This window comes from Edwardsiella ictaluri ATCC 33202 (assembly GCF_000264785.1).
Lineage (GTDB): Bacteria > Pseudomonadota > Gammaproteobacteria > Enterobacterales > Enterobacteriaceae > Edwardsiella > Edwardsiella ictaluri.
Map to the genome: position 1 here is coordinate 1 of NZ_AFJI01000056.1, position 110,425 is coordinate 110,425.

A 110,425-nucleotide genomic window follows, 5' to 3' on the forward strand; every position below is an offset into this window, starting at 1 on the left:
CCTATTTAGGGGCGTAGTTCAATTGGTAGAGCACCGGTCTCCAAAACCGGGTGTTGGGGGTTCGAGTCCCTCCGCCCCTGCCAGATAAAAAGCCTTCTGTGAAAACAGAAGGCTTTTTTGTTTTTCCTCTAACGACGTTTTCGTACGACGTTATTTCATCGCGTCAATACCGGTGCCCTCAGGCACCCGGCATCAAAAAACGGCGCAGATCATGTACCATGGGGTGGATCTCATTTACACGGTCGCTGTTGCGCAGCCAGATGGCATAGATCGGCCTTATGAGCGTTTCTGGGTGGGTTAGCCGCTGTAAGTCACTGGCAGCCCAAGAGATGGGTAAAAACGCGCTGGCGTGCACCTGACGCAGAATACGCTCGGCTATCAGCAGTGAGCTACTCTCCAGCAGGGGAGCGCCACTCTCGATCAGCGTCGAGGGCTGCGGACTGAAGTCTGCCCCCCAGTCGAGGCGGATGAATGGGCGTGCCGATGCACTTTGGCCAGCGGTATAGAGCCCCAGCGTAAATTCACCGACCCGTTCGCTCATAAATTCATCGGCTTTGGGGATTTCGGTTGCGATAAGCAGATCCAGATGGCGCTCGTGTAGCTGGCGGATATGGATATGGCGCTGACCGGTGCGGGCCTCTAGCATTTGCGCGGGGTTATTGCCGTAGAGTCGGGCAAGCCAGTCGGTCAGCATAGACTCCCATAGCAATGCTGGAGCTCCCAGTGAAAGCGCCTTATGCTGACGGGCGCTGATCATCTCCTGCTTGGCCAGTAGCCAGGTATTCATTAGATTTTCTGCATAGGGCACTAATGTCTGCCCGGCCGGCGTAAGTTGAATATTATTGCGGTGGCGAGTGAATAGCTCGGTACCTACTTGATTTTCCAACTGGCGGATGCGAAAACTGACAGCGGACTGTGTCAGGTACAGTGATTCGGCCGCTTTACCAAAGTGGCGGGTACGGCTGACTTCCAGAAAGGTTTTGAGTAATTCGGTATCCACGGCGTATCCATAAAAATTTTAATCATGATGATTTAAATGTTTTGTTTTACAGCTTGTCAAGGCTAACTAATACTCCGCGCCATAAATAGCACGGCCATAGAGAATTAGGAGCGTGTCAGATGGCGGAAAGCTTCCACACTACTCATCGTTTCTTTGATACCAAGCATTATCCGCGCGGCTTTTCGCGTCATGGTGACTTTACGATCAAAGAGGCTCAGTTACTTGAGCATTTTGGGTATGCGTTTAATGAATTGGATCTCGGTACCCGCGAGGCGCAGACAGACGAAGAAGCACTGTTTGTTGCCGTATGCCGCGGTGAGCGCCAGCCGGCGACGGAGGCGGAGAAGGTATGGGCGAAGTATGTCACCCGTATCCGTCGTCCCAAGCGCTTCCATACTCTCTCCGGCGGTAAGCCGCAGATGGAAGGAGCTGAAGACTACACCGAGTCAGATGATTAATAAAAAAGCGGGGCGAATGTTTGCCCCGCTTTTTATGTCTGCCATCCCAGCCAGAAGCGCCAGCGCGCCTGAAGCCATTTAATTGGCGCAGTGCTCTCAACCCCTTCAGCCACGATCTGCCATGCCTGAGAGACATGAACCGGCGTGGGGGCGTGCTGTACCCGGCACTGCCTGATGCCGCCAAACGCAGGACGTTTGAGCGGGGGATGCGCTGGCTTGGCAAACGGCGCCGGATCGGGGCGCGCGGCCTCGTTGAGTAAGGTGCTGGGCCTGACCAGGGTGATATCCGGCGGCAGGGTGTGCAGCATCTGCTGCAGAACGCGTACCGTTGCCGGATGTGGGTGACCGATGGCGATGGCGGAGCCATTGCGCCGCGCGAGGGTTATCGCGCGATTGAGCTGCGTCCGGATGGCGCTCTCGCTCTGAGTGTCATCCAGAAAGACTTTGCGCTTGATAACCCTGATACCTGTCCCCTGGGCGGCATTGCTGACTTGGCTATGGCTAATGGTCATGCTATCGAGAAAGTAGAGAAAATGGTACTGCTCCAGCGCCCGCATAACTTTTTGCATACCGGTTAGACTGGAGGTCATGGCGCTGCCCATATGGTTGTTCATGCCGACGGCGTAAGGCACGTTACCTACCGCTTGGCGGATAATTCTCTGAATTTCCGCTTCGCTCATGGTCGGTTGCAGAGTATCGCGCTCCAGCGGCTGTTTACTGAGAGGGGCCATTGGTAGGTGGATCAGGATCTCGCGCCCCTGTGCGTGGGCGCGCTGCGCCATCTCACGCGCATGGGGAGCATTGGGTAAGACGGCGATGGTGACAGGTAGCGGCATTTCCAGCACCTTGTTTTCTTCGCGGGGGCGATACCCGAAGTCATCAATGACAATGGCGAGCTTTCCAGCCTGTGCCGGTGCTGTCAGTGCGCTGCAAAGGAGCGCCAGTGAACTAAGACGGATCAGTGAGCGCAAGGCTTATTCCTTCTCTCTGTACCAGCATAATGGCGAAGCGATGGACGCCAGCGTTAGCGCCCCAACCACGGCCGTGGATTCACCGCCTGTCCCTGACGGCGAATTTCGAAGTACAGGGCCGACTGCCCCTGACCACCGCTGTCACCGACCAGCGCAATCGGCTGCCCGGCTTTGACCTGTGCGCCGACGTTAACCAATGCGCTCTGGTTATAGCCATACAGACTCATATCGCCTTTGCCGTGTTCAATGACCACCACCAGCCCATACCCTTGGAGCCAGTCTGCCAGCAGCACGCGGCCGTCGGCGATGGCGTGGACTTCGCTGCCCTCCGGTGCGGCAATGACCATGCCTTTCCAGCGCAGTTCACCCTGCAACGGCTCACCAAAGCCATGGATAGTGCGTCCCCGTACCGGCCAGCTCGCCTGGCCTGCCGGGCGTCCCAGGCCGCCGGTTCTGGCCAGCAGCGCCCGCTCGTTTTCGCTGGGTTTATAGGTGGTGCCTTTTTTCTTGGCCTGGGCTTCTTTCGCTTTCATTTCGGCCCGAACGCGGGCGGCTTCACGCGCTTCGCGTTCGGCGCGGGCGCGGGCCTCTCGTTCGGCGCGGGCTATCTTGTCGCGCAGGCGGGTTTCATTTTGGCGTAGCTCACCGAGCTGCTGCTGATCCTTGGCCAGAGAACTCTCTAGTGCCATCAGCGTTTTTTGACGGTTGGCGCGCGCCTGTTGCAGCAGCTGCTGAGCCTGTTGCTGAGTGGCCAGAACCTCTTTTTGCTTGCTCTTGGCACCTTCCAGCTCACGCTTTTGCTGGCTGAGATCGGTACGGGTCTCCTGCAGCGAGGTGATATTCTGCTGGCGGGCGATGTTCAGATAGCCGAAATAGGACAGCAGTCGTTCGCTGCGCTGGTTCTCTTCACCGTTGAGCAGAACCTGCATCCCGGTATGGCGGCCGAGACGAAACGCCATATCCAGCTGCTGTGCTAACAGTTTACTCTGGCCATTCTCTTTACTTTGCAGTTTTCGGATAGAAGTGCTGAGTTCAGTCACCCGCTGCTCTAGCAGGGTGAGTTCAGACTGGGTATCGTGCAGCGATCTTCCGGCCTGAGCTATTTGTTTTTCTTGGGCTTTTAACTGTTCTTGCAGGGATGCACGCTGCTGCTGCTGCTGTTTAACGCTTTTCTCTTTTTCAGCGATGTCCTGCTGGATAGACTGCAGCTGTTGTTTGTTGTTGTCTGCGCTAAATGCGGCGCAGGGGAAAAGGCTGATGCCGACGAACAGTGCGCTGGCACAGAAGATGGGCAGCAGGGGTGAGGCGACGCGGAACGCGTGCGCCGCCGGAGCGGCGCACGGGGTATTCCCGACGGATGGCGCTGAGCCTGCGCTGGGTATGTAAAACAGATATTTTCCCCTCATGGGGATCGATTATTTCACGATAAACAGCGGCTTGCCAGTCATCTCTTGCGGGACCTCCATCCCCATCAGGGTCAGCATGGTCGGGGCGATATCGGACAGTTTCCCACCTTCGACAGCGCTGGCTTGCTTGCCGATGTAGATCAGCGGTACTGGCAGGTTGGTGTGTGCCGTATACGGCTGACCACTTTCCTGATCGCGCATCAGCTCCGCGTTGCCGTGGTCGGCGGTGATCAGCAACTGCCCGTCAGCTTTCTGAACGGCGTCAACGACCTGACCAATACAGATGTCGAGTGCCTCGACGGCTTTGATCGCTGCATCGTAAACGCCGGTGTGGCCAACCATGTCGCCGTTCGGATAGTTACAGATGATGGTGTCATACTTGCCGCTGCTGATGGCGGATACCAGCTTTTCAGTCAGCTCGGCCGAACTCATCTCCGGCTGTAGATCGTAGGTAGCGACTTTCGGTGAGTTGATCAGGATACGATCTTCACCGTTGAACGGATCTTCTACGCCGCCGTTGTAGAAGAAGGTGACGTGGGCGTATTTTTCGGTTTCGGAGATACGCAGCTGAGTTTTATGATGCTTCATCAGCCATTCACCTAAGGTATTGCTCAGCGAGGCCGGCGGGTAGGCACATTCGGTCTTGATGTCGGCAGCATACTCGGTCAGCATAATAAAGCTACCCAGCCTAACGGTTTTGCGGCGCGCGAAGCCGTCGAAGTCAGCGTTAACGAAGGCGCGGGTGATCTGGCGCGCGCGGTCAGCGCGGAAGTTCATGAAGATCAGCGCGTCGCCGTCCTGCATCGCAGCGTCGGCCTGGTCCGAGGTGCGGATTACGGTCGGCTTAACAAACTCATCATTTTCACCGCGGGCATAGGCAGCCTGCAGCCCATCGATGGCGTTATCGGCGTGGAATTCACCCTTGGCGTCGGTCAACAGATCGTAGGCCAGCTCGACGCGATCCCAACGGTTGTCGCGATCCATGGCGTAGTAACGGCCGATTAGCGAGGCAATGCGCCCTTTGCCGAGCTCGGTGAAATGGTCATTGAATCGTTTCAGTGTTGATTCCGCACTACGCGGCGGGGTGTCGCGACCATCGAGGAAAGCGTGCAGATAGATGGCCTCTGCACCGCGCTGGGCTGCCAGATCAACCATCGCCAGGATATGGTCTTCGTGGCTGTGTACGCCGCCAGGGGACATCAGGCCCATGATGTGTACAGCCTTACCGGCGGCAACGGCATCATCTACGGCGCGGGTCAGCGCGGCATTGCTGTAAAAGTCGCCCTCTTTGATCTCTTTATCCAGACGGGTCAGATCCTGGTATACGATGCGCCCGGCGCCCAGGTTGACGTGACCGACTTCGGAGTTGCCCATCTGACCGTCCGGAAGGCCGACATCCAGACCGGATGCGGAGATCAGCGTATGCGGATATTCAGCCCATAGGCGGTTCATCACCGGACGCTTAGCGTTGAGAATTGCGTTATCCTGCTGATCTTCACGGTAACCATAGCCGTCAAGGATCACCAGAACCATCGGTTTTTTGGCGTTCGACATTGCAACAACCTCATATGTTGATAAGTTCAAGAATGAATAGCCGTGCATACGCGGTGTGGACTATGCCCGCGCTGTCCAGTTGGCGCGAGCGGCAGGCGCTGTGCGGAAAGAGGCGGGACACAACCCAATATACACGGCTATTCCGTCGTGAATTAGCGTAATTTTACTACAATCCATAGCGGATTGGCTGCAGAAAGATCAAGGGAAGCCCTTTTGTGTCCCGTCCCGTCGCGGGTGAGGCGATGGCCGGGGTAAATTTTCGTGTCAGGCCGCAGTTTCAGCGTCCGGCGCTCGGTAATCGGCTGTATTTGGAGCGAGGCAAAGGTATACTCTGATCCCTTGATTTAGCCCTTAACCGATCGGGAGTAGTAACCCCCCATGCAAATGCAAGAGATTATGCAATTCGTCACTGCCCACCCCGTGCTGAGCGTGGCGTGGATTGTGCTGTTTGTGGCGGTTGTCGTCATGACCCTTAAAAGCCGTTTCTCTAAAGTGAAAGAGGTGAGTCGCGGCCAGGCGACCCATCTGATCAATAAAGAAGACGCCGTTGTCGTCGATACCCGGACGCGTGAAGAGTACCGCAAAGGGCATATCGCCAACGCCGTAAACCTGACGCCGAGCGAGCTGAAAAGCGGTAGCCTCGGTGAGCTGGATAAGCATAAGTCACAGCCGGTGATCGTCGTATGCGCTAACGGTATGACCTCCCGTCAGTCCGGCGAACATCTGGTTAACGCCGGGTTTGCTCAGGTATATTCTCTAAAAGACGGCATCGTCGGCTGGCAGGGTGATAATCTGCCCTTAGCCCGCGGTAAATAAGCGGATATTGACTGAGGAGCCATCATGGCTCATGTTGAAATTTATACCAAAGCGACCTGCCCATTTTGCCTGCGCGCCAAGGCGCTGCTGACGGCCAAGGGGGCTGGGTTTGATGAGAACGCTATCGATGCAAACCCGGAAAAGCGCGAGGAGATGATCGCGCGCAGCGGCCGTACTACCGTACCGCAGATTTTTATCGACGGGCGTCATATTGGTGGCTGTGATGACCTGCACGCGCTGGATGCCCGCGGTGAACTTGACCCGCTGCTGTAAACCGGCATTGATGTTTGATAGGGATTACCCCATTACCTAAAGATTAGGAACCAACCATGTCTGAACAAAATAACACTGAAATGTCCTTCCAGATCCAGCGTATCTATACGAAGGATATCTCCTTTGAAGCGCCGAACGCACCGGCCGTTTTCCAGAAAGAGTGGCAGCCGGAGGTTAAACTGGATTTGGATACGGCATCTAACCAGCTGGCTGACGGGGTGTTTGAAGTGGTTCTGCGCGTGACGGTAACCGCGACCATGGGTGAAGAAACGGCGTTTCTGTGTGAAGTCCAGCAGGCGGGTATCTTTACCATCGCTGGCATCGACGGTACTCAGATGGCTCACTGCCTGGGCGCCTACTGCCCGAATATTCTGTTCCCGTACGCCCGCGAATGCATCACCAACCTGGTTGCCCGCGGTACCTTCCCGCAGCTGAACCTGGCACCGGTTAACTTTGACGCGCTGTTCATGAGCTATCTGCAGCAGCAGGCCGGCGAAGAGCCGACTCAGGAAGCGTAATGACAACGCCTGTCGCTTCCATGGCCGTTATCGGTGCCGGCTCTTACGGCACCGCATTGGCCATTACGCTGGCCCGTAACGGGCACCCGGTGGTGCTGTGGGGGCACGATCCAGCGCATATCGCTGCGCTGGAGGCCGCGCGCTGCAATCAGGCCTTTTTGCCGGATGTCCGTTTTCCTGACACGCTGTCGCTGGAGTCGGATTTATCCCGTACATTGTCGGCCAGCCGCGATGTCCTCGTGGTCGTGCCGAGCCACGTGTTTGGTGACGTATTGCGTCAGCTCCGCCCCCACCTGCGGCCAGATGCACGGTTGGTGTGGGCAACCAAGGGACTGGAGGCGGAAACCGGGCGTTTATTGCAGGATGTAGCGTGTGAAGCGCTGGGGCCGGATATTCCGCTGGCAGTGATCTCTGGGCCGACCTTTGCCAAAGAGCTAGCGGCGGGGCTGCCGACGGCGATCGCCGTGGCCTCTCAGGATGCGGCGTTTGCCGAGGTGCTACAGCAGCTACTGCACTGCGGCAAGAGTTTTCGAGTCTATCGCAACCCGGACTTCATCGGTGTACAGCTGGGCGGTGCGGTCAAAAACGTTATCGCTATCGGCGCTGGTATGTCGGACGGCATCGGCTTTGGTGCTAATGCCCGTACTGCCCTGATCACCCGAGGTCTTGCAGAAATGAGTCGGCTAGGGGTTGCCCTTGGTGCCGATCCTGCGACCTTTATGGGCATGGCCGGTCTTGGCGATCTGGTGCTGACCTGTACTGATAATCAGTCGCGCAACCGCCGCTTTGGCATTATGCTGGGGCAGGGGATGGGCGTTGATGAGGCTCAGGTGCAGATAGGCCAGGTGGTCGAGGGTTACCGTAATACCAAAGAGGTGATGTCACTGGCACAGCGCTATGGCGTGGAGATGCCGATCACTGAGCAGATCTACCAGGTGCTGTATTGTCATAAAGACGTTCGTGAGGCGGCGCTCTCGTTGTTGGGGCGCGCCAGTAGGGACGAAAACGCCCGGTGATGTATTGGTGGGTATTTGCCGGGCCGGCGGATACCCACTCTTTCTCCTCAGGGTGTGAGTCTCTCGGGATAATCATCACTCTCCCCTTGACCGGGCGCAGCCGCGTCTGATTAATTACATCACTTATCGTCAGATTTTCTCCACTCTCTTTACCCTGGCTGGGTGACTCCCCCGGCAGCGCGGCTATTTCGGCGGCGATAGGCCTGTGCGTCTGACGTGACGGAGGGAGTGCAGAGGAGCTGTTATTCGCATCGGCCGCCGCCTACTACGATGATGGGAGCAACATCATGTCGACAGAAGAATTGGAAATCATCTGGCAAAATATTAAAACAGAGGCTCGGGGACTGGCTGAGTGCGAGCCGATGCTGGCCAGTTTTTTCCATGCCACCTTGCTGAAGCATGAAAACCTGTCTGGTGCCCTGAGCTATATTTTGGCTAATAAATTAGCAGATCCGATTATGCCGGCCATCGCGATCCGTGAAGTGGCCGAAGAGGCCTATCGCGCCGATCCCAGCATGGTGGAGTATGCCGCGCGCGATATCTTGGCGGTTCGCCAGCGCGATCCGGCGGTAGATAAGTATTCGACGCCGCTGCTGTACCTTAAAGGGTTTCATGCGCTGCAGGCCTACCGTATCGGACATTGGCTATGGCGTCAGGAGCGGCGAGCTCTGGCTATTTATCTGCAGAATCAGATCTCGGTGGCCTTTGGCGTCGATATTCATCCGGCGGCGCGCATTGGCTGCGGGATCATGCTCGATCATGCCACCGGAATTGTTATCGGTGAAACGGCGGTCGTGGAGAATGATGTCTCGATCCTGCAGTCAGTGACGCTGGGCGGTACCGGGAAAGAGTGCGGCGATCGCCATCCTAAGATCCGCGAAGGGGTGATGATCGGTGCGGGCGCTAAAATTCTGGGTAATATTGAGGTGGGATGCGGTGCCAAGATCGGCGCAGGGTCCGTTGTGCTGCACCCGGTACCCGACCATACGACGGTGGCAGGCGTTCCGGCGCGGATCGTCGGCCGTCCGGAGAGCGATAAGCCATCCATGGATATGGATCAGCGCTTTAACGGCAGCAGCCATGACTTTGCGGGCGGCAGTGGTATTTAACCGATGTCGATTGCACCCTGATCACGCCCGCGGGGGACGTCCATGACGTCCCCCGCGCGTTATTGACGCCGCAGGGCGCCGGGATAGCCCAGCTGGCGCCACGCCTCATACACGACGACGGAAACTGCGTTAGACAGGTTCATGCTGCGGCTACTGGCCAGCATGGGGATGCGGATTTTCTGCGCCGTCGGCAGGCTGTCCAGGATTGTGGACGGCAGGCCGCGGGTCTCCGGGCCAAACAGCAGGTAGTCGCCGTCGCGATAGGTCACATCGCTGTGGGCCGGGGTTCCCTTGGTCGTCAGAGCAAACAGCCGCGTCGGTTTTTCACCGCTGAGGAAGGACGAATAGTCATGGTGACGGCGAATGCTGGCAAATTCATGATAGTCCAGCCCGGCACGGCGCAGGCGCTTATCGTCCCAGATAAAGCCCAGAGGCTCGATCAGGTGCAGGTGAAAGCCGGTATTGGCACACAGTCGGATAATGTTACCGGTATTGGGTGGAATTTCAGGTTCGAAGAGTACGATATTCAGCATTTGCGCCCCCAGATGTCAGGGGGCGCAGTATAGCGCAGCGCGTCAGGCTTTTCCCGCGCTGCTGCGCGTGGAGAGCGGTAACCACAGCGTCAGGCGCAGGCCGCCCAGTGGGCTGTCTTCAGCCCGCACCCAGCCGTGGTGCTGTTCCACCACCGTAGAGACTATCGCCAGCCCCAGGCCGGTGCCGCCAGACTCGCGATCACGTGCCTCATCGGTACGGTAGAACGGGCGGAAGATCTGTTCTCGATCTTGGGGGGCAACGCCCGGACCGTCATCGTCCACGTGGATGGTGATCCCCTGCCCATCGCAGCTGAAATGAATAGCGATATGGTGGTTGGAGTAGCGCAGGGCGTTGCGCACGATATTTTCGAACGCACTGTCCAGCGCCGAGTGGCTGCCAAATAGCGGCCATGGGCCGGGGGGGGCGGTTACCTCCAGCTTTTTGCCGCGCTGTTCGGCTTCGAAGCCGGCGTTATCCAATACATCAGACCACAGCTCATCCGCCCGTAGGGGCTCCCGCTCCAGCTCGGTTTTGTGCTGGTTACGCGATAGCGCCAGCAGATCGTTGATCATGCTGTCCAGCCGCAGAGCTTCAGTTTCAATACGCGTCAGCTCGCTATACTCGCCGTGGCGCCGACGCATCAGGGCCGTGGCCAGCTGTAGCCGGGTCAACGGTGTACGAAGCTCGTGAGAGATATCGGAGATCAGACGCTGCTGTGCCTTTACCATCCCCTCAAGGGCATTGACCATCTGGTTGAAGCTGACTCCGGTGGCTAAAAACTCCTGGGGCCCCGACTCCAGCTCAGGGTGCTGACGCAGGTTCCCGCTGGCGACTTCATCCGCCGCCATTTTCAGTTTACGCGCCGGGCTGGCTAGGCTCCACGCCAGCCACAGCAGCAACGGTGAACTGATCAACATGGTGACGAGCAGCAGCAGTAGCGGGCGATCGAACAGCAGGTTTACAAAGTCAGACTGCGGGCTGTTAGCGGGCCGGATCAGATACAGCTGGTAGTTGTCCTCGCCGTCGCGGATCGGAAAGGGGCCCAGGATCTCCAGGCGCCCATACTTTTTCTTCTTTGGGTGATCGGCATTGTCGGATTGGCCGATAAAGTTACGCACGATCTGCATTTCGTTGCGCTGCGCTCCGATCACCCGTCCTTCACTGGTCACCAGCAGCAGGCGCTGCCCCGGCGGCGACCATTTATCGATGGCGCGGAACAGGCGACGCCACCACAGTAGATCGTTAGGAGGATCGACGGCCAGCTCGGCTTCTACGTGCTGCTCCAGCATGACGCCCTGGCGACGTTCACTGTCCAGCAGACTGGTTATCTGACGTGAGTCAAGCTTGGGCAGCATCAGTACCACCATCAGTACCAGCGCCAGCGTCAGCCAAAAAATGGCAAAAATACGCGCCGTCAGGCTATTGATCATGAAACGGATACCATCAGATAGCCGCGCCCGCGCAGCGTTTTAAACCACGGCTGGCCATCCTGGCGCTCCGGCAGTTTGCGGCGGAGGTTAGAGATATGCATGTCGATGGCGCGATCGAAGGGGGTCAGACGTTTACCCAAGACCTCCTGGCTAAGATGTTCGCGCGATACAACCTGCCCCAGATGCTGTGCCAGCAGGTACAGCAGAGTAAATTCGGTGCCGGTGAGTTCCAGGGGCTGGCCGTCAAAGCTGGCCTCTTGGCGGCCGGGATTCAGCTGCAGGCGATCGACCTGTAGGATCGGCGCACCGCTATCGCTGTTTTGCTGTTGTTCATTCCAGTTAGAGCGGCGCAGGATAGCCCGAATACGGGCAACCAGCTCGCGATCATTGAAGGGTTTTGGCAGGTAGTCGTCTGCCCCTAGCTCCAGCCCCAGTACCCTGTCGAGCTCGCTGCCGCGGGCAGTGAGCATAATGACCGGCGTCTGGTGGTGTTGACGCAGCTCTTTGAGAGTGTCGATACCGTTTTTCTTCGGCATCATGACATCCAGCAGCAGCAGATCGATGCTGGCGTCCAGTATTGCCAATGCCTGCTCACCATCGTGAGCGACGATAACTTCAAATCCTTCAAGATCAAGAAGCTCTTGCAGAAGCGATGTCAGTTCGCGATCGTCATCAACCAGTAATATCTTATTCATTGGGTGTTACCTCCTGACGCAAAATACGATATCAAATGCCGCTAATCCATGACTTTACTTAGTTTTACATCCCCTGACGCATGTTTTCAGCTGTGTGGGTAGACTGCATACATCGATTCAATAAGCGGGCCGGTACATAGGAGTGAGAGATGCATAAGACTGCAACCCTGACCTTGGCCGCTTTGCTTATGATGACCTCTTTCGGCGTATATGCTGATGAAGGTGAGCCGGTATGCAGCTGGTATCAGGGTAATGACATGATGCAACAGAGTATGGATCATAACTATATGTTTGATGGTGTGAACCTTACTGAGCATCAGCGTCAGCAGATGCGGGATTTAATGCAGACTACGCGCCACGGTTTTGCAGGCGTAAAGCTGCATGATATCGAAGCCATGCATCGCCTGGTGACAGCAGAACAGTTTGATGAGATTGCGGTGAAAACCTTGGCTGAGAAGATGGCACAGGAGAGCGTGATCCGCCAAGTCGAGATGGCTCGGATCCGCAATATGGTGTTTAACCTCCTCACATCGGATCAGAAGGCCCAGTTAAACGCACGCTATCAGCAGAAAATTGCCGGTTGGCAGCAGCAGATAGCGTACATGCAGAATTCTTCTGCCCAGAAGTAGTGTACGACCGAGTAGCACCCTGTTTTTCCTTGCCATAGACACCATCCCTGTCTTCCCCGCCATGATGGCGGGGCTTTTTTTTGTTCGTAATTCGCTATACTGGGCGGCTGATTAAGCAACCTTTAGGTGAACTATGCATCAGCAATATGCACGATTGGTGAAGGTGGCCGCGCTTAGCGCGACGGTGATAGCCTCTATCTTGCTGATTTTGAAGATTTTAGCTTGGTGGCATACCGGATCAGTCAGCCTGCTGGCGTCGCTGGTGGACTCGTTGGTCGATATCGCGGCCTCATTGACCAATCTGCTGGTGATCCGTTACGCCCTGCAGCCGGCGGATAAGGATCATACCTTTGGCCACGGCAAGGCCGAGTCGTTGGCCGCGCTGGCGCAGAGTATGTTCATCTGTGGTTCAGCGCTGTTCCTGTTCCTGACCGGTTTCCAGCACCTGCTCAAGCCGGAGCCGATGAACGATCCCGGTGCCGGGATGTGGGTTACGGCGTTTGCGCTGGTGTGTACCCTGGCGCTGGTGACCTTTCAACGCTGGGTGGTACGCAGGACCCAGAGTCAAGCGGTGCGTGCCGACATGCTGCATTACCAGTCCGACGTGCTGATGAACGGGGCCATTCTGATCTCTCTGGGATTGAGCTGGTACGGCGTGGCCAGAGCTGACGCGCTGTTCGCTCTGGGGATTGGGGCCTATATCCTCTACAGTGCCCTGCGCATGGGGTACGATGCGGTGCAGTCCCTGCTCGATCGGGCCCTGAGCTCCGAGGAGCGGCATCAGATCATCCGCATTGTCCGCGAGCACCGCGGTGTCTTGGGTGTACACGATCTGCGTACCCGCCAGTCCGGCCCAACCCGTTTTATTCAGTTACATCTAGAGATGGACGATACGCTGCCATTGGTAGATGCTCATGCTATTGCCGACGGCGTTGAGCACGATCTTCTGCAGCACTTTCCCGCTGCGGATGTGATTATTCATCAGGATCCGACCTCGGTGGTTCCCGCTGAACAAAAAGGGCTGTGGGAGAGCTAAAAAATACCAGTTTGTGAGCCGGATTACAGCGCAGCTATTTTTTTCGCGTAGTAAAATATTTACCATGTAGTGGGCTGACCTGAATCAATTCAGCTTGATTACTTTGCTATAATATTACACAGTAATTAAATTGAGTGTTCATTTTATGGACCAGCAGGCGGATCCCTCGGCCAGCGGCGTTGACTGTGGGCAAGCGTGGGTGTCACGTCGACCGTCGCCGTTTCCGACGGCCGGGGCTTGGGTTGTACGCGCCAAGCCATTCCTAAGAAATAGTATCCACAAGCTCAGAGGTAGTCATGATCAAAAAAATCGGTGTTTTGACCAGTGGCGGTGATGCGCCGGGCATGAACGCAGCCATCCGCGGCGTTGTGCGTGCGGCCCTGTCCAAAGGGTTAGATGTTTACGGCATTCATGATGGCTACCTCGGTCTGTATGAAGGACGCATTGAGCAACTGGATCGCCATAGTGTTTCCGACGTGATCAACCGCGGCGGCACTTTCCTGGGCTCAGCCCGTTTCCCGGAGTTTCGCGACGAGAAAGTTCGTGAAAAGGCCGTAGAGAATATGCGTGAGTTTGGCCTGGATGCGCTGGTGGTGATCGGCGGCGACGGTTCTTATCTGGGCGCCAAGCGCCTGACCGAGATGGGATTCCCCTGCATTGGCCTACCGGGGACTATCGATAACGATGTGGCCGGCACCGATTACACTATCGGGTATTTTACGGCGCTGGAAACCGTTGTGGAGGCCATTGATCGTCTGCGTGATACCTCCTCTTCACACCAGCGTATCTCCATCGTTGAGGTGATGGGGCGCTACTGCGGCGATCTGACGCTGGCGGCGGCGATTGCCGGTGGCTGCGAATATATCGTGCTGCCGGAGGTGGAGTTCAAGCGCGAAGATCTGGTCGAAGAGATTAAGGTCGGTATCACTAAAGGCAAGAAACACGCTATCGTTGCTATCACCGAGCATATCTGTGACGTGGATGAGCTGGCCAAGTTTATCGAACAGGAGACCGGCCGTGAGACTCGTTCGACCGTTCTGGGACATATCCAGCGCGGTGGTGCGCCGGTGGCCTATGACCGTATTCTGGCGTCCCGTATGGGAGCCTACTCCATCGAGCTGCTGCTGCAGGGATACGGCGGTCGCTGCGTGGGGATCCAGAACGAAAAGCTGGTACATCACGACATCATCGATGCGGTTGAAAATATGAAGCGTCCATTTAAGGGCGATTGGCTGGATACTGCCAAGATGCTGTTCTAATGGCGCTTGTGCTACCGTAACTATCAGAATATAAAGAAAGTCTGATAGATAAGGACATCAAGGGAAAAGTTGGCTTCAGGATATTTTAGCAGAGGCTAATTGGCGGAAGATCACAGGAGTCGAACCTGCCCGGGACCGCTGGCGGCCCCAACCGGATTTGAAATCCGGCCGCCCCACCGGGGACGATGATCTTCCAATTGATGCGGCGGGAGTATACCCCACAACCGGGGGCCGGGCGCAAGGAGAAATCCCTGCCCGGCGCCCCGGGCGTACATTATTCTAAAGCAGACGCGCCAGACGGTTCAGATCGGACTGAATCGCACCGGCGGTAACATCGCGCCCCGCGCCTGGGCCGCGGATCACCAGCGGGTTATCGCGATACCAGCGGCTTTCAATCGCGAACACGTTGTCGCACGGCAACAGTGACGCCAATGGGTGCTCCGGGCGTACGGCCTCAACGCCAACACGTGCCTTACCGTTGGCATCAAAGCGCGCCACGTAGCGCAGCACCAGCCCCATCTCATTGGCCGCCGCCAGACGCTGCAGCATCTGCTCGTCCAGCGCTTCGCTGTTCTCAAAAAAGTGATCGATAGAGCCCTGCTCGCCGCCGGCCGGCACCAGGGACTCGACCCGGACCTGGGCAGGCTCAATGTCATATCCCGCCTCACGCGCCAGGATCACCAGCTTGCGCATCACGTCCTGGCCGGAAAGGTCCACCCGCGGGTCGGGCTCCGTCAGCCCCTGCTGCCAGGCCTGGTCCACCAGCGCGCTGAAGGGAATCGAGCCGTCAAACTGCAGAAACAGCCAGGAGAGGGTGCCGGAGAAAATGCCGCTGATGGACAGAATCGTATCGCCACTGTCGCGCAGATCGCGCACGGTATAGTTAACCGGCAGCCCGGCGCCCACGGTCGCGTTATACAGCCAGTGACGTCCGGTTTTCTCAAAAGCATCACGGATCTGGCGGTATTCGTGGCCGCCGGCGGCCCCGGCCAGCTTGTTGGCGCTGACCATATGAAAGCCATAGCTGGCAAAATCGCGGTACTGCTGGGCCAGCGAGGGACTGGCTGTCACATCGAGCACCACCAAATCATCATAGGGGTGAGCTCGCATCCACAGGAACAGCGACTCCTCATCCAGCACCTGCGCTTCATCGTCGAAGAAGGCCAGCGCTCGGCTGGCGTCCAGCCCATCATAGTTCAGCAGGCTGCGATTGCTGTCGACCACCCCGGTCAGAATAAACTCGAAACCACTGCTCGCCGACAGGTTACCCTGTTCACGCGCGAACAACTCCAGCCAGCGGGAACCGATATTACCCTTACCAAACAGAACCAGGCCGACGCGTTTTTCTGCCCGAAACAGCGAGTTGTGTAGCCCCTGCACCAGCGCCTCCGTCGGGCCGCAGCGTAACACCGCCACCAGGCTGATGCTCTCTTCCGACTGCCAGATAAACTCGACAGGCTGATCCTTAAGCTGCTGATAAAAACGATGAGCATGCAGTGGATTACGGCATACGCCGGCGCCGACCATCGCCACCAGCGCCAAACCTTCGCGTAGCTGTAGCAGACCCGGGATCGCCGACTCCTCCAGCAGCTTAAATACACTGCCGACCACTTCTGCTGTGTAGCACAACTGAATCAATCCACGATCGCGATGGATCCCACTGGCCAGCGGACGCAGCTGGCTGCGCGTCAGAATACGCTCTACCTCTTGGTGTATATGACTGAACTCATGGCCAGTGGTAACGTGCAGCTCAATCAGGCAGACATCGTCATGGCTGGTGACAATCTTGGCGCCGTTACCGCTGGCCAGCACCCGCTCAATGCGGGTTGACCCCTGCTGCGGCTGATAGCTGCAGCGCAGCTGCAGATCGATATCGCTGGCGGACACCGGCTGCAGCGTGCGGGCATGCAGCACCGGTGCAGCCAGGCGAGCCAGCTCGCTGGCCTCATCCAGACGCAGCAGCGGCAGTAGACAGGCATCTTTCACCTTACGCGGATCGGCACTGTAAACCCCGGCGACATCGCTCCAGATAGTCACGCGCCGCACGCCGGCCAGAGCACCGATCTGTGTCGCTGAATAGTCAGAGCCGTTACGGCCAAGCAATACCGTTTCACCCGCACCGCTGCGACTGATAAAGCCGGTTACCACCAGACGTTTATTCGGATGCTGGGCCAGCAGCTGCTGCAGCAGTGGATAGGAGCGCCTTTCATCCACCTGTGGCTGGGCTGCGTGCTCGGCGCACAGGAAATCCCGTGCATCCAGCCATGTCGCCTCCAGGCCCTGGCTCTGAAGCACCGCCGCCATCAGCCGGGCGGACCAAACCTCACCATGGCCCACCACCTCGGCATAGGCCGCCTCATCCATCTCACCATCCAGCAGCGCAGCCAGACGTTCAAGATCCCGAATAAAGTGCGTCTGCAGCGGCTCCGCCATCTCCGGCGGCAGCAAGCCGACAATCAGCTCGCTCTGGTAACGGCGCAGGGCTTGCTGTACCTGATGGGCAGAGATGCGATCGCTCTGGCTGAGCTTGAGCCAGCTGATCAGCTGATTAGTGGTGCTGCCCGCCGCCGACACGACCATCATGTCGCCGGGGCGGCTGTATTCCGCCATGATCCCCGCGACGCGCAAATAACACTTTACGTCTGCCAGGCTACTGCCGCCGAACTTATGCAGTTGGCGATCTGCCTGCTGCTGCCCCGTTACCGCTTGTGCACTCATCGCTTACCTCGTTGCTGCTGCCTGAAATGCCTGTTCCAGATCAGCGATTAAATCATCACCGTCCTCAATACCCACGGAAATACGCAGCAGGCTGTCGCTAATGCCTGCTGCCCTGCGCGCTTCCGGTGCCATGCCGGCGTGGGTCATGGTGGCGGCATGGGAGATCAGGCTCTCCACCCCCCCCAGAGACTCTGCCAGTGTAAACAGTTGCAGGGATTTTAGGAAACGCCGTAGATGGGACTCATCTCCCTCTAGCTCAAAACTGAGCATGGCGCCAAAGCCCCGCTGCTGGCGGGCGGCAATGGCATGGCCGGGGTGCGTGGGCAGCGACGGATGATACAGCCGCGCGACCTGCGGCTGCGTCCGCAGCCAGTCGAGGATGCGCAGCGCATTGACCTGCTGCTGCGCGATACGCGGCGCCAGCGTGCGCAGCCCCCGCAGCAGCAGATAGCAGTCAAAAGGTGCGCCGGTCACCCCGATATTATTTCCCCACCAGGCCAGCTCCTGCGCCATCGCCGCCGTTTTGGCGATCACCGCCCCGGCCACCACGTCGGAGTGGCCGTTCAGGTACTTGGTACAGGAGTGCAGCACCAGATCGGCGCCCAGTGCCAGCGGCTGCTGCAGTGCCGGACTGAGGAACGTATTATCTACCGCCGTCAGGGCACCCATCCGCTGCGCGGCGGCGCAGATCGCGGCGATATCCACTACCCGCAGCAGCGGATTGCTCGGCGTCTCAATCAGCACCAGCTTTGGGCGCAGCGCCAGCGCCTGGGCCAGCGCCTGCGCATCGCCCTGATCGACAAATACCACCCGGAAAGCGCCCCGGCGCGCCAAGCTATCGAACAGGCGATAGCTGCCGCCATAGCAGTCGTGCGGCGCCAGCAGCAGATCGCCGGGGGAGAGCAGCGCCGTACACATCAGATGAATGGCACCCATCCCGCTGGCGGTCACCACCGCACCGGCGCCCCCCTCCAGCTCCGCCAGCGCCCGCTCGGCCACGTCTCGTGTGGGATTCCCGCGCCGGGTATAGTCATGCGTGCGTGGCTGATTAAAATCGGTAAAGTTGTAGGTGGTGGAAAGATGGATTGGGGGAACCACGCTGCCATACTGTTCATCGTCGTTCAGCCCACAGCGTACTGCCTGAGTTGCCGGTTGATAGCGCACCTGATTGCCCTCCCTGAAATGGTGCCAACAATGGATAGAGCGTAACCGCTGCAAAAATGGACGTCAATACATCCAGCCATCTAAAAGTCTTTGCGTGTAGATTGAGGTAGATGGGATTAGCCGCTAAAATTGCCATAGTCTGTTTGTGGTTATCGCTTCCCCAGATACCGGCGCGACAAACGTGAGCATCCATGCTGATCACGCCATTGTGTTAGGGATACGGGGTACAATCAGGCATAATAGCCCGTTGTCTTTGAATAATTTTTTGTGAAGGTATCTCCTCATGGCTGCAGAATGGAACGGTGAATACATTAGCCCTTACGCTGAGCACGGCAAAAAGAGTGAGCAGGTTAAAAAAATTACGGTATCCATTCCGCTGAAAGTATTAAAAATACTCACGGACGAGCGCACCCGCCGCCAGGTGAATAACCTGCGTCATGCGACGAACAGCGAACTGCTGTGTGAAGCCTTTCTGCATGCATTTACCGGCCAGCCGCTGCCGGATGACGATGATCTGCGCAAAGATCGCAGTAATGAAATCCCAGAGGAGGCCAAAGAAATGATGCGCCTGCTGGGGATCGATCCTGAAACCTGGGAATACTGATACGTGTAGCATCCGGGTGTATTCACCCCGGGCGTTGTCTTGGCAGGAGCGAGCCGTGGCATTTTTCCGGCAATAAAAAAGGCACCGGAGGGTGCCTTTTTCGCCGGATCCAAATTACTTGGAACCCACCATGTTGAAGCGCTTGTTGAAGCGATCAACGCGGCCGCCGGTAGCGACGTCACGCTGCTTACCGGTGTAGAACGGGTGGCATTTGTCGCACACGTCCAGGCTCAGATCGTGACCAACGGTAGAGTGGGTCTTGATAACGTTGCCGCAAGAGCAGGTTGCAGTGATAGCAACGTAGTTCGGATGGATACCTTCTTTCATGGGGAAAACCTCTGTTAAGGCCGCGTCGCTATCCGGCCCTTTTCCGCCAGACACCACGCGTGGTTGATAAAATCGGGTTTGATACAAAATTATATCAAAGGCGGCGAATCATACAGAAAATAGCCGTCCAGCGCAATCACTCACATCGATCCAGATACTATCCGGTGTACACTGTAACGCCGTTAAGCCGCAGGAAAAAGCGATGTCCGTAGCCTACGTAGCGCTGCCCGTACCCTTGGCCAGCACCTTTGACTACCTGTTGCCCTCCGACATGCCGGCCCTGCCGGGCTGCCGGGTCAGCGTGCCCTTTGGCCGCCGTGAGATGATTGGCATTGTGGTGGCGCTTGGCGAGCAGAGTGATCTGCCGCTGGAAAATCTAAAGCACATTAACCACCTGCTGGATACGCAGCCGCTGTTCAGCGACAGTCAGTGGCGCCTGCTGCGCTGGGCCGCCGACTATTACCATCACCCCATTGGCGAGGTGCTGTTTCATGCCCTGCCGATGCTGCTGCGCCAGGGCAAGGCGGCCAGCCATACGCCTTTGTGGCGCTGGCGTATGACGCCTCTGGGGCAGCAAACCGATCCCCTCTCCCTGAAACGGGCGCCCAAGCAGCAGCAGGCGCTGGCGCTGCTGCAGCGCCACACGATCTACCGCCATCAGACGGAAGAGCTCGATCTCAGCGCGGCCGCGCTACAGGCACTGAAGAGCAAGGGCCTGATCGCGCTGGAGAGTGAGGCGATTGCCCCCGGTGACTGGCGCAGCGATGTTTCCCTCTGCACCGATCGCCTGACGCTGAACGCAGAGCAGGCCACTGCCGTGGGCGCCATCCGCGCCGCCGATGACCATTTTAGCCCCTGGCTGCTGGCTGGCGTGACCGGCTCAGGCAAGACCGAAGTCTATCTGAGCATCATCGAAAACCTGCTCGTCCGCGGGCGTCAGGCGCTGGTTCTGGTCCCGGAAATCGGCCTGACGCCGCAGACCATCGCCCGCTTCCGCCAGCGCTTTTCCGTGCCGGTCGATGTGCTGCACTCCGGGCTGAACGACGGCGAGCGGCTGGCGGCCTGGCTGCGCGCCCGCGACGGCGAAAGCGCGATCGTTATTGGCACCCGTTCAGCCCTGTTTACGCCGTTCGCCCGCCTGGGCGGCATCATTATCGATGAAGAGCACGATGGCTCTTACAAACAGCAGGAGGGGTGGCGCTATCACGCCCGCGATCTGGCGGTGCTGCGCGCTCGCCTTGAGGATATCCCCATCATTCTCGGCTCTGCGACCCCGGCGCTGGAGACCCTGCATAACGTCGACGTCGGCAAGTACCGGCGGCTGTGTCTGACCCAGCGTGCCGGTAATGCCAAGCCCGCCGCGCAGCATCTGGTGGATCTCAAGGGGCAGCCCCTCAAGGCTGGACTGGCACCACCGCTGATCGAGCGCATCCGCCGCCACACCGATGCCGGAAACCAGGTGATCCTGTTCCTTAACCGCCGCGGTTACGCCCCGGCGCTGTTGTGTCATGAGTGCGGCTGGATAGCCGAGTGTCCGCGCTGCGATCACTTCTATACCCTGCACCAGGGCCAGCGAACCCTGCGCTGTCACCACTGCGACAGCCAACGGCCGGTTCCACACCAGTGCCCGCAGTGCGGATCTACCCATCTGGTGCCGGTCGGGCTGGGGACCGAACAGCTGGAACATGAGCTGACCGATCTGTTTCCCTCGATCCCGCTGACCCGCATCGATCGCGATACCACCAGCCGTAAGGGGGCGCTGGAGCAACAGCTGGCAGAGGTCCATCAGGGTGGGGCGCGCATCCTGATCGGTACCCAAATGCTGGCCAAGGGGCACCATTTCCCCAATGTCACGCTGGTGGCTTTGCTGGACGTCGACGGTGCGCTGTTTTCCGCCGATTTTCACGCTGCCGAACGCTTCGCCCAGCTGTATACCCAGGTTGCCGGACGTGCCGGACGAGCAGGCAAACGCGGCGAAGTATTGCTACAGACCCACCACCCCGACCATCCCCTGCTGCAAACACTACTGCATCAGGGCTATGACGCCTTTGCCCGTCAGGCATTGCAGGAGCGTCAGAGTGTATTTCTGCCCCCGTTCACCCACCACGTTATGCTGCGCGCCGACGATCACGACAACCGACACGCCTGCGATTTTCTGCAGCAGCTGCGCACACGGCTGGAGGCCAGCCCGCTGTGCGACGCGTCGTTGTGGCTGCTTGGCCCTGTTCCGGCGCTGCAGCCCAAACGCGGCGGCCGTTACCGCTGGCAGCTATTGGCCCAACATCCGTCACGTGTCAAACTGCAGCACCTGTTGCAGGAGGTTTTGCCACAGGTCAGCGCGCTGTCGGCCTATAAGAAGGTGAAATGGTCGTTAGACGTCGATCCTACCGACAGTTAAGGGCGGCGGCGTGGAAATGAAGTGCGATCGGGATCGAAAAAATCAATTCATATCACACTTTCCCTGCAAATTAAGTAACTGTCACCCCTGATGTTCCGTTTAATATGTGATCATATATTCATCGGCCATCCATTGACGGTGGCCGATGTTGACAGCGAACGAGGCTGTCTACGGAGAGAACAGAGCTATCGCTGGCGCAATCGTTACCTTCGCCGCGGGATAATGATCGGGAAGTCATATCATCGCGCCAGCATGGACTGACGCAAGGAGAAACGCGTTGGAAGAGAAGCAAATGAACGCCACCATGAAAGATGTGGCGGAGTATGCCGGCGTATCAACCGCAACGGTATCGCGAGCGCTGATGAATCCAGAGAAGGTGTCGGCCGCCACGCGACAAAAGGTAGAGCAGGCTGCTTTAGCCGTCGGATATGCCCCTCATACGCTGACCCGCAGTAACAAGCGCGGTGAGTCACGCACTATCCTGGTGATCGTCCCGGACATCTGCGATCCGTTTTTTGCTGAAGTGATCCAGGGGATCGAGCGTACCGCCGCCGAGCACGGCTATCTGGTTCTGCTCGGCGACTGCGCTCAGCAGATACAGCAGGAAAAAACTTTCGTTAACCTGATCATCACCAAGCAGATCGATGGCATGCTGCTGCTTGGATCCAATATCCCCTTCGATGCCAGTAAGGAAGAACAGCGCAATCTACCACCCATGGTGATGGCCAATGAGTTTGCGCCGGAGCTGGAGCTGCCGACGGTGCATATTGACAACCTGACCGCCGCCTTCAAGGCCGTGCTCTATCTGCATGATCTGGGCCACCAGCGGATAGGCTGCCTCGCCGGTCCAGAGCACATGCCGCTGAGCCAATACCGCCTGCAGGGATATATCCAGGCGTTACGCCGCTGTGGCCTCAGCGAAACGGGCTACGTAGCGCATGGCGATTTTACCTTCGAGGCCGGCGCCAAGGCGCTGGCGCAGGTGATGGCGCAGCCGCAGCCACCCACGGCACTGTTTTGTCACAGCGATGTGATGGCGATAGGCGCGTTGTCACAGGCGAAGCGGCTTGGGATCAAGGTGCCAGAGGAGCTGTCTATCATCGGTTTCGATGACATCCGATTGGCGCAGTACGCCGATCCACCGCTGACAACTGTGGCGCAGCCCCGCTATCAGATTGGCCGAGAGGCTATGCTGCTATTGCTGGAGCAGCTACATCACCATCGTGTGGTCAGCGGTTCGTGCCTGCTGGAGAGCGAACTCATCATCCGCGGTAGTACGGCTGTTCCGAAACGCTAGTGAATTGAATCCGAGTTCAGTAACATGGCGTTCTGATATTGACTATTCAGTTGTAGTGAAACGACAGTGGCACAAAGAGACTATGTGAGCAGTGGGCGCGCTTCGGGCGCCAAACGCAAAAGCAATAGCCGGGGTAAAAAGCGGCGCTCAGGTTCCGGCGTATCCAGAACCATGATGGTGCTTGCCCTGGCCGTGCTGGCAACCTTTGCCGGTGGCCTCTATTTTCTGACCCAGCATAAGCCGGGCGGTGATGTGCTGCTGCCGGTCGCATCACAGCATCCTAAAAATGGTCTTCCGCCCAAGCCCGAGGAGCGCTGGAGCTATATTAAAGAGTTGGAAAATCGCCAGGTTGGTGTCACGGCGCCGACTGAACCCAGCGGCGGGGCTCCGCTGCCGGGGCAGCCTCAGCTGACGGATGAGCAGCGCCAGCTATTGGAACAGATGCAGGCCGACATGCGCCAGGCGCCGACCCAGCTATCGGAGGTGCCCTACAACGATCAGACGCCGCCAACCGTAACGCCGCGCAACAGCCGCCTGCCGGAGCAGCGTTATGCCCAGCAAACGCCCGCACCGCAGTCGACCTATCAGGAGTCGGTGCGTCAGCCGGAGGTCGCGCCGCGCAACCCATTATCTCAGCCCCAGACCAACGCCCGCCCCAGCCAGACGCCAACCTCGCTGCCCGTCAGCCGGGAACGTGAAAAAGAGCGCAGTGTGCCGGTGACCAACGCCACACCGGCGCCGCTACAGACCGCCCGGGAGAAGCCAGCGGAGAAAGCATCCGGTCAGAAATGGCTGATCCAGTGCGGCTCCTTCCGTAACACAGATCAGGCCGAGTCGGTACGGGCCCAGCTGGCCTTTGGCGGAATTGAAAGCCGCATCACCAGCGGAGGAGGCTGGCATCGTGTCCTGCTCGGTCCCTACGCCAGCCGCCCCGCGGCGGACAAAATGATCGGTCGTCTGAAAGGAAACGGCATGTCCGGCTGCATCACCCTTGCCGCCGGGGGTTGAAATTTGCGAAATCCCCCCCATGTAATCAGGTAATGCCTCCCGTCCCGCGCGACGGGAGGATTATTTTATAGCCACGGGGGTCTGTTCATGACAACAATAGTTAGCGTTCGCCGCAACGGCAAAGTAGTGATCGGTGGGGATGGTCAGGCCACGCTGGGCAACACCGTAATGAAGGGCAACGTCCGCAAGGTACGCCGCCTGTACAATGACCGCGTCATTGCGGGATTCGCCGGTGGTACTGCCGACGCCTTTACCCTGTTTGAACTGTTTGAGCGCAAGCTGGAGCTGCATCAGGGCCACTTGGTTAAAGCGGCTGTTGAGCTGGCCAAAGACTGGCGTACCGATCGTATGCTGCGCAAACTAGAGGCATTGCTGGCCGTCGCCGATGAAAACGCCTCGCTGATCATCACCGGCAACGGTGACGTAGTGCAACCGGAAAATGACTTGATCGCCATTGGTTCCGGCGGCCCCTATGCCCAGGCAGCGGCGCGCGCGCTGTTGGAAAATACCGAGCTGGGTGCCCACGATATCGTAGAAAAGGCGCTGGGAATTGCAGGTGATATCTGCATTTATACCAACCAGTTCCACACCATTGAAGAATTAGACTCCAAAGCGTAAGGACTGTATATCATGTCTGAAATGACCCCACGCGAAATTGTCAGCGAGCTCGACAGTTACATCATTGGCCAACACTCGGCTAAACGCGCCGTCGCGATCGCGCTGCGTAATCGCTGGCGCCGTATGCAGCTGGGCGAGGCGCTGCGCCACGAAGTCACCCCCAAAAATATTCTGATGATCGGCCCAACCGGCGTCGGTAAGACCGAAATTGCCCGCCGTCTGGCGAAGCTGGCCAATGCGCCGTTTATCAAGGTTGAAGCGACCAAGTTCACCGAGGTCGGCTATGTCGGTAAAGAGGTGGACTCCATCATCCGCGATCTTACCGACTCCGCGATGAAAATGATCCGGGCGCAGTCCATAGAGAAAAACCGCTACCGCGCAGAAGAGATGGCGGAAGAGCGGATTCTGGACGCCCTGATCCCCCCGGCCAAAAACAACTGGGGGCAGACCGAACAAACCAATGAAAGCTCCCCTGCACGCCAGACCTTTCGCAAAAAGCTGCGCGAAGGCGAGCTGGATGATAAAGAGATTGAAATCGAGCTGGCGGCCTCCCCGATGGGGGTCGAGATTATGGCGCCACCGGGAATGGAGGAGATGACCAGCCAGCTGCAGTCCATGTTCCAAAACCTGGGCGGTCAGAAAACCAAGCCGCGCAAGGTGAAAATTAAGGATGCTTTCAAACAGCTGATCGAAGAAGAGGCCGCCAAGCTGGTCAATCCGGAAGAGCTGAAACAGCAGGCTATCGACGCCGTGGAGCAAAATGGTATTGTCTTCATCGACGAAATCGACAAGATCTGTAAGCGCGGAGAAAGCTCCGGCCCGGACGTCTCCCGTGAAGGGGTACAGCGCGATCTGTTGCCGCTGATCGAAGGCTGTACCGTCAATACCAAGCACGGCATGGTCAAGACCGATCACATTCTATTTATCGCCTCCGGCGCGTTTCAGGTCTCCAGCCCCGCCGATCTGATCCCGGAGCTGCAGGGCCGTCTGCCTATCCGTGTTGAGCTGCAGGCGCTGACCACCGAAGACTTCGAGCGTATTCTTACGGAGCCGAGCGCCTCGCTGACCGAGCAGTATCAGGCGCTGATGGCAACCGAAGGCGTTAACATCAGCTTCAGCGCCGACGGTATTCGCCGCATCGCTGAGGCCGCCTGGCAGGTGAATGAGAGCGCGGAAAACATCGGTGCCCGCCGTCTGCACACGGTGATGGAGCGTCTGATGGAAGAGATCTCCTTTGACGCCAGCGAAATGCATGGTACGGCGATCGCCATCGATGCCGATTACGTGCGTAATCACCTCGATGAGCTGGTAGCAGATGAAGATCTGAGCCGGTTTATTCTATAATCACCCGCAGAAACCGTCCTTTTCGGTCTTTGCTAGGGGGAAGGCGTCTGCCTTCCCCTTTTTTATTGCCACTGGTTGAGGCAACAGACAGCTAACGGTTTGTTAAGATAAACACATGAGATAACCCGGCAACGGGCCGTTCAGCGCATTGCTGAGGGTCGCATGCCCTAGTGACTGAAACCATATAATGACTTCATTAACCCCGATCAGCCGGCCTCGAGCCTGGCTGGAAAGCCTGCGTCTGCGTACGCTGCCGCTGGCGCTGGCATCGATAGTGACCGGATCGGCCATCGCCGCTTGGCAGCAAACCTTTAATCTCGGCATCGCTCTGCTCGCGCTGCTGACGGCGGCGCTGTTGCAGATCCTCTCCAATCTGGCCAACGACTACGGCGACGCCGTCAAGGGCAGTGATACCCCGGAGCGCATTGGGCCGCTGCGCGGTATGCAAAAAGGTGTGATCACCCAGGCTCAGATGAAGCGGGCCTTGATCATCACCGTGCTGCTGACCATCGCCTCCGGCGTCGCGCTGATCGCCGTCGCCTGCCAAAAACCCCAGGATATCATTGGATTCTTGTTACTCGGCCTGATGGCTATCATCGCCGCCATCACTTACACCGTCGGTACCCGGCCCTATGGCTATATCGGCCTAGGCGATATCTCGGTGCTGATCTTTTTTGGCTGGCTGAGCGTTGCCGGTACCTACTACCTGCAGGCGGGCACCTTTAACCGCGTGGTGATGCTACCGGCAACGGCCTGCGGTCTGTTGGCCGCGGCGGTACTGAATATCAATAACCTGCGGGATATCGAAAACGATGCCCGCAACGGTAAAAACACCCTGGCTGTACGCCTGGGGCCACACATCGCCCGCTACTACCACGTAGCCCTGCTGGGCGGCGCGGTACTGTGTCTGGCACTGTTTGCCCTGTTAGATCTGCATAGTCTGGTGGGCTGGCTATTTGTGCTGGCTGTTCCCATGCTGTACCGCCATGCCAGCTATGTCCTGCACCAACGCTCGCCGGAGGCCATGCGGCCCATGTTGGAAAATATGGTGAAAAGCGCCCTATTGACCAATCTGCTCTTTGCCATCGGTACCGTACTGAGTTAATCCCTTTTGCAGCAGTATCCCCCGCGTTTCACGCGGGGGATACTGCTGCTTTTGCAAACAGCCACATTAAAGGGATATACTGATACCCCCCTGCGGCAACCGGACGTGGACCCATGAAATACGATACTTCCGAACTGTGCGACATTTACCATGAAGAGGTGAATGTTGTAGAACCGTTGTTCTCCAATTTTGGCGGGCGTTCCTCCTTTGGCGGCCAGATTATTACGGTCAAATGCTTTGAAGATAACGGCCTGCTCTACGATCTGCTGGAGGAGAATGGCCGGGGACGCGTTTTGGTCATCGACGGTGGCGGCTCGGTGCGTCGGGCGCTGGTCAACGCCGAACTGGGGCGTCTGGCGGTACAAAACGAATGGGAGGGCATCGTGGTCTACGGCGCGGTACGCCAGGTTGATGACCTAGAGGAGCTGGACATCGGCATTCAGGCCATGGCCGCCATTCCCGTCGGCGCCGACAGCGACGGCATTGGTGAGAGCGACATTCGCGTCAACTTTGGCGGTGTAACGTTTTTCTCCGGCGATCATCTGTATGCTGATAACACCGGAATTATCCTGGCTGAAGAGCCGTTGGATATCGAATAAGAGATGACGTGCTTCCGACAGTCAAAAGGCGCTCACCGAGCGCCTTTTATTATGGTGAACCGTGCGGTGGCGATCAGTTCACCTCATTCATTTTTCCCAGCAGCGCGCGCAGGCGTTCCTGCCATGCCTCCTGCTCATGCTTCAGTTGCTCATTTTCACGCAGCAGTCCTTCACGGTTGCTCGCGGCCTGCTGAACCTCCTGATTAAGCTGATTGTTTTTCTCTTTCAGCTCTTCGATTTCCATCTGCAGCAGGGTAATGGTGTCAATCGCCTGCTGAACTTTTGCTTCCAGTTTTTCAAATACTTCAAATGACATGGTCTGTCCCCTTAATAGTAGCCAGGCGTACGTCTTGCCGTTGTGCGGGCCGCACTGTGGCAGCACACACATTCAAATTGGCGCCCTAACCGCGCAGACCATCAGGCCTACGCACGCAATCCATTTAGCCGTGTTCCCGTCAGCGTATGCAGTGTCAAAGACGCATTGTCAAAACGAAGGTCGCAGGGCGTAGCAGACCTCGGTTTATGACGGCGCACCTCTCGACACGCGTCCTAGAGGATCGGAGCCATTTGACCCCTTGCCACGCTATTCATCCGACGTTACGGGACACAGCCTAGATTATCCCGATTGTATGTAGCCCACCTCCCACTGTCTAGGCCGCGTCCCAGTCTGTAACACATTCAGGCACAATTGCGTGCGTTTTACGCTGAAAAAGTCAGTTTAAAAAAGGTTACAATCAAACAAAAAAGAACAATATCCAATGGGCGTGATCCCCATCAGTAGACAGATCACAAAACTTTTCCGGCATAAATCGCACAAAATAAGCGATATCAAACATTTTTTTGACGGCACACACACATTTAAATTTCGCTATTTCTCGTTTTCGCTCGTTAACGATAAATTCACATCGCACCCGTAACCTGCTCCATTCAGAGCCGGCATTTATCTTCCACCTCTTCGTCGCAGGATTTCTTTTATGAGCCAGATCGCGAGTACGACATTAAAAGGACAGTGTATCGCCGAATTCCTGGGCACCGCCCTGCTGATATTCTTCGGCTGTGGTTGCGTGGCCGCCCTGAAACTGGCCGGAGCTACTTTGAGTCTGTGGGAGATCAGCGTCATTTGGGGCTTGGGGGTCGCTCTGGCTATCTACCTGACGGCCGCTATCTCCGGCGCCCACCTCAACCCGGCGGTCACCATCGCTCTGTGGCTGTTTGCCTGCTTTGAGCGCCGCAAAGTGCTCCCCTACATCATCGCCCAAGTCGCCGGCGCATTCTGTGCCGCTGCGCTGGTCTATGCCATGTACCACAATCTGTTCATCGACTATGAGCAAACCCATCATATGGTACGCGGCAGCGAAGAGAGCCTGACGCTGGCGGGGATCTTCTCCACCTACCCGAACCCGCATATTACCGTATGGCAGGCGCTGCTGGTTGAAACCGTCATCACCGCCATTCTGATGTGTCTGATTCTGGCGCTGACCGACGATGGTAATGGCATTCCGCGTGGGCCGCTGGCACCGCTGCTGATTGGTGTCCTGATCGCCGTCATTGGCGCCGCCATGGGGCCCTTGACCGGCTTTGCCCTTAACCCGGCCCGTGACTTCGGCCCGAAAGCCTTTGCCTGGATGGCCGGCTGGGGTGAGATTGCCTTCACCGGCGGGCGCAGCATTCCCTACTTCCTGGTTCCCATCGTTGGCCCAATTATCGGTGCCTGCCTGGGGGCCTTTGGCTACCGCGCGCTGATCGGTCGTCACCTCCCCTGCGATGTCTGCATCGCAGAAGAAGAGAAAAAGAACAGCGAGAAATCCAAAGCCTGATAAGGTTTCCGGGGAGGGTTCTCCCCGGCATTTGAGCGAACTCCGTACACCGACCCCCAACCAGGACAACGATCATGACAACCGAACAAAAATACATTGTCGCTCTTGACCAGGGCACCACCAGCTCCCGCGCCGTGATCCTCGATCACGATGCCAATATCATCAGCGCCTCCCAGCGCGAGTTCGAACAGATTTATCCCAAGGCCGGCTGGGTGGAGCACGACCCGATGGAGATCTGGGCAACCCAGAGTTCTACCCTGACAGAGGCGATGGCCAAAGCCGATATCGAATCCGATCAGATTGCCGCCATCGGCATCACCAACCAGCGTGAAACCACCATCGTTTGGGAAAAAGAGACCGGTAAACCGGTCTACAACGCCATCGTCTGGCAGTGCCGCCGTACCGCCGATATCTGTGAAAAGCTCAAGCGCGATGGACTGGAAGAGTACATCCGCCACAACACTGGCCTGGTGGTCGACCCCTACTTCTCCGGCACCAAGGTGAAGTGGATCCTGGACCATGTCGAAGGCGCCCGTGAACGCGCTGAGCGCGGCGAGCTGCTGTTCGGTACCGTCGATACCTGGCTGGTATGGAAGATGACTCAAGGCCGGGTACACGTCACCGACTATACCAACGCTTCCCGCACCATGCTGTTCAACATCCACACGCTGGACTGGGATGAGCGCATGCTGAAGGTATTGGATATCCCGCGTGCGATGCTGCCGCAGGTGCGCGCCTCCTCCGAAATCTATGGGAAAACCAACATCGGCGGTAAGGGTGGAACCCGTATCCCTATCGCCGGTATCGCCGGTGATCAGCAGGCGGCGCTGTTTGGCCAGCTGTGTGTACAGCCGGGGATGGCAAAGAACACCTACGGCACTGGCTGCTTCCTGCTGATGAACACCGGCAAAAAGGCGGTACCGTCACAGCACGGCCTGCTGACCACCATCGCCTGCGGCCCGCGCGGCGAGGTGAACTACGCACTGGAAGGAGCTGTATTCATCGGCGGCGCCTCCATTCAGTGGCTGCGCGACGAGCTGAAGCTCATCAACGACGCGGCGGACTCCGAGTATTTTGCCACTAAGGTGAAAGACAGCAACGGCGTCTACGTGGTACCGGCCTTTACCGGTCTGGGTGCCCCTTACTGGGATCCCTATGCCCGCGGCGCCATCTTTGGCCTGACCCGCGGCGTCAACAATAACCACATCATCCGTGCCACCCTGGAGTCCATAGCCTACCAGACCCGCGACGTGCTGGATGCCATGCAGGCCGATGCCAATACCCGCCTGCAGTCCCTGCGCGTCGATGGCGGCGCGGTCGCCAACAACTTCCTGATGCAGTTCCAGTCAGACATTCTCGGTACTCGGGTTGAACGTCCGGCGGTACTGGAAGTCACGGCACTCGGCGCGGCCTACCTGGCGGGTTTGGCCGTTGGTTACTGGAGCGATCTGGAGGAGCTTAGCAGTAAGGCCAGCATTGAGCGTGAGTTCCGCCCCGGCATTGAAACCGTCGAGCGCAACTATCGCTACAGCGGCTGGAAGAAAGCGGTGGTACGCGCGCAGGCCTGGGAAGATCACGACTGATAACCGGTGGCAGGCCGACGGCGGGGGCGAATGAATCGCCCCCTTTTTTATTTTTGGTCAAGGTTATGGCGTTCTTCCGACGCAAACGTTTCACTGTGCCTGTGTTAGAATCGCCCCCCGTCATCTTATTGCTTATTTATCTCATCACTGCAGGACTATCATGAAACGTGAATTAGCCATCGAGTTCTCCCGCGTTACAGAAGCAGCAGCACTGGCCGGATATAAGTGGTTAGGGCGCGGCGACAAGAATGCGGCAGACGGCGCCGCGGTTAACGCCATGCGCATCATGCTCAACCGGGTCGACATCGACGGGGAGATCGTCATCGGCGAAGGGGAGATTGACGAGGCGCCGATGCTGTATATCGGTGAGCGCGTCGGCAGCGGCCAGGGCGATCAGGTCGATATCGCCGTCGACCCGATTGAGGGAACCCGCATGACCGCCATGGGTCAGGCCAACGCGTTGGCGGTGATGGCCGTCGGCGATAAAGGCACTTTCCTGCATGCACCGGATATGTATATGGAGAAGTTGGTCGTCGGCCCTCAGGCCAAAGGCTGCGTCGATCTCAATCTGCCGCTGGAGGCCAACCTGTGTAACATTGCCGCCCGCCTGGGCAAGCCGCTGTCCCATCTGACGGTGATCACCCTGGCCAAGCCGCGTCATGACGCTGACATTGCCGCGATGCAGGCGTTGGGCGTACGCGTTTTTGCCATTCCTGACGGCGACGTCGCGGCTTCGATCCTGACTTGCATGCCGGAAAGCGAAGTGGACGTCATGTATGGCATCGGTGGTGCGCCGGAAGGGGTCGTCTCCGCCGCGGTGATCCGCGCGCTGGACGGCGACATGCAGGGCCGCCTGCTGGCCCGCCACCAGGTGAAGGGCGATACGCCGGAAAACCGCCGCCTGGGCGAACAGGAGCTGCAGCGCTGTGAGCAGATGGGGATCTGCGCCGGTGAGGTGCTGACCCTCGGCGACATGGCGCGCAACGATAACGTGATCTTTTCCGCCACCGGGATCACCAAGGGTGACCTGCTGGAGGGCATCTATCGTAAGGGCAACGTCGCCACCACCGAAACCCTGCTGATCCGCGGCAAGTCCCGTACCATCCGCCGTATCCGCTCAACTCACTATCTGGAGCGTAAAGACGCTCAGATCCGCGATATCATTCTGTAACAGTGCGGGTGACCAACGTAAAACGGCGTGCCATTCGGCACGCCGCTGTGAATCAGCCCGACATCCTGGGTATTACATGATCTGTCCTTGCTGACGCACCTTGTGTGCAATCGGCAGCCAGCACAGCAAAATCATTACCGCCATCGCACTCATCAGCATCCCCAGGCTAAACTGTCCGTTCTGCGGCAGCAGGGCGGAAAACCAGGCCATCGCGCCAGATCCGACGTTCTGCAGTCCGCCCACCAGCGCGCCGGCGGCCCCGGCCAACAGTGGAAACGGCTCCATGGCACCGGTCGTCGCCAGAGGAAACAGCATGCCGGCACCAAAAAAGAACAGTGCCGCCGGTACGATCAGCGTCCAGATATTGATGATGCCAAACCAGCTCGGCATCCACATCAGCAACCCAGCCAGCAGGCAGCTCAGCACCGCATGCCACATCAGGGTGGCAAAGGGCTTGCCCGGACGCCCGGCATACCATGCACCAAAGAACGCCGCCGGGATCGGTAGAATAAACAGAATGCTGACCACGATACCGCTTAAGTGCAGCACGCCGCCCAATAGAACGCCGGAGCAGGCCTCAAACACCGCGACCCCCGCCAGTCCCCCGATCAGCATCACCAGATAGCAGACAAAGCTGCCACAACTCAGCAGCTGACGGTAGCTGCTGAACAGGTTGCTGTGACCCGCCGCGGCCGGTCGGGTCTCCGGCAGCCAGCGGAACATGCTGTAGGCGACTCCGGCGCATAATAGCAGCAGAAATGCATAGCAGGCGCGCCAGCTGATAAAGGCGTCCAATAGGCCACCAATCACCGGCGCCAGCAGAGGGCTGACCAGAATCCCCATATTCAACAGGCTATTGGCATAACGCAGCGAGGTACCGTTGTACAGATCGCGCGGCATGGTACGGGCTATCACCCCGGCGACACCGGTACCCATCCCCTGTAGCGCTGCCGCCATCACCAGCATATGCAGGCTGGGCGCCAGCATAGCCTGCAATGCACCCAGCATAAAAATGCCCATTCCTGCCAGGATCACCGGCCGACGGCCGATGCGATCGGAGAGCGGACCATAGATTAGCTGCGAGGCGCCATAGGTCAGCAAATACGCCGCCATCACGCTTTGTATCGCGCCGCTGCGCACGCCCAGATCGCGTCCCATATCCGGGATAGAGGGAACATAAATCGTCTGTGCCATCTGACCGACAGCGACCAACAGGATCAACATGACCAGCAGGTGAAAATTTTCTAACTTTCTCATTATGTTACGTTTACCAACGCATTATTAACCAGGACTATAAACCACCATATAGCCATATATGTAAAATCAATAACTATATTGTTGCGCACAATCTAACAGATAAATCTAAAAAAAATCTAACAAGTTGCTATTTATACTGATTTTTTGTTGTCATGCGTTATCGCCGTAGGCGTAAATTAAATGTGACAATGCAGCGGGTATTTTGCGACCGATTTAAAAATAAATAATATCTATTATTTAATGATGTTCTATATATTATTAAACTGAATCCTTCATTAATGTCTCGCTTACCACAAGGATCCGTGCCATGAAGACACCTGAATTAATTCTGCTGCAGTTAAAGAGCTTGGGGCCACAGTCGGCAAAAATGCTGGCCGACAGTATTGCTATTACCACAATGGGCATACGCCAGCATTTACAGCAGCTCGAACAGCGCGAACTGGTGTGCTATGAAGAGTCCCGCACCAAGGTGGGACGCCCCACCCGCTTCTGGTCGTTGACCAACAAAGGCCATGCTCAATTCCCTGATCGCCACCACGATCTGTCACGCACGCTGTTGGAAGGGACGCAAAAGCTGTTCGGCAGCCAGGGTATTGAGCAACTGATCGAGATCCGAGAGGATGCCATGTATACCCGCTACGTCAGTGAGCTGGCGCAGCATCCCGAAGGCGAAGCTCGTTTTCAGGCGTTGGCACGCCTGCGCCAGGTTGATGGCTATATGGCAGAGGTCGAATTCGAAAATAATGCTGTGGTACTGATTGAAAACCACTGTCCGATTGGCACTGCTGCCAATACCTGCGGTAAGCTGTGTCACTCCGAGCTTCGCCTGCTTCACCGCCTGCTGGGCCCGGAATATCACATTGAGCGTGTGGAGCACATCATCAGTGACTCACGCCGCTGCGCCTACCGCATAACATCCCGGGAGTGATTGACGTATGGCCGAATGGGTAACGGGCACCATCACACAGGTCCGGCATTGGACCGATAAACTGTTTAGCATTCAGTTGCAGGTGCCCATTAAGCCGTTTCAGGCAGGGCAGTTTGGCAAGTTGGGTATGGATATTGGCGGCGAACGCGTTCAGCGGGCCTATTCCTTCGTCAATCCGCCGAGCAGCGATACGCTAGAGTTCTATCTGGTCACGGTGCCGGATGGACTGCTCAGCCCGCGTCTGGCTGCGCTACACCCAGGCGACACCCTGCTGGTCAGCGATGAGGCCAACGGCTTTTTTGTGCTGGACGAAGTGCCGGACAGCAGGACGCTATGGATGCTTGCCACCGGCACCGCGCTCGGCCCCTATTTGTCCATATTGGAAGAGGGCCGTGACCTGGCCCGCTTTGAAAATCTGGTCCTGGTACACGCCGTACGCCACGCAGCCGATCTCAGTTACCTGCCGCAGATGCAGCAGTTGGCACAGCGCTACGGTGGCAAGCTGCGTATCCAGGCTGTCGTCAGCCGTGAGGCGGCGCCCGGGGCCTTACAGGGGCGTATCCCCGATCTGATCGTCAGCGGGGCGCTGGAGGCAGCCGTTGGCTTGCCGATCAGCGCAGAAGAGAGTCACGTCATGCTGTGTGGAAACCCTCAGATGGTGCGAGATACACAACAGCTGCTGAAAGAGACCCGCGCAATGCGTAAGCACCTACGCCGTAAACCGGGCCAGATCACCAGCGAACACTACTGGTAATACGTCTGACGCCGGGTCTTCCCGGCGTCGTCCCTCCGGCCTACTCTCCGATACAGCGCCAGTTCAGCGCCCGCGGCGGCGGTCCATAGCGGTTATCGCCCGCAGTACCAACGAAGACACCGCAGTCCAGCAGCAGCATGACGTAGATCAGCAGCGGCAGAAATCGCCCCAGTGCCCATGTCCACAGTGCACCCAGGATTTCCCAGTTCCCAGCGGCCAGTATCCACGCCACCACTGCCAGCAGCGCCCACCATCCCGACTTATTACGGTCATGCAGGCGTTTGACCCATACCGCGGCCGTGGGCCACAGCGAGAGAACCAATAGAAACGCCGCGGCCTGTAGCGGGATCAGCGCTGCACCTGCCAGGGAGAACAGTGCCAACAGCAGCAACGCCCAGACGCCCATCCAAATCCAGAACGCCTGACGCCCCAGGCGGCCGCGTAAAGAGAAACACCACTGTTGTAGGCCCATCACTCATCCTTTTGTCGTTCGGTTCAGTCAACAGAGCGGCGCAGTGTACCCGATCCCATCGCCGTATCGCGGAATTTTTACGCGCCTTTTTGACAACCGGCGTCAGAAAACGCTTTAATCATCTATCGGATCGCTACCTCGCTGTATACCGGATCAGAATCATGTCACGGATCACGCTATTATTCCTGTTCGTACTGGCCTGTCAGACGGCAGTCTACGCCGCATCGCCGAAGGCTACCGGAGAAGCGCCTCAGCCCGCGCCATACCTGCGCCCCGGCGCACCGACGTTCGATCTCACCTTGGTCAACTTCCGCGCTCACTATAATCAGGCGTTTCCATCGTTACCGCTGGAAGAGTACCGTGCCATCAGTGTCAGAGATGAAAACCTGCCGCTGACCCGGGCTGCGACGCGCATCAATGCCGCCGTTTACTCCTCCGTCGTTCTGGAGAAAGGCACCGGAAAAATCAAGAGCCTGCAGATAACCTATCTCCCCAGCGGGGACGGAGAGCGGGGAAAAGAAAAACGGGGCGCCCGCAACGGCGCTGAAACGCCCGATCGCCAGCTGGCTATCCGCTACATGGCTGCTCTGATGCAAAGCTTCTCCCCGACCATCTCCCCGCAGCAGAGCCTGGAAAAAGTCGCGGAGCTCCTGAGCCGCGGCCGCAGCCAGCCCTATTACAGCCAGCAGGATGGCTCTTTACGTTATGTGGTATCTGATAGCGGTGAAAAAGGCATTACTTTCGCTGTTGAACCGATTAAGCTTTCTCTATCAGAGGATGCAGGATCATGAGGTCCCTAGCCATTTGATGATGGAAAACAAAGTGCCTGACACCCAAGATTTTTATACTGTCAGACAGAATATGCCGACAAGGCGAGTTGATTTCGATTATGTGTTTCCCAATTGGAGGAAAGAAAATGCGTCAACCATTAGTTATGGGTAACTGGAAACTGAACGGTAGCCGCCACATGGTTCATGAACTGGTTGCCGCCCTGCGCGGTGAACTGAGCGACGTTGCAAACTGCGATGTCGCCATCGCTCCGCCGGCAGTTTATCTGGATATGGCCGCCCATGAACTGGCCGGTAGCCGTATTGCCCTCGGTGCCCAGGACGTCAGTATCAATGCCTCCGGCGCATTCACCGGAGAAATCTCCGCAGCGATGCTGAAAGACATCGGTGCAAAATACATCATCATTGGTCACTCCGAGCGCCGTACCTACCACAAAGAAGGCGACGCGTTCATCGCAGAAAAATTTGCCGCACTGAAAGAAGCCGGTCTGATCCCGGTGCTGTGCATCGGTGAGACTGAAGCCGAAAACGAAGCAGGTAAAACGGAAGAAGTCTGCGCCCGCCAGCTGGATGCCGTACTGAAAACCATGGGTGCTCAGGTGTTTAAAGGCGCCGTTATCGCCTATGAACCGGTATGGGCCATCGGCACCGGAAAATCTGCCACTCCGGAACAGGCTCAGGCTGTACACAAATTTATCCGCGATCACGTTGCCCAGCACGACGCTGAAGCCGCGCAGGAAGTCATTATCCAGTACGGCGGTTCTGTCAACGCAGCCAATGCGGCCGATCTGTTCAAGCAGCCGGATATCGACGGTGCACTGGTCGGCGGGGCCTCACTGAAGGCCGATGCGTTCGCCACCATCGTACGCGCCGCTGCCGCATATAAAGCTTAAGCGCCGCTCAGCCAGCGCCGAATGCAACGGCTCCCGATGGGAGCCGTTTTTTATTTGGCATCGCCCACGCCCAGCGCATAAAAAATTGACCCTGCTCCATTCAGACAGCGAATTCCGGCATGAGAAACACGCCCCTGAGTGGAGGTGGTGTCGATGAAAAAGTCACGATTCACTGAAGAGACAGATTGTCTTTGCCCTGAAGCAGACTGAGCTGGATACGCCCGTGCTGGATGTCTGCCGCAAGCTGGGTATCTCCGACGCCACTTTTACACCTGACGAAAGAGATACGGCGGAATATCCCCCTCTGAACTCAAACCTATGCGGCAACGGGCAGAGGAAAATCTACGGCTGAAGAGGGAGGCTGGCTATTGATCTTAGCCCCGACAAGGCGATGCTGCAGGGGGTATTGGCAAAAAAGGGCTGACACTGGCACCTCTGTGCGAATGGATCAGGGATTGACAGCGCCGATAGGGTTTCCAGCGCAAGACAGGTCTGTTTTGCACTGCGGGTCAGCCGTAGTTCGTTCAGGTATCGCTCCGTTGCTGCCGATGGCAGCGCACTGTGCCTGCGTATCCGGGAGATCACCGAAACGCGAATTCACTACGGATATCGCCGGGTACACCTGATGCTCCGACGTGAGGGATGGCATGATAATCACACACGGATCTACCGCCTCTACCGTGAGCAGGGGCTGTCGCGGCGCCTCAACGGCCACGCCGCCATAAATCAGCCCAGCGGCGGCAGCCGCAGCCTCAGGGCCTACCTCCAAACCAGATTTGGGGCATGGATTTTGTCTCTGATACGTGGTTTGACGGGCGAGAGCTGCGCCCGTTGACGGCTTCGACCGCTACACCCGCGAATGGCTGAGGATAGGCGTGAGACAGCATCTGCGTTCGACAGACGTGGCCGGGATGCTGGATAGCATAGCGCACAGGCGTCCTTTACCGCAGGTGCTGAAAGCCGATAATGGCTCTGAATTTGCAGGGAACATATTGGATAGGTGGGTGTATGAAAGCGGGATCGGCGTCTCCCGCCCGGGAACACCGGCAGACAACGCGACGGTGGGATCCTTCAACGGCAGGTTAAGGCAGGCGGGTCTGAATGAAAACGGGTTCATCTCTCTGGTGGATGAACGGTGCAAAATCGAGGCCTGGCGCATACACGATAACCAGCGTCGTCCCCATTGTGAACCGGGCTGGATACCCTCAGCGTTTGCTGAAAAATCGGCTGGTTGCCAGAATATGCAGCCAGAATGAGGCCGGTTATTCCTGATTATGAGTAGACCACATACGGGGAGCGGGTCATGTTGATGAAATGGTCGTCTCTCTGAGGCACAATATGTAGGGGGCGACTATTTCATTAATAAAGTTATCGTACTGTTGAGGTGAATGGATAAACGGTGGTCATATATAAAAAATAATATGTAAGCTCTCTATTTAACATTATCTCTCACTCTATCCATTCTTGGGCTCTCCGTCTGACTCAACGCACCGTTTGTCACCTGTTTTTATATTACCTAATCTATTATTCTCGGGAGGATAGGGCGGCATATTTATACGTTATGCCATAAATATTAACTGAGTTTGATTTTATAGGTGTAGGGTTATGGATAATCCTATTGGTATAGCGATTTCGCAGCAGCAGCAGAATAAAAATATTCTCTGCCTAGCGACGGCGCAAGCGCTGGCCGGGGCGAATTCGGTGGTGTTTTATGCCACAGGGGCGATTGTCGGCCATCGGTTGGCACCCTATGACACGCTGTCGACGCTGCCGATCACGCTGTTTGTGACTGGTATGGCGGCCTGTATCTTACCCTTTGGCTATTTGGCTAAGCGACGTGGACGAAAAGCGGCGTTTATGGCAGGCACGGCCTTGGGAATGCTGGCTGGTCTGACGGCAGCGTTGGCCGTATTCATCGCCGCTTTTGAATTGTTTTGCTTGGCAGCGCTGATGGGGGGAGCCTATGCCGCGGTGAGCCTTTCATTTCGTTTTGCCGCTGCCGATGGCGTTGGGCCAGAGCGACGCGCGTTGGCGCTGTCGCTGGTTATGGCGGGTGGCGTAGCGGCAGGGGTTATCGGGCCTAGTCTGATCGGCGGATCCCTCGCGTTGTGGCCATCGTATCCGCTGGTCACTGCCTTTATCGCTCAGGCGCTGGCTGCCGTTGCTGCAGCACAGGTATTGCGTCGCGTGGTGATCCCTCCCGTCAGCGCGCAGACACCATCGATGTATCGATCTGTGCGCAGTATTGCCCGCCAGCCCGGACTCATGCGCACGATATTTTGGGCTGCGGTCTCCTATACGGTAATGAATTTTTTGATGACGGCTGCGCCGCTCTCTATGCATATGCACGGGCTTTCTCTGAACGCATCAACGCTCGGTATTCAGTGGCATGTGATCGCAATGTATGCCCCCGGATTTATTACCGGCAGGCTGATTAACCGCTTTGGCGCGGAGCTTATTGGTACGGCAGGGCTGGCGATCACGCTGTTGGCTATCCTGACGGGATTTTTAGGTCAGGAGGTCATGCACTATTGGCTGTTGCTGATCCTGTTAGGGATAGGCTGGAACCTAGGGTTTACCGGTGCCTCGGCCAACCTGCTCAACTATCATCGCCCGGAGGAGCGGATGCGGGTGCAGTCGCTGAATGACTTTATTATTTTTAGCCTGATGATCGTCGGCTCTTTCTTGTCCGGCGTGCTGCTGAACAGCGCTGGTTGGCATGCCGTATTATTGGGATCGCTGCTCCTGGTAAGCCTCGCGCTATGGGTGATGCTGGCTGGGATGCTGCATCACCACCGCACAGGCTGAGCAGACAGTGGTATATTGTCGCTGCAGCGAAACCGAGCCGTAGAAAGCCCATCGGACGAATGCGGCCGTATCTGCGATTGCTCGGCGTGTTTACCATGAGGCGCGGCAGTTTTTGCGCAGGGGCCCCGGCCATCGTTGCCCTGCAGACATTACTCATCAAAATCGGTGTAGAAGGTGTCGTTGTAGGAACACATGCTACAGTCGGCCAGGTTGCCGACGTTATGATTCTGTACTGCTGGGGTATGTGCGCAGCCGCTTAATATCAGTGTTGCAAGCAATAAGACAATATATCTCATGATGGACTCCTATTAACCCATTAGGTATTTCTAGCGTAAAATGCCCTGCTCATCGTGAGCATTTAAATTCCCTATATTATTTGTTGTCGATTATAGCGTGTGTTTTTTGTGCTGTCTCCCCTCTGTTTTAACGTAATGTGCGGCGCAAAATGTTAAAGCGATATGCAAAGAGGGTGCAATAAAAATAAAAAGGCGTTCTGTATTTCAGTACTTCATAATTTATTCACAAAGACTATTATTATAATGGAAAATGGAGAAACAATGGAGAAAGAGTAAGTGGGTTTTACTTTCATTTGTTTTTATTATTTGTCGTTGGTAGGCGTTCTGTTTTCCTGTTAGTAAAGTGAAGGTAGTTGGTTGCATCCTATTTGGGGAATGCTCTGATAATACGCTGAGCAAAGCAGGCTCATCATGGCATCATGGGTCGCACTCCGGTCTGGGTAGCATCCTCTGTCGATTGCATCGACGTACCGTCGAGAGCGTTGCTGGGTGCGTCTCGGCACGGACGAAAACAATCTCCGGACTCTGTGGTATCTCACAAAAGCGCTGTGAATCAATTCTGTCTATTCTTATCTGGCAGTATGCTGCAGTGTAGAGTAGTAGGGCGCTATAGCTCCGGGCGAGTGACCAGCAGGTACTGGTGAATGTGACTCGGGGATCGGTGCTGAAGATGACGCACTTTGAGAGTGAGCCAGGAGGGGGTTACGATGTACAAAAATATTTTGGTACCTGTCGATATTGAAGAGGATGTACTGACACAGAATGCGTTGGAGCATATGATTTATATGGCAAAGCTAACGGATGCCGCAGTGCATTTTCTGTATGTGCTGCCGGATGCCCAAGCGTTTGTCACCGCCTACTCATTTGGTATTAAAGAGTTTGAAAACAAGGCAGTTGCTAATGCGGAGGAGAAGCTGCTGACGTTGATCGAGAGTATCGACCTGCCGCGCGAGTGCATGTCATATACTATTCGCTTTGGTACGCCGCGTGATGAGGCGTTGCAGCAGGCAGAGGAGATGGGTGCCGATCTGATTGTGGTTGGCTCGCATCGTCCCAGTGTGAAGACCTATCTACTTGGCTCTAATGCAGCGGCGATTGTGCGCCATGCCAAGACCAATGTGCTGGTGATCCGCTGAGCAGCGGCGCGTCACGTATGTGCTTAAGGCACTGTGTCACCGTGCGTGATACGGTGCCTGGACGAGTGCGACCGCGCGCGAGGGAAAGCGGAGTACAGAATGACGCTGACGGTGCGGGTGAAATAGCATGATCAGCTAAAAAAATAATTATTGAGAGTAAATCTCTTCATCAGTTAGTTATTTTCCCGCCCATATGATTGATATATATGATTTTTTGAAAAGAGCATGCTGATGCATGGCGTTGCATTAGACCTGCGTCTGAACGATAATAAACACAGAGACACATAATATAATTTCAGGATATTGCTTTTTTTATATGGGTTATTTGAAATAATATTCTATCGTGTCATTTTTACATGGGGATCGTGCGCATCGGCCGTAGTACGGTATCGCGATGAGCATCACTAGATAACGGGCGTTGGCCGTTGTTCCTACGTAATAAAGGATTGTTGTCGGTATTTCGCTGACGATAATGTAGTAAAAACATTGTAGCACTAGACTGGCAAAGCAATGATTGCGCGGAGGCATCTCCGCGTTTTTTTTAGTTTTATATAAATCTTCGTTATTAAAAAATATGTTTTTTAGTAAAAAAAGTTCATTTTTTGATAGGAATGCTACGATTTATATAATTGCGTAAAGATAATGATACATTGATATTGTGCGAGCTGTATTGAAATCATGGTATGATTAGGTATTTTATTCTGACATTGGATGTCAGATTTAGACCTCTGTTTATGCCTTATTCAAGTGTTAGGACGTTAGAGTGTGATTTTGATAAGGCATTTTTACATTTATGTAGGATGTTCTGCTATGAAACTTTGCTGTGATGAATGTTGTGCGATAGTTTTAACAGAGAAAGATACGGATGTTAGATTTTGCGAAGGGGATATTGTTAAATTTACTGAAAATAATCTGATGCTAGTCTCCGTTGAAAATGATTCAATCGATTTTTCTACGCTGGACTCCTCCCTGATTCTCTATGTTTCCTGTGATCTAATAAAAGACTATCTGCATTTTTTAAAGAAAGATCTCACCCACTATACGCCGGTATCGCGTGGATTTCCGCCTTATATGATAGAGCCTTGTCGTACGCCCTATGTGTTCCGTGAGGCTGCCAGCCACTCGGTGATGCGGGAGACCAATGAGATAGAGTTTGAGCGTAAGCGCTCACTGACATTTGCCGCCTTATCCATTTTCCTTAATAATAGAAGCTTTATACCATTTTTAATGAGAATGGTTCGCAGTAATATAAGTTCGAATGTATATAATATGATTCAGAATGATATTCATAAGCCATGGAGCCTGACGGCGGTCGCCAGTTGCCTGTGTCTGAGCCCAAGCTCTTTAAAGAAAAAATTAAAAAATGAACAGACCAGCTACAGCAAAATCGTGACTGATTGCCGTATGCGCTATGCAGTGGAACAGTTGTTGATTTTTAATAAGAACATTTCTCAGGTATCGACGCTATGCGGTTATAGCAGTACCTCTTACTTTATTTCTGTATTCAAAGAGTATTATGGTGTGACTCCGTTGAACTATGTACACCGTTACCGCGATGGCGGCATACTGCCATAATTTTCCTGCCGTGCTATCCCTTTAGCATGATGCTGCCGACAAGGATGTCGTCCCTTTGCCTGTACCCTTCCTTTCCTTCATCCTTTCCTCGCTTCCATGAGGCGTTGTGATCGTGGCATGTTGGCCTCTGTGTATTCGATTTTTATTGCTAAAGTATTTTCGGGGGCTAAAAAGCCTGGACGCGATCGGGTATGGTAACCCTGCCTGTCCAGATGGTGAGCGTTCAAACGGGCTTGGCGTGTCGTCCGGTTTCTAGGGTATGTTTGGGAGAGAATGGGGTGATTGAGGTCGTTCTGGTCGATGAGCATGACGCCGTGCAGGGGCATATGGAGAAGCTGGCGGCGCACCGCCAGGGATGTTTGCACCGCGCGCTGTCTGTCTATATTTTTAATGCGCGCGGCGAGCTGCTGCTTCAGCGTCGCGCCGCTGATAAGTACCATGCCGGTGGGCAGTGGAGCAATACCTGCTGTAGTCATCCGCTGCCGGGCGAGGCTGTCGAGCGGGCAGCAGCGCGCCGACTGCAGGAGGAGATGGGGATGCTGTGCGATCTGACTCCAGGGCTGACGCTGTGCTATCGGTTGGATGTTGGAGGGGGATTGACGGAGCATGAATTTACCCACGTTTTTATCGGCCAGAGCGATCGGATGCCCCAGCTGAACCTGGCTGAGGCGGATGCCTTTGTATTCCGTGAGCCGACGGCGATCTTACTGCATATGGCTCAGCAACCAGATTACTATACGCCGTGGTTCCGAGCGTGCCTGACGCCGGTTTTGCAGCATATGGCGTATCCGTGCTGAACCTTGGCGGGGGGAACCAGTTCTGGTGTCTTTGTTCGCACTTTAAAAACTCACGCCGAGGCGAATAACATCATCCCCGGCTGCTCATGAAGATGTGGCGCTTATCTACGAACTCGATGAGCAATGAAGCTTTGTGGGCAGTAAAGCCCGGCAGCACTGGCTCTGGTACGCGTACAACACCAAAACAGGCGGTGTACTGGCCTACACTTTTGGTCCCAAAACCGATGAAAGCTGCCGGGAGCTACTGGTACTGATCACGCCATTCAACATTGGTATGATCACCAGCGACAACCGGAGCAGCGATGGCCGGGAGGTGCCGAAGGATAAACATCTGACCGGCAAAATACTCACCCAACGCATTGTGCGTAATAACCTGACGCTTCGCACCCACATTAAGCGGCTTGCCCGTAAAACAATCTGCTTCTCACGCTCGGTGAGATCCACGAAAAAGTCATCGGAGCTTTTATCGAAAAACACATGTTCTACTGATTGGATGCATCATCAAAAAATTTATAGCTATATCGTTTGACCATATTATTTTTAGGCTACTCGTGGCGACGTACTTTTCAGTATTTACTCTCGTCTGAGGCGCGCGTGAGGAGGGACATCCTATGACATATTTTTCCACGGCGCTTGATGGTAGGCTTGACGCAAGGTGGCATGCTGCATCGGGTGCACTGTCTTAATGATGAAATACTGGGCTGGAGGTTACGTGGAGCAGAAAATCGGGTTTATTGGCTGCGGTAACATGGGCAAGGCCATACTGGGGGGGCTGTTGGCCAGTCAGTTTGCGCGGCCGCAGGATATTCTGGTGTATAACCGTACCGCTGACAGCGTCAGGGCGATTGTCGATGAATATGGCGTTGGCGCGGCCGCCGGTGCACAGGCGTTGGCCGCCGCGGTGGATATCGTGGTGCTGGGTGTTAAACCCAGTGGAATGCGGGCGTTGCTGGAGGAGATTAAAGGGAGTCTGCGGGCTGAGACTATCGTCGTCTCTATTGCAGCCGGCGTGACGATCGAGACCCTCCAGGAAGGTCTGCCGGTGCAGCAGAAGGTGATTCGGGTGATGCCCAACACGCCCTCGCTGGTCAATGCCGGAATGTCATCTGTAACCCCGAACGGGCGGGTCAGCGCCGAAGAGTGTGCCCGGATCGTCGCCTTGTTCCGCAGCTTCGGACGGGCAGAGGTCGTGCCCGAGTCGCTGATCCATGCCGTGGTTGGGGTGAGTGGATCGTCACCGGCCTATGTGTTCATGTTTATTGAAGCGATGGCCGATGCGGTGGTTCGCGCCGGGATGCCCCGGGCTCAGGCCTATCAGTTTGCGGCCCAGGCGGTGATGGGAGCTGCAAAAATGGTGCTGGAAACCGGTACGCATCCGGCGGAGCTGAAGGATATGGTATGTTCGCCGGGCGGTACGACCATTGAGGCGGTGGCCGCGCTGGAGGAGAACGGCATGCGTGCGTCGGTGATCGAGGCTATCACCCGCTGTATCGCGAAGTCGGAGGCGATGAGCCGCCGCTGAGTAGGGCGGTATCTCTGGCGCTGCCGCGGCGGCGCCGGTTCCTTGCGCGGCAGCGCCGTCTATTCCATTTTCCCCCGTATATACGCTGCTGATTTGTTTTGTTGTGTGATCTGGCTCAAGTTTTCGTCCCTGTGGCCGATAAATCGAACGCTGACTTAAACAGTAAACCTGGCCAAGGGATGATCCCATCATGGCGCAGTATTATTTACAGGGAATAATTAATGAATCAACGAATTACAGTTCGTGGCGGACTGCTTGTCATCATCTTTGCCTATACCTTATTGCTATTCTTTATCAGCAGCATGGGCATTTATTTCTTAGGCCAGAGTAATCATTCGCTGGCGGTAGTAAACCAGATACAGGCAAGTGAGCTGGGGCCGCTTTCTACCGGGTTCAGTGCGACGCTGCGCGCCCGCTCTGCAGCAGCCATTGCAGCCCGTCAGCTGACGCTGGAACATATCGCTGATGCTGATAAAAGTCGCCGTACAGTGGAGACGTTACTGGCTGAGTCCAATGAAATCATGGCACAGTTCTCCGCGCTGAAAAAAGTTACTGTGGAAGGACAGCGTTTGAGTATCCGCCTGGAACAGAGCTATAACGCCTATATTCAGGATGGCCTGCAGCCGATGGTACAGGCATTGGCTGCGCGGAATCTGGATACCTACTATTCCCTGCTGGAGAATCAGGTTAACAACCATTCAACGGAGTACGACCGCGATCTGCGCGGATTTCGGAAGTTTGCTGATACGCTGGGGCACCAGGCGCTGGAAAAGGCGCAGCGGGACTACCAGCGAGCCATGATCCTGATCATCTCTGCCTGCGTACTGTTGCTGGCGGTCGGGGGCTTCTGCTGGTACGCCCTGCGCGGCATCATTCTGCGGCCGTTGGCTCAGCTGGATGAGCAGGTGGAGCATATCGCCGCCGGGGACTTGACCTGTCAGCTGGCGCTGAGCGGTCGCTCGGAGATAGCCCACCTGGGTCGACAGCTGGCACAGATGCAGCAGGCGTTGGCCGGGACGGTACGCCGGGTACGTGACGCCAGCGAACAGGTTGATGTCGGTGCCCGTGAGTTGCGCGCCGGTAACCGCGATCTGTCGCAGCGTACCGAAGAGCTGGCAGCGTCGTTGGAGGAGACAGCGGCCAGCATGGAGCAGTTGACGGCGACGGTGCGTCAGAACGCGGCCAATGCGGAGCAGGCTAATTTGCTGGCGAGCGGCGTTTCCGACAGCGCGAATCAGGGCGCGGGTATCGTTAATGAGGCGATCGTCGGCATGCGCAGCATTTCTCATAGTTCACAGAAGATCGCCGATATTATCAGCGTAATCGACGGGATTGCCTTCCAAACCAATATTCTGGCGCTCAATGCGGCGGTAGAAGCGGCGCGTGCCGGTGAGCAGGGGCGTGGTTTTGCCGTGGTGGCCGGTGAGGTTCGCAACCTGGCACAGCGCAGCGCCCAGTCAGCGAAAGAGATTAAGCTGCTGATCGAAGATTCGGTGCGTCAGGTGAGCGACGGCGAGCGACGCGTCAGCGCGGCGGCGGAAACCATGGCAAAAATTTCCAGCGAGGTGGTACGCGTGACGGCGCTGATGGCGGAGATCTCCGGTGCCTCTCAGGAGCAAACCCGCGGTATCGAGCAGGTAAACCAGGCTGTCGCTCAGATGGATCAGGTGGCACAGCAAAACGCGGCGCTGGTAGAAGAATCCACCGCGGCCACGGCGTCGCTGGAGGCACAAAGCGAGCAGCTGATACAGAGCATGGAGATCTTTAAGCTCGCCTGATCTGCGGGGGCGGTGAGGCGCCAGGGGCCCGCCATCACCGCCTACGATCGCCGCCTCGGTGCGCGCCGCAAGGTTGCTTGCCAGCCCTGTGAGGCGTGCGCCGGGGTTACACGGGTAGTGCGTGAGCCTTGGCCCACGGCGGCCCGTATTTCCTGCCTTGATGATGGGTTTCTGGCGCTGCGCCGTTACGGGACCCCTCCGAGTATGTGTATAATCCGAGCGCTATCGTTATCCGCCGGAGCCCGCCATGACCTACCGTATTGCCTTTATCGATGACCACTATATCGTGCGATCCGGCTTCGTACAGCTGTTGTCGCTGGAGAAGGATATGGCGGTGGTCGGTGAGTTCAGCTCGGCAGCAGAGGCGCGGGCCGGCCTGCCGGGGCTGGATGTGCAGGTCTGTATCTGTGATATCTCGATGCCTGATGAAAGCGGGTTGGATCTGCTGGCCGATCTGCCCTCCGGGCTGGCGGTGATCATGCTGTCGATGCACGACAGCGCGGCGCTGGTAGAGCTGGCGCTGGATCGCGGTGCGCGCGGTTTTCTGTCTAAGCGCTGCCGTCCTGAGGATCTGGCCAGCGCGGTACGCACTGTCGCACAGGGTGGTGTTTATCTGATGCCGGAGATTGCCCAGCAGCTGGCGCGTACCCGCATCGATCCCCTGACCCGCCGCGAGCGTGAGGTGGCGATGATGCTGGCCCAGGGGCTAGAGGTGCGGGAGGTGGCTGAACGTCTCGGTCTGTCGCCGAAAACCGTACACGTCCATCGTGCCAATCTGTTCATCAAGTTGGGGGTAAACAACAACGTTGAGCTGGCGCACCGCCTGTTGGGGCAGTGATGCAGCGTCTGATCTCCAGCATTGCCATCTTCTTTTGCTATACCATCGCCGGATTTTGCCTGTGGGCTATTGGTGCGGCACTGGTGACGGCGCCCGTCGATGCACTGCTGCTGTTTCCCTTCGGTCTACGGATGGGCATTCTGCTGCAGACGCCGCACCGCTACTGGCCCGGCATTCTGGTCGGCGACGTGGCTGTGCAGCTGTTTTTGAGCCATCAGCTGGGCGGCGGCAGCTGGCTGTGGGGAACTCTGGGGGGACTGCTACTGTGCATGGCCCTCGCCTGGGCGTCGGGAGAGTGGCTGCGGCGTCAGCAGCAGCAAGGGGCTGAATGGCGCTGGCCGCTGCAGCAGGGGGCGCTGGTGGCGCTGGCAGCGCTGCTCCAGGCGCTCTCCTGGTCGCTGGCGACCGGTACTATGCCGGGGCCACCGCTGCTGCTGGGGCTGTGCGGCGGATTGACGGTAGCACCGACCTGCCTGCTGATTTGGCACTATTTGGCGCAGCAGAGGTGGCTGCCGCTGACGCCGGGGATCCTGCATTGCCCGGTCAACCTGCGCCTGCGTCATATCGGTGGCTATCTGCTGCTGTTCGCGCTGAGCCTATGGCTGCAGCACCTGGCGCAGCACGCCGATTTGCGCCGCTTTGTCCTTTTCTGCCTGGCGATCCCCATCGTCTTCATGTCGTATCGCTATGGCTGGCAGGGGGCGCTGTTGGCCACGCTGCTGAACGGCGTGGTGTTGATCGCGACGGAGCCGCAGGGCGATGCCCCGCACCGCGATCTGCTGCTGTCGCTGTTGGCACAGAGCCTGACCGGGATGCTGCTGGGTGCCGGGATCGAGCGGCAGCGCGATCTGAACCGCCAGCTGAAGCAGCGTCTGGCGGAGAACCGCTCACTGGCCCGTTCGCTGGTCATGGCGCAGGAGGTGACCCGGCGGGAGATCGCCCGTGAGCTGCACGACGAGGTCGGGCAGACCATTACGGTGATCCGCACCCAGGCGGGCATTATTCGGCGGCTGAGCGATGAGCCGCGCCTGCTGGCCAGCGCCGAGGCCATCGAAAACCACGCTCTGCGGGTATATGACGGCGTACACGATCTGCTGGCGCAGCTATGGCCGGCATCGCTGAGCAATCTGCCGCTGTCGGCAGCGCTCTCGGCGCTGCTGCGCGATCTGGTACCGCCGGAGCAGGGTACCACGGCGCGACTAAGCTGGCATATCGACGACGCCGCGTTGGACGACACCCTGAAAATTACGTTGTACCGCCTGTGTCAGGAGGGGGTGACAAATGCCTGTCGCCACGCGCGGGCCAGCCATATAGAGGTACAGGGCTGGCAGGATACCGGAGGTCTGCTGCACGTGAATATCTGTGATGACGGCTGCGGGGTGGATACGCTCAGCCTGATGCCGGGGTATGGTCTGCGCGGCCTGCGAGAGCGGATCTGCGCCATGGGTGGGGAGCTGCACCTGGAGAGCCATCAGGGGACCCGACTGGTTGTGATCCTGCCCGCAGTTTTATCCGGTGAGGCGGGAAACTAGGAGATTTTCTTAGTGCCAGCGGGAGATTTGTATTAGTTATCCCGTGCGTGCGCGACGCACCATAGCGTCTACAACGATGAGTTTTCACGCACGAGGTATTTCCCCATGTGGTCTTTTCTGAAAAGCCGCACCGACGCACCCGAGATTCAGGATAGTGCCAAGGTTGATGCTGCCTATAAATATTGGCGCATCCAGCTGATGTGGGTCATGTATGTTGGCTACGCCGCTTTTTACTTTACCCGCAAAAGCTTCAACTTCATCATGCCGGAAATGATAAGTGATCTGGGGCTGAGCATGTCCGATATCGGCATCATGGGCACGCTGTTCTATATCACCTATGGCTGTTCCAAGTTTATCTCCGGGATGATCAGCGATCGTTCCAACCCACGCTATTTTATGGGGTTGGGGCTGATCATGACCGGTATTATCAATATCGTCTTCGGGATGAGTTCGTCGCTGCTGGTGCTGGGGGCGCTGTGGATGGTGAACGCCTTCTTCCAGGGCTGGGGCTGGCCGCCGTGCTCGAAGATCCTGACCAGCTGGTATTCACGCGCCGAACGCGGCAGCTGGTGGGCCATCTGGAATACTTCCCATAATGTCGGCGGCGCGCTGATCCCGCTGCTGGTCGGTTTTATCTCCCTGCACTTCAGCTGGCGCTATGGGATGATCATCCCCGGGATTATCGGGATTGTACTGGGGCTGCTGATGTGCTGGCGCCTGCGCGACAAGCCGGTCACGATGGGGTTGCCGAGCGTCGGAAAATGGCGTAATGACGCCCTTGAGCTGGTGCAGGAGTCCGAAGGCAAGGGGCTATCCAATAAAGAGATCATCAAGCGCTATGTGCTGACGAATAAGTACATCTGGCTGCTGGCAGTCTCTTATGTTCTGGTATATATCGTGCGTACCGCGATCAATGACTGGGGAAACCTGTACCTGACCCAGACCAAGGGCTACTCGCTGATGACTGCCAACTCGGCGCTGTCGCTATTTGAGGTGGGGGGCTTTATCGGGTCTCTGGTCGCCGGCTGGGGCTCAGACAGGTTGTTCCGCGGCAACCGTGGTCCCATGAACCTGATCTTCGCTATCGGGATCTTCCTCTCTGTGGCCGCGCTGTGGCTGATGCCGGGCGGCAGCTATGCGCTGCAGGCCGCCTGTTTCTTCTCTATCGGTTTCTTCATCTTTGGCCCGCAGATGCTGATCGGGATGGCCGCTGCCGAGTGTTCCCATAAGGATGCGGCTGGCGCGGCGACCGGTTTTGTCGGCCTGTTCGCCTATCTGGGAGCAGCGCTTTCCGGCTATCCGATCGCCCGGGTGATGGAAGTGTGGCACTGGAACGGCTTTTTCGTCGTGATTTCCGTAGCGGCCTGTCTGTCCGCGCTGTTTCTGCTGCCGTTCCTGCGTGCACAGAAAGACCGGGAGCAAAACGCCACCGGCGGTGCAGGTTAACGCTTGAGTTCGCTGTGTGTGGTTCGATAAAAAAAGCATGGCTTCGGCCATGCTTTTTGCTATCTGAAGGCGGTGAACTGTGGCTAAAATGCAGACAACGGGATGGAATTAGCGTCGGATGGCCGGTTTTCTCAACAAATGGCGGACGTAATGAGAAAATGGGGTTGACGGCGGGTGAGGCTAGCAGTAACATGCGCTCCGCATTCGGCGAGTAGCGCAGCCTGGTAGCGCAACACGTTCGGGACGTGTGGGTCGGAGGTTCGAATCCTCTCTCGCCGACCAAATTCCTGAAAAACCCAGCCTTTACGGCTGGGTTTTTTGCGTTATGACGGCTTTACAGCCACACGTAAAAAAGCCGCTTCCCTGTGGACGTTAAGGTGTTGACGACGGGTAGTGCTAGCAGTAACATGCGCCCCGCATTCGGCGAGTAGCGCAGCCTGGTAGCGCAACACGTTCGGGACGTGTGGGTCGGAGGTTCGAATCCTCTCTCGCCGACCAGCTTTCCTGAAAAGCCCAGCCTTTATGGCTGGGCTTTTTGCATTTTGGCCAAGGTGGCGTGCGTCGCCCTAGCTCTCTTGGCGGCGAATAAAGTTGACGCGGCGCGGTGCGGCGATGCGCTGGTAGTCGGCGCAGTTTAGGATCAGTGAGCGCTCCAGTGTACCGGCGTTAAAGGCCAGCTCCTCAAAGCGGGTAAACAGCAGCGGATCGGCGACCAACAGCAGGTCGGGATGCAAGCTGAAAGGGGGGATTGCGCCAAAAAGGCAATCAGTCAGTATGCTGACCTCTGCCGGACTTGCCAACGATGCGCGGGTACCACCGATGCCCTGCGCCAGCGCGTTGAGATCGGCCTGTTGATCGGCGGGCAGCACCGCCAGCACATGCTGTTTTACCCCATTCCCTTTGACGTGGCAGACCAGCGCCTTGGCGCCCTGGCCGAGTTGGGTACCGCGAATTTTGGCCACCTCTTCTGACTTCCCCGCGCTGGGGTGCTCAACGACGCGATAGCGCGCGCCCTGCTCGTCCAGTAGTCGCTGCAGTTGTTCAAATGTTGCCTGTGACACTGTATTTCTCCCGGTGATGATGACGTCTGCGATCATAGCGCTAAGGCGTGTCTGTGCATGAGGCCGTTTCCGCAAAATGGCTGCTTCGGTTCCTGTGGCCCCGGTTTCAAGTAGCGTTTTCCCCTGTTTTAATGGCATTTCCCCGGGTTATCTGTACATATATTAACCATTTGAGATGAATTTTTTCTCCAGCGGCGATAGGGCGATCGACTGGTAAAATTTTGTTACATAGTGGAATGCACGGCACAATTTTACCGTGGGCAGATTTCGACCTATTTGTGAGGTTTATTTATCCTTTTTTATACAAAAATATTGCCTATTTATTAGGCGATAAATTGCATTTCGTCATATTGACGTTAACCGGAACACTTGAGAGATTGGGGCGTATAAGGTGAAAACAGCGCTTCAGGATTGTGCATCTATTCGCTGATGGACTGCCCGATGAGTCGTTCCTCGCCGGGATATTGTCTACTCACCTTGGCCGTACAGGCCGTTGCCGGACGGATCGTACAGAAAAAAACAGATATCTGCCGGGTCACACAACATCACAGTATGGAGTTCAATGTTATGTCTTCCAATAATCACGCATCTACGGGTCGTGGCGCAGGCGCCGTCGCGCTGAAATGGGGTATCGGCCTGGTTGCGTTGGCAGTTGCCGGCAGTCTGCAGGCGAAAACCCTGGTGTACTGTTCTGAGGGATCACCGGAGGGGTTTAACCCGCAGCTGTTTACCTCCGGTACCACCTATGACGCCAGCTCGGTACCCATCTATAACCGTCTGATCGAGTTTAAGAACGGGAGCACGGAGCTCGTGCCCGGGCTGGCGGAGAGCTGGGAGGTGAGTCCCGATGGCAAGACCTATACCTTCCACCTGCGCAAGGGGGTGAAGTGGCAGGGCAGTAAGCTGTTTACGCCGACCCGTGACTTCAACGCCAATGACGTGGTGTTCTCCTTCGAACGCCAGCGCGATCCGAGCCACCCGTACCACAAGGTCTCCGGCGGCAGCTATGAGTACTTCCAGGGGATGGGGCTGCCGGAGCTGATATCCAGGGTCGAAAAGGTGGACGATAGCACGGTGCGTATCGAACTGAATCACCCGGAGTCGCCGTTCCTGGCGGATCTGGCGATGGACTTCGCGTCGATCCTGTCTGCCGAATATGCCGATGCCATGATGAAGGCAGGTACGCCGGAGAAGATCGATCTGGAGCCGCTGGGCACCGGTCCATTCCAATTGATGCAGTACCAGAAGGATTCGAAGATCCTCTATAAAGCCAATAAAGAGTATTGGGGTCCGCAGCCGAAGATCGACCGCCTGGTGTTCTCCATTACGCCGGATGCCTCGGTGCGCTATGCCAAGCTGCAGAAGAATGAGTGTCAGGTGATGCCGTATCCGAATCCGGCGGATCTGGCGCGCATGAAGCAGGATAAGAATATTACCCTGTTGGAGCAGCCAGGGCTTAACGTGGGCTACCTGTCGTTTAACGTCGATAAAAAGCCGCTGGATAACGTCAAGGTGCGCCAGGCGCTGACCATGGCGGTCAACAAACCGGCCATCATTGAGGCTGTCTATCAGAAGGCCGGGCAGTCAGCGAAAAACCTGATACCACCGACCATGTGGGGCTATAACGATGAGATTAAGGATTATCCGTACGATCCGGAGAAGGCCAAAGCGCTGCTGAAGGAGGCCGGGTTAGCGGATGGGTTCAGCATTGACCTGTGGGCGATGCCGGTACAACGTCCTTATAACCCCAACGCGCGCCGTATGGCCGAGATGATCCAGGCAGACTGGGACAAGATCGGCGTGAAAGCCAAGATTGTGACCTATGAGTGGGGAGAGTACCTCAAACGCGCCAAAGACGGCGAACATCAGGCGGTGATGATGGGCTGGACCGGCGATAACGGCGATCCGGACAACTTCTTCGCTACGCTGTTCAGCTGCGATGCGGCCAAGCAGGGCTCCAACTACTCCCGCTGGTGCTATCAGCCGTTTGAGGCGGTGATTCAGCCGGCGCGTGCCGAGGCGGACCAGGCCAAGCGCGCCGAGCTGTATCGCCAGGCCCAGGTGATTATGCATGGCCAGGCACCGGCGCTGATCATCGCCCACTCCACCGTCTATGAGCCGGTGCGTAAAGAGGTGAAGGGCTACGTGGTGGATCCGCTGGGCAAGCATCACTTCAATCAGGTCTCCCTGGAGTAATCCTGTCACCCCTTAAGGGTAAGGGGCTTCGTGAACCGTACCGCCGGCCGTGAGGTCAGGCGGTATCCGGGGTCAGGCGCAGCGCACTCTTGCGCGGCGAAGCGGGCCGACGGGTGAGTGCCGGCCAACTACAGAGAGTTCGGGCTATGCTGCAGTTTATTCTCCGGCGTTTGGGGCTGGTCACCCCAACGTTTATTGGTATTACGTTGCTGACATTCGCGTTTGTTCACATGATCCCCGGCGATCCGGTGATGATCATGGCGGGCGAGCGAGGGATCTCCGCGGAGCGTCATGCTCAAATCATGGCTGAGATGGGGCTGGATAAGCCGCTATACCAACAATACTTCATCTATATCGACGACGTGCTGCACGGCAACCTCGGTCAGTCCCTGAAAAGCCGGACCCCGGTATGGCAGGAGTTTGTGCCGCGCTTTCAGGCGACGCTGGAGCTGGGGATCTGCGCCATGCTGTTCGCGGTACTGCTGGGGATCCCTATCGGAGTTTTGGCTGCCGTCAAGCGGGGATCCGTCTTTGATCATACGGCGGTCGGCGTGGCGCTGACCGGCTACTCCATGCCGATTTTCTGGTGGGGCATGATGCTGATTATGCTGGTCTCGGTCAATCTGGATTTGACGCCGGTTTCCGGGCGTATCAGCGACACGGTATTTCTGGATGATAGCCACCCGTTGACCGGCTTTATGCTGATCGACACCCTGCTGTGGGGAGAGCCGGGGGACTTTAAGGATGCGGTAATGCACCTGATCCTGCCCTCTATTGTTCTGGGTACCATTCCGCTGGCGGTGATCGTGCGTATGACCCGTTCGGCGATGCTGGAGGTGCTGAGCGAGGACTATATCCGCACCGCCCGTGCCAAGGGGCTGAGCCGCCTGCGGGTGATCGTGGTGCATGCCCTGCGCAATGCGCTGCTGCCGGTGGTGACGGTGATCGGCCTGCAGGTCGGTACGCTGTTGGCCGGGGCTATCCTGACGGAGACTATCTTCTCTTGGCCGGGGCTGGGGCGCTGGCTGATCGATGGCCTGCAGCGCCGCGACTATCCGGTGGTGCAGGGTGGTGTTCTGCTGGTCGCCAGTATGATCATTCTGGTTAACCTGCTGGTCGACGTGCTGTACGGCATCGTTAACCCGCGTATCCGCCATAAACACTAGGAGGCCGCTGATGTCTGAACCAACAACGGCCGCGACGGCGACCACCCCATCCGGTGTCCCGGCCCCGCGGCCGATGACGCCGCTGCAGGAGTTCTGGCACTATTTTCGCCGCAATAAAGGCGCCGTCGCAGGGCTTATCTACGTAGCGATCGTGGTGGTGGTGGCGCTGGGGGCCAATATCATTGCGCCGCACCTGCCGCAGGAGCAGTTCCGCGATGCGTTGCTGCGTCCGCCGGTCTGGGAGGCCGACGGCAGCTGGCGCTTTATTCTGGGTACCGATGACGTGGGGCGCGACGTGCTGTCGCGGTTGATTTACGGCGCCCGTCTGTCGCTGCTGGTGGGCTGCCTGGTGGTTGCGCTGTCGCTGATCCTCGGGGTGGTGCTGGGGCTGCTGGCGGGCTACTTCGGCGGCGCGGTGGATGCGCTGGTCATGCGGGTGGTCGATATCATGCTGGCGCTGCCGAGTCTGCTGCTGGCGCTGGTGCTGGTGGCCATGTTCGGCCCCTCTATCGTCAATGCGTCGCTGGCGCTGACCTTTGTGGCGCTGCCACACTATGTCCGCCTTACGCGCGCCGCGATATTGGCGGAGGTGCATCGCGACTACGTGACCGCCTCCGGGGTGGCTGGCGCCGGTGCGCTGCGCCAGATGTTCGTCAATATCCTGCCCAACTGCCTGGCGCCGCTGATCGTGCAGGCGTCGCTGGGTTTTTCTAATGCGATCCTCGATATGGCCGCGCTGGGTTTCCTGGGAATGGGCGCCCAGCCGCCGACGCCGGAGTGGGGCACCATGCTGTCCGATGTGCTGCAGTTTGCCCAGAGCGCCTGGTGGGTGGTGACTTTTCCCGGACTGGCCATTCTGTTGACGGTACTGGCGTTTAATCTGATGGGCGACGGCCTGCGCGATGCGCTGGATCCGAAGTTGAAGCAGTAAGGAGAGGGACATGGCATTACTGGATGTAGATCAGCTATCGGTGCATTTTGGTAACGATAGTGCCCCTTTCCGTGCGGTTGACCGCATCAGCTACCAGGTTGAACAGGGAGAGGTGGTGGGGATTGTCGGTGAGTCCGGCTCCGGCAAATCGGTCAGCTCACTGGCCGTTATGGGGCTGATCGATTTTCCCGGGCGGGTGATGGCACAGCGGCTGAGCTTTAACGGCGCCGATCTGCAGCGTATCTCCGAGCGGGAGCGACGCCAGCTGGTGGGGGCCGAGGTGGCGATGATATTCCAAGACCCGATGACCAGCCTGAATCCCTGCTACACGGTGGGATTTCAGATTATGGAGGCGCTGAAGGTGCATCAGGGGGGCAACCGGCGTACCCGGCGCCAGCGTGCCATCGATCTGCTTACTCAGGTCGGCATTCCCGATCCCGCCTCGCGTCTGTCGGTCTATCCGCATCAGCTTTCCGGCGGTATGAGTCAGCGGATGATGATCGCCATGGCGATCGCCTGCCGTCCCAAGCTGCTGATTGCCGATGAGCCGACCACTGCGCTGGATGTGACCATTCAGGCGCAGATCATCGAACTGCTGCTGGCGCTGCAGCAGCGGGAAAATATGGCGCTGGTGCTGATCACCCATGACCTGGCGCTGGTGGCGGAGGCGGCACATAAGATCATCGTGATGTACGCCGGGCAGGTGGTGGAGTCCGGGCTGGCCGGCGAGATTTTCCACACGCCGCGTCACCCCTATACCCAGGCGCTGCTGCGGGCGCTGCCCGAGTTTGCGGTGGACGGCGAGCGTCTGGTGTCGCTGCCGGGGGTGGTACCGGGTAAGTACGATCGCCCGACGGGGTGCCTGCTCAATCCGCGCTGCCCCTATGCGACCGAGCAGTGCCGCCGCGAGGAGCCGTCGCTGCGCCGCCTGCACGGGCGGGCGGTGAAGTGCCACACCCCATTGGACGACGCCGGGAGGCCGACAGCATGAGTGAAGCCATATTACAGACGCCGTTACTGCAGGCGGTGGACCTGAAAAAGCATTATCCGGTCAAGAGCGGGCTGTTTTCCCAGGAAAGGCTGGTCAAGGCGCTGGATGGTGTCTCGTTCAGCCTGGAACGGGGGAAAACCTTGGCGGTGGTCGGGGAGTCAGGCTGCGGTAAGTCGACGCTGGGACGGCTGCTGACGATGATCGAAACGCCGAGCGCCGGCGAGCTCTATTATCGGGGCCAGGATCTGCTGCGGCCCGATGCGCAGGCGCAAAAGCTGCGCCGCCAGAAGCTCCAGATCGTGTTCCAGAACCCCTACGCCTCGCTGAACCCGCGCAAGAAGGTCGGTGCGATCCTTGAGGAGCCGCTGCGGATCAATACATCGCTGTCACGCGATCAGCGGCGCGAACGGGCGCTGGCGATGATGGCGCGGGTCGGCCTAAAGACCGAGCATTACGATCGCTATCCCCATATGTTTTCCGGCGGCCAGCGCCAGCGCATCGCCATTGCCCGCGGCCTGATGTTAAATCCGGACGTGGTGATCGCCGATGAGCCGGTGTCGGCGCTCGACGTGTCGGTGCGTGCCCAGGTGCTCAATCTGATGATGGATCTGCAGCGGGAGCTGGGGCTCTCCTATGTCTTTATCTCACACGATCTGTCGGTGGTGGAGCACATCGCCGATGAGGTGATGGTGATGTATCTGGGGCGCTGCGTCGAGAAGGGCAGCAAGGCGGCGGTGTTCGGCAATCCGCGTCACCCCTATACCCAGGCGCTGCTGTCGGCGACGCCGCGGCTGAACCCGCAGATGCGCCGCGAGCGGATTAAGCTGAGTGGGGAGCTGCCCAGCCCGCTCAATCCGCCGCCCGGATGTGCCTTTAATGCCCGCTGCCGCTGCGCCTTTGATACCTGTCGCCAGCTACAGCCGCCGCTGCGTCGCTATGACGATCAGATGATCGCCTGTTTTGCTGTGGCGCGTGAGGTGGAGGCATAGTTGCGCCGGCACAATCACTACCAATGATATGGCTTCCGGATTTCGCCAGATCGTCCAGGAGGGTGTTGAGCTGAGCGAGTAGATTTTGTCTCCGTGGTTTACAGTTGGCTTCCCGGTCGCTATTGATAAAGTCGTATTGCCGTCGGGCAGGGCTGACAACGCTGGCTGTGTGGATATCGTCCAGTTTTTCCGTATGGTGCCAGCGATTGCAGAATCGCCTGATCGTTGAAGATGGGTTCGCCGTCGAATGCCGTCAGCTTATGGTCAATATTAGCCTGTGACGCCAGCGGGGGCTGAAGGGAACAGTGCATCGGGGAAATAGGTTTGCCGCTGTTGTTCACTGGCGTAAAAGCTACCCAGCCGGTCGCTCAGATTTTTTATTTTTCTGTACAGTGCGTTGCGCCGGAATCCGCAGCGGCACTGTCGGTTGATATTGGCATACTCAGTGATAAAGGCAGGCTGCTCACCGGGGTATCGACCGTACGCCCTTCTGCAGACTCAGTTGCGGAGCGCCAATGGTACCAAGGTTAACCCGTCCGGAGCCGTAAGGGTGAATGTCGTCATTTGAATCCACTGGGCATTGCCGGTGTGCTGCGGGGTAAAAAGTCCGATCCAGCCTCAATCATGAGGACAATGCGATGCATGATAGGGTGCGCTGTCAGTTCGTCGCTTCCATGCGCAGCGTAGCGAGGCAGCTTTGCTGGCAGTCAATTGGCAGGGTAATGAGCTGCTTAATAATGGCTTGATTGGCAGCGGTAAAACCACGGTGATGTATGGCTCGCTCTCCATTATTTGCACATCCTGTGTCAATAGTTTGCGGGTAGGCGACATTTACTGTGTCGGCCACCTGCCCTGGTGGAAACGCCTATGGTATATCTTCTCCTCGCATCCGTTCATTCTGGCGGCATTGGCGCTGTTGGCGATTATTCTGGTGAGCCTGGTGCTGTGGCAGGTGCCGTGGATGCTGCGTCGCCGTCTGGATCCCGACGATAGGAAAATAAGCATATGAAAGAGTCTGTTTACCGTACACTGATGGCCGCTGCGTTGCTGTGTGTCAGCGTCGCCACCGTTGGCGCACCCTGTGAATGGCATGAGTGGGAGCAGTTTCGTCAGGGCTATATCAGCCCTGACGGGCGGGTTATCGATCCCAGTTCTCCCCGCCAGGTAACCACCTCGGAGGGGCAAAGTTATGCGCTGTTCTTTGCCTTGGTCAATAACGATCGCGCGTTGTTCGGTAAGTTATTGGCATGGACGCAGAATAATCTGTCGCAGGGCAGTCTGAGCCAGCGTTTGCCAGCCTGGAAGTGGGGACGCCATGATGACGGGCGTTGGCGCATATTGGATGATAACTCTGCCTCGGATGCCGACCTGTGGATAGCCTATACGCTGCTGGAGGCCGGGCGCCTGTGGCAGGATTCCGATTACCAACATTTGAGTATTCAGCTATTGGCGCGGATTGCCCGGGAGGAGGTGGTCTCCTTGCCGGGATTTGGCATGATGCTGCTGCCGGGTCGTCAGGGGTTCCGCTCTGGCGCTCTGTGGACGATAAATCCAAGCTACCTGCCACCGCAGATCCTGGCTCGGATTGCGCCATTGCATGGACCGTGGAACCGTCTGCAGTACAGCGCATTGCGCATGTTAGAGGCGTCGTCGCCGCATGGCATCGTGCCGGACTGGACAAACTGGCAGCGGAATAAGGGCTGGCTGCCGACGCCGGGGCGGGCCTATATCAGCGGCTATGATGCCATCCGGGCCTATCTGTGGGCGGGAATGCTGGCCGATGGCGCTCCGGCCAAAAGCGCGCTGGTGAAGCACTGGCAGCCGATGGTGGCGTTGAGTGAGCGTCTGGGATATATCCCTGAAAAGGTCGGTGTACTGGGCGTAGAGCCCCAGGGTGAAGGCAACGTTGGGTTCTCGGCCGCCATGTTGCCGTTTCTGGATGCCAGCAACAGTCCGTTATTGGCGGCGCAGCGGCAGCGGGTAAAAGACAACTTGCCGGGGAATAATAACTACTACAGTTCAGTCCTGACGCTGTTTGGCCTGGGATGGGATCAGCGGCGTTACCGTTTTAATCTACAGGGTGAACTGGTGCCAAACTGGGGTTCCGTATGCGATGTTTCCGACTGAGCCTGACTGCCTTACCGGTGACACTGGCGTTGAGTACGCCAGTGAGGTGCGGGTATGCATAGGCGAATCCGCGCAGCGTTATGATCTGGTAACGCAGTTGCTCGACCGTTTGATGATGATCCTGAAGTGATCCCGGCGCGTATTCGCATGCTGTTGTGTCTGGGGGATATCGTCGTTGCAAACCAGCTTATCAGGACGTCGTGCAGTCCGGCACCGGATGCCGCCGTGTGCCAAACGGTGTGGATGCCGGTGATGCTGAGTACGCCGGAGAGAGACCAGGCGCTGCAGCAGGCGCGCCTGTTGGCGTCCGGAGGCCAGTAGGCGGCAGCCGTTGCAGTCTATGCACGGCATGTCGCTCCCGCGGGTGTTTGGTGTTTGCGCCAGAGTACTGACGTACGGTTGCTCATCTGCCGGGGTAGGTATTGTGAGCGATCGCCCGGTTTGAATTCGCTATCGTGGCCGATCCACATAGCGATCAGCTTAGTAAATGGCATAGCCTGCTGAAGGCTAACCGCTACTGGCTGCTGATTACGCTGGGGTATTTGGCGCTGGCGGAGCAACCATATCGCCTGGCGCTGCGGCGCGATCCACTTAATGGCCGTGTGTTGAGGAAGTTTGTGAGTATTTACCAGCAGAAATCGCCAGATAAGACGCTGGCCTACCTGTAGCCGCAGGAGACGGCCCTGGTGGGACGTCAGTCCACTGGAAAAGCTGAGCGAGGCACCGCGTCTGACGGTATCTGGCTGAACGTCGGTACGCTGGTGAGCCTGATCGGGCTCAGGCGGTGCTGCAATAGAGCCCTGCGGTGTAGTGGAGCGACGGCATCTGCGATGGCGGCCATGAATAGTAAGCGGTTGCTTACTTACAGCGTCAGACCGCCACCACGGCGATCGCGCTAACGTTGGCTGACTGAGCAGTGGCCCGGAACGATTATTCTGCCGCCCAGAAAGGATATCAGAGCGTTTTGATCCCCGACCCGCAGAACAGCGATGTCCGCCTCGGGGAGGTTGAAACGTTCGGTCAGTGGGATCCCCGCTGCGGTACGGTGTGGGGCGCTGTTCGGCGCAATGGCGTCGCGCTGATCGCCGACTACCTGGAGGGCAAGAATGCCGAGAGCAGCAGCCTGCGCTGAATGGGAGCTACTACAAGCTGATTAATGAAGATAACCGCTGAGTCAGCGTTGGCTCGGCAATATGCTCGGGCATGACGACAAGGATCTTAGTGGCTGTACCCTACGGGCGATCGTGGTGCGGTGGTTGAGAAGCCACTGGTGCATCGGCGCCGGAGGCTATCTTCAGCAGGCGAAGGACTATACCCCCAGCCATGCGCTTATCTATGTGCGTTACTTTATGCAGGGGTGGCAGGGCGACATGGATCTTCCTTCGTAGCCTCTACGGTCCTATGCCGATTTCTAGAGTGGCGACAGATGCGTCGCGCGCGGGTGGACAGGCCGCTGCGCAGCGTTTTTTTTACGTAATATTATGTGGATATGGAACATGATGGCTCTCATTCATCCCAGGGATGGAATGGGAAAGGCGCGAAACGATCTTTTGGTATAGTTAATAACGTTGGTTAATCCAGTATACTCGGCCGGTTTGAGGCCTGCGGGCGCCGCCGACGCGGCAGCAGGCCGTCAGCAAATTTTGTGTGCGGAGAGAGAGTTTGCGAGTCAGTCGTTCCTTAACCATAAAACAGATGGCGCTGGTCTCCTCGGTAGCGCTGGTGACCGTCTGTATCTTCACGGTAATTCAGCTGTTTCACTTTGTGCAGCAGCGTAAGGATGACTATGGCCAGCAGCTGCAGAGTATTGCCCAGTCGGTGCGTCTGCCGCTGGCCGATGCGATGCTGAACATGGATGTCGTCAAGACCCAGCAGATCCTGGACGGCTTGCGGGCAAGTGGAATTCTCGCGCGGGCTGATATCGTATTACCTCATCATGAGGTACAGGTGCTGCGCGGTCACTTTCCCGCGGTGCGGCCCGTGCCGCGCTGGGCGGGCCGACTCTTCCATCTGCCACTGCAGCTCTCCACCCCGTTGTATGGCATAGATCGTGGCCGCGCGACGCCGGATCATCCGTTGGGTTACCTGATCCTGCAGGTGGACTCATTCCGCCTGTACCGTTTTATTCTCACGACCTTTGCGACCATGGTGTCGACCTATCTGCTGTTGGCGTTGATCCTGACGGTGGCCATCAGCTGGTGCATGAACCGCCTGCTGGTGCATCCGCTGCGGGCGCTGGCTCGCGAGCTGCGCAACATGCCGCGGGAGGCGCCGCACTACCATCAGCTTCCTCAACTACCTCATCACGGCGATGATGAGCTGGGGCTCTTGGTTCGTACCTATAACCGTAATCAGCAGGTGCTGGAGAAGACCCGCCAGACCATGAGTCAGTATTCCCAAACGAACCTTCCCAGTCAGACGCTGTTTGTGTCGCTGCTTGAGCAGCAGAGCCAGGATGGGCATGAGGGACAGTGTGTAATGATGGTCAGCATCCCGACCCTGCAGGAGGTGACGGGGGTATTGGACAGCGGGCAGCGCGATATGCTGTTGATGACGCTGGTAGAGCGCCTGCATGAGGGGACTTCGCCGAACAGCCTGTTGGCGCAGGCGAGCCAGGATGGTTTTTTGATACTGGCGGGCGATGTGGCGCGCCCGAGCGATGCCATGCAGCAGGCTCAGCGTCTGATGAGCCTCTTAACGCAGCCGGTGACTCTGGACAATCTGGCGCTGCGACCAACGGCGGCTATCGGGATCGCGATGTGTCGACCGTCGCAGGAGATATCAGAGGAGGATCGCGGGCTTAGCCAGACGGAGCGGTTGCTGATGCAGGCCCGCTCAGCGCTGAATATGGCGATGACGGACGGGAAGAATCGGGTATTGTTTTTTGAGCCCCAGCTGGCTGAGCGTGTCAAGGCACGCTTAACCCAGCAGAATGAGATTCTGAACGCGCTGCGGCAGGGCGATTTTGAGCTGTACCTGCAGCCGCAGATTGATCTGCGCAGCCAGCGGCTGGCGGGGGCGGAGGCGCTGATCCGCTGGCACCGGCAGGACGGCGGCTGCAGTGAGCCATCTCAGTTCATTCCGCTGGCCGAGGAGCAGGGCGGTATTGTGGCACTGGGCGAGTGGGTGCTGGAAGAGGCGGTACGGATTTTGGTCGATTGGCAGCGACGGGGGTTGATGATACCGCTGTCGCTGAATGTCTCTGCGCTGCAGCTGGCCGACGCCCGCTTTGGTCAACGCCTGGAGACCCTGCTGCTGCAGCATGCGATTGCAGCAGAGCATCTGCATCTGGAGATTACCGAAACCGCCTATATCAGCGATATTCACAGGGTGGCCGATACGCTGGATTGTCTGCGTAACCAGGGCGTGCGTGTGGCGCTGGATGATTTCGGCATGGGGTATTCCGGGCTGAACTACCTGCGTCATTTGCCTGTCGATATTCTTAAAATTGATAAAAGTTTTATCGATCAGATCCCACTGGACGGTGCGCTGGTGCGCATTGTCAGCTCGATTGCCGAGGTGCTTTCCCTGGAGGTGGTTGCAGAAGGGGTGGAGACGCAGGGGCAGTGCGACTGGTTACTGGCTAACGGTATTCACTATGCACAGGGATACTTCTTCTCACCGGCGCTGTCACAGCGCGATTTTCTGGCGAATTACCCGGTGGCCACTGTGGTGGTTCCCTCCATATAGCACCGACGATCTCTGCTAGCAATACGGATAATTCTTGCAGGGTCTTATGCGTTTCAGCTCATAGATTTGATTAAATAAATTTTATAATTGAAATGCCGCGTTTTCATATTGTTAACTTAATGTTACTTTTAAACGCATGCAATACCCGCCATTCGGGATGCAGAAGCTGCGCGTTCGTACCCGACCAGGAATAAAAATCATGAAAAAAAGTATCTTCACGAGCCTCTATCTACAGGTGTTGGTGGCTATCACTATTGGTATTTTGCTCGGCCATTTCTATCCCGATCTGGGTACCCAGATGAAGCCGTTGGGCGATGGGTTTGTCAAACTGATTAAGATGATCATCGCACCGGTGATCTTTTGTACTGTGGTGACCGGTATTGCCGGTATGGAGAGCATGAAAGCGGTGGGGCGCACCGGTGCCATTGCGCTGCTCTATTTTGAGGTGGTCAGTACCATCGCGCTGATCATCGGCCTGGTGGTGGTTAACATACTGCAGCCGGGCGTAGGTATGAACGTCGACCCGAACGCGCTGGATACCAAGGCGGTCGCGGTCTATGCCGATCAGGCGGCGCAGCAGGGCATTGTGGCTTTCCTGCTCGATGTGATCCCCAGCAGCGTTATCGGTGCCTTTGCCAGCGGCAACATCCTGCAGGTGCTGCTGTTTGCGGTGATGTTTGGTTTTGCGCTGCACCATTTGGGAGAAAAAGGGCAGTTGATCTTCAATGTGATCGACAGCTTTGCCAAAGTGATTTTTGGCGTGATTAACATGATTATGAAGCTGGCCCCCATCGGTGCCTTCGGCGCCATGGCGTTCACCATCGGTAAGTATGGGGTGGGAACGCTGGTACAGCTGGGGCAGTTGATCCTGTGCTTCTATATCACCTGCGCCCTGTTTGTGGTGCTGGTGCTGGGCAGCATCGCCAAGGCGACCGGGTTCAGTATCTTCCGCTTTATTGCCTACATTAAGGAGGAGCTGCTTATCGTACTGGGTACTTCTTCCTCGGAGTCGGCACTGCCACGGATGCTGGACAAGATGGAGAAAGTGGGCTGCCAGAAGTCGGTGGTGGGGCTGGTGATCCCCACTGGCTACTCCTTTAATCTGGACGGAACCTCTATCTATCTGACCATGGCGGCGGTATTTATCGCCCAGGCGACCAATGCCCAGATGGATATCTGGCATCAAGTGACGTTGCTGGTGGTCCTGCTGCTCTCCTCGAAGGGTGCCGCCGGCGTGACCGGCAGCGGCTTCATCGTCTTGGCTGCGACCCTGTCGGCGGTAGGGCATCTTCCGGTAGCCGGGTTGGCACTGATCCTGGGCATCGATCGCTTCATGTCGGAAGCCCGGGCCCTGACCAACCTGATCGGCAACGGTGTGGCGACGATCGTTGTCGCCAAGCGCTGTCGTCAACTGAATGAAAAACAGATGAATGCCGTACTCGGAGGCCGTGACAGCGCTCTGAGGGATCCCATCGCATAGCGCCTTTCCAGCCCGGCAGCAAGAGTGTGCCGTCGCGTTCTCCTCTTATTCCGCCATCGCCCCCGGCTTTTTGTTACCGGGGGTGAATGTTCCCCCCCGGCGGATTTTTGTTACCGAGAGTGAATGTTTCCCCCTGCGGCTTGATGCTGTCGGGGGCGCCTTTATAATGATCTCATCTATTTCCTGTTCCCGACGCGTAGCGTTACGCGGAATTTTTTTAAGCGTTTGCGACTTTGGCTGTTTTCTGTGGTCTAACGGAACAACACCTATATGCGTGGGTTACGCTTTTGTCTGATTTGAGTAGGGGTTCACATGCAATACACCAAATTGCGTCTGATGGTTGGTGGGCTGGCGCTGGCCATGGCCGGTACCTGCGTGCATTCTGAAACGCTACAACCCGACCCTGCCTGGCAGGAGGGCAAGCTGTCGAATGGTCTTTCCTGGCAGATACTGGCTACACCGCAGCGTCCGTCCGATCGCATTGAGTTGCGTATGATCGTCAACACCGGCTCGCTGTCGGAGTCTCCTCAGCAGATGGGGTATGCCCACCTGTTGCCGCGCCTGGCTCTGGCGCAGGGCAAGGGGCTTGATGCGCCCGCACTGCAGTCGTTCTGGCAGCAGGCAATCGATCCCGCCCGCCCGATGCCGACAGCGATCACCTCGTACGACTACACCAGCTATAACCTGAGTCTGCCCAATAACCGCCCCGATCTGATGAAGGATGCCCTGCGCTGGCTGGCCAATACTGCCGGCGATCTGCAGGTGAATGCCGAGACGGTCGGTGAGGCGCTGAAAGGTGCCGACAGCCGTGTGATGGCGCAGCCCGGCGAGGCTGGCGATCCCTGGTGGCGCTACCGTCTGAAGGGATCCAACCTATTGGGCCATGAGCCCGGACGGGCAGCGGTGGTTCCACTGGCGCCGACGCAGCTGAAGGCCTTTTATCATCAGTGGTATACCCCTGATGCGATAACACTGTATGTGGTTGGCAACGTGGATGCCCGGGCGCTGAGTGAACAGATTAATCAAACCTTCGGCTCCCTGAGCGGCCAGCGGGAGACGCCTGCCACCGTGCCGGCGTTGCCGGCGCTGGCCGCGGCACCGGTGAGCCTGATCGCCGATGGTACCCAGCAGGATATCCTGTCGCTGGTCTGGGATACACCGTGGCAGCCGATCCGCGACTCCCAGATGTTGCTACGCTATTGGCGTAGCGACTTAGCGCGCGAGGCGCTGTTCTGGCATCTACAACAGGTGCTGGCCAACAGCGCGCTGAAAGGCAGTGTGAACCTGAGCTTTAACTGCCAGGTGCAGTATCAGCGCTCGCAGTGTGCAATCCATTTAGAGACGGCCCAGGCGTCATTGAGTAAGACGCTGGCGTTTATCGCCGATGAGATGTCCGCGCTGCGTGATGATGGGATTACCCAGACGGAGTTTGACACTCTGCTGGGGCAAAAGAACGATCAGCTGAGCCACCTGTTCGCCACCTATGCGCGGACCAATACCGAAATCCTGATGAGTCAGCGTCTGCGCTCACAGCAAAGTGGTGTGGTGGATATCGCACCGGAGGCCTATCAGAAGCTGCGTCAGACGTTTCTGAGCGCTCTGACGCTGGACGATATTAACCAGGAGCTGCATATCATGCTGTCGCGGGAACCTGCCGTGGTGCTGCGTCAGCCGCGCGGCGAGGCAGAGGAGAACGTTGGCCGGCTGCTGGAGGAGTATAATCGGGTGATGGGGCTCGAGGGTGAAGAGGCCGTCACCGCGGAGACGGTGGATACACCATCCCAGCCGGCCGCCGCTGAAAACCCGGCTCACGAAACTACGCCGTCTCAGCCGCTGGCGCAGTAGGTACGTACGCTGCGACAGGTGCGACAGAACAACGCCGGCGTGAGCTGGCGTTGTTCTGTGTGGCCCACCGTGGATGGTTAGGCGGGCATGACGTCGCGGGGAATGATGGCGCCGCGGTGCTGGATCACCGTGCTGGCTGTCAGGTGTCCCCGGGCCGCTGCCGTTTGTACATCGCCACCCATCAGGCGGACAGACAGATAGCCAGCGCTGAAAGAGTCTCCGGCCGCGGTGGTGTCGATGACCTGCTCTTTGGCCAGTCTGACCGCTGGGATCTCATCACGCCGGGTGCCGATGGAGACCAGGCAGGCATCGGCGCCACGCTTGATGATGACCTCGCTGACGCCAAGGGCGTGAGTCCGCTCCAGTACGGCATCCAGCGGCTGCTGCCCCCACAGTAAATCTTCGTCGTCCAGCGTCAGGAAGGCGATGTCGGTGCAGGAAAGTATGGCGCGATAGGCATTGCGGGCCTGCTCCATCCCCTGCCACAGACGTGGGCGGTAGTTATTATCAAAGATAATCTTGCCGCCGTTGTCCCGACAGCGCTGCAGCAGCAGCATCAGGCGTTCACGGCTAGCGTCATCCAGAATGGCCAGGCTGATCCCACTGAGATACAGGTAGTCAAATTGCGCCAGACGGTCGCAGATGGCATCGGCCTCGATGCTCTGCAGCCAGTAGCGGGCGGCGGCGTCGTTGCGCCAGTAGTAGAACGTCCTCTCGCCGTACGTGTCGGTTTCGATCACATACAGCCCCGGCAGCTTATCGTTCATGCGCTGAACCAGAGCCGTCTGTAGACCCTCCTGCTGCCAAGAATCGATCATTTCACCGCTGAAGCTATCGCAGCCCAACGCGGTGACATAGTGCACGGACAGGCGTTCGGCGGGCACCTGACGGGCCAGGTATACAGCGGTGTTCAGGGTATCGCCGCCGAATCCGCGCGTTAGATCTGCGCCTTTCTGTGACAGTTCAATCATGCATTCGCCAATAATGGCAATGTTCGCGCTCGTCATGGGAAATCAGCCCGTGGTAACCAGAGAAAATGACCTCTAGTTTGTCGATGGGAAATACCCTCGTCAATAAAAATAAAACAACGTTCTGTTTTTATATGATTTGGATCTAAAAACCCACCTCTGAATGGAGGCCGGGAGCCTGCTGCTACCGGGGTTAAAGCTTTTATCATACATGCCGATAAACACAGCAGTAGGGAGGGGTATGCTCCACTGCTGGGCTCCCGTTATAGGGGCGCAGAGGCTGCCGTTCTTCAGAGATCAACGGATGGGAAATGCATGAATATTGGCAATATCGTATCCGGTGGCCCGGGAGCCGTGTCGTTGCTGCACCACGATACCTTGGGCAGTGCCGATTGGCAGTCCTGTGGACGGGAGTACACTTTTCAGCCTATCTACTCTACCTGTGGCCGTCTGCTGGCCATCGAGCTGCTAACCCAGGTGGCTCACCCGGATCAGCCGACGCAGCGGCTTTCACCGGAACTCTACTTCGCCAATATTCCGCTGTCGCTGCGTTTGCAGGTGCTGCTGGAACAGCTGCGCCTGGTACATCACTGGCGTGCTTTTTTCGGGCAGTATGGCCTGTTTGTCTCTATCAATGTGGATGGCCAGGTGCTGCATGCGCTGCAGAAGAAGGCTGAGGCTGTGACGCTGATCGGTGAACTGCCGTTTTTACGCTTTGAGATACTTGAGCATGTACATGGCAGTGCACCGATCCACGGGCTGCCGGATCTGCATCGCCTATGGTTGGATGACTTTGGCAGCGGCCTGGCTAACTTCTCTTCGCTCATCGATGTCCGCTATGAGTTCGTCAAGCTGGATCGCGCCGTGTTTGCCCTGCTGTGTCAGACGCAGCAGGGAACCGATCTATTTATGGCGCTGGTGGCGATGATGCGCCAGTACTCGCGTGGGGTGATTGTTGAAGGGGTGGAGACGGCTCAGGCCTGGCAGCTGGTGCAACGCTCGGACGCCTGTGCGGCCCAGGGCTACTACCTGTCACGACCGCTCCAGTTTGAACGTCTTCCCCTATTACCTCAGCGTTTCGCCGGCTAGTCGGTGTGCGGCGGCGAGGGATACAGCTGCGGGCAGCGATGGTCCTGAATCTCCTCAATCGAGGCCAGACTGCCGCGCCACAGCGCCCGGCGGGTCGCCAGCAGGATCAGCTGACCGTCCGGCGCCGGCAGCAGCGCCAGCCCATAGGCCGCCATATCATCATGCGCCCCGTTTAAGCGGGAGAGCAGAATAAAAGGACTTTCCCGCGCCAGCGTTTCATTGCTCAATCGTCTTGCCCAGTAGGGGTGACCATTGATCCCATTGCTGACTGCCTGCCACTGCGTTCCGAGCGTGGGATAGATTTTCCACAGTTGGGAGACGACCGCCTGACGGGTGCAGGAGAGATGAATATGCAGCTGATCCTGGGTACGTCCCGCGCGCGAGTTGATGGTCAGCGAGAGCCGGCTATCGGCTATCGGTTGGCCGTAGCGCTGGCTTAACAGCGGGCGGCTATACCACGCCAGCGCCATATAGTTGGGCGTCGCCGGGTTGAGCAGCTGCGGATCGTCGATGCCGCTGCTACGGACGGTGGGCAGCAGCAGGTACTGCAGCGCCCCCCGACGATCCTTGAACAGGGCGTAGCCCTGGCTGCGGTCCAGATAGGCGCAGGGTGCGGGATCGCCGCTTGCCTGCTGGTGGGGGAGACACTGCTGGCTGACAATGCGCCACAGCGCATCGCTCTGCGGATGATACAGCAACAGCGTGACGGCGGCAGCCAGCAGCAGCAGCGTTGCCGCAAGGCCATAGGTATAGCGGTGACGGATCTGCATGATGATACCTGTTTACAGAGGTGTAAAATAATGGACTATCGCCCGATAGTGGCCACTTGGCACCTGAGTTCATGGTGAGGATAAATATTTTATTTATCCTCTGTATCAGATTGATGACGGCATATTTTAACGATGAACTCTGTTGCCAGCATAGGATAATTGCATAAAAAATATCCTGAATTTACAATGGCCGTGCCAGTATGCGGATCCTGCTGTAGTGGCTGACCAAAGGTAAAAATATGCTCGATGTTGATGTGAGTGTTATTAGGACTTTTCTGACCGTGATGGATACGCGTAGTGTAACACTGGCTGCAGAGTTGTTGGGCAGCTCTACAGCTTCGATTAGCCGCGCGTTGAAAAAAATGCGTGATGCATTTAACGACCCGTTGTTTATCCGGACCAAGCAAGGGTTAGAGCCGACAGCGTTAGCATACAATATTACGCCTAATCTGGCGCAGGCATTAAATAATATTCAGCGCGCCGCGAATTTAACCAATGGTATTCACCAGGGCGATCGCCGTCAGACCCGATTAAAGCTCAGTATGTCCCCGTTGTTGGAGTTTTATCTGACCCGTTTGCTGCAGCGTTACCATTACCCATTTGACAGCGTAGCGTTGATGACGGAAACCCATGATGGTGATTTAACCCGGGATATCAGTCGGCTACGCTCGCGGAAAATCGATATCAGCTTTACGCCGCAGAAATACGCAGACTGGATGATTACCAATGTGCCTGTATTCGATGTACAGCCCGCAGTGTTGTGCCGGGTGGGCCATCCCCGCATCGGCCCGGGGTTTACGCTGGAGCAGCTGGCGCAGGAGGATTACCTGAGCCTGACGATGTGGCCGTCGTTGTTTGAGGATGATGAGGTACTTAACCCTCACCGGAAGGCGCCGATCTACTCCAGCTCATCGTTGCTGAATCTGATGATGGTGGCGGCCTCCAGCGATTATATCCTGCTGTGTAGCAAGCAGTTTGCCCAGGAGTTTGCGCGTCTGGTGGAGGTTCAGGTATTGGATCACACCCTGGGGCGCTCCACGGGAACCATATATGCGCACTATCATAAAAGCCGGACGACCGATCCCTGCATTATCGAATTGATAGATATTCTACGCATCCGTGGCAGTGACTAAGAGCCGCTAACCGGTGCCAGCATGTCATTCCGCTGCCAAAACCCAGCGACTGGGGCAAGTCCTCCCACGGTATCCCAGTCGTAAGGACAAACAGAATACCGTTGAGAACGGCATAGTCATCAAGGCGTGGGCGGCCACTCCATGACGAAGGCTGTTGGGGCGGCAGAAGTGGCTGTAAGGATTTCCAGAGCTGCTTACTGATGATTTTTCGTGTCATGCCTGCTAACTCGGTTTTGTTAGCGGCTCTAAGTTGGAGTCGAGACCGATTTTTTAATCTTTATTCGCGATATTTCGTAAAAAAAGAGCCTGCGTTGCAGGCTCTGAACTGCAGTCGTTAGAGGCTGCCTGTCGCCCGGCACAGCTGGCTGTCCACGCGGTGGCGCTCTAGCGCCAGCTCGATCAGCTGGGTGATCAGCGCCTGATAGCTGATACCGCTGGCCTGCCACAGTTTGGGATACATACTGATATTGGTAAATCCAGGCAGTGTGTTGATCTCATTGATAATGACTTCATTCTCTGCGGTTACAAAGACATCGACGCGTGCCAGACCGCGGCACTCCAGCGCCTGAAACGCCCGTAGGGCGGTTTGACGGACGCGCTCGCTGACTTCGGGCGCCATCGCTGCCGGCACGACCACCTGAGCATCTTGTGCGCTGATGTACTTGCTGTCATAGGAATAAAAGTCGCTGTGCAGGACGATCTCGCCACAGACGCTGGCCTGCGCCACCTCGTTACCGAGGATGGCGCATTCAATCTCATGCCCAATCACTCCGCGTTCGACGATTACCTTATGATCGAAGCGCAGCGCATCGGCAATCGCGCGGTGATACTCATCCGCGTTACGAACCTTGTTGACGCCGACGGAGGAGCCCTGGTTGGCCGGCTTGACAAACAGCGTCTCGCCCAGCTGGCTGCGCAGCGTCTCATAGTTGTAGTGGGTCTGCGTGGCGCGGGTCAGCGTGACGAAGGGGGTGATCGGCAAGCCTGCATCGCGCAGCAGGCGTTTGCATACCTCTTTATCCATGCAGGCAGCGGAGCCGATGACGTCGGATCCGACAAAGGGCAGGTTCAGCATTTTCAGCATACCCTGCAGGCAGCCATCCTCGCCCAGCGTGCCGTGTACGATGGGAAAAATAACGTCCAGCGAGGGTAGAATTTCACCGCTGACACTATCGATAAGCTGTCCCTGGATTGCTCCGGGGATCACCGCCAGACGGCGTTCTGAATGATTCAGGGCGATATGCTGTGGGTCATGGGCATGGTTCAGGTAGTCCTGCCCGCTGCATAGATGCCAGTATCCCTGCTTGTCGATACCGATAAGTGTTACGTCAAAACGTGATTGATCGATCGCTTCGACAATATTTTTTGCTGATTGAAGAGAAACCTCGTGCTCGCAGGATTGACCGCCGAACACAATGCCAACGCGAATTTTTGCCATTATCCAACCCGTATAACTTACCAAAAATAAAATAGGTTTTACCATATCGCTGAACCGGGTAAACGCCAACCCTTTGTCACTACGACCCGCGTAAAATGGCGCATTTTACCCGTGGGATCGCCGTAGGATATGTCTGGAATGGCGCGGTGTACGCTGAGATTGATACGCAGTTAACTTGTAATGGCATATGCTGGGTCTCTCAAAATGGTACGGAGCAGGAGCGGGATATGAGACGAGCGGGATGTATGCTGGGGTTGGCGATGCTGTTGGCGGGGTGCAGTGATACGACGGTAGAGCCCGCTTTTCGCGGTATATACAGTGAAGGTTTTGAGGTGAGTGGATTCACGCCTTGCGGCGGTGGTCGAGATGCCTGGCTGTATGACAACGATGGTCAGCTGCGTGCGGCAGAGAACCAGATAGCCCGTCAGCGCAGTCAGTTCAACCAGCCCTATCCCCATGTGTACGTTGAGTTCGATGGGGTGGATGAGGGGAAAGGCAGCGAAGGCTTCCCGGCCGACTACGATCGGGTGATCCGGGTGACGCGCTTGTACACCGTCTCTCCCAATGTGCCGACGGGGTGCCCCTACTCCGTCGAATGAGTTGAGCAATGAGTGATGGTTTTAATAAATTTAATTAAATTTAATTTATTAACCGGATTAAAATCATATGAGTTATCATGATTTACTGTATTTAAATCAATAAATCTGATTGTTTATACACTTGCGGTGAGCTTGTGCCAATGACATGCATCTAACCGAATGATTTTTGATAAAAATCATATTTCATCCTGTTTTTCAAAATAAAAAAATAAACGTCGAGCGTATATTTATGTGACTAATATCGCGAATTTTCCAACGCCCCTGCCGATATATCCTTATTAGATACATACCATTAAAGCACTTAGGAAAACGGCATGTTTAAAAACGTCAGGGTTATCACGGGAATTATCGTCTTATTGGCCATATTTATCCTGCTGCAGGGAGTTTCCGGGCGTCTATTTTATATGGCGATCGCGCAGGATCGGGGTAACTTCTCGCAGTCACGGGCGCTGAGCTATCAGCAGGAGCAGTTGGCCGATGGCTGGCAGACGCTGGTGATGACGCGAGTGACCATTAACCGTGTCGCGATTCGTTACCTGAAGCAGCAAAATGCCGGGGTGGCACAGCTTGAAATCGGCTCGCTGCTGAATGCGGCGAATGCTTCGCTGGACAGCGCCGAAGGCTACTTCAAAAACTATCGTGCCGCGCCGCGGCTGCCTGGGCAGGACGCTGCGTTAGCGGCGGAGGTTGAGCATCGCTTCACGGCGTTGTATCGCCTGCTGCGCGATTCATCGCACTACCTGCGCGCCGGCGACTATCCGGCTTACGGCAAGCTGGAGACCCAGGAGGCGCAGGAGGCCATGGCGAAGATTTATGCCCAGTGGCGCGCCCAGAATCATGGCCTGTTGCAGCAGGGGATCGACGCCAACCAGCGCAGCTTTGGGCGTATGGTGTGGACGTTGGCCGGGATCGCGCTGGCGGTTGTGCTGTTAATCATCCTGGCCGGGGTGGCGGCGCGAGGGATCCTGCTGCGGCCGCTGGCCCAGCTGCACGCGCATTTGCGTCGTCTGACCGCCGGCGATCTGTCGGCGACGCTGGCGGGCGGGCGCAACGAGCTGGGGAGCCTGGCGCACAGCATCAGTGAAATGCAGCAGGCGCTGATTTCGATCGTCGGACAGGTGCGCAACGGCGCCGATACACTGCTGCACGGCAGCAGTGACATTACCGTCGGCAATGCGGATCTATCGTCGCGTACCGAGCAGCAGGCGGCCGCTCTGGAGGAGACAGCGGCCAGCATGGAGCAGTTAACGGCTACGGTGCGCCAGAATGCCGATAACGCCCGCCAGGCCAGCCAGCTGGCCAGCAGCGCCTCTGCGACGGCGAATCAGGGCGGAGCGGTGGTCGGCCAGGTCGTCACAGCGATGGACGAGATCGCCGACAGCTCACGTAAAATTGCCAGCATTACCGGGGTGATTGACTCTATTGCTTTCCAGACCAATATATTGGCGCTTAATGCGGCAGTAGAGTCGGCGCGCGCCGGAGAGCAGGGGCGAGGCTTTGCCGTGGTGGCCGGTGAGGTGCGCAGTCTGGCTCAGCGCAGCGCCCAGGCGGCGCGTGAGATTCGTACGTTGATCGAGGATTCGGTACGGCGTATCGATACCGGCTCCCAGCAGGCGACGCAGGCAGGAGAGACGATGCAGTCGGTGGTTGGTGCTGCCCAGCGGGTCACCGGAATTATTGCCGAGATCGCGGCGGCCTCTGACGAACAGAGTCAGGGGATCGCTCAGGTAAGTCAGGCGGTGAGTGAGATGGAGCAGGTGACCCAGCAGAACGCTGCGCTGGTGCAGCAGTCCGCCGCGTCCGCCACATCGCTGGAGGAGCGGGCCTGCAGCCTGTCCCAGGCGGTTGCCCTATTTACATTGCCAGAGAGTCAGGCGTCGCGCCCGGCATAAGCGTGCCAACGCCATACGGGCCGGCGAGGGCTGGCCCGTAGCGTGACATCGGGTTAACGCATGGTAACAAACTCTTCAGAGGCCGTCGGATGGATGGCCACGGTATTGTCAAAGTCCCGCTTAGTGGCGCCCATCTTCAGCGCCACGGCGAAGCCCTGCAGCATTTCATCCATACCGAAGCCGATCCCGTGGATCCCGACGATCCGTTCATCCGCCCCCTGGCACACCAGCTTCATGCGACACGGCTGACGGTGCTGGGTGACCGCGCTATACATGGCGGTAAATGAGGAGGTGTAGACCTTAATCTGTTCATCGCCGTACTGCGCACGCGCCTGCGCTTCGCTCAGTCCCACGGTGCCGATCGGCGGGTGGCTGAAGACCACGGTGGGGATATTGCTGTAATCCAGGTGCTCCTGCGGCTTATTGTTGAACAGACGCTCAGAGAGGCGGCGCCCGGCGGCGACAGCGACCGGCGTCAGCTCGACGGCGCCGGTATTGTCCCCGACGGCGTAGATGCCGGGAACGTTGGTATTCTGGAACGCATCAACCGGAATATAGCCGTTGGCGTCGGTAGTGACCCCGGCAGCCCCCAGATTGAGGCGGTCGGTATTCGGATCGCGGCCAATGGCCCAGATCAGACAATCGACGGTCTGGCTATGGCCGTTTTCCAGCATCAGCGTCAGGCTGCCGTCCGCATTTTTAACCACTGACTGCGGCACGCTGTGGGTATGCAGCTGAGGCCCTTCGCTGTGCATCACCTCCAACAGGGTATCGACGATCAGGCTGTCAAAGCTGCGTAGCGGCGCATGCCTGCGGACGAACAGGTGGGTTTCTGCGCCCAACGCGTTGAGCACCCCGGCGATCTCGACCGCGATATAACCGGCGCCGACGATGGCGACGCGCTGTGGCAGCGCGTCAAGGGCAAAGAATCCGTCGGAGTCGATGCCATATTCTGCGCCCGGGATATCCGGGTGCGCTGGCCGTCCCCCGGAGGCGATGAGGATATGGTCGGCGCTGATACGCTCGCCGTTGACATCGATCGTGTGGGCGTCAATAAAGGTGGTAACTCCCTGGATAACGTCGACTTTGTTATTTCCCAGACCGCGCTGATAGGACTGATGAATACGCTCAATATAGGCGCTGCGGCTGTCGATCAGGCGCTGCCAGTCGAAACGGTTGAGCGTGGTGTCAAAACCATAATCCGGGCCATATAGTTTGATGGCTTCAGCGATCTGCGCGGCGTGCCACATCACTTTCTTCGGAACGCAGCCCACGTTGACGCAGGTGCCGCCCAGCGCTTTGGCTTCGATCAGCGCACACTTGCGGCCGTACATCGCCGCCCGATTGATGGAGGCGATACCGCCGCTGCCGCCGCCGATGGCGAGATAGTCATAATGTTTAGTCATAGGGATGTCTTCGCGTTATCAACAAATCGGATTTGCCCCGCAATGCCTCTCTGCCGGAGGCAGGATGGCGAGATACCGCGGCTATTGCAGGATTGCTCCGAAGTGTAACGCTGCGGTGGGCCGACAGCAAAATCTTGCCGTCGGCAGGGCACAAATTCCGTATGAAGCGAGTGGAATTACTCTGGGACGATCCAGTTTACGCTGGCGTGGCCGGTTTCCTGTGGAACCAGCGCTTGATGCAGCCAGGGCAGCAGACTGCGCATCTGCTCCTCCAGCTTCCACGGCGGATTGATGACGATCATCCCGGAGGCGGTCATCCCGCGCTGATCGCTGTCCGGGCGTACCGCCAGCTCAATCTGCAGGATACGGCGAATGCCGGTCTCCTCCAGGGTATGGACCATTCGCTTGATGTTCTGGCGCAGCACCACCGGGTACCATAGCGCATAGGTGCCGGTGGCAAAGCGTTTGTGCCCCTCCTGGATCCCTTTCACTACATCCTGATAGTCGCTCTTCAGCTCATAGGGCGGGTCGATCAGGATCAGGCCGCGCCGTGTCGCTGGCGGCAGCTGGGACTTGAGCTGCTGGTAGCCATTTTCACGGACGACCCGGGCGCGCCCGTCTTTCTGGAATTCGGCGCGCAGCAGCGGAAAGTCGCTGGGATGCAGCTCGCTCAGGTGCAGGCGATCCTGCTCGCGCAGCAGCTGCCGGGCGAGCAGCGGAGAGCCGGGGTAATAGCGCAGCTGGCCGGAGCGGTTGAAGTGACGCACGGCGTCCATATACGGCGTCAGCGCCTCCGGCAGATCGTCGCGCTGCCATAGACGGGCGATCCCCTCCAGGTATTCGCCGGTCTTCTCGGCATGTTCGCCGCTGAGCAGATAGCGCCCGGCGCCTGCGTGGGTATCGAGGTACAGGAACGGTTTGTCCTTTTCCTTCAGCGCCGCGATGATCAGGCTTTGGACGGTGTGCTTGAGAACGTCGGCGTGGTTGCCGGCATGAAAACTGTGACGGTAACTTAACATAGGGTGATTTGCTTCTGGTGAGTCATTCGGGTTAAAAATGAAGCCTGACTAATGCGGTCGCGACAGGCAGAGACCGGCGCGGCGCGATATTGGATAAAGTATACCCCATTTCATGGGCCGAGGCGTGATAAACCCGTGCGCCGCCATTGAGGAGATGCGAAGACGATGAGCTGTATTTTTTGTCAAATCGTACGCGGCGAGGCGCCGTGCCATAAGATCTGGGAAGATGACGGGCATCTGGCCTTTCTGTCTATCTATCCCAATACGGACGGGTTCAGTGTGGTTATCCCCAAGCGCCATTACCCCAGTTATGCCTTCGACTTGCCCGACGATGTGCTGGCGAAGTTGACGCTGGCTACCAAGAAGGTGGCGCGGTTGCTCGATGCTGCCTTTGAGGACGTGGGCCGCTGCGGCATGTTCTTTGAGGGGTTTGGCGTGGATCATGTGCACAGTAAGCTGTTCCCGATGCACGGCACCGCCAATATGGCCGAATGGCGCCCCATCGAGTCGCGCAGCGAGCGTTTCTTCACGCGTTATGAGGGCTATCTCTCCTCCCACGATGCCCAGCGCGCCGATGACGCCCGATTGGCCGAGCTGGCACAACATATCCGGCGCGTCGCATTCGCCGCTACTCTCTAGTCCGTGCGCGCAGAGATTGATTTTCTGCGCCACAGTCCCCATCCTAGGTTCATTACGCCTTATTTTATCCGCGGCGTCACGCGGCGGATAACCCGAATTCCGGGGCTGCCGTGTCAGCCCCGCCGACTATAGGACACGTGCAGATGACCAATCCTTTGCTGACTCCCTTTGTATTCCCGCCCTTCTCCCGTATTACGCCACCGGATGTGGTACCGGCGGTGAGCGCGGCGCTGGCCGACTGCCGTGTCGCGGTGGAACGAGTGGTGGCGCAGACCGGCCCCTTTACCTGGGAGAATCTGGTACAACCGCTGGCTGAGGCCGACGATCGTTTGGGGCGTATTTTTTCGCCGGTCAGCCACCTCAATGCAGTGCAGAACAGCCCGGAGCTGAGGGCGGCCTATGAACAGTGCCTGCCGCTGCTGTCGGAGTACGGTACCTGGGTTGGCCAGCATCAGGGGCTGTATCAGGCCTACCGTCAGCTGAAGGCGGGAGAGGGCTACATGGCGCTGGACAAGGCCCAGAAGCGGGCGGTGGATAATGCGCTGCGTGACTTTGAGCTGTCCGGTATCGGCCTGCCGCCGGAGGCGCAGAAGCGCTACGGCGAAATCGTCATGCGTCTGTCCGAGCTGGGCTCCGCCTTCAGCAACAATGTGCTGGATGCGACCATGGGCTGGAGCAAGCTGATGACGGAGAAGGCATCGCTGGCCGGCCTGCCGGAGAGTGCACTGGCGGCGGCTTATGAGCTGGCGTCGTCACGTGGCCAGCAGGGGTGGCTGCTGACGCTGGATATGCCGAGTTACCTGCCGGTGATGACCTATGCAGACAACCGCGAACTGCGCTATGAGATGTACCGCGCCTTTACCACGCGAGCCTCCGATCAGGGGCCGAACGCAGGCGAATGGGACAACGGCGCCATCATGAACGAGACGCTGGCGCTGCGTCATGAGCTGGCCCAGCTGCTGGGCTTTGCCAGCTACGCCGACAAGTCGCTGGCGACCAAGATGGCTGAAAATCCGCAGCAGGTGTTGGGGTTCCTCAACGATCTGGCGCAGCGTGCCCATAAACAGGGGACAGCGGAGCTGGAGCAGCTCAGCGCCTTCGCCCTGCGCCATTATGGCGTCAGCGAGCTGGCGCCTTGGGACATCACCTACTACAGCGAGAAACAGAAGCAGCATCTCTACGCCATCAGTGACGAGGAGCTGCGTCCCTATTTCCCCGAGCCGACGGTGCTGAGCGGGCTGTTTGAGGTGGTGCATCGCATCTATGGCATCACGGCCAAAGAGCGTCACGACGTGGATGTCTGGCATCCAGAGGTACGTTTCTTTGAGCTGTACGGCAGCGATGGTGAGTTGTGCGGCAGCTTCTACCTGGATCTGTACGCGCGCGAACACAAGCGCGGTGGCGCCTGGATGGATGACTGCGCCGGGCGTCTGCGTCGCGCCGACGGCACGCTACAGAAGCCGGTGGCCTACCTGACCTGCAACTTTAACCGCCCGTTGGGCGATCAGCCGGCGCTGTTCACCCATAATGAAGTCACCACGCTGTTCCACGAGTTTGGCCACGGTCTGCACCATATGTTGACCCGTATCGAAACCCCGGGGGTTTCCGGTATTAACGGGGTGCCGTGGGATGCGGTCGAGTTGCCGAGCCAGTTTATGGAAAACTGGTGCTGGGAGCCGGAGGCGCTGGCCTTTATCTCCGGCCACTATCAGAGCGGCGAGCCGTTGCCACAGGCGATGCTGGAGCGGATGCTGGCGGCCAAGAACTATCAGTCCGCGCTGTTTATCCTGCGCCAGCTGGAGTTCGGGCTGTTTGACTTCCGTCTGCACACCGAATTCGACCCGTCGCAGGGCGCTCAGATCATGGAGACCCTGCGTCAGGTCAAGGCGCTGGTGGCAGTGGTGCCGTCGCCGGAGTGGGGGCGTTTCCCACACGCGTTCAGCCACATCTTTGCCGGTGGCTATGCGGCCGGTTACTACAGCTATCTGTGGGCTGAGCTGCTGTCGGCGGATGCCTTCTCCCGCTTTGAGGAGGAGGGGATCTTTAACGTTGATACCGGGCGTGCCTTCTTGGATAACGTGCTGTCGCAGGGGGGCTCCGATGAGCCGATGACCCTGTTTAAAGCGTTCCGCGGGCGTGAGCCACAGATCGATGCCATGCTGCGTCATTACGGGATCAAGGGCTGATGGCGGCGGTTCAGCTGCTGGCGGAGGAGGGTGCCGATGCGGCGGCGCTGAGCGCGCTGGCGCAGCGCTGGGGGCTGTGTCATGACGCCGACGCTGTATTGGCGCTGGTGCTGACGCCTCAGCGACTGGAGCTGCGCAAGCTGGATGAGCCGAAGCTGGGGGCCATTTTCGTCGACTTCGTCGGCGGGACGCTGGCGCACCGCCGACGCTTTGGCGGCGGGCGCGGTGAGGCGGTGGCCAAGGCGGTTGGCATCAAAGGCGGCTACCTACCCGATGTGGTCGATGCCACCGCCGGGCTGGGCCGCGATGCGTTTGTACTGGCGTCGTTGGGATGCCGGGTGCGGATGCTGGAGCGTCACCCGGCGGTGGCGGCGTTGCTGGATGACGGTCTACAGCGTGGCTATGCCGATGCGGAGATCGGCCCCTGGCTGCGCGAGCGCTTGACCCTGCTGCACGCCTCCAGTATCGAGGCGTTGGCGACATTGACGCCCCGCCCCGAGGTGGTCTATCTCGATCCGATGTTTCCTCACCGGCAGAAAAGTGCGCTGGTGAAGAAAGATATGCGGGTGTTTCAGGCGCTGGTCGGCGCCGATGACGACGCCGATGCCCTGCTGGCGCCGGCGCGCCGTTTGGCAACCAAGCGGGTGGTGGTCAAGCGGCCAGACTATGCGCCGCCGCTGGCTGGCGTCGCAACCCCTAACGCGACCCTGACCAAAAGCCACCGCTTCGACATCTACGCGCCGCTGGCCTGATCGTCCGCGCTGCGGAGCAGGCTTAGCCCGACGTCGCCGCCGGGATGTACGCTCGGCAGGGTCTGGCGAGCGTAGCCGCTGCGCTGCATCAGACAGGCGCAGGCGGCATCGAACAGGGCCAACACCAAGATGATGGCGGTGGTGGCCAGCATGTTGAGCGGGTCTATCTCGTGCTGTACCCCGGTCGCCAGCGTCAGCTGCGCCGCGCGGGCGATGGCCGAGCGCGGATTCTCCGTTGCGGCGATCAGGGGAACCCCCTTCACCTGTAGCGCCGACAGCCGGTGGGCCAGCTCGGCGCTATAGATTTGCCAGGCCGCCTGCGCCTGGTGTCATTTCGCCTCCTGCATCAGCTGCGATACTTCCTATGGTCCTGATACATTTCATGGAACACCCGGTATATGCGATCGTAGTAGCGCTTGATGCTGTTGGTCTGCGGCGTTACGGTCTTGCCGATGCGGCTCATGGCACCCATCGCCTCCGGCAGGGTGTTAAAGATGACGGCTGCAACGGTGCCCATCATGGCGCAGCCGGTGGTGTTGGCGTGCTCCTGAACGAAGATTGGGTTCTTGGTCCCGCCGCCGCTGACCGTGATGGTGTCGATGCGGTAGCTGCTCTGGTTCATGGTTTCGATGATATGGCGGGTGTCCGGGACCATCGACTGGATGGTCGCCAAACCCTCTGGGGGGCACAACAGCCTCCGGCCGCTCAGCGCCCGCTTCCATCAAGATGGAGCGTGTTTCGTTGCTTTGATTGAAAGTAAACACCCTGTCGCCATGGTGGCGGGGTTATAAACAAAATGTGATAACTCGCCTCCGGCAGGCCATGTAGACTGGAAAAAACATTGCTGGGGGAGTCGGTGATGACGGTGAAACGAATTCTGGTGGTAGAGGATGACACGCTGATTGCCGAACTGCTGACGCTGCATCTGTGCGATGAGGGATACCGGGTGACCCACGCTGCCGACGGCGATCGGGGGATGGCGCTGGTTGAACAGGGTGGATGGGACGCGCTGATCCTCGATCTGATGCTACCGGGCGTGGATGGGCTGGATATCTGCCGCCGGGTGCGCACCATGACCCGCTATACCCCGATCATCATCACCAGCGCCCGATCCAGCGAAGTTCACCGGGTGCTGGGGCTGGAACTGGGAGCCGACGATTACCTGGCCAAGCCGTTTTCCATGATTGAGCTGGTCGCCCGGGTAAAGGCGCTGTTTCGTCGCCAGGAGGCAATGGGCCGCAACCTGATGCTGGAGGGGGGACGCCTGAGCTATGGCCTGCTGACCATCGACCCCATGGCGCGGGCGGTGTGGGTGGGGGAGCGGCCGATTGAGCTCACGCCGCGCGAATTCGATCTGCTGTACTTCTTTGCCCGTCACCCCGGGCAGGTATTTTCACGTCTGCAGCTATTGGACAAGGTGTGGGGATACCAACACGACGGCTACGAGCATACGGTCAATACCCATATTAACCGCCTGCGTACCAAGATCGAGGCCGATCCCGCCGAGCCGGCGCTGATCCTGACCGTCTGGGGCGCCGGCTACAGGTTCGCCGACGCCGGGGGGGCGGTATGAGCCGCCTGAGCCTGGCGCAGCGCCTGACGCTGGTGTTTGCCCTGCTGCTGCTGGTGTGCAGCGCCCTGACCGGTTGGCTGCAGCTGCGCAGTAATACGCAGTATAGCCAGCAGGTAATCCAGCGTCTGTCCGCGAATCTGGCGCGTCATATCGCCGAGCATAACCCGCTGCTGCAGGCCGACGGCCTGAATCCGGCGTCGGTAAAAAACCTGTTCGATCAACTGATGGCGGTGAACCCCAGCGTGGAGGTTTATCTGCTGGATGAGCAGGGGCGGATCATTGGCGATGCGGCGCCGCCGGGGCGTATCGTGCGCCATCAGGTCAGTCTGGCGCCGATCGCGGCGTTCCTGGCGGGAAAATCGCTGCCGCTGTACGGTGACGATCCGCGCAGCCCGGACGCCCGTAAGGTGTTTAGCGCCGCGCCGCTATCGCTGAACGGCCATACGCGCGGCTATCTGTATGTGGTGCTGCTGGGAGAGAACTACAGCCGGCTGAGCGACAACGTCCGGTTCGGCTCCGCCTGGCGCATGGCCAGCTGGTCGATAACCCTGATCCTGGTCTGCGGGCTGTTGGCCTGGCTGCTGGTCTACCGCTGGGTCACCCGCCCGGTTCACGCCCTGACGCGTCAGGTGGGGCGTCTGGAGCACGAAGGGCTGGAGACCGTACAGCCTGCGACGCTGGCCGCACTGCAGCAGATCCGCGGCGAGGATGAGGTCGCCCAGCTGCAGCGGGCGTTTGGCCGCATGGCGCGGCGGATCACCAAGCAGTGGCAGCGCCTGGCCGAGCAGGATCGCCAGCGGCGCGAGTTTATCACCACCGTCTCTCACGATCTGCGCACGCCCCTGACGTCGTTGCATGGCTATCTGGAGACGCTGAGCCTGAAGCGGGATACCCTGAGCGCCGCCGATCGACGGCGTTACCTGGATACGGCGCTGGCCCAAAGCCAGAAGGTCGGGCATCTGGCACAGCAGCTGTTTGAGCTGGCGCGCCTGGAGTACGGTGCGGTGAAGCCGCAGCGCGAGCCTTTCTCTTTTAGCGAGCTGCTGCAGGATGTGTTTCAAAAGTTTGAGCTGGCGGCCGAGGCCCGCGGCCTGACGCTGAGCGCCGACGTAGCGACTGGCCTACCGCTGATTTCGGCTGATATCCATATGATGGAGCGGGTACTGACCAACCTGCTGGATAACGCCGTGCGCCATACGCCGCAGGAGGGGCGCATCGTCGTACGCCTATGGCAGGAGGGGCGGCAGTTGTGGGTTGAGTTGTGCGACAGCGGTCCCGGGATTCCCGATGGACTGCGCAGCGCGCTGTTCCAGCGGCCGCTGTCATCCAGCGGGGCGCGTTACGGCGCCGGGGGGCTGGGGCTGCTGATCGTGAAACGGATGCTGGAGCTGCACGGCGGGGATATCGCTCTGATCGCGCGGCAGCGACAGGGTGCCTGTTTTCGACTGTCGCTGCCGCTGTAGGGCTGTGGACTACAGTACGCCCTGCGCCAGCATGGCGTCGGCGACCTTCACGAAGCCCGCGATGTTGGCGCCGCGCACGTAGTGCACCGGTCCGCTCTGACCGCCGCTGTAGTCGACGCAGGCCTGATGGATATCCAGCATGATTTGCTGCAGACGGCGATCGACCTCCTCTGCGCGCCAGCCGAGGCGCGCGGCGTTCTGTGCCATTTCCAGTCCTGAGGTGGCGACCCCACCGGCGTTGGCCGCCTTGCCGGGGGCAAACAGGACGCCGGCCGCTAAGAACAGGTCGGTGGCCTCAATGGTGGTGGGCATGTTGGCCCCTTCGGCCACCGCGCGCACGCCGTTGGCGATCAGGGTGCGTGCGGCGTCGGCATCCAGCTCATTCTGGGTGGCGCAGGGTAGCGCGATATCGACCGGTACGTGCCAAGGCTGGCGCCCCTCCTGATAGATCAGGTCAAACTCGCGGGCGTAATCGGCGATCCGGCCATCCGGCGTCGCCTTGATCGCGCACAGGCGGGCCAGCTTTTCCGGGGTAAATCCCACCTCATCGACTACGCAGCCGTTGGAGTCTGATGCGGTAATGACCCTGGCGCCCAGCGCCATCGCTTTCTCGATGGCGTATTGCGCCACGTTTCCAGAGCCGGAAACGGCGATGCGCATGCCCTCCAGCCCCATGGCATGGCGCCGGAGCATGGCATCGGTAAAATAGACCAGCCCATAGCCGGTGGCCTCTGGGCGCATCAGGCTGCCGCCGAAGGAGAGCCCCTTGCCGGTAAATACACAGGCGGTGTTGTTGGCGAGCTTTTTCATCATTCCCGCCATATAGCCGACCTCGCGTCCGCCGACGCCGATATCTCCCGCCGGAACGTCGGTATCAGCGCCGAGATGGCGATACAGCTCGGTCATCAGCGCCTGACAGAAGCGCATGATCTCACCGGCGCTTTTCCCTTTGGGGTTAAAATCGCTGCCACCTTTTCCCCCGCCCATCGGCAGCGTGGTGAGTGCGTTTTTAAAGGTCTGCTCAAAGCCGAGAAACTTGAGGATCGACAGATTGACCGAGGGATGAAAGCGCATTCCGCCCTTGAATGGCCCAATCGCCGAGCTGAACTGTACGCGCCAGGCCCGATTCACCTGCACCTGGTTACGGTCATCCACCCAGCTGACACGAAATTGGATCACCCGCTCCGGCTCGATTAGCCGCTCCAGCAGGGCACTGTCGCGGTAGTGGGGGTGCTGCTGCAGAAAAGGCCACAGGGTTGTCATGACCTCACGGACGGCCTGTGCAAACTCCGGCTGATGGGGATCGCGCAGCTGGACATGCTGCATGAATTGATCGACTGATGCGAGGTGAGCCATAAAAACTCCTTGTTATTATTGGATTGCATTCGCTGTGTCGCAGACGTCTGTCATTAGCCTGAAAAATAGGCTGTCTGGGACTATAGCATCGCTTCACACGGGCAGCGCAAGGAGTTTTAGCTGGAGAAAAAAAGAACAAAGCCCTGTGCTGTCAGGGCTTTATTGAGAAGAGAATAATTAGGCTTTTTGGCCATCGATCGGTGTGTTCATCATCCGGTTAAGCCAGGGTACCATTGCTGCCATCACCAGCGTGACGATCAGCGTAGCGATACCGATCTTACCGAAGACGCCGGTATAGATGGGCAGGGTCTGCAGCGGATCGTGGATCCCCGCCGGGACCGCGGTGAGGGTCGCGACGTAGCCACCGAGCAGGAAGGCGGCGGCCTGGGTCAGGAACCACATCCCCAGAATAAAGCCCATCAGATACTGGGGGACCAGCGCGGCGACCATTGCCAGCCCAAGCGCGCTGATCATCAGCTCCCCGAGGCTCTGGAACAGGTAGACCAGCACCACAAACCAGGGAGAGGTTAACCCCTGAGTGTCGGCAAACCACATGCCCGCGGCAGCGGCGGTGAGGAAGCCCAGAGAGCACAGCAGCATTCCCAGGGTAAATTTGGTCGGCATGGTCATGTCGCGGCCGCGGCTGCCCAGGCGGGTGTAGATCGAGGCCAGGACCGGGCTGGCCACCACGACCCAGAACGGGTTGAGCGCCTGGAAGCTGACCGGGTTAATGGCGAAGCCGAGCAGCTCATGGCGGACGTTATTGATGGCGAAGAAGTTAAGCGAGGTCGGCATCTGCGCATAGAGAATGTAGAACAGGACGGCTTCGACCATCAGGATGAACGCGACGAACATCCGGTTGCGCCCGGTTTTATCCTGCTTAAAGGCCTCGCGGAAGAAGAAGTACAGCACCACTGCGGAGAGGGCGATCAGCACGATGTTGGCGACGCCGACGTTGTGCATCAGCCAGGCGCAAATCGCGATCATGACCACGGCCCCGGCCAGTACCAGCAGCAGCTTGCCATAGTTCAGCGGCTGATGATCCGGTGCTGAGCCGATGTTGCGTACCATGCCGCGGCAGGCAAAGTAGACCAGCAGGGCGATGATCAGTCCCAGGCCGCACAGGTTATAGGTCACCGCATAGCCGAAGCGCTCGGCGATGATCGGTGCCAGGGAGAGGGAGAGCAGCGATCCGACGTTGATGGACATGTAAAACAGGGTGAAGGCGCCATCCAGACGAGGATCCTTCTGCGGGTAGCATTTGGAGAGCAGGCTGGCCGGGTTCGCCTTGAACAGACCATTGCCGACGGCGATGGTCCCCAGAGCGATGAAGATCATCTCTGGTTTCAGCAGCGAGATACCGGTCATGAAGTAGCCCAGCGCCAGCACGATGGCGCCGAGCACCATGGTGCGCTTGGTGCCCAGCAGATGGTCGCCGACGTAGCCGCCGATAGAGATCAGTCCGTAGACCAGCGCGGCAAAGGCACCGAAAGTGATGAAGGCCTGCTCCTGTGAGAAGCCCAGTTGCTTGACGAAAAAGACGGCCAGAATGCCCTGTACGCCGTAATAACCGAAGCGCTCCCACAGCTCAACGAAGAAGATCATGAAGAAGGGCTTGGGTTGGTGGAGTAAACCGGGCGCGGTGTTGTTCATTGTGGTTGATCTCAGATTATTGTTATGTCGCGAAAAGGGTCGGCGGGGCCTGTCACCCCACGATCTAATGAAACAGAATGCCATTTTATAAGCAGATAGGCTGCATTAAATGCGGCATAAATGATTATTTTATGGTTTATTATTTTGAAATGGTGCGATTTTGTTGGCGAATCACACTATCCTGAAGAACGGTTGGGGGTATGCTGTGGCCAAAATAAAAAACGCCGACGCGTAGAGACGCGCCGGCGTGATAAAGCAACCGCGGGACGATCGACGTGAAGTTAGTCGTCCCCTTCATCCTTCAGCGGGACGATCAGCATGTCGATATGAACGGTATTAATCAGCTGGCGGGCGGAGGACATCAGCTTGCTCCAGAAGTCCTGATGATGACCGCACAGGACTAAGTCCATATCGTATTTCTTGATGGCGTCGACCAGCACCTGACCAAGATCGCCGCTGCCGCTCAGGGTTTCGGTAATCGGATAGCCCGCGTTTTGCGACAGCTCGGTCAGGGCATGGTGCGTTTCATCGGAGATACGTTTTTGCATATCGCCCAGATTAACGTCGATCAGGCCGGTATACAGATCGGAATAGTTGACGTCTACGTGGATCAGCGAAACCATGGCATTGTAGGGGCGCGCCATGGATACGGCTTTTTCGACCAGTATGTTACTTTCCGGAGAAAGGTCTACAGCAACCAGGATGTGTTTATAAGCCATAATATAGCTCCTTCCTAAAGCCGATTAACGGTGATTACAGGTTTCGTCCGTCCCGGTGGGCGCGCTGGCGATGCCTGTATGTTAGCACTGTCCGGACAGCGAGATGTGTCGTGCGGCTCACAGGGTAGTTTTTTGTATGACCATCCCGGAGAAGACCGTGACCGGAGTCAGTTGTAAACGCTGCCCCACGACTGCAGGACCGCGTCAGGTAACATAGTTAACCCATTTTTTATAAGGATCGCCGCAGGGTAAATCAAGTACTGTTTCCCTATTACGCGGAAAAGTTGATTTATCCCCGGAATCCCCATATCCATGATGTTATTTTTGTGGTTGTTTTCATGAATATATAATGAAATCTATAACCTATAGCGTAGAGAACTCCGGCGTGCCATGTAATATATAAATAAATTTTGTGATCTCTGTACGGTTTGTCGCCAGATTTCCTACACTAAGTACAGGAGAGCCCGCCCGCCGTGGCTCGCCGTCTCTTCATAACAACACCGTGCGCGGGGCAAGTCAGCTACGTCGGCGTTGTCTGTCTGGATAGGGTGTCCACGGCACGGAGGTTATGCCGTGAGGATGCCGGGAGGGGGAAACCATGATTAATACCGTCGCGTTATTTTGGGCGTTGTTTATTGTGTGTGTGGTCAACATGTTGCGCTATTACTCCTCCCTGCGTGCCCTGCTGGTGGTACTGCGTGGCTGCGATCCGCTGCTGTACCAGTACGTGGATGGCGGCGGCTTTTTTACCAGCCACGGGCAGCCTGGCAAACAGCTGCGCCTGGTGCGCTATATCTATGAGCGCCGTTACTGCGATCACCATGACGGGGAATTTATCCGTCGCTGCGAGCGTCTGCGCCGTCAGTTTATTCTGACCAGCGCTCTGTGTGGCCTGGTGGTGGTCGCATTGATTGCACTGATGCTCTGGCACTGAGGGTAAACGGGCGTTGCCTAACGCCCGGGATTGTTACAGGTCGGAGAAGAGCCTCTCATGGTGGGATACGATAACCATGTCAACCCAGCGTCGCCTGCTAAACCTACTCCTTAGCACCTAGGGCGGCCTGCGCACATCATTCACTCTTTCAGGGCCGTCGGATGGCGGCCCTATTGCAGATACCCTCAAGACGAATGTCGGCGATCCGTAATTCAATCGGATCGATGTTATGAGTCAAATGTTAGCCAGCGGCCAGACGGCCGAGCACGGTCCCCAGTGGTCATCGAGGGTGGGGAATATCCCAGCCGCCGCCGGATCGGCGATTGGTATCGGCACCATCTGAAAATTTCCCGATGTGGCGGCCACCACCTACAGCGCCTATCTGCCGGGCCGTCGCGGCGTGGCCTGCTCCAGTCTGTGGGTGGTGGCACTCTCCTGCCTGGTGTGCGTGTTGGCCGGGCTGATAATTTTTCCCGCGCTGAGCGCGGCCAGGCTGGATCCCAGCGCCGGGCCAGGGCTGGCTTTTATGACGATGCCGGTGCTCTTTTCCCATCTGCCATTTGGCAGCCTGTGGGCGCTGGCGTCTTGCGTACTACTCCCGGGGTGGGCGTACGCTGCTTGATTGGCTGGACTTTATGACATCTAACCTAATGTCGGCAACCCAGACCTGCTCCAGCTTAAGGGTAGTAACCTGTCCGGGGCCGGGTTTCAGCGGATTCGGATGCCGGTAAAACCGACGATGGCTGTTGGTGGTTTTGTGATATGCCCGTTTCATCGGTATCAGGAGCCGGTGTTCATCCAGTAGGGTAAACAAGCGGTCCCGCCCGATATTCAGCATTCTGTCGGCCTGATTGTTCAGTAGATAGTGCAGTCTACACGTACCAATTTGTGGCTGATTTCTCTGAATATGGTAAATAAAATCAATGAAATGAATATTACTCCCCAGTCATTTATTGTACCTGCCCTTGTCCTGATACCAGGCCTGTCTGCTGTGCCCCTGGAGCTGGCATGCGCGCGTAACGGTTATTTTTACGGCCTGACTTTGCGCGAAGACCTGCCGGGCCACTTTTTTACCATGCTCACCTTGTCATCGTTTTCAGGACGTTGATAACCGACTAAAAAAATTAGCTTTCTGATTTACCAGCTTCAGTTGCTCTTCCTGTTCTTTGATTCTTTGCTCGGGTGTGAGTGAGGGATTTGTCTGTGTCACAGGCAGTTTCCTCTTCGCTAGGTCAGGGAGCCCAAGGTCCAGTCAAGCCGGCCATATTTACGCGACGAGACAAGAACGGTGGCGCGTCCCTGAATACCGTATCGTTGCTGGACCTGTTTATAGGTCATCTCGCCTTTTTCGACCTGCTCAACAACGGCTATCTTAAAGGATAGAGGATAATCACGTTGGGTACGTTTGAATCAGTCATTATCACGTTCTCCAGATTTTAGTCAGCAACGTGTCAACGCTATTCAGGACAGGTCAATTACCAAAAAAAAGCCCGCATTTGCGGGCTTTTTTATCGTTTAACGGACCGTTAGACCACGAAGGTGAGCGCCAGCCAGTACAGCAGGCTGGAGATGATGATTGCCATGGGCAACGTCAGTACCCAGGCCAGCAGGATGTTCTTCACCGTTTTGCCCTGTACGCCGCCGCCGTCGACCAGCATGGTGCCGGTGACTGCAGAGGAGAGTACATGGGTGGTGGAGACCGGCATCCCGGTGTAGCTGGCCACGCCGATGGAGACCGCGGCGGTCATTTGCGCGGAGACCCCCTGCGCGTAGGTCATCCCTTTCTTCCCGATCTTTTCGCCGATGGTGGTGGCGACGCGGCGCCAGCCGACCATGGTGCCCAGTGACAGAGCCAGGGCAACGGCGACGATGATCCACATCGGAGCATATTCCACTGTCGCCAGCAGATCTTTACGCAGATCGGTCAGGAAGCGCTTATTGGTTTCGCTGGTTTCCGGCAGTTTGGCCACTTTACCTGCCGTATCGGCGACGCACATCAGCAGGCGGCGCATATGGCTGCGCTGATCGACGCTCAGCTGATCGTAGCTTTGCAGATCGGTCAGCATGCCCTGCGCACTGGCGATGGCGACCTGGGCACGGGCAGGGTCGCAGTGGAATATCTTGGCGCCTTTGACATCTTCGTTGGCCGGGACTTCCGGTTCCGCGCTGATGACGTGGCTCAGCTCAGCCTGATGCCGACGATAGTATTGATCCAGGTGGGTAATGGCATCGCGGGTACGGGCAATATCGTATCCCGTCGCGTCCATGTTCATCACGAAACCTGCCGGGGCGACACCGATCAGTACCAGCATCAGCAGGCCGATCCCTTTCTGCCCATCGTTCGCGCCATGGGAAAAGCTGACACCGATAGCCGATATGATCAGGGCGATACGGGTCCAGAACGGTGGCTTACGTTTGCCGTCGATCTTTTCACGCTCGGCCGGAGTCATATGAATACGGCGACGTTTTTTGGTTCCACTCCAGTAGCGGCGTAGCATCCAGACTATCATACCGGCGAGCAGCAGGCCGACGATCGGCGAGATGATCAGTGAGAGGAAGATCTCAATCATCTTCGGTATGTTAAGCGCATCCATCACGGAGGTATGGGTCATGAGCGCGTTGGTCAGCGCGATACCGATGATGGCCCCGATCAGGGTGTGGGAGCTGGAGGCCGGCAGACCGAAATACCAGGTTCCCAGGTTCCAGATGATCGCCGCCAGCAGCAGGGAGAACATCATGGCCAGCCCATGGGCGGAGCCCACGTTCAGCAGCAGGTCGGTCGGCAGCAGGTGAACGATGGCATAGGCCACGCTCAGGCCGCCCAGCATGACGCCGAGGAAGTTAAAAATACCGGACATTACCACGGCGATCTGCGAACGCAGCGCACGGGTGTAAATCACGGTTGCGACCGCATTGGCCGTATCGTGGAAGCCGTTGATGGCTTCGTAGAACAGCACAAAGAGCAGCGCGAGGACTAACATTAGGCCAGTATGGAAATCTAGCCCTGCAAAGAGATGTAGCATATGCGTTACGCCAGTTTGTGGACATGAACGCGGCGCATTATCGGCGAGAAGGCTGGGTGGGGAAAAGTAAAATATGCCGTTTTTTTGATTTGTTGGCGATAAAAGTGGGGGGGAAGTTAAGACTACTCTTAGTATTTCATAAAGTTATAAGAATTATGCTGCTAAAAATATTTTATAAGATGATTTGTTTTTCTATGGCATTTCCTTGTTTATCAGTATGCTCCCGGCGTTTTTTTACCCGGGGGCTCGCGGAGCGCTGCGTGATATCGCAGCGCTCCACTGGGATTAGAACCACTGACCGAAGCGGTGAATATAGAAACGCTTCATCAGTTGCGTCAGAACACAGTAGCTCATCAGGATGGCGACCAGCCACGGAAAGTAGGCCAGCGGCAGCGGCTGCAGGCCGATAAAATGTCCCAGCGGCGAGAAGGGGATATAGATCCCGAGTACGATGATGATCCCGGTGGTCAGCATTACCGGCAGGGCGGCGCAGCTTTGAATGAACGGGATCTTCTGGGTGCGCAGCATATGCACGACCAGCGTCTGCGACAGCAGTCCTTCGATGAACCAGCCAGACTGAAACAGCGACTCATGAGCAAGACTGTTGGCAGAGAACACATACCACATCAGGGCATAGGTGGCGATATCAAACAGGGATGAGGTCGGCCCGATCCACAGCATAAAGCGCCCGATGTTTTTGGCATCCCATTTGCGCGGCTTGCGCAGGAATTCCTTGTCCATCCGGTCCCACGGCAGGCTCATCTGCGACAGATCGTACAGCAGGTTCTGCAGCAGCAGCTGAATGGCCAACATCGGCAGAAATGGAATGAAGGCGCTGGCAACCAGCACAGAAAATACGTTGCCGAAGTTAGAGCTGGCGGTCATGTTCAGGTATTTGATGATATTGCCAAAGGTCTCACGCCCGGTGATCACCCCTTGCTCCAGCACCATCAGATCCTTCTCCAGCAGGATGATATCCGCCGACTCTTTGGCGATATCCGTTCCGGTATCGACGGAGATACCGACGTCGGCGTCACGCAGCGCCGGCGCGTCGTTGATCCCATCGCCAAGAAACCCGACGGTGTGGCCATTATTCTGCAGCGCTTTGAGTACCCTGGATTTTTGCAGCGGGCTCAGCTTGGCGAATACGGTACGCAGCTCCACCTCCTGCGCCAGCTGTTGGTCGTCCATATTTTCGATATCGCTGCCCAGCAGGATCTCTCCCGGTATCAGCCCCACCTCCTGACAGATCTTACCGGTGACGGTCGGATTATCGCCAGTCAGTACTTTGACCACGACGCCGTTTTCGCGCAGCGCGTCAAGGGCGGTGGCGGCGGACTCTTTCGGTGGATCCAGGAAGGTCAGCAGACCGCACAGGGTCAGATCGCGTTCGTCGGCAATGCTCAGGGGAAACGCACAGCCATCGTGACCGAGATCGCGGGTACCGAGCATCAGCACGCGAAATCCCTGGCGGTTATACCCCTCTGCCAGCGACTGCAATGCGGCGCGGCGTGCCTCATCCAGCGGCTGTACCTGACCGTGATCTTCAATGTGGCTGGCAATGGCCAGCATCTCTTCGACGGCGCCCTTACAGATCAGCGTATGGTTCTGCTGCTCATCGCTGATTACGATAGAGAGGCGGCGTCGGCTGAAGTCAAACGGAAGCTCGTCGACTTTGCTGTAGCCGGCCATCGCCTCAATGGCCGGTTGATCCTGGCCGCAGCGGATCACCGCTTTGTCCATCAGGTTTTTCATGCCGCTCTGGTGATAGCTGTTCAGCCAGGCCAGCTGCAGGACGCGAGGGTTTTCGACACCCTGGGGATCCAGATAGTGCTCAAGAATAATGCGATCCTGGGTCAGGGTGCCGGTCTTATCGGTGCACAGTACGTCCATGGCGCCAAAGTTCTGGATGGCGTTGAGGCGCTTCACGACCACCTTACGCCGCGACATGGTGATGGCACCTTTGGCCAGGTTAGAGCTGACGATCATCGGCAGCATCTCCGGCGTGAGTCCGACGGCGACAGCCAGGGCAAACAGCGCGGCATCGGTCCAGTCGCCTTTGGTAAAGCCATTGATCAGTAGCACGATCGGCACCATGACCAGCATGAAGCGGATCAGCAGCCAGCTGACACTGTTGACGCCGCGGTCAAAGGCGGTCTGCGAGCGGGTGCCAACGATGGACTTGGCCAGCGATCCGAAGTAGGTGCGGTTGCCGGTGGCGACCACGACTGCCCGGGCCGTACCACTGGAGACATTGGTGCCCATCAGGCAGACGTTGGCCAGCTCCAGCAGGCTGCCTTCGGTGCCGCAGGGTTTGCTGGACTTTTCACGCACGCTGGCGGTCACGTCATATTTTTCGATCGGCAGAGACTCCCCGGTCAGCACGGCCTGGCTGATAAACAGGTCGCGCGACTCAATCAGCTTCACGTCGGCCGGTACCATATCGCCAGCGGAGAGCAGAATGATGTCGCCCGGCACCAGTTGTTGCATCGGTATCTCGTGGCATTCGCTCTGGGCAAACGGATGGGCACGACGCAGCACGGTTGCTGTGGTACGTACCATGGATTTCAGCGCCTCGGCGGCCTTATTGGTGCGGAACTCCTGCCAGAAGCGCAGCAGTCCGCTGAGGGAGACCATCACCAGAATGATGATCACTCCGGCCAGATCGGTCGGCTCACCGTGACGCAGCGGGAGCCAGTAGTCGGTGAAGAAGCTGATCAGCGCCAGCGCGATCAGTACATAGATAAAGGGGTTGTTAAATGCCATGAAGAACTGAATCAGTGCCGGTGGCGCCTTATCATGGGCAACCTGGTTGGGGCCGTGCAGCTGTAGACGGTCGCGGGCGTCGTCCTCTTCCAGCCCCAATGTATTGGCGGAGAGGTTGGCCAGCGTGGCGTCCAGGCTGACGCGTGCTTCATCGGCGATAGCGTGGCGTTTTTTCTGCTTTTCCCGGCGGCTGTCAAGAGCCTCGGTGTTTTGATCGATCATCTGAGTCATAGTGCGCTACTCATTGGCTTTTTTTGAGCACACCCCTGCCGCCCGGCAAAAGGTGTCTGTACGTTACGTGTGAGGCGTAGGGAAACGTTGGGCGCGGCGCATCTTGCGTCGTTACACGCAGCGTTTCAGGTTAGCAACGGCATAATGTACGCCGCGGCGAAGCTTATTCGCCCGGAGGAAACAGTGCCTGTGTATAAAACAGCATGATAACTGTCCGCATTTACGCGTGCACAGTGCGCAGCGCGTCTGTCATTTCTAAGGGTATGCAGCAGTTCGAGATGAAGTGTTGCTGCCCGCCTGGGTTCGGCAAGCAGCACATCGTGAAGATGGTCAGCTTGCCAGGGATAAGTGCGTGTTGTCCTGATGACTCTGACTGTCCAAGGAGGGTATCTCCACCAACTAAAAAGTGGGCCAACTATAGTTCTGCCCGTGAGAGCTGTAAACCGTACAGAGTTAAACCAATAGTTAACAAAGTTATCCTTTTCATCCTTATATTGGGATAAAAACAGATAATATTATTAAATATCAATAAGTAGAGATGTATCGCACGGCTCGCACTTTCTTACAAAAACGCTTTACACCAATATGTGATAATAATTATCATTAAATTGTTTTTCGGGTGGTGGCTTCTCCTCCACCGGGAAGGCACGACATTGCTCACATTGCTTCCAATTTTTAGCCAGCATCGGGTGCTGGCTTTTTTTTGTCTACGGCAGCGCAGCGGCGGAAAGTATGTCGGCATATAATGACGACACACCCTGGTGAAGGTGGGGATATGGGCGTCAGCCAGATAGATTTGATGTTGTCTCTGCTGCAGCAAATGTGCGCCTGCCTGTCTGCTGAGTAAAACACCGTTGTTTATTCTGCTGATGCAGGTAACCATCCGTCTGCCAGCATAAGCTGGTGTGCTACCTCATCTTCTCCTTCTCCTTCTCCTTCTCCTTCTCCTTCTCCATTTCTCCATGTTTTGCATTATGGGGTCTACTTTAGCCTGCATATCGATGACTCTATCGCCAATACCCGGGCCATCGGCGCGGTGCTGGGCGGATCGGGCGTTGGCTTTCTGACCGTCTGCACCGCTATTCGATGGGGGAATGACGGCGCTGGCCTGTATGGTCTCCACCGTGGTCACCAACGACGGGGAGGTTACCCCCGTCGACAGCGCCAGCACCGCATCAGGGCACGGGCTAGAGCAGTAGCCTCAGCATGCGGCGCAACGGCTCGGCGGCACCCCACAGCAGCTGGTCGCCCACGGTAAAGGCGGACAGATACTGTGGCCCCATGTTCAGCTTGCGCAGACGGCCGACCGGTGTAGCCAGGGTTCCGGTGACGGCAGCCGGCGTCAGCTCACGCATGCTCAGCTCGCGATCGTTGGGGATCACCCGCACCCACTCGTTATGGCGGGCCAGCAGCTGCTCCACCTCAGGAATGGCGATATCGCGCTTCAGTTTAACGGTAAAGGCCTGGCTATGGCAGCGCAGGGCACCGACCCGGACGCATAGACCATCGATCGGAATCGTCTGGGGGCTCGCCAGGATCTTATTGGTTTCGGCCTGCCCCTTCCACTCCTCACGGCTCTGACCGTTATCCAGTGCCTTGTCTATCCACGGGATCAGGCTACCGGCCAGCGGAACGCCAAAGTTATCCGTCGGCAGGGTACCGTTACGCATCAGATCGGTGACCTGGCGCTCAATATCCAGGATTGCGCTGGCCGGGTTTTCCAGCGCTGGGGCCACCTGGCCGTGCAGCATCCCCATCTGGGTCAGCAGTTCGCGCATATGGCGGGCACCGCCGCCGGAGGCGGCCTGATAGGTGGCGACGGAGACCCACTCCACCAGATCGGCGGCGAACAGTCCGCCCAGAGACATCAGCATCAGGCTGACGGTACAGTTGCCGCCAACAAAGGTTTTAACGCCGTTCTCCAGGCCACGATCGATCACCGCGCGGTTGACTGGATCAAGGATAATGATGGCATCATCCTGCATCCGCAGCGCAGAGGCGGCATCGATCCAGTAACCCTGCCAGCCCGCCGCCCGCAGCCGCGGGTAGACGGCGTGGGTGTAATCGCCACCCTGGCAGGTGATGATAATATCCAGGGCCTTGAGCGCGTCGATATCGGAGGCATCCTGCAGCGTGCCGCCGTGACCGCCGAACGTCGGCGCAGGCTGGCCATGCTGCGAGGTTGAAAAAAAGAGCGGGCGGATAGCGTCGAAGTCGCGCTCTTCGCTCATGCGTTGCATAAGCACCGAGCCAACCATGCCGCGCCAGCCGATAAAACCAACGTTTTTCATATGCACTCCTGCCTTGGATGGTGACGAGTTACGGATCGGCCGCCGCGCGTCAGTGCGGCGCGCAACGGCGTGATAATCCTCAAACTTACAAGATGTGCCGCGATGCGCAAGTGAATTTATTCGATGACGGCGGTGGGATCGGCGCGCGGGACTCATAATGGCGGTGCGCCGTGCCGCAGGGGGAGAGCTCCCCGCAGGACACTTTTTATGCCACAATAGCCCGCTGTAACGGCGCACCGCGCTACCCTTATTTTCCTGCGCGATACCATGACAATGACACCGATGTCTTCCATGATCCACGGCTGGCTGACGCGTGAGCGTGGCTTTGCTGCGTTTACGACCGGACCGCTGCTGAACTTTTGGCAGCGGCGCCGGGAGGCCGAATTCTGCGGCGTTGACGGCATTGCGATCCGCTACGTGGCCTTTTGCGATGCACGGCACACCCGCGCAATACTGATCGCCCCGGGGCGCATTGAAAGCTATATGAAATATCCGGAGCTGGCCTACGATCTGTTTGTGAGCGGCTATGACGTGGTGATCATCGACCACCGCGGCCAGGGAACTTCCGAACGGATGCTGAACGACCCACACCGCGGTCACGTGGAGCGCTTCGACGACTACGTGGATGATCTGCAGCAGTTGTGGCAGCGTGAGCTGCTGGCGCGCCCCTATCGGCAGCGTTTTTTACTGGCGCATTCGATGGGTGGTGCTATCAGCGCCCTGTTTCTGGCCCGCCGCCCCGCGGGGCTGACCGCCGCGGCGCTGTGTGCGCCGATGACCGGGATCCGTCTGCCGCTGCCGCGCTGGCTGGCGAAGGGCATCCTGACCTGGGCCGCGCGCCGCCGTGAGCGGCGCACCCGCTATGCCTTGGGCACAGGCTACTGGCGCCCCCTGCCATTTATGGTTAACGAACTCACGCACAGCCGGGTGCGGTATCGTCGTTTTTTGCGCTATTATTCTGACTATCCACGGCTGCAGGTGGGTGGGCCGACCTATCAGTGGGTCGCCGAAAGCTTGGCCGCTGCTGAACGGGTCCAGCGCGTGGCGCCGGAGATCGTCACGCCGCTGCTGCTGCTGCAGGCCGCAGAGGATCGCGTGGTGGATAATGCGTCACAGCTGCGTTTCTGTCAGACACTCGCTGCCGCCGGCAACGCCCCCTGGGGCGGCGCGCCGCTGGTCATCAAGGGCGCACGTCATGAGATCCTGTTTGAACGGGACAGCCAGCGTGCCGAAGCGATAACCGCTATCATGCTGTTTTTTAAACAATTTTATGAATCGTCGGCACCTATTGCCGCCAACCCCAGCTGAGGTTAGAACGTACTCTATGTATCATATCGTAGCTTCGGATATGGACGGCACCCTGCTGTCGCCCGCGCATACCCTGACCCCCTTTGCCCGGGAAACCCTGCGCCTGCTGACCCAGAAAGGGGTGCACTTCGTCTTCGCCACCGGACGTCACCATATCGATATCGCGCAGGTGCGCGACAGTCTGGGGATCAAGGCGTTTATGATCACCTCCAACGGTGCCCGGGTGCACGATCCGCTGGGTGAGCTTATCTTCAGTGATAATGTGGATCCCGATATCGCCCGCGATCTCTTCTCGATCGTGCACGATGACCCGCAGATCCTGACCAATGTTTACCGCAACGACGACTGGTTTATGAACCGTGAGGATCCCGCCCAGCGGGCGTTCTTCCAGGAGTCGGTGTTCCACTACCATGTCTTTGAGTCGGCGATGCTGCCGGCGGACGGCATCTGTAAGGTCTATTACACCTGCGCCGATCATGATCGGCTGCTGCCGCTGGAGAAGGCGATCAATGCCCGCTGGGGCGATCGGGTGAACGTCAGCTTCTCTCTGCCCACCTGTCTAGAGGTGATGGCCGGTGGGGTGTCGAAGGGACATGCGCTGGAGTTTGTGGCGCACCGTTTGGGCTATGGTCTGCAAGAGTGTATCGCCTTTGGCGACGGCATGAATGACATGGAGATGCTGAGCATGGCGGGCAAAGGGGGCATCATGGCCGATGCGCACCAGCGCCTGAAGGATCTGCTGCCGCAGATGGCGGTGATCGGCAGCAACGCGGACGATGCAGTGCCGCACTATCTGCGCAAGATGTACCTCTAAGCGCTATCGGGATGGCCGGGCGCGCTGCGCCCGGCGTTGAGTCTTACTCCCCGGGGAACAGGAAGGGGTTAAGACTGCTGCGGGCGAAGCCCGCCTCTTCCATTTTGGCATCCAGCAGCAGCGTGGCGAGATCGTCGGCCACGGCATCGACGCCGCTGTCTTTTTCTTGGTATAGGATTTTTAGATAGCTGCCGCAGTCGCCGCAGCTTTCGGCCTTCACCGCCGCCTGCTCGCTCTCCAGCGACCAATAGCTCAGGTCGCGGCTCTCCTCGCAGTTGCTGCACTTCACGCGCACCATATGCCATTCGCTTTCGCACAGACTGCAGTGCAGATAGCGCAGTCCGTTGCTACCGCCGATGTGAACGACACTGCTGACCGGCATGCTGCCGCACACCGGGCAAACGTGGCGCTGTTCGCCGTACTCCGCCTGTGCCCGTCCGGGCAGCTGGCTGGCCATTTGGGCCCAGTAAAGAGAGAGGGCGGCCCACAGGAACAGCGCCCTGTCGCTGCCGACGGCGGCGTAGTCGCCCGCCAGCAGGGCGCTGGCCAGCGCTTCGCGCTCACCGGCGGCGCACTTCTCCAGGCCCTCCAGCACCGGCAGGACGTGTACCGGCGCCTGGGGACGCAGCTCGGCGATGATGGCCAGCAGCAGCCGCTGCCAGTGGGGCGTCCGGGCGAAGGTTTGCGTCGCCAGTGGCGGGGTGCCGTTGGCGGCGGCGTTGGCGACGACCGGCGCCAGATCCAGCGTTAGCGGGTTATCGAACAGCGCCTGTTGCTGCGCGTCGGCCAGCGTGGCGGCAAAGCACAGGTAGTCGGTCAGCGGGTGTCCGTCTGCCAGCATACGCAGGCGCTCTGCGCGTTGGCTGTACAGTCGCTGCAGATTGGGCAGTAGTAGCGGGGCGATCGGTCCCAGTGCGCCTGAGCGGCTTTTGGCGTCGATCTGCTCCTGGGGATGAATTCGAATGCTCATAGGGTTTCGTCTGATGTGTTGTGAATACATCGCGGACTCCCGCCGCCCGGGGGACGACGGGAGTCCGCGACAGAATGGGGGATCAGCCCGGCTTTTTACCGGACTGGGCCTCCTTTTCTTCCACTCCTTCTAGCCAGCGCGGGTGGTGTTTTCTGGCCCAGCGACGGCTGACCTTGCCTTCCACCATCCCTTTGATCGAGCCTTTGACCCAAAATGCCATGTAGATATGGATCAGGATGGCATGGATCAGCACGATGGCGGCGACGGCGTGCAGCAGCAGCGAGTAGCGCACCAGCGGGATCGGGAAGCGGTCGGCGAAGTAGGGGCGCCAGATGATGATGCCGGTGATCAGCAGCACCAGGATCAGGCTCATGATGCTCCAGAACATCGCTTTCTGCCCCGGGTTATATTTACCCACGCGCGCCACCAGGTGCTCGTTGCCCTTCAGCACCTCAATGATCCCCTTAAACCAGGGAATATCCTGGCGTTCGAACAGGTTATGCCTTACGAAGCGGAAGAACATAACCAGCAGGGTAACAAAGATCAGCACGCCGAAGAAGGGGTGCAGAATCCGCCCCATCTGCGGTGTTCCGAAGGTTTCGGTCAGCCACTGTAGCGTGGGGAAGAACAGCGCTATCCCGGATAGCGCGACCAGGAAGAAGCAGATCACCACCGTCCAGTGACACGCCCGGTCAATAAACCGGGTGCGCAGGATCAGATTATTTTTGCTCATGGTGATTCTCCTCTGCATGTCCTTGCTTCTGGCTATGCTCCTGCCCGCCAGCGTTACCCCGCGGCGTATCGCCGTGATCGTCTGCGTCCTCCGTATTGGGGCCGACGGCGATGTAGTGGTACAGCAGCCCGATAAAGGTGGCGATGAAACCGGCAAAGGCGACCGGTTTGAGCACATCCTTCCACAGCGTGATGGGGGTATCGATATGCGGATCCTTCGGCAGCCCGTGGTACAGCTCGGGCCGGTCGGCGTGGTGCAGCACATACATCACGTGGGTGCCACCGACGCCCGGCGGATCGTACAGGCCGGCATCGGCGAAGCCGCGGCCCTGCAGCTCGCTGATGCGCTCGGCCGCCAGCGTCTTCATCGCCGCCTTGGTGCCAAAGTGGATGGCGCCGGTCGGGCAGGTTTTGACGCAGGCTGGCTCTTGGCCGACGGTGACGCGGTCGACGCACAGGGTGCACTTGTACACCCGTTTGTCTTCCGGATTCATGCGCGGCACATTGAACGGGCAGCCGGCGATGCAGTAGCCGCAGCCGATGCAGTGCTCGGACTGAAAGTCGACGATACCGTTGGCGTACTGGATGATGGCGCCTGCCGACGGACAGGCCTTCAGGCAGCCCGGATCGGCACAGTGCATGCAGCCATCCTTACGGATCAGCCACTCCAGCTTACCGTTCTCCTCGACCTCCGAGAAGCGCATCACCGTCCAGGACTTGGCGCTCAGATCGGCGGGGTTGTCATACACCCCGACGCAGTGTCCGACCTCATCCCGGATATCGTTCCACTCTGAACAGCCCACCTGACAGGCCTTACAGCCGACGCAGGTGGTCACGTCGATAAGCTTGGCCACTTCCTCCTGGTGATTGCGCCCGTTGGGGGGCGGCGTCAGGGAATTGGTGGCCGAACGCTTAATAATGTCTTGGGATTGCTGTGACATGGTTAGCCTCCGTTACACCTTTTCCACGTTAACCAGGAACGCCTTGAACTCCGGCGTCTGCGTATTGGCATCGCCGACAAACGGCGTCAGCGTGTTGGCCAGGAAGCCGGGACGCGCCACGCCAAGGTAGCCCCAGTGGATCGGGATCCCGATGGTATCGACCGCCTTACCGTTGACCTGCAGGGTGCGGATACGCTTGGTCACTACCGCCTTGGCTTTGATATAGCCGCGGTTGGAGCTGACCTTCACCGTATCCCCGTTGGCAATGCCCTTGCTGCTGGCCAGATGCTCACCGATTTCGATGAATTGCTCCGGCTGGATGATCGCATTCAACAGCGCATGCTTGGTCCAGTAGTGGAAGTGCTCGGTTAGACGGTACGTGGTGCCGACGTAGGGGAACTGCTCCGCCTTGCCCATCTGCGCCAGATCGTCTTTAAAGACGCGTGCCGCCGGGTTGGATACCACGTTGGGGTGCAGCGGGTTGGTGCCCAGCGGGGTTTCGAACGGCTCATAGTGCTCCGGGAACGGGCCTTCGGCCATTTTGTCGATGGCGAACAGGCGCCCCATCCCCTCTGGCTGCATGATGAACGGCCCGACGCCGCTGTTGGGCGGGGCATTGCTGTAGTCCGGGATATCGATGCCAATCCACTTGGCGCCGTCCCAGTGCAGCAGCTCGCGCTTGGGATCCCAAGGTTTCCCCGACGGATCCGCCGACGCGCGGTTATACAGGATACGGCGGTTCAGCGGCCAGGCCCAGGCCCAGCCCAGGGTATTGCCCAGGCCGGAGGGGTCGCTGTTGTCGCGGCGCGCCATCTGGTTGCCCTCTTCGGTCCAGCTCCCGGCGAAGATCCAGCAGCCGCTGGCGGTGCTGCCGTTATCACGCAGCTGAGCGAAGGAGCTGAGCTGCTGTCCCTTCCTGACGATCACGGCGCCGCTGACCGGATCGGTCAGATCGGCCAATGCCCGGCCATTGTTCTCCCGGGCCACCTCTTCCGGATGCGGGTTTTCCGGCGTCAGGTAGTCCCAGGACATGTTGAGCACCGCCTCCGGCAGCGCACCGCCTTCTTTGGTGTACATCTCGCGCAGACGCAGGAAGATCCCGGAGAGGATCTCGCCGTCGCTACGGGCGATCCCCGGTGCATCGGCGCCTTTCCAGTGCCACTGCAACCAGCGGCCAGAGTTGACGATGGAGCCGTTCTCTTCGGCGAAGCAGGTGGAGGGCAGGCGGAAGACTTCGGTCTGGATCGTGGTCGGATCGACCGCGTTCAGCTCACCGTGATTCTGCCAGAAGCTGGCAGTTTCCGTATTCAGTGGATCGATGGTTACCAGAAACTTCAGCTTGGAGAGAGAGTCGACCACCTTGTTCTTGTTCGGGAACGAGGCGACTGGGTTAAATCCCTGACAGATATAACCGTTGACCTTACCCTGCGACATCATCTCAAAGTACTGCAGGACGTCGTAGCTTTTGTCCCACTTGGGCAGCCAGTCAAATCCCCAGCTGTTTTGCGCCTGCGCCTTATCGCCATAGAAGGACTTCATCAGGCTGACGAAGAACTTGGGCGTATTCCCCCAATAGTTGACCTGGCCGGGCAGGGTCGGTTTCGGGGTGGTGGCGGCCAGGTAGCTGGTCAGGTCGGTCTGCTGCTCTGACGGCAGGCTCATATAGCCCGGCAGGCTGGTCGACAGCAGCCCCAGATCCGTCAGCCCCTGAATGTTAGAGTGGCCGCGCAGCGCATTGACGCCGCCGCCCGCCATCCCCATGTTGCCCAGCAGCAGCTGGATCATCGCCATGGTGCGGATGTTCTGGGCGCCGACCGTATGCTGGGTCCAGCCCAGAGCGTACAGGAAGGAGGTGGTCTTATCCGGCGCGCTGGTCTCCGCGATGTATTCACAGACCTTCAGGAAGTCAGCGCGGGGGGTGCCGCACAGGTTTTCGACCACCTCTGGGGTGTAGCGTGATACGTGAGTTCGCAGCAGATTCCATACGCAACGAGGATCCTGCAGGGTATCATCACGCTTGGCGAAGCCCTGTTCGTCAAGCTGGTAGTTCCAGCTACTCTTGTCGTAACGGCGCTTCTCGGCGTCGTAGCCGCTGAACAGGCCATCCTCAAAGGCAAAGTCCTCACGCACCAGCAGGCTGGCGTTGGTGTAGTTCTTCACATACTCGGCGTTGATCTTGTGGTTATCGATCAGATAGAGCAGCACCCCGGAGAGGAAGGCGATATCGGTACCCGAGCGGATCGGGGTATAGAAATCGGCCACAGAGGCGGTGCGGGTAAAGCGCGGATCGATAACGATCAGCTTGGCGTTGTTATGGATCTTGGCTTCCATCGCCCAGCGGAAGCCGACCGGGTGGGCTTCGGCGGCGTTACCGCCCATCACCACTATCAGGTTGGCGTTCTTGATGTCGACCCAGTGGTTGGTCATGGCACCGCGACCAAATGTTGGAGCAAGACTTGCTACCGTTGGTCCGTGTCAGACACGTGCTTGGTTATCGACTGCCAGCATCCCCAGCGCCCGGCTGAACTTTTGGGTCAGATAGCCGGTTTCGTTGCTGGAGGCCGAGGCGCACAGCATCCCGGTACTCAGCCAGCGGTTGACGGTGACGCCCTGGGCGTTGGTGGCGATAAAGTGGGCATCGCGGTCCTGTTTGATCAGGCGGGCGATGCGGGTAAAGGCCTCATCCCAGCTGAGGCGCTGCCAGACGTTGGAGCCGGGTGCGCGGTATTCCGGATACTGCAGCCGGGATTCACTGTGGATAAAATCGATGAGACCGGCGCCCTTCGGACACAGCGCGCCGCGGTTTACTGGATGATCCGGATCCCCTTCGATATGAAAAATACTCTCCTTTGCGTTTTTGGCTCCATCCCCCAGGCTGTACATCAACAGCCCACAGCCCACGGAACAGTATGTACAGGTATTACGGGTTTCTTTGGCGCGCAGTAGCTTGTACTGCCGGGTTTGTGCCAAAGCCAGCGACGGGGCGAAGCCCAGCACTGCTGCCGTTGTTCCTGCCATACCGCCAGCGCAGATCCTGAAGAATTGTCTTCTGCTGACTTGCATGGATTGCTCCTCAAATAACCACATTGTTTGTTGAACAACGCCGGCGGGTCCGATGCTGCCGGTGTGTTTCCTTTTCATTGTTTGTTATTGCGTATCGCTTTTTTGGGTATTATTTCCCTAATCGCAGTGTACCATGAAAGTATATCAAAATGTTAATGAGAGGTTTTAATACAGGGTGCGTTTTGCTAGGAAAATGCACTTTTTTTAGCTCATTTTTTCCATTTTTGCCATGTGATTCAAATTATTGAGTTGCCATTTCGGTCGTACTGCGCTATGCGGCGGTCATGTTGGTGAAAAGTGATCGCCATGGATATATAGGCAGGCGGGGGATTCTGGATTTTTTCCTTGTCGGTCAATTTGATGGGAATAGCAGGTGAATAAGAGAACGTCTCTAATGTCGCAGAGCGTGTGCGGCGCGACGACCGTTCCGGTCTGGCCACGTACCGAGCCGAGTGAGCAGCGGCCAGACTGGGTCGCCAATGAAGTTCCGGTCGCGCTGGTCTATAACGGTATTTCTCACGTGGTGATGATGGCATCACCCAAGGAGCTGGAGGCGTTTGCCCTGGGCTTCTCCCTGTCAGAGGGGATCATCCGTTCGCCGCAGGATATCTACGGCATGGAGGTTCAGACGGCCTGTCATGGGCTAGAGGTTCAGATAGAGCTTTCCAGCCGTTGTTTTATGGCGTTGAAGGAACGTCGTCGCTCGCTGGCTGGCCGAACCGGTTGCGGTGTGTGCGGTGTGGAGCAGATTGGCGATGCGCTGCGCCCGCTGGCGCCGTTGCCGTTTCGCCAGCGTTTCGATCTGGCTGTGCTGGACGGTGCGCTGGCGCGCCTGCGTGAGGTGCAGAGCATCGGTAACCTGACTGGCTGTACCCACGCCGCCGCATGGCTTGACGGCAAGGGCGTGCTGCAGGGTGGCTGCGAGGACGTGGGGCGTCATGTGGCATTGGATAAGCTGTTGGGCCTGCGTGCTCGCCAGCCTGGGTGGCAGGCCGGCGCGGCACTGGTCTCCAGCCGCGCCAGCTATGAAATGGTACAGAAGGCGGCGATGTGTGGGGTGGAGATCCTGTTCGCCGTCTCCGCGGCGACCACGCTGGCCATTGAAGTGGCTGAGCGCTGCAATCTGACGCTGGTGGGGTTCTGCCGTCCCGGAAAGGGAACTATTTTTACCCATCCCCAGCGTCTGCGCGCTGTCTGAGTTATGACCGCATGCAGCGGTTTTCTCCGCAGCCGTTGCCCGCTATAGTGGCGGTTGGAAAATCCTTTACCCCTAATCTGGAGCTATCGTCATGCGCTATCCCGAAGTCTACGTTGGTCGCTGTGCACCTTTTATCGGCGGTAAAAGCAGCGCTATCGTTAAGCGCCAGATGACCGATACCCTGGCGCTGCTGCGTCTGGGTCTGGCCGGGGATGAACAGGCGGAATCGCAGGTACACGGCGGCGCCGATCGGGCGCTGTGTCACTATCCGCGCGAGCACTATGATTACTGGCGACAGACCTATCCTCAGCAGGCGGAGCGCTTTGAGGCCGCGGTCTTCGGTGAAAACCTGTCGACCATCGGGATGGATGAGACGTCGGTCTTTATCGGCGATATTTATCGTTGGGGCGAGGCGCTGATTCAGGTGACTCAGCCGCGCTCTCCCTGCTACAAGCTGAATCAGATGATGGAGTTAGGCGATCTCTCCCTGCACATGCAGCAAAGCGGCCGCTGTGGCTGGCTGTACCGCGTCGTGGCGGAAGGGCGGGTTGGCGATCGCTGCCCGCTGGAGCTGGTGTCGTGCAACGGCGATATCAGCGTGGCGCAGTGTATCGCCATTGTTTTCCACATGCCGTTCGATGAAGCGGAGTACCGCCGCTTGCTGGCCTGCGCCGGGCTCTCCGCCAGCTGGTGCAAGACATTGCAGAATCGCCTACTGCACGGGCGCATTGAAGATATGAACCGGCGTTTGTTCGGGCGGGGGTAGCGCCGGCCCCGTGGAATGCAGGTCGGCGGCGGTGGATCAGAGATACAGGGAGCGGACGATCAGAAAGTGTCCGACGAAGTAGCCGAAGGCGATGAGAGCACCGGCGGCGCGGAAGTGAGTGCGGAAGCGGTCGATAAGCCAGACGGCATTGGCCAGTAGCAGCAACCAGGCACCGAGCAGCAGGGAGAACCCCTGATCGTCACCGCGGGTGAAGTACTGGGCACCGGCGATCCATACCATCACCAGCATCATCGCCACGTAGGTGGTCACGGGCCAGCGCAGGGTCTCCAGAGGTCCCCAGATGATGGCCAGCAGCAGCACACCGATGGCCAGCAGGATCAGCAGCGGCGGCCAGTACAGGGTCAGGGTCATGGCGCTGGCAAAGCTGATGGTATACAGCAGCTGGGAGAGAAACAGCGCACCGATGGCATACAGCATCCGTTCACGCGGCAGCAGCAGCAGGGCGTCCGCCGCCAGGGTGGCCAGCAGGCCCAGCAGAATGAAATAGCCGCCGGGTCCCAGATGTGGTGCGTTCCAACCCAGCATCAGCAGCAGTAGCAGGGTCAGGGGTTTAAATAGCCAGCGTTGCCAGCCAGGACCTCGGTAACTGGCGTCGACGTACAGCCAGCCGGAAAATAGAACCGCCAGAAATGCCCAACTCATGCAGCCTCCTAACCTAGGGTGTGGGGATCGGCGCCACGCGCCAAAGAGTCCATGTTCTGAGTGTAGGGGATGGCGTCGGGGGCGACAATGGTTTCCCGCTGCCGATGCAAAGGCGATGCTCCCTATGTTAGGCTGTGGGCGCGCCCGTCGGGCGATTGTGTTAAATGTCTTAACGGAGGAGTCGACGCCGTATCATGTCCAGTCAGCCGCTATACCGTATCCAGTTCATGAATAACGGAAAAAACTATCAGCTGTACGTGCGGGAAATCATACAGAGTCCGTTGTTTGGCTTTATTGAGATCGCGGATTTCGTCTTTGGCAGCCACGGCTCGCTGCTGGTCGATCCGAGTGAAGAGAAGCTGAAGAGCGAGTTCGCCGGGGTAACGCGCAGCTATATCCCGATTCAGGCGGTGATCCGTATCGATGCCGTGACCGAGCGCGGCAGCGCCCGCATTTCTGATCTGGCTGATAATGTGGCGGTATTTCCGCTATTTAACGGGAAGAAGTCCTGATGGAGCGCACGCCGCTGTTTTTTATCATCGTGGTGGCCGCGATCGTGCTGCTGGCGACCCAGCGCTTTGTTCAGCAGCGGCGCCAGGATGCCGCCAACGATGCCGCGCCACTGCAGATCCTGCGGGTGACTCTGACGGAGAAGCGCGCGCTGCCGTCGCCGCTGCGCTCGCGCCAGCGGGAGGAGATCGTCGCTGAAACGGTACGCTATACGCTGCTGTTCAGCGGCGAGGGCGGGGGTGCACCGCTGCGCTTTACGTTGCCCGGGCGTGACTGCGCTGTGCTGAGACCGGGAGTGCAGGGAACCCTGCGCGTACAGGGTAGCCGGTTTATCGACTTTACGCCGGATGCTGCCTGAGCGGTATCCGTTTACTTTTTTTGGCGCGGCGGTTGTTTCTTTTGCCAGGCGAGCAGCTCGAATACGCCGAACAGAAAGATGCGCAGTTCCAACCAAAAGCCGAGCTTGCGCTGTTCCAGCGGTAGGGTGCTCTTCAGCATGGTGACCTGCAGGCCGTGCATCAGCACCATAAAGACCATCGCTACGTTGACGAAGATGTTCAGCGGGCGCGGAAATGCGTGCAGCAGGTTGGCCAGCATGAATCCCCATACACCCAGCATCAGCAGGCGGCCGATATTAATCCACATGGTTGTCTCCCTCGTTTTGCTCTGTTACCTGGCGCCGGTATAGCCGGTAGGCGACCTGTCCGGCGACCTTTTCACGCTGTAACGCCCAGCTGGCCGGAGTGGCCAGGGCAGGGCTGTCAGCCTCACACTCGACATAAATCCAGGCGTCCGCCGCCAGCCAGCCGTTCTGCTCCAGCAGTGTCAGCGTGTCGTTCAGCAGCCCCTTGCGAAAGGGCGGATCGAGAAATACCACCTGATACGGTGTTCCCCTTTGCGCCAGGAAGCGCAGTGTATCGGTATGGATCACCTCAAGCTGGGGGGCGTTGAGCAGGGCCGCGTTTTTGCGCAGCCCCGCTGCCACGAGGCGATCGGCCTCCAGCAGGGTCGCGCGTGCTGCATAGCGTGAGACGGCTTCAAACCCCAAGGCGCCGCTGCCGGCGAAGGCATCCAGACACTGGGTATCGTGCAGGATCGGTGCCAGCCAGTTGAACAGGGTTTCACGTACCCGGTCGGTGGTGGGGCGGAGGCCCGGGCTGTCCGGCACCGGCAGTTTGCGGCCGCGCCACTGTCCGGCGATGATGCGGATCTGGCCGCAGGATTGTGCGTGAGGTTTTTTTGCCATGTAATCTGTTAGTGTCGTTGGGGAAACAGTGAGTGGAGTCAGACGGATGTCTGTCCTACGTTCGCCCGCTATCGGAGTCGGCGGCAAAGTGGATGCGAGCACGGCGTAGGCCGTAACATACGGTTTAATGGCCTGCTCTGCCGCTTTCACCATGTGCGCTGGCCAAAAATGCCGCCTGCGGTATTCTCGGACGCAGGCCAAACACAGCCTAATCCTTTATTGATTGAAATGCCACCCGAAACCCGGTTACATCCATGTTGCGAGCGATGGTTAAGTGATAAACTCAGTCTTTGATATTTTTTAAACCGAATTGGTGTCTCTCGCCGCGCGGCCTTGCCCGCGCCAGCTAACGGCGGGAGTTCGCTTATAGCCTTGATTTGAGGCGGGAGTAGAGTCGTAAGATGGCAAAAGATAAGAAACGTGGATTTTTCTCCTGGCTGGGATTTGGCCGACAGCAGGAAGATCAGCCTCAGGAGCACGCACCCGAGCAGGTGCTGGATCGCGAGCCCGAGCAGGCAGTTCCTGCCGCCGATCCCGCGTCTGTTTCCAAACCTTGCGCAG

94 protein-coding genes, 4 tRNA genes and 9 pseudogenes are annotated in these 110,425 nt (G+C 58.0%); 70 read left to right on the forward strand and 37 right to left on the reverse strand.

The window, feature by feature from the left end; all coding sequences use genetic code 11:
• Positions 1 to 7 precede the first annotated feature (7 nt).
• Positions 8 to 83 (forward strand) — tRNA-Trp (locus EIEH_RS08045).
• A 95-nt stretch (positions 84 to 178) separates the two neighbouring features.
• Here EIEH_RS08045 and hdfR read toward each other — a convergent pair.
• Entirely contained in the window at positions 179 to 1,000 is an 822-nt protein-coding gene (hdfR, locus tag EIEH_RS08050; RefSeq protein ID WP_015872980.1) for an HTH-type transcriptional regulator HdfR, read from the reverse strand.
• Positions 1,001 to 1,119: 119 nt separating this feature from the next.
• Between hdfR and EIEH_RS08055 the strand changes: the two genes are divergently transcribed.
• Positions 1,120 to 1,458 (forward strand): MaoP family protein, encoded by a 339-nt coding sequence (locus EIEH_RS08055; RefSeq protein WP_015872979.1) that lies wholly within the window; start codon positions 1,120 to 1,122, stop codon positions 1,456 to 1,458.
• A gap of 32 nt (positions 1,459 to 1,490) precedes the next feature.
• Here the strand turns inward: EIEH_RS08055 and EIEH_RS08060 are convergent, their stop codons facing one another.
• The 3 genes from EIEH_RS08060 to gpmM are packed head-to-tail and all read right to left on the reverse strand — an operon-like array spanning position 1,491 to position 5,389.
• On the reverse strand, positions 1,491 to 2,429 hold the full coding sequence (locus EIEH_RS08060) for a divergent polysaccharide deacetylase family protein (RefSeq protein WP_015872978.1): 939 nt from the start codon (positions 2,427 to 2,429) through the stop codon (positions 1,491 to 1,493).
• A gap of 53 nt (positions 2,430 to 2,482) precedes the next feature.
• Positions 2,483 to 3,835 (reverse strand): murein hydrolase activator EnvC, encoded by a 1,353-nt coding sequence (gene envC, locus EIEH_RS08065; RefSeq protein WP_015872977.1) that lies wholly within the window; start codon positions 3,833 to 3,835, stop codon positions 2,483 to 2,485.
• A gap of 9 nt (positions 3,836 to 3,844) precedes the next feature.
• Entirely contained in the window at positions 3,845 to 5,389 is a 1,545-nt protein-coding gene (gene gpmM, locus EIEH_RS08070; protein WP_015872976.1) for a 2,3-bisphosphoglycerate-independent phosphoglycerate mutase, read from the reverse strand.
• Between the two features lie 384 nt (positions 5,390 to 5,773).
• On the opposite strand from gpmM, the gene EIEH_RS08075 reads away from it, so the two are divergent.
• From EIEH_RS08075 to cysE, 5 genes are all read left to right on the forward strand, one after another.
• A complete protein-coding gene (locus EIEH_RS08075) occupies positions 5,774 to 6,205 on the forward strand; it encodes a rhodanese-like domain-containing protein (protein ID WP_035609247.1) in 432 nt (143 codons plus the stop codon).
• A gap of 24 nt (positions 6,206 to 6,229) precedes the next feature.
• Positions 6,230 to 6,478 (forward strand): glutaredoxin 3, encoded by a 249-nt coding sequence (gene grxC, locus EIEH_RS08080; RefSeq protein WP_015872974.1) that lies wholly within the window; start codon positions 6,230 to 6,232, stop codon positions 6,476 to 6,478.
• A gap of 56 nt (positions 6,479 to 6,534) precedes the next feature.
• Positions 6,535 to 6,996, forward strand: coding sequence for a protein-export chaperone SecB (gene secB, locus EIEH_RS08085; protein WP_015872973.1), 462 nt, complete (start codon positions 6,535 to 6,537; stop codon positions 6,994 to 6,996).
• Positions 6,996 to 8,012 carry an NAD(P)H-dependent glycerol-3-phosphate dehydrogenase gene (gpsA, locus tag EIEH_RS08090; RefSeq protein WP_015872972.1) on the forward strand — a complete coding sequence of 339 codons (1,017 nt, stop codon included), beginning with the start codon at positions 6,996 to 6,998 and terminating at the stop codon, positions 8,010 to 8,012. The genes secB and gpsA overlap by 1 nt, the downstream gene beginning before the upstream one ends.
• A 287-nt stretch (positions 8,013 to 8,299) precedes the next feature.
• Positions 8,300 to 9,121, forward strand: a complete 822-nt coding sequence (cysE, locus tag EIEH_RS08095) for a serine O-acetyltransferase (RefSeq protein WP_015872971.1) — start codon at positions 8,300 to 8,302, stop codon at positions 9,119 to 9,121.
• Positions 9,122 to 9,180: 59 nt separating this feature from the next.
• Here the strand turns inward: cysE and trmL are convergent, their stop codons facing one another.
• Genes trmL through cpxR form a run of 3 tightly spaced genes read right to left on the reverse strand, consistent with a single transcriptional unit; the run spans position 9,181 to position 11,780 of the window.
• Positions 9,181 to 9,654, reverse strand: a complete 474-nt coding sequence (gene trmL / locus EIEH_RS08100) for a tRNA (uridine(34)/cytosine(34)/5-carboxymethylaminomethyluridine(34)-2'-O)-methyltransferase TrmL (protein WP_015872970.1) — start codon at positions 9,652 to 9,654, stop codon at positions 9,181 to 9,183.
• A gap of 42 nt (positions 9,655 to 9,696) precedes the next feature.
• Positions 9,697 to 11,085, reverse strand: a complete 1,389-nt coding sequence (gene cpxA, locus EIEH_RS08105) for an envelope stress sensor histidine kinase CpxA (RefSeq protein WP_015872969.1) — start codon at positions 11,083 to 11,085, stop codon at positions 9,697 to 9,699.
• Positions 11,082 to 11,780 carry an envelope stress response regulator transcription factor CpxR gene (gene cpxR / locus EIEH_RS08110; RefSeq protein WP_015872968.1) on the reverse strand — a complete coding sequence of 233 codons (699 nt, stop codon included), beginning with the start codon at positions 11,778 to 11,780 and terminating at the stop codon, positions 11,082 to 11,084. The genes cpxA and cpxR overlap by 4 nt, the downstream gene beginning before the upstream one ends.
• A gap of 149 nt (positions 11,781 to 11,929) precedes the next feature.
• Here cpxR and cpxP point away from each other — a divergent pair, with 149 nt between their 5' ends.
• The 3 genes from cpxP to pfkA all read left to right on the forward strand — a co-directional run bounded on the left by cpxP (position 11,930) and on the right by pfkA (position 14,704).
• Positions 11,930 to 12,409: a cell-envelope stress modulator CpxP gene (gene cpxP / locus EIEH_RS08115; protein ID WP_015872967.1), complete on the forward strand. Its 480-nt coding sequence runs from the start codon at positions 11,930 to 11,932 to the stop codon at positions 12,407 to 12,409.
• 133 nt (positions 12,410 to 12,542) lie between these two features.
• Entirely contained in the window at positions 12,543 to 13,445 is a 903-nt protein-coding gene (gene fieF / locus EIEH_RS08120; protein ID WP_015872966.1) for a CDF family cation-efflux transporter FieF, read from the forward strand.
• Positions 13,446 to 13,741: 296 nt separating this feature from the next.
• Positions 13,742 to 14,704: a 6-phosphofructokinase gene (gene pfkA / locus EIEH_RS08125; RefSeq protein ID WP_015872965.1), complete on the forward strand. Its 963-nt coding sequence runs from the start codon at positions 13,742 to 13,744 to the stop codon at positions 14,702 to 14,704.
• A gap of 100 nt (positions 14,705 to 14,804) precedes the next feature.
• On the opposite strand, the gene EIEH_RS08130 is transcribed toward pfkA, so the two are convergent.
• The 3 genes from EIEH_RS08130 to metB form a co-directional block, all read right to left on the reverse strand.
• Positions 14,805 to 14,899, reverse strand: a tRNA-Sec gene (locus EIEH_RS08130).
• A gap of 84 nt (positions 14,900 to 14,983) precedes the next feature.
• Positions 14,984 to 17,422: a bifunctional aspartate kinase/homoserine dehydrogenase II gene (locus tag EIEH_RS08135; protein ID WP_015872964.1), complete on the reverse strand. Its 2,439-nt coding sequence runs from the start codon at positions 17,420 to 17,422 to the stop codon at positions 14,984 to 14,986.
• 3 nt (positions 17,423 to 17,425) lie between these two features.
• Positions 17,426 to 18,586 carry a cystathionine gamma-synthase gene (gene metB / locus EIEH_RS08140; protein WP_015872963.1) on the reverse strand — a complete coding sequence of 387 codons (1,161 nt, stop codon included), beginning with the start codon at positions 18,584 to 18,586 and terminating at the stop codon, positions 17,426 to 17,428.
• Positions 18,587 to 18,869: 283 nt separating this feature from the next.
• On the opposite strand from metB, the gene metJ reads away from it, so the two are divergent.
• Entirely contained in the window at positions 18,870 to 19,190 is a 321-nt protein-coding gene (gene metJ, locus EIEH_RS08145; protein ID WP_015872962.1) for a met regulon transcriptional regulator MetJ, read from the forward strand.
• 114 nt (positions 19,191 to 19,304) lie between these two features.
• On the opposite strand, the gene rpmE is transcribed toward metJ, so the two are convergent.
• Positions 19,305 to 19,517: a 50S ribosomal protein L31 gene (rpmE, locus tag EIEH_RS08150; RefSeq protein ID WP_012850227.1), complete on the reverse strand. Its 213-nt coding sequence runs from the start codon at positions 19,515 to 19,517 to the stop codon at positions 19,305 to 19,307.
• A gap of 202 nt (positions 19,518 to 19,719) precedes the next feature.
• Here rpmE and priA point away from each other — a divergent pair, with 202 nt between their 5' ends.
• The 7 genes from priA to rraA all read left to right on the forward strand — a co-directional run bounded on the left by priA (position 19,720) and on the right by rraA (position 27,886).
• Positions 19,720 to 21,915 carry a primosomal protein N' gene (gene priA, locus EIEH_RS08155; RefSeq protein ID WP_015872961.1) on the forward strand — a complete coding sequence of 732 codons (2,196 nt, stop codon included), beginning with the start codon at positions 19,720 to 19,722 and terminating at the stop codon, positions 21,913 to 21,915.
• A gap of 292 nt (positions 21,916 to 22,207) precedes the next feature.
• Positions 22,208 to 23,212, forward strand: coding sequence for a DNA-binding transcriptional regulator CytR (cytR, locus tag EIEH_RS08160; RefSeq protein ID WP_172468369.1), 1,005 nt, complete (start codon positions 22,208 to 22,210; stop codon positions 23,210 to 23,212).
• 66 nt (positions 23,213 to 23,278) lie between these two features.
• Positions 23,279 to 24,220, forward strand: coding sequence for a cell division protein FtsN (gene ftsN / locus EIEH_RS08165; protein WP_015872959.1), 942 nt, complete (start codon positions 23,279 to 23,281; stop codon positions 24,218 to 24,220).
• Between the two features lie 87 nt (positions 24,221 to 24,307).
• Positions 24,308 to 24,838, forward strand: coding sequence for an ATP-dependent protease subunit HslV (gene hslV, locus EIEH_RS08170; protein ID WP_015872958.1), 531 nt, complete (start codon positions 24,308 to 24,310; stop codon positions 24,836 to 24,838).
• A 12-nt stretch (positions 24,839 to 24,850) separates the two neighbouring features.
• A complete protein-coding gene (hslU, locus tag EIEH_RS08175) occupies positions 24,851 to 26,182 on the forward strand; it encodes an HslU--HslV peptidase ATPase subunit (RefSeq protein WP_015872957.1) in 1,332 nt (443 codons plus the stop codon).
• Between the two features lie 187 nt (positions 26,183 to 26,369).
• Positions 26,370 to 27,287 carry a 1,4-dihydroxy-2-naphthoate polyprenyltransferase gene (locus EIEH_RS08180; RefSeq protein ID WP_015872956.1) on the forward strand — a complete coding sequence of 306 codons (918 nt, stop codon included), beginning with the start codon at positions 26,370 to 26,372 and terminating at the stop codon, positions 27,285 to 27,287.
• Between the two features lie 113 nt (positions 27,288 to 27,400).
• The gene (gene rraA, locus EIEH_RS08185) at positions 27,401 to 27,886 is read left to right on the forward strand and encodes a ribonuclease E activity regulator RraA (RefSeq protein WP_015872955.1); all 486 of its coding nucleotides are present in this window, start codon (positions 27,401 to 27,403) and stop codon (positions 27,884 to 27,886) included.
• A 73-nt stretch (positions 27,887 to 27,959) separates the two neighbouring features.
• Here rraA and zapB read toward each other — a convergent pair whose 3' ends face one another.
• Positions 27,960 to 28,202, reverse strand: a complete 243-nt coding sequence (gene zapB / locus EIEH_RS08190; protein ID WP_015872954.1) for a cell division protein ZapB — start codon at positions 28,200 to 28,202, stop codon at positions 27,960 to 27,962.
• A gap of 658 nt (positions 28,203 to 28,860) precedes the next feature.
• On the opposite strand from zapB, the gene EIEH_RS08195 reads away from it, so the two are divergent.
• From EIEH_RS08195 to glpX, 3 genes are all read left to right on the forward strand, one after another.
• The gene (locus EIEH_RS08195) at positions 28,861 to 29,703 is read left to right on the forward strand and encodes an MIP/aquaporin family protein (protein ID WP_015872952.1); all 843 of its coding nucleotides are present in this window, start codon (positions 28,861 to 28,863) and stop codon (positions 29,701 to 29,703) included.
• Positions 29,704 to 29,777: 74 nt separating this feature from the next.
• Complete coding sequence (gene glpK / locus EIEH_RS08200; RefSeq protein WP_015872951.1) at positions 29,778 to 31,286, forward strand: glycerol kinase GlpK; 1,509 nt, start codon at positions 29,778 to 29,780, stop codon at positions 31,284 to 31,286.
• Positions 31,287 to 31,446: 160 nt separating this feature from the next.
• Positions 31,447 to 32,457, forward strand: coding sequence for a class II fructose-bisphosphatase (gene glpX / locus EIEH_RS08205; protein ID WP_015872950.1), 1,011 nt, complete (start codon positions 31,447 to 31,449; stop codon positions 32,455 to 32,457).
• 72 nt (positions 32,458 to 32,529) lie between these two features.
• Here the strand turns inward: glpX and emrD are convergent, their stop codons facing one another.
• The gene (gene emrD / locus EIEH_RS08210; RefSeq protein WP_015872949.1) at positions 32,530 to 33,714 is read right to left on the reverse strand and encodes a multidrug efflux MFS transporter EmrD; all 1,185 of its coding nucleotides are present in this window, start codon (positions 33,712 to 33,714) and stop codon (positions 32,530 to 32,532) included.
• Between the two features lie 307 nt (positions 33,715 to 34,021).
• Here emrD and EIEH_RS08215 point away from each other — a divergent pair, with 307 nt between their 5' ends.
• Both EIEH_RS08215 and fpr read left to right on the forward strand, forming a co-directional pair.
• Positions 34,022 to 34,642 carry a helix-turn-helix transcriptional regulator gene (locus EIEH_RS08215; RefSeq protein ID WP_015872948.1) on the forward strand — a complete coding sequence of 207 codons (621 nt, stop codon included), beginning with the start codon at positions 34,022 to 34,024 and terminating at the stop codon, positions 34,640 to 34,642.
• A 7-nt stretch (positions 34,643 to 34,649) separates the two neighbouring features.
• On the forward strand, positions 34,650 to 35,396 hold the full coding sequence (gene fpr, locus EIEH_RS08220) for a ferredoxin--NADP(+) reductase (RefSeq protein WP_015872947.1): 747 nt from the start codon (positions 34,650 to 34,652) through the stop codon (positions 35,394 to 35,396).
• Between the two features lie 40 nt (positions 35,397 to 35,436).
• On the opposite strand, the gene EIEH_RS08225 is transcribed toward fpr, so the two are convergent.
• Entirely contained in the window at positions 35,437 to 35,868 is a 432-nt protein-coding gene (locus EIEH_RS08225; protein ID WP_015872946.1) for a DUF805 domain-containing protein, read from the reverse strand.
• A gap of 161 nt (positions 35,869 to 36,029) precedes the next feature.
• On the opposite strand from EIEH_RS08225, the gene EIEH_RS08230 reads away from it, so the two are divergent.
• From EIEH_RS08230 to EIEH_RS08300, 15 genes and pseudogenes are all read left to right on the forward strand, one after another.
• Positions 36,030 to 36,659 carry a DUF1454 family protein gene (locus EIEH_RS08230; RefSeq protein ID WP_035609220.1) on the forward strand — a complete coding sequence of 210 codons (630 nt, stop codon included), beginning with the start codon at positions 36,030 to 36,032 and terminating at the stop codon, positions 36,657 to 36,659.
• Positions 36,660 to 36,784: 125 nt separating this feature from the next.
• Positions 36,785 to 37,549: a triose-phosphate isomerase gene (gene tpiA / locus EIEH_RS08235; protein ID WP_015872944.1), complete on the forward strand. Its 765-nt coding sequence runs from the start codon at positions 36,785 to 36,787 to the stop codon at positions 37,547 to 37,549.
• A 153-nt stretch (positions 37,550 to 37,702) separates the two neighbouring features.
• Positions 37,703 to 38,805 (forward strand): annotated as a pseudogene (locus EIEH_RS18465) (IS3 family transposase).
• A gap of 349 nt (positions 38,806 to 39,154) precedes the next feature.
• The gene (locus EIEH_RS08245) at positions 39,155 to 40,357 is read left to right on the forward strand and encodes an MFS transporter (protein WP_015872940.1); all 1,203 of its coding nucleotides are present in this window, start codon (positions 39,155 to 39,157) and stop codon (positions 40,355 to 40,357) included.
• A gap of 1,003 nt (positions 40,358 to 41,360) precedes the next feature.
• A complete protein-coding gene (locus EIEH_RS08250; protein ID WP_015872937.1) occupies positions 41,361 to 41,789 on the forward strand; it encodes a universal stress protein in 429 nt (142 codons plus the stop codon).
• A gap of 810 nt (positions 41,790 to 42,599) precedes the next feature.
• A complete protein-coding gene (locus EIEH_RS08255; protein ID WP_015872935.1) occupies positions 42,600 to 43,364 on the forward strand; it encodes an AraC family transcriptional regulator in 765 nt (254 codons plus the stop codon).
• Positions 43,365 to 43,642: 278 nt separating this feature from the next.
• Positions 43,643 to 44,161 carry an isopentenyl-diphosphate Delta-isomerase gene (gene idi / locus EIEH_RS08260; protein ID WP_015872934.1) on the forward strand — a complete coding sequence of 173 codons (519 nt, stop codon included), beginning with the start codon at positions 43,643 to 43,645 and terminating at the stop codon, positions 44,159 to 44,161.
• 46 nt (positions 44,162 to 44,207) lie between these two features.
• Positions 44,208 to 44,650, forward strand: a pseudogene (locus EIEH_RS08265) (IS1 family transposase); the annotation flags it as partial.
• Between the two features lie 223 nt (positions 44,651 to 44,873).
• Positions 44,874 to 45,683, forward strand: coding sequence for a pyrroline-5-carboxylate reductase (gene proC, locus EIEH_RS08270; protein WP_015872932.1), 810 nt, complete (start codon positions 44,874 to 44,876; stop codon positions 45,681 to 45,683).
• Positions 45,684 to 45,904: 221 nt separating this feature from the next.
• Positions 45,905 to 47,461: a methyl-accepting chemotaxis protein gene (locus EIEH_RS08275; protein WP_015872931.1), complete on the forward strand. Its 1,557-nt coding sequence runs from the start codon at positions 45,905 to 45,907 to the stop codon at positions 47,459 to 47,461.
• Between the two features lie 247 nt (positions 47,462 to 47,708).
• A complete protein-coding gene (gene uhpA, locus EIEH_RS08280) occupies positions 47,709 to 48,299 on the forward strand; it encodes a response regulator transcription factor UhpA (RefSeq protein ID WP_015872930.1) in 591 nt (196 codons plus the stop codon).
• On the forward strand, positions 48,299 to 49,831 hold the full coding sequence (gene uhpB, locus EIEH_RS08285) for a signal transduction histidine-protein kinase/phosphatase UhpB (protein WP_015872929.1): 1,533 nt from the start codon (positions 48,299 to 48,301) through the stop codon (positions 49,829 to 49,831). The genes uhpA and uhpB overlap by 1 nt, the downstream gene beginning before the upstream one ends.
• Positions 49,832 to 49,936: 105 nt before the next feature.
• Positions 49,937 to 51,277 carry an MFS transporter gene (gene uhpC / locus EIEH_RS08290; RefSeq protein WP_015872928.1) on the forward strand — a complete coding sequence of 447 codons (1,341 nt, stop codon included), beginning with the start codon at positions 49,937 to 49,939 and terminating at the stop codon, positions 51,275 to 51,277.
• Positions 51,278 to 51,482: 205 nt separating this feature from the next.
• Positions 51,483 to 51,559: transfer RNA gene (locus tag EIEH_RS08295), tRNA-Pro, on the forward strand.
• Positions 51,560 to 51,698: 139 nt separating this feature from the next.
• A tRNA-Pro gene (locus EIEH_RS08300) sits at positions 51,699 to 51,775 on the forward strand.
• Between the two features lie 68 nt (positions 51,776 to 51,843).
• Here the strand turns inward: EIEH_RS08300 and EIEH_RS08305 are convergent.
• Positions 51,844 to 52,338 carry a YbaK/prolyl-tRNA synthetase associated domain-containing protein gene (locus tag EIEH_RS08305; RefSeq protein WP_015872927.1) on the reverse strand — a complete coding sequence of 165 codons (495 nt, stop codon included), beginning with the start codon at positions 52,336 to 52,338 and terminating at the stop codon, positions 51,844 to 51,846.
• Positions 52,339 to 52,905: 567 nt separating this feature from the next.
• Between EIEH_RS08305 and dppA the strand changes: the two genes are divergently transcribed.
• The 14 genes and pseudogenes from dppA (at position 52,906) to EIEH_RS08370 (ending at position 67,753) form a co-directional block, all read left to right on the forward strand.
• Complete coding sequence (gene dppA, locus EIEH_RS08310; RefSeq protein WP_015872926.1) at positions 52,906 to 54,534, forward strand: dipeptide ABC transporter periplasmic-binding protein DppA; 1,629 nt, start codon at positions 52,906 to 52,908, stop codon at positions 54,532 to 54,534.
• A gap of 146 nt (positions 54,535 to 54,680) precedes the next feature.
• The gene (gene dppB, locus EIEH_RS08315; protein ID WP_015872925.1) at positions 54,681 to 55,700 is read left to right on the forward strand and encodes a dipeptide ABC transporter permease DppB; all 1,020 of its coding nucleotides are present in this window, start codon (positions 54,681 to 54,683) and stop codon (positions 55,698 to 55,700) included.
• Positions 55,701 to 55,710: 10 nt separating this feature from the next.
• Positions 55,711 to 56,631 carry a dipeptide ABC transporter permease DppC gene (gene dppC / locus EIEH_RS08320; protein WP_015872924.1) on the forward strand — a complete coding sequence of 307 codons (921 nt, stop codon included), beginning with the start codon at positions 55,711 to 55,713 and terminating at the stop codon, positions 56,629 to 56,631.
• A gap of 10 nt (positions 56,632 to 56,641) precedes the next feature.
• Positions 56,642 to 57,622 (forward strand): dipeptide ABC transporter ATP-binding protein, encoded by a 981-nt coding sequence (gene dppD / locus EIEH_RS08325; RefSeq protein ID WP_015872923.1) that lies wholly within the window; start codon positions 56,642 to 56,644, stop codon positions 57,620 to 57,622.
• The gene (gene dppF, locus EIEH_RS08330) at positions 57,619 to 58,611 is read left to right on the forward strand and encodes a dipeptide ABC transporter ATP-binding subunit DppF (protein WP_015872922.1); all 993 of its coding nucleotides are present in this window, start codon (positions 57,619 to 57,621) and stop codon (positions 58,609 to 58,611) included. The genes dppD and dppF overlap by 4 nt, the downstream gene beginning before the upstream one ends.
• A 697-nt stretch (positions 58,612 to 59,308) precedes the next feature.
• Entirely contained in the window at positions 59,309 to 59,620 is a 312-nt protein-coding gene (locus tag EIEH_RS08335; protein ID WP_015872919.1) for a hypothetical protein, read from the forward strand.
• Entirely contained in the window at positions 59,617 to 60,738 is a 1,122-nt protein-coding gene (bcsZ, locus tag EIEH_RS08340; RefSeq protein ID WP_015872918.1) for a cellulose synthase complex periplasmic endoglucanase BcsZ, read from the forward strand. Before EIEH_RS08335 ends, bcsZ begins: the two co-directional genes overlap by 4 nt.
• 126 nt (positions 60,739 to 60,864) lie before the next feature.
• A complete protein-coding gene (locus EIEH_RS18940; RefSeq protein ID WP_035609225.1) occupies positions 60,865 to 61,059 on the forward strand; it encodes a hypothetical protein in 195 nt (64 codons plus the stop codon).
• Positions 61,060 to 61,193: 134 nt separating this feature from the next.
• Positions 61,194 to 61,406, forward strand: a complete 213-nt coding sequence (locus EIEH_RS18945) for a hypothetical protein (protein WP_035609227.1) — start codon at positions 61,194 to 61,196, stop codon at positions 61,404 to 61,406.
• 296 nt (positions 61,407 to 61,702) lie between these two features.
• Positions 61,703 to 61,870: a hypothetical protein gene (locus EIEH_RS19275; RefSeq protein ID WP_155961514.1), complete on the forward strand. Its 168-nt coding sequence runs from the start codon at positions 61,703 to 61,705 to the stop codon at positions 61,868 to 61,870.
• Between the two features lie 91 nt (positions 61,871 to 61,961).
• Positions 61,962 to 62,126 (forward strand): annotated as a pseudogene (locus EIEH_RS18950) (cellulose synthase subunit BcsC-related outer membrane protein); the annotation flags it as partial.
• A 274-nt stretch (positions 62,127 to 62,400) separates the two neighbouring features.
• Entirely contained in the window at positions 62,401 to 64,428 is a 2,028-nt protein-coding gene (hmsP, locus tag EIEH_RS08360) for a biofilm formation regulator HmsP (protein WP_015872916.1), read from the forward strand.
• Positions 64,429 to 64,627: 199 nt separating this feature from the next.
• The gene (locus EIEH_RS08365) at positions 64,628 to 65,908 is read left to right on the forward strand and encodes a dicarboxylate/amino acid:cation symporter (RefSeq protein WP_015872915.1); all 1,281 of its coding nucleotides are present in this window, start codon (positions 64,628 to 64,630) and stop codon (positions 65,906 to 65,908) included.
• 312 nt (positions 65,909 to 66,220) lie between these two features.
• A complete protein-coding gene (locus EIEH_RS08370) occupies positions 66,221 to 67,753 on the forward strand; it encodes a M16 family metallopeptidase (protein WP_015872914.1) in 1,533 nt (510 codons plus the stop codon).
• A gap of 77 nt (positions 67,754 to 67,830) precedes the next feature.
• Here EIEH_RS08370 and kdgK read toward each other — a convergent pair whose 3' ends face one another.
• Positions 67,831 to 68,760 carry a 2-dehydro-3-deoxygluconokinase gene (gene kdgK / locus EIEH_RS08375; protein ID WP_015872913.1) on the reverse strand — a complete coding sequence of 310 codons (930 nt, stop codon included), beginning with the start codon at positions 68,758 to 68,760 and terminating at the stop codon, positions 67,831 to 67,833.
• Positions 68,761 to 69,036: 276 nt separating this feature from the next.
• Here kdgK and pdeH point away from each other — a divergent pair, with 276 nt between their 5' ends.
• Positions 69,037 to 69,810 carry a cyclic-guanylate-specific phosphodiesterase gene (pdeH, locus tag EIEH_RS08380; protein WP_015872912.1) on the forward strand — a complete coding sequence of 258 codons (774 nt, stop codon included), beginning with the start codon at positions 69,037 to 69,039 and terminating at the stop codon, positions 69,808 to 69,810.
• On the opposite strand, the gene EIEH_RS08385 is transcribed toward pdeH, so the two are convergent.
• On the reverse strand, positions 69,807 to 70,580 hold the full coding sequence (locus tag EIEH_RS08385) for a CDP-diacylglycerol diphosphatase (RefSeq protein ID WP_015872911.1): 774 nt from the start codon (positions 70,578 to 70,580) through the stop codon (positions 69,807 to 69,809). The two genes, pdeH and EIEH_RS08385, sit on opposite strands and share 4 nt — an antisense overlap.
• Before the next feature lie 239 nt (positions 70,581 to 70,819).
• Here EIEH_RS08385 and EIEH_RS08390 point away from each other — a divergent pair, with 239 nt between their 5' ends.
• Complete coding sequence (locus EIEH_RS08390; protein WP_015872910.1) at positions 70,820 to 71,713, forward strand: LysR family transcriptional regulator; 894 nt, start codon at positions 70,820 to 70,822, stop codon at positions 71,711 to 71,713.
• Between the two features lie 7 nt (positions 71,714 to 71,720).
• Here the strand turns inward: EIEH_RS08390 and EIEH_RS17605 are convergent.
• Together EIEH_RS17605 and ddlA are read right to left on the reverse strand one after the other, a co-directional pair.
• A pseudogene (locus EIEH_RS17605) lies at positions 71,721 to 71,930 on the reverse strand (transposase); the annotation flags it as partial.
• A 117-nt stretch (positions 71,931 to 72,047) separates the two neighbouring features.
• Positions 72,048 to 73,151, reverse strand: coding sequence for a D-alanine--D-alanine ligase (ddlA, locus tag EIEH_RS08395; RefSeq protein ID WP_015872909.1), 1,104 nt, complete (start codon positions 73,149 to 73,151; stop codon positions 72,048 to 72,050).
• 227 nt (positions 73,152 to 73,378) lie between these two features.
• Here ddlA and EIEH_RS08400 point away from each other — a divergent pair, with 227 nt between their 5' ends.
• Together EIEH_RS08400 and EIEH_RS08405 are read left to right on the forward strand one after the other, a co-directional pair.
• Complete coding sequence (locus EIEH_RS08400) at positions 73,379 to 73,750, forward strand: hypothetical protein (RefSeq protein ID WP_015872908.1); 372 nt, start codon at positions 73,379 to 73,381, stop codon at positions 73,748 to 73,750.
• A gap of 314 nt (positions 73,751 to 74,064) precedes the next feature.
• Complete coding sequence (locus EIEH_RS08405; protein WP_015872907.1) at positions 74,065 to 75,642, forward strand: methyl-accepting chemotaxis protein; 1,578 nt, start codon at positions 74,065 to 74,067, stop codon at positions 75,640 to 75,642.
• A gap of 53 nt (positions 75,643 to 75,695) precedes the next feature.
• Here the strand turns inward: EIEH_RS08405 and gorA are convergent, their stop codons facing one another.
• A complete protein-coding gene (gorA, locus tag EIEH_RS08410; RefSeq protein WP_015872906.1) occupies positions 75,696 to 77,048 on the reverse strand; it encodes a glutathione-disulfide reductase in 1,353 nt (450 codons plus the stop codon).
• A 176-nt stretch (positions 77,049 to 77,224) separates the two neighbouring features.
• The gene (locus EIEH_RS08415) at positions 77,225 to 78,067 is read right to left on the reverse strand and encodes a 23S rRNA (adenine(2030)-N(6))-methyltransferase RlmJ (protein ID WP_015872905.1); all 843 of its coding nucleotides are present in this window, start codon (positions 78,065 to 78,067) and stop codon (positions 77,225 to 77,227) included.
• Positions 78,068 to 78,232: 165 nt separating this feature from the next.
• Between EIEH_RS08415 and EIEH_RS08420 the strand changes: the two genes are divergently transcribed.
• From EIEH_RS08420 to rsmJ, 3 genes are all read left to right on the forward strand, one after another.
• A complete protein-coding gene (locus tag EIEH_RS08420) occupies positions 78,233 to 78,706 on the forward strand; it encodes an HIT family protein (RefSeq protein ID WP_015872904.1) in 474 nt (157 codons plus the stop codon).
• Positions 78,707 to 78,849: 143 nt separating this feature from the next.
• Positions 78,850 to 80,892 carry an oligopeptidase A gene (gene prlC / locus EIEH_RS08425; RefSeq protein WP_035609239.1) on the forward strand — a complete coding sequence of 681 codons (2,043 nt, stop codon included), beginning with the start codon at positions 78,850 to 78,852 and terminating at the stop codon, positions 80,890 to 80,892.
• Complete coding sequence (rsmJ, locus tag EIEH_RS08430; protein WP_015872902.1) at positions 80,892 to 81,644, forward strand: 16S rRNA (guanine(1516)-N(2))-methyltransferase RsmJ; 753 nt, start codon at positions 80,892 to 80,894, stop codon at positions 81,642 to 81,644. The genes prlC and rsmJ overlap by 1 nt, the downstream gene beginning before the upstream one ends.
• On the opposite strand, the pseudogene EIEH_RS08435 reads toward rsmJ, so the two are convergent.
• A pseudogene (locus EIEH_RS08435) lies at positions 81,626 to 81,943 on the reverse strand (KpsF/GutQ family sugar-phosphate isomerase); the annotation flags it as partial. The gene rsmJ and the pseudogene EIEH_RS08435 overlap by 19 nt on opposite strands.
• Before the next feature lie 47 nt (positions 81,944 to 81,990).
• A pseudogene (locus tag EIEH_RS08440) lies at positions 81,991 to 82,353 on the reverse strand (FGGY-family carbohydrate kinase); the annotation flags it as partial.
• A gap of 150 nt (positions 82,354 to 82,503) precedes the next feature.
• Here EIEH_RS08440 and EIEH_RS08445 point away from each other — a divergent pair.
• Both EIEH_RS08445 and EIEH_RS08450 read left to right on the forward strand, forming a co-directional pair.
• A complete protein-coding gene (locus EIEH_RS08445; RefSeq protein WP_015872899.1) occupies positions 82,504 to 83,217 on the forward strand; it encodes a response regulator transcription factor in 714 nt (237 codons plus the stop codon).
• Positions 83,214 to 84,680: a sensor histidine kinase gene (locus EIEH_RS08450; protein WP_015872898.1), complete on the forward strand. Its 1,467-nt coding sequence runs from the start codon at positions 83,214 to 83,216 to the stop codon at positions 84,678 to 84,680. Before EIEH_RS08445 ends, EIEH_RS08450 begins: the two co-directional genes overlap by 4 nt.
• 9 nt (positions 84,681 to 84,689) lie before the next feature.
• On the opposite strand, the gene gdhA is transcribed toward EIEH_RS08450, so the two are convergent.
• From gdhA to uspA, 3 genes are all read right to left on the reverse strand, one after another.
• Positions 84,690 to 86,036 (reverse strand): NADP-specific glutamate dehydrogenase, encoded by a 1,347-nt coding sequence (gene gdhA, locus EIEH_RS08455; RefSeq protein ID WP_015872897.1) that lies wholly within the window; start codon positions 86,034 to 86,036, stop codon positions 84,690 to 84,692.
• Between the two features lie 177 nt (positions 86,037 to 86,213).
• Positions 86,214 to 87,689, reverse strand: coding sequence for a dipeptide/tripeptide permease DtpB (gene dtpB, locus EIEH_RS08460; RefSeq protein ID WP_015872896.1), 1,476 nt, complete (start codon positions 87,687 to 87,689; stop codon positions 86,214 to 86,216).
• A gap of 281 nt (positions 87,690 to 87,970) precedes the next feature.
• Positions 87,971 to 88,408, reverse strand: coding sequence for a universal stress protein UspA (gene uspA, locus EIEH_RS08465; protein ID WP_015872894.1), 438 nt, complete (start codon positions 88,406 to 88,408; stop codon positions 87,971 to 87,973).
• A 598-nt stretch (positions 88,409 to 89,006) separates the two neighbouring features.
• On the opposite strand from uspA, the gene uspB reads away from it, so the two are divergent.
• Both uspB and EIEH_RS08475 read left to right on the forward strand, forming a co-directional pair.
• Positions 89,007 to 89,342 (forward strand): universal stress protein UspB, encoded by a 336-nt coding sequence (uspB, locus tag EIEH_RS08470; protein ID WP_015872893.1) that lies wholly within the window; start codon positions 89,007 to 89,009, stop codon positions 89,340 to 89,342.
• Between the two features lie 367 nt (positions 89,343 to 89,709).
• Positions 89,710 to 89,940, forward strand: a pseudogene (locus EIEH_RS08475) (sodium-dependent transporter); the annotation flags it as partial.
• 647 nt (positions 89,941 to 90,587) lie between these two features.
• Here the strand turns inward: EIEH_RS08475 and EIEH_RS20100 are convergent.
• The 3 genes and pseudogenes from EIEH_RS20100 to mgtA form a co-directional block, all read right to left on the reverse strand.
• A pseudogene (locus tag EIEH_RS20100) lies at positions 90,588 to 90,713 on the reverse strand (IS3 family transposase); the annotation flags it as partial.
• A gap of 155 nt (positions 90,714 to 90,868) precedes the next feature.
• The gene (gene pitA, locus EIEH_RS08485) at positions 90,869 to 92,365 is read right to left on the reverse strand and encodes an inorganic phosphate transporter PitA (RefSeq protein ID WP_015872889.1); all 1,497 of its coding nucleotides are present in this window, start codon (positions 92,363 to 92,365) and stop codon (positions 90,869 to 90,871) included.
• Positions 92,366 to 92,650: 285 nt separating this feature from the next.
• On the reverse strand, positions 92,651 to 95,362 hold the full coding sequence (gene mgtA, locus EIEH_RS08490) for a magnesium-translocating P-type ATPase (RefSeq protein ID WP_035609243.1): 2,712 nt from the start codon (positions 95,360 to 95,362) through the stop codon (positions 92,651 to 92,653).
• Between the two features lie 775 nt (positions 95,363 to 96,137).
• Here mgtA and EIEH_RS18475 point away from each other — a divergent pair.
• A pseudogene (locus EIEH_RS18475) lies at positions 96,138 to 96,489 on the forward strand (LytS/YhcK type 5TM receptor domain-containing protein); the annotation flags it as partial.
• 60 nt (positions 96,490 to 96,549) lie between these two features.
• Here EIEH_RS18475 and asd read toward each other — a convergent pair.
• Complete coding sequence (gene asd / locus EIEH_RS08495) at positions 96,550 to 97,653, reverse strand: aspartate-semialdehyde dehydrogenase (protein WP_015872886.1); 1,104 nt, start codon at positions 97,651 to 97,653, stop codon at positions 96,550 to 96,552.
• Positions 97,654 to 97,935: 282 nt separating this feature from the next.
• Between asd and pldB the strand changes: the two genes are divergently transcribed.
• Together pldB and yigL are read left to right on the forward strand one after the other, a co-directional pair.
• Positions 97,936 to 98,961, forward strand: a complete 1,026-nt coding sequence (gene pldB / locus EIEH_RS08500; RefSeq protein ID WP_015872885.1) for a lysophospholipase L2 — start codon at positions 97,936 to 97,938, stop codon at positions 98,959 to 98,961.
• 16 nt (positions 98,962 to 98,977) lie between these two features.
• Complete coding sequence (gene yigL / locus EIEH_RS08505) at positions 98,978 to 99,775, forward strand: sugar/pyridoxal phosphate phosphatase YigL (RefSeq protein ID WP_015872884.1); 798 nt, start codon at positions 98,978 to 98,980, stop codon at positions 99,773 to 99,775.
• Positions 99,776 to 99,818: 43 nt separating this feature from the next.
• Here the strand turns inward: yigL and fdhE are convergent, their stop codons facing one another.
• From fdhE to fdnG, 4 genes are all read right to left on the reverse strand, one after another.
• Positions 99,819 to 100,745 (reverse strand): formate dehydrogenase accessory protein FdhE, encoded by a 927-nt coding sequence (gene fdhE, locus EIEH_RS08510; RefSeq protein WP_015872883.1) that lies wholly within the window; start codon positions 100,743 to 100,745, stop codon positions 99,819 to 99,821.
• A gap of 82 nt (positions 100,746 to 100,827) precedes the next feature.
• Positions 100,828 to 101,478, reverse strand: coding sequence for a formate dehydrogenase-N subunit gamma (gene fdnI / locus EIEH_RS08515; protein WP_015872882.1), 651 nt, complete (start codon positions 101,476 to 101,478; stop codon positions 100,828 to 100,830).
• Positions 101,465 to 102,418, reverse strand: a complete 954-nt coding sequence (gene fdxH, locus EIEH_RS08520) for a formate dehydrogenase subunit beta (protein ID WP_015872881.1) — start codon at positions 102,416 to 102,418, stop codon at positions 101,465 to 101,467. The genes fdnI and fdxH overlap by 14 nt, the downstream gene beginning before the upstream one ends.
• A gap of 12 nt (positions 102,419 to 102,430) precedes the next feature.
• A complete protein-coding gene (gene fdnG / locus EIEH_RS08525) occupies positions 102,431 to 105,481 on the reverse strand; it encodes a formate dehydrogenase-N subunit alpha (protein WP_107775216.1) in 3,051 nt (1,016 codons plus the stop codon).
• A 394-nt stretch (positions 105,482 to 105,875) separates the two neighbouring features.
• Here fdnG and fdhD point away from each other — a divergent pair, with 394 nt between their 5' ends.
• A complete protein-coding gene (gene fdhD / locus EIEH_RS08535; RefSeq protein ID WP_050977419.1) occupies positions 105,876 to 106,679 on the forward strand; it encodes a formate dehydrogenase accessory sulfurtransferase FdhD in 804 nt (267 codons plus the stop codon).
• A 91-nt stretch (positions 106,680 to 106,770) separates the two neighbouring features.
• Positions 106,771 to 107,445, forward strand: a complete 675-nt coding sequence (gene yiiM, locus EIEH_RS08540; RefSeq protein ID WP_015872877.1) for a 6-hydroxyaminopurine reductase — start codon at positions 106,771 to 106,773, stop codon at positions 107,443 to 107,445.
• A 36-nt stretch (positions 107,446 to 107,481) separates the two neighbouring features.
• Here the strand turns inward: yiiM and EIEH_RS08545 are convergent, their stop codons facing one another.
• Entirely contained in the window at positions 107,482 to 108,108 is a 627-nt protein-coding gene (locus EIEH_RS08545; RefSeq protein WP_015872876.1) for a lysoplasmalogenase, read from the reverse strand.
• 194 nt (positions 108,109 to 108,302) lie between these two features.
• On the opposite strand from EIEH_RS08545, the gene EIEH_RS08550 reads away from it, so the two are divergent.
• Complete coding sequence (locus tag EIEH_RS08550; protein ID WP_015872875.1) at positions 108,303 to 108,620, forward strand: DUF1820 family protein; 318 nt, start codon at positions 108,303 to 108,305, stop codon at positions 108,618 to 108,620.
• Positions 108,620 to 108,976, forward strand: coding sequence for a DUF2500 domain-containing protein (locus tag EIEH_RS08555; protein WP_015872874.1), 357 nt, complete (start codon positions 108,620 to 108,622; stop codon positions 108,974 to 108,976). The genes EIEH_RS08550 and EIEH_RS08555 overlap by 1 nt, the downstream gene beginning before the upstream one ends.
• Positions 108,977 to 108,987: 11 nt before the next feature.
• Here the strand turns inward: EIEH_RS08555 and EIEH_RS08560 are convergent, their stop codons facing one another.
• Together EIEH_RS08560 and rsmD are read right to left on the reverse strand one after the other, a co-directional pair.
• The gene (locus EIEH_RS08560) at positions 108,988 to 109,263 is read right to left on the reverse strand and encodes a DUF1145 family protein (protein ID WP_015872873.1); all 276 of its coding nucleotides are present in this window, start codon (positions 109,261 to 109,263) and stop codon (positions 108,988 to 108,990) included.
• Positions 109,253 to 109,864, reverse strand: coding sequence for a 16S rRNA (guanine(966)-N(2))-methyltransferase (gene rsmD, locus EIEH_RS08565; RefSeq protein ID WP_015872872.1), 612 nt, complete (start codon positions 109,862 to 109,864; stop codon positions 109,253 to 109,255). The genes EIEH_RS08560 and rsmD overlap by 11 nt, the downstream gene beginning before the upstream one ends.
• Positions 109,865 to 110,425 lie beyond the last annotated feature (561 nt).

What these genes read in the sequence shown, in the direction of transcription:
- dppC (WP_015872924.1), top strand. Translation starts at nt 55,711, where the DNA reads ATGTCTGAACCAACAACGGCCGCGACGGCGACCACCCCATCCGGTGTC.
- cpxA (WP_015872969.1), bottom strand. Translation starts at nt 11,085, where the DNA reads ATGATCAATAGCCTGACGGCGCGTATTTTTGCCATTTTTTGGCTGACG.
- EIEH_RS08195 (WP_015872952.1), top strand. Translation starts at nt 28,861, where the DNA reads ATGAGCCAGATCGCGAGTACGACATTAAAAGGACAGTGTATCGCCGAA.
- dppB (WP_015872925.1), top strand. Translation starts at nt 54,681, where the DNA reads ATGCTGCAGTTTATTCTCCGGCGTTTGGGGCTGGTCACCCCAACGTTT.
- hslU (WP_015872957.1), top strand. Translation starts at nt 24,851, where the DNA reads ATGTCTGAAATGACCCCACGCGAAATTGTCAGCGAGCTCGACAGTTAC.
- EIEH_RS08135 (WP_015872964.1), bottom strand. Translation starts at nt 17,422, where the DNA reads ATGAGTGCACAAGCGGTAACGGGGCAGCAGCAGGCAGATCGCCAACTG.
- gpmM (WP_015872976.1), bottom strand. Translation starts at nt 5,389, where the DNA reads ATGTCGAACGCCAAAAAACCGATGGTTCTGGTGATCCTTGACGGCTAT.
- ddlA (WP_015872909.1), bottom strand. Translation starts at nt 73,151, where the DNA reads ATGGCAAAAATTCGCGTTGGCATTGTGTTCGGCGGTCAATCCTGCGAG.
- EIEH_RS08445 (WP_015872899.1), top strand. Translation starts at nt 82,504, where the DNA reads ATGACGGTGAAACGAATTCTGGTGGTAGAGGATGACACGCTGATTGCC.
- cpxP (WP_015872967.1), top strand. Translation starts at nt 11,930, where the DNA reads ATGCATAAGACTGCAACCCTGACCTTGGCCGCTTTGCTTATGATGACC.
- gorA (WP_015872906.1), bottom strand. Translation starts at nt 77,048, where the DNA reads ATGACTAAACATTATGACTATCTCGCCATCGGCGGCGGCAGCGGCGGT.
- tpiA (WP_015872944.1), top strand. Translation starts at nt 36,785, where the DNA reads ATGCGTCAACCATTAGTTATGGGTAACTGGAAACTGAACGGTAGCCGC.
- rsmJ (WP_015872902.1), top strand. Translation starts at nt 80,892, where the DNA reads ATGGCGGCGGTTCAGCTGCTGGCGGAGGAGGGTGCCGATGCGGCGGCG.
- uspB (WP_015872893.1), top strand. Translation starts at nt 89,007, where the DNA reads ATGATTAATACCGTCGCGTTATTTTGGGCGTTGTTTATTGTGTGTGTG.
- pitA (WP_015872889.1), bottom strand. Translation starts at nt 92,365, where the DNA reads ATGCTACATCTCTTTGCAGGGCTAGATTTCCATACTGGCCTAATGTTA.
- mgtA (WP_035609243.1), bottom strand. Translation starts at nt 95,362, where the DNA reads ATGACTCAGATGATCGATCAAAACACCGAGGCTCTTGACAGCCGCCGG.
- dtpB (WP_015872896.1), bottom strand. Translation starts at nt 87,689, where the DNA reads ATGAACAACACCGCGCCCGGTTTACTCCACCAACCCAAGCCCTTCTTC.
- yiiM (WP_015872877.1), top strand. Translation starts at nt 106,771, where the DNA reads ATGCGCTATCCCGAAGTCTACGTTGGTCGCTGTGCACCTTTTATCGGC.
- trmL (WP_015872970.1), bottom strand. Translation starts at nt 9,654, where the DNA reads ATGCTGAATATCGTACTCTTCGAACCTGAAATTCCACCCAATACCGGT.
- glpK (WP_015872951.1), top strand. Translation starts at nt 29,778, where the DNA reads ATGACAACCGAACAAAAATACATTGTCGCTCTTGACCAGGGCACCACC.
- rsmD (WP_015872872.1), bottom strand. Translation starts at nt 109,864, where the DNA reads ATGGCAAAAAAACCTCACGCACAATCCTGCGGCCAGATCCGCATCATC.
- fpr (WP_015872947.1), top strand. Translation starts at nt 34,650, where the DNA reads ATGGCCGAATGGGTAACGGGCACCATCACACAGGTCCGGCATTGGACC.
- uspA (WP_015872894.1), bottom strand. Translation starts at nt 88,408, where the DNA reads ATGGCTTATAAACACATCCTGGTTGCTGTAGACCTTTCTCCGGAAAGT.
- dppF (WP_015872922.1), top strand. Translation starts at nt 57,619, where the DNA reads ATGAGTGAAGCCATATTACAGACGCCGTTACTGCAGGCGGTGGACCTG.
- cpxR (WP_015872968.1), bottom strand. Translation starts at nt 11,780, where the DNA reads ATGAATAAGATATTACTGGTTGATGACGATCGCGAACTGACATCGCTT.
- kdgK (WP_015872913.1), bottom strand. Translation starts at nt 68,760, where the DNA reads ATGACGAGCGCGAACATTGCCATTATTGGCGAATGCATGATTGAACTG.
- EIEH_RS08180 (WP_015872956.1), top strand. Translation starts at nt 26,370, where the DNA reads ATGACTTCATTAACCCCGATCAGCCGGCCTCGAGCCTGGCTGGAAAGC.
- fdhD (WP_050977419.1), top strand. Translation starts at nt 105,876, where the DNA reads ATGTCGCAGAGCGTGTGCGGCGCGACGACCGTTCCGGTCTGGCCACGT.
- EIEH_RS08275 (WP_015872931.1), top strand. Translation starts at nt 45,905, where the DNA reads ATGAATCAACGAATTACAGTTCGTGGCGGACTGCTTGTCATCATCTTT.
- EIEH_RS08560 (WP_015872873.1), bottom strand. Translation starts at nt 109,263, where the DNA reads ATGTGGATTAATATCGGCCGCCTGCTGATGCTGGGTGTATGGGGATTC.
- dppA (WP_015872926.1), top strand. Translation starts at nt 52,906, where the DNA reads ATGTCTTCCAATAATCACGCATCTACGGGTCGTGGCGCAGGCGCCGTC.
- pfkA (WP_015872965.1), top strand. Translation starts at nt 13,742, where the DNA reads ATGATCAAAAAAATCGGTGTTTTGACCAGTGGCGGTGATGCGCCGGGC.
- EIEH_RS08365 (WP_015872915.1), top strand. Translation starts at nt 64,628, where the DNA reads ATGAAAAAAAGTATCTTCACGAGCCTCTATCTACAGGTGTTGGTGGCT.
- rpmE (WP_012850227.1), bottom strand. Translation starts at nt 19,517, where the DNA reads ATGAAAGAAGGTATCCATCCGAACTACGTTGCTATCACTGCAACCTGC.
- cysE (WP_015872971.1), top strand. Translation starts at nt 8,300, where the DNA reads ATGTCGACAGAAGAATTGGAAATCATCTGGCAAAATATTAAAACAGAG.
- EIEH_RS08420 (WP_015872904.1), top strand. Translation starts at nt 78,233, where the DNA reads ATGAGCTGTATTTTTTGTCAAATCGTACGCGGCGAGGCGCCGTGCCAT.
- EIEH_RS08370 (WP_015872914.1), top strand. Translation starts at nt 66,221, where the DNA reads ATGCAATACACCAAATTGCGTCTGATGGTTGGTGGGCTGGCGCTGGCC.
- EIEH_RS08225 (WP_015872946.1), bottom strand. Translation starts at nt 35,868, where the DNA reads ATGGGCCTACAACAGTGGTGTTTCTCTTTACGCGGCCGCCTGGGGCGT.
- EIEH_RS08250 (WP_015872937.1), top strand. Translation starts at nt 41,361, where the DNA reads ATGTACAAAAATATTTTGGTACCTGTCGATATTGAAGAGGATGTACTG.
- EIEH_RS08245 (WP_015872940.1), top strand. Translation starts at nt 39,155, where the DNA reads ATGGATAATCCTATTGGTATAGCGATTTCGCAGCAGCAGCAGAATAAA.
- zapB (WP_015872954.1), bottom strand. Translation starts at nt 28,202, where the DNA reads ATGTCATTTGAAGTATTTGAAAAACTGGAAGCAAAAGTTCAGCAGGCG.
- bcsZ (WP_015872918.1), top strand. Translation starts at nt 59,617, where the DNA reads ATGAAAGAGTCTGTTTACCGTACACTGATGGCCGCTGCGTTGCTGTGT.
- emrD (WP_015872949.1), bottom strand. Translation starts at nt 33,714, where the DNA reads ATGAGAAAGTTAGAAAATTTTCACCTGCTGGTCATGTTGATCCTGTTG.
- dppD (WP_015872923.1), top strand. Translation starts at nt 56,642, where the DNA reads ATGGCATTACTGGATGTAGATCAGCTATCGGTGCATTTTGGTAACGAT.
- EIEH_RS08075 (WP_035609247.1), top strand. Translation starts at nt 5,774, where the DNA reads ATGCAAGAGATTATGCAATTCGTCACTGCCCACCCCGTGCTGAGCGTG.
- EIEH_RS08405 (WP_015872907.1), top strand. Translation starts at nt 74,065, where the DNA reads ATGTTTAAAAACGTCAGGGTTATCACGGGAATTATCGTCTTATTGGCC.
- EIEH_RS08255 (WP_015872935.1), top strand. Translation starts at nt 42,600, where the DNA reads ATGAAACTTTGCTGTGATGAATGTTGTGCGATAGTTTTAACAGAGAAA.
- asd (WP_015872886.1), bottom strand. Translation starts at nt 97,653, where the DNA reads ATGAAAAACGTTGGTTTTATCGGCTGGCGCGGCATGGTTGGCTCGGTG.
- secB (WP_015872973.1), top strand. Translation starts at nt 6,535, where the DNA reads ATGTCTGAACAAAATAACACTGAAATGTCCTTCCAGATCCAGCGTATC.
- rraA (WP_015872955.1), top strand. Translation starts at nt 27,401, where the DNA reads ATGAAATACGATACTTCCGAACTGTGCGACATTTACCATGAAGAGGTG.
- cytR (WP_172468369.1), top strand. Translation starts at nt 22,208, where the DNA reads ATGAACGCCACCATGAAAGATGTGGCGGAGTATGCCGGCGTATCAACC.
- EIEH_RS08400 (WP_015872908.1), top strand. Translation starts at nt 73,379, where the DNA reads ATGAGACGAGCGGGATGTATGCTGGGGTTGGCGATGCTGTTGGCGGGG.
- fieF (WP_015872966.1), top strand. Translation starts at nt 12,543, where the DNA reads ATGCATCAGCAATATGCACGATTGGTGAAGGTGGCCGCGCTTAGCGCG.
- uhpB (WP_015872929.1), top strand. Translation starts at nt 48,299, where the DNA reads ATGCAGCGTCTGATCTCCAGCATTGCCATCTTCTTTTGCTATACCATC.
- EIEH_RS08385 (WP_015872911.1), bottom strand. Translation starts at nt 70,580, where the DNA reads ATGCAGATCCGTCACCGCTATACCTATGGCCTTGCGGCAACGCTGCTG.
- fdhE (WP_015872883.1), bottom strand. Translation starts at nt 100,745, where the DNA reads ATGAGCATTCGAATTCATCCCCAGGAGCAGATCGACGCCAAAAGCCGC.
- pdeH (WP_015872912.1), top strand. Translation starts at nt 69,037, where the DNA reads ATGAATATTGGCAATATCGTATCCGGTGGCCCGGGAGCCGTGTCGTTG.
- EIEH_RS08550 (WP_015872875.1), top strand. Translation starts at nt 108,303, where the DNA reads ATGTCCAGTCAGCCGCTATACCGTATCCAGTTCATGAATAACGGAAAA.
- EIEH_RS08230 (WP_035609220.1), top strand. Translation starts at nt 36,030, where the DNA reads ATGTCACGGATCACGCTATTATTCCTGTTCGTACTGGCCTGTCAGACG.
- uhpA (WP_015872930.1), top strand. Translation starts at nt 47,709, where the DNA reads ATGACCTACCGTATTGCCTTTATCGATGACCACTATATCGTGCGATCC.
- EIEH_RS08055 (WP_015872979.1), top strand. Translation starts at nt 1,120, where the DNA reads ATGGCGGAAAGCTTCCACACTACTCATCGTTTCTTTGATACCAAGCAT.
- uhpC (WP_015872928.1), top strand. Translation starts at nt 49,937, where the DNA reads ATGTGGTCTTTTCTGAAAAGCCGCACCGACGCACCCGAGATTCAGGAT.
- envC (WP_015872977.1), bottom strand. Translation starts at nt 3,835, where the DNA reads ATGAGGGGAAAATATCTGTTTTACATACCCAGCGCAGGCTCAGCGCCA.
- pldB (WP_015872885.1), top strand. Translation starts at nt 97,936, where the DNA reads ATGTCTTCCATGATCCACGGCTGGCTGACGCGTGAGCGTGGCTTTGCT.
- fdxH (WP_015872881.1), bottom strand. Translation starts at nt 102,418, where the DNA reads ATGTCACAGCAATCCCAAGACATTATTAAGCGTTCGGCCACCAATTCC.
- priA (WP_015872961.1), top strand. Translation starts at nt 19,720, where the DNA reads ATGTCCGTAGCCTACGTAGCGCTGCCCGTACCCTTGGCCAGCACCTTT.
- hslV (WP_015872958.1), top strand. Translation starts at nt 24,308, where the DNA reads ATGACAACAATAGTTAGCGTTCGCCGCAACGGCAAAGTAGTGATCGGT.
- gpsA (WP_015872972.1), top strand. Translation starts at nt 6,996, where the DNA reads ATGACAACGCCTGTCGCTTCCATGGCCGTTATCGGTGCCGGCTCTTAC.
- gdhA (WP_015872897.1), bottom strand. Translation starts at nt 86,036, where the DNA reads ATGGCTCACCTCGCATCAGTCGATCAATTCATGCAGCATGTCCAGCTG.
- EIEH_RS08545 (WP_015872876.1), bottom strand. Translation starts at nt 108,108, where the DNA reads ATGAGTTGGGCATTTCTGGCGGTTCTATTTTCCGGCTGGCTGTACGTC.
- EIEH_RS08555 (WP_015872874.1), top strand. Translation starts at nt 108,620, where the DNA reads ATGGAGCGCACGCCGCTGTTTTTTATCATCGTGGTGGCCGCGATCGTG.
- EIEH_RS08390 (WP_015872910.1), top strand. Translation starts at nt 70,820, where the DNA reads ATGCTCGATGTTGATGTGAGTGTTATTAGGACTTTTCTGACCGTGATG.
- prlC (WP_035609239.1), top strand. Translation starts at nt 78,850, where the DNA reads ATGACCAATCCTTTGCTGACTCCCTTTGTATTCCCGCCCTTCTCCCGT.
- yigL (WP_015872884.1), top strand. Translation starts at nt 98,978, where the DNA reads ATGTATCATATCGTAGCTTCGGATATGGACGGCACCCTGCTGTCGCCC.
- EIEH_RS08415 (WP_015872905.1), bottom strand. Translation starts at nt 78,067, where the DNA reads ATGTTAAGTTACCGTCACAGTTTTCATGCCGGCAACCACGCCGACGTT.
- EIEH_RS08450 (WP_015872898.1), top strand. Translation starts at nt 83,214, where the DNA reads ATGAGCCGCCTGAGCCTGGCGCAGCGCCTGACGCTGGTGTTTGCCCTG.
- grxC (WP_015872974.1), top strand. Translation starts at nt 6,230, where the DNA reads ATGGCTCATGTTGAAATTTATACCAAAGCGACCTGCCCATTTTGCCTG.
- fdnI (WP_015872882.1), bottom strand. Translation starts at nt 101,478, where the DNA reads ATGAGCAAAAATAATCTGATCCTGCGCACCCGGTTTATTGACCGGGCG.
- metJ (WP_015872962.1), top strand. Translation starts at nt 18,870, where the DNA reads ATGGCTGCAGAATGGAACGGTGAATACATTAGCCCTTACGCTGAGCAC.
- EIEH_RS08215 (WP_015872948.1), top strand. Translation starts at nt 34,022, where the DNA reads ATGAAGACACCTGAATTAATTCTGCTGCAGTTAAAGAGCTTGGGGCCA.
- glpX (WP_015872950.1), top strand. Translation starts at nt 31,447, where the DNA reads ATGAAACGTGAATTAGCCATCGAGTTCTCCCGCGTTACAGAAGCAGCA.